This window comes from Blautia sp. AM23-13AC, assembly GCF_003435675.1.
GTDB lineage: Bacteria > Bacillota > Clostridia > Lachnospirales > Lachnospiraceae > Fusicatenibacter > Fusicatenibacter saccharivorans.
This window is the reverse complement of the sequence record NZ_QTUL01000001.1, coordinates 172,500-287,842: the sequence shown is the minus strand read 5'-3', so window position 1 is coordinate 287,842 and position 115,343 is coordinate 172,500. Positions and strand designations below refer to the sequence as shown.

Genomic DNA, 115,343 nt, shown 5'->3' with positions numbered 1-115,343 from the left:
CGATTCAGGAAAAACAGATGGTAACACAGAAGGGCAAAAATACCCACGTTGTTGCCATCCACGGAAACTTCGACGACGCACAGACCGGCGTGAAGAAAATGTTTAACGACAAAGAGCTTGGAAAAGAGCTGGCAGATAAAGGTTTCCAGTTCAGCTCTGCAAACTCGATCAACATCGGAAGACTCGTTCCGCAGGTCGTCTACTACGTATATGCTTACGCAAACCTGGTGAAAAACGGAGAGATTGCAGACGGAGAAAAGATCAATGTAACCGTTCCGACCGGAAACTTCGGAAATATTCTCGCAGCATTCTATGCAAAACAGATGGGACTGCCGATCGCAAAACTGATCTGCGCTTCCAATGAGAACAAAGTTCTGTTTGACTTCTTCCGCACCGGCGTTTACGACAGAAACAGAGACTTTATTCTGACAACATCACCGTCCATGGATATCCTGATCTCGAGCAATCTGGAGCGTCTGATCTACCGCATCGCCGGAAACAGCGAAGCAGCAGACCGCGAGCTGATGCAGGATCTTGCAAAGGACGGAAAATATGAGATCACCGATGCGATGAAAAAAGAGCTGGCAGACTTCTACGGCAATTATGCATCCGAACAGGAGACAGCAGACGCGATTGCAAAACTGTACAGCGATACCGGATATGTGATTGATACCCATACCGCGGTTGCAGCGGCTGTATACGGAAAATACCGCGAGGAAACCTATGACGAAACCAAGACCGTCATCGCATCTACCGCAAGTCCGTATAAATTTACAAGCAGCGTTCTTGCAGCGATTGCACCGGAGTATGACACCCTTCCGGTACTGGAGCAGGTAGACAAGCTGTCTGCACTTGCCAATACCGAGATTCCGCGTGCGATCGAAGAAATCCGTACTGCACCGGTGCTTCATACGACAGAGTGTGATGTAGATCAGATGCCGGAGACTGTTCGGGCGTTTTTGAAATAAGATAAAGCAGGAGCAGAATTTTAAAACAGGCAGAGCACACAGCAGGCTTTGCCTGTTTTTGCAGGGAGAGAAGAATAAATAATGAAAAATAAAGTAATCAGGGGAGTACTGGCGGCAACCTGCGTGACAACCGCTGTCAGTGCTGCGAACGTATTTGGAGCAGGCACAGAGCAGAGTCTGGTAAATGAGGCTTCTGCTGTTACACAGGAAGAAACAGAAGAAACATCGGAGGCGGAAACCACAGACGAAAATACGCCGGAGATGACAGAAACGGAGACACCGGATTCGACAGCGGAAAATGCCGCCTCGGATCTTCCGGCGGCAGAAGTACAGAGCGGAAATCCCGAAGAGACGGCGGTATCCGTGCAGGCTGGAAGCTATTACCCATGGGTGAATGAGAACGGGATCTGGTATTTTAAGGATCCGGATGGTACCATTGTCAAAGGAGCCTGGAGAGAGTACGACAAGAACCGTTACTACCTGAATAATGACGGAAAAATGGCGGTCGGCTGGAAAAAACTTGATGGAGCCTGGTATTATTTCCAAAGCTGGGGCGGTGTTTACCGGGATGCCTTTTACACCGTGAAAAATGTACCGTATTATTCTGATGCGGACGGAAAAATGGCGACCGGCTGGAAACTGATCGATGATGTGTATTATTATTTTGATGATCAGGGCGCGATGTACCGGAATCGTTTTTTTGAGTATGACAAGAATACGTATTATGTTGATGCGGATGGAAAAATGGCATCCGGGTTCGAACAGATTGACGGGATCTGGTATTACTTCCGAAGCTGGGGCGGCATGGCACAAAACACCTTTCTGACGCATAAAAATAATATTTATCATGTTGATACGGATGGAAAGATGACGACCGGCTGGCTGCTGCAGGATGGAACCTGGTATTATTTCCGAAGCTGGGGCGGCATGTACCGCAGCACCTTTTTCAAAGCACCGACAGGAAGTGCACTTTACTATGCCGATGAGAACGGAAAGATGGCTGTCGGAAAAAAACAGATCGACGGTGACTGGTACTATTTCAAGGACTGGGGCGGCATGTATCAGAATGCATTCATCAAAAACGGAACGAGTGTCTGCCATGCGGCTGCAGATGGAAAACTGACCGTCGGCTGGCTGCAGCAGGGCAGTACATATTACTATTTTGATGAAACCGGAGAGCAGTATTTTGACCGCTTTTTTGAATATGACAACAATACATATCGTGTGAATGCAGATGGAAAGATGGTAACCGGCTGGCAGAAAATCAATGGTACGTATTATTATTTCCGGGGCTGGGGCGGCATGTACCGTAGTACCTTTTTCCAGCTTGGCGGTGAAACGTATTATGCCGATGCGGATGGAAAGATGGTGACGGGCTGGCTTTCGAAAGAGAACCAGTGGTATTACTTCCGGGAAAATGGTGCGATGTACCGCAATACCTTCTTTACGCATTTAAACAACAGTTACTATGCCGATGCCAACGGCGTGATGGTGACGGGAGAGCGGACTATTAACGGCGCTTCCTATTACTTTAAAGACTGGGGAGGCATGGCAAAGAACCAGTGGCTCAATGCACAGAAACGGATGGTAAGCGGTGATCCGCAGACGGGCTGGTATTACTTTGGAAGCGACGGAAAGATGGTAAAATCGTATTACGCTCTGCTGAAAAAGAACAGCAGCAACTGGTACTACAGCTTTGACGAAAACGGAGTGTGCATTCTCGGCTCGAGCCAGTATGTGCGTGCAAAGGACAGCGTAAGCGGAAAATATTATACGATGGAGCATCAGTATTACACGGATCCGTCTGTGAGTGACCGTGATTTCTTTGCGGCTATCTGCAGTGCGGAGGCGGGTGTCCAGAGAAAAACAGGTATGACGGCAGTTGCGATGGTCATCCGGAACCGGATGGCGGCACAGAATATTTCGCTCCGCACCGCGATTTATAAACAGCAGCAGTTTGAACCGGCGCGGAACGGAAGTCTGACAAACTATCTGACGGGAATTGCGGAGCAGAGCAGTTCGATTATCAATCAGCTGAAAAATAATGGAGCCTACGGTGCAGTGGATGAATCCCAGTCGATCATGGATGCATATCTGAAGAACGGCACAAAGCGTGTGATCCCGGGCTTTGGCGATACGAGAGATGATTTTGATTATCTATATTTCATGACTCCGAAAGCATTTAAAAATCTGAATATGGATAAAGAAAAATGTGTGACATATACATACACCTATAAATGGACAACTTCCAGCGGAACAGCGCGGGAAGATTCCCATATTTTCTTTGTGAACTGGGTGAAAAAACAGAGCTGATCGGACGTCATATCGAAAGAAGGGGCGAACAAAAGATGACATTACAGGAAACAATCGAACAGATCCATCCGCTTTCGAAAGAGGCGATGGATCGTGCCAAGGCTCACTGGGACGGCATTGCAAAGCCGCTCCACAGCCTCGGAAAGCTGGAGGACGTGCTCATCCAGATTGCCGGAATCACCGGAAAAGAGGAGATTTCGATTGAAAAAAGAGCACTTCTGACGTTCTGTGCGGACAATGGCGTTGTGGAAGAAAACGTGACGCAGAGCGGTCAGGAAGTGACAGCGACAGTTGCGGAAAATTTTCTGCAGGAGAAGGCGACAGCAGCCATTCTCTGCCGCGGTGCGCATGCGGATCTGTTTCCGATTGATATCGGAATGGCGCGCGATACGAAGGTTCCGCGGTATAAAGTTGCGTATGGAACAAAAAATATGGCAAAAGGCCCGGCGATGACAAGGGAAGAGGCCGTTCGTGCGCTTGAAACAGGAATCGCCGTGGCGGAAGAAAAAATTGCGGCGGGCTATCAGCTGATGGCAACCGGTGAGATGGGCATTGGAAATACGACGACGAGCAGTGCAATGGCAGCCGTTTTCCTGAATCAGCCGGTTCCGGAACTGACGGGACGGGGCGCCGGGCTTTCGAGTGAAGGTCTTGCGCGGAAAATTGCAGCGATTGAAAAAGCGATTGCCATCAATCAGCCGGATCCGTCCGATCCCATCGATGTGCTGGCAAAGGTCGGCGGTTTTGACATTGCCGGCATGGCGGGTGTCTTTCTTGCAGGGGCCGCACATGGCGTTCCGGTTGTGATGGACGGCTTTATTTCCTGTGTGGCAGCGCTTCTTGCTGCACGGATTGCACCGTTTGCAAAGGACTATATGATTGCTTCGCACGTATCGAAGGAGCCGGCGGCGCATCTTCTGCTTGCAGAGCTTGGAAAAGAAGCCTTTCTGCACTGCGATATGTGTCTGGGCGAGGGAACGGGCGCCATCATGATTTTCCCGATTCTGGATCAGGCAAATGCCGTATACCGCGGCATGGCGACATTTGACGAGGCACAGATCGAAACGTATGTGCCGCTGACTTAAAAAAGGCAGGTGAAACGATGATACATCTGGTTACAGGCGGCAGCGGCAGCGGAAAATCGGCGTATGCGGAGCAGTGTATTCTGGATTTTGGCGGAACACGGAGGGTTTATATCGCAACGATGCAGCCGTTCGGTGCGGAAGGGCAGGCGCGTATTGCACGCCACCGGAAGATGCGCGCGGCAAAGAAGTTTTCGACGATTGAGTGTTATACGAATTTAAAAGAAGTGGAGCTGGAACCGGGAAGCGATGTGCTGCTCGAATGTATGTCGAATCTCACGGCAAATGAAATATTTGATCCATCCGGGGCGGGAAAAGCGCGGACGGAGGAGGAAATTCTTGCGGGCGTTTCCCGTCTGGCCAATCAGGCGCGGAATCTGGTTCTGGTGACGAATGAAATTTTTTCGGACGGATACCGATATGAGGAGGAGACGATGGAATACCAGCGGATCCTGGGAAACATTAATGTACGTCTGGCAGAGATGGCGGACTGTGTGACCGAGGTTGTGTATGGGATTCCCGTCAGAATAAAAAAAGAATAAGATGAAAACGATATGGAATAATTTTAAAGTGGCGTTTGCCATGTACTCGAAAATCCCGATGCCGCCGGCAGACTGGGAAAAAGAGAACATGAAATATGCGTTGTGTTTCTTTCCGTGGGTCGGACTGGCTGTCGGTGCAGTTTCGGCGGTGCTTTTCTGGCTGCTGCAGCAGATTGGCGCGGGAAGCATGCTGCGGGCTGCAGTGCTGACGGCAGTTCCGGTTCTGGTGACGGGCGGCATTCACCTCGACGGCTATCTGGATACGATGGATGCGTTAAGTTCCTGGAGAGAAAAACAGCGCCGACTGGAAATCTTAAAAGACCCGCACGCCGGAGCATTTGCGATTATTATGGGATGTCTGTATTTTGTACTGTACGCGGGCGCAGCCGGAGAACTTGTCTGGAAGATTTTTCCGGCGTATGCATTTGGCTTCGCAGTTTCGAGATCGTTCAGCGGTCTTTCGATCGCGTTTTTTCCAAATGCCAATCCGAAAGGAACAGCGGCAGCGTTTGGCATGAGCGCAGAGAAAAAAAGAACGGCGGCGGTGCTTGTTGTGACGATTTTTGCCGTGACGGCGCTCTCAGCTTCGTTCTGCGTCTGGGCGGCACTGGATGTACTGGTTGTATCGGCACTGGTATTCTGTTATTATAAATGGAAAAGCAGTAAGTATTTTGGAGGAATTACAGGAGATCTCGCAGGCTATTTCCTTTCGCTCTGTGAGCTGGCACAGCTCCTGTCTCTTGTGGTACTTTCTCTTGGAATGGAGAACTGGAAATGAAATTAGTAATTGGAGGGGCTTTTCAGGGAAAGCTTGACTTTGCAAAGAAGATGACCGGAAAAGAAACAGGATGGGCCGATGGGGCAGCCGTTTCGAAAGAGGAGCTGTCGGCATGTTCCGGCGTATATGATTTTCAGGAACTGGTCCGCAGATGGCTCCTTCTGGAAGAGGAGACCGGGACTGCACCGGAAGCAGAACTGGAAGAACTGCTGCAGAAAAATCCGGAAATCTGCATTGTTACGAATGAACTCGGTTACGGAGTGGTTCCGATCGAACCCTTCGACCGGAAATGGCGGGAAAAGACGGGGCGCATCTGTACGGAGCTGGCAGCAAAGGCTGATTCGGTAACCCGTGTGGTGTGCGGAATCGGAATCCTGCTGAAAGGTGAGGAAAAACATGATTAAAATTGCAATGATCCGCCATGGAAAAACCTATGGCAATACATTAGGACGGTATATCGGCGTGACGGATGAACCACTGTGTGAGGAAGGGAAAAAAGAGCTGGAACAGCGGACGATGGATACCGTTGAGCTTCTGTTCGTCAGCCCGCTGAAACGGTGTCTGGAAACGGCAGACATTCTGTATCCGTATGCCAAACAGGTCAAAATCCCGGAATTTGCAGAGTGCAATTTTGGTGAGTTTGAGAACAAAAATTATCAGGAATTAAAAGATAATCCGAAATACCAGGAGTGGATTGATTCCATGGCGACGCTTGCCTTTCCGGGCGGTGAGAGCCCGCAGCAGTTCAAGGACCGCTGCATCGCCGGCTTTGACAAGATGGTGGATACGTGTATCCGCCGCCATTACCGTAACGTGGCGATGGTGGTGCACGGAGGCACGATCATGAGTATCCTTGAGCAGTACGGCGTGCCACAGAAGAGTTACTATGACTGGCGAGTAGAAAACGGCTGTGGATATCATCTGTATCTCTCGGAGCAGAACTGGAAAATGGGCCGCAGAGAAGCTGTGGTGGAATCGGAGATAAGGCGGTAAACAAAAATGGTGACAGCAGAATGCCATGCCCATATTTTTATGGACGGTGTGGATTACAAAAAGGCGGCGGCAGCGCATGAAAACGGCCCGCGGGAGGATCTGATCCGGGAACATCTGGCGGCGTATCAGAAGGCAGGGATTTCCTATGTGCGTGACGGCGGAGATCCGTACGGGGCGGGTGTTCTTGCACGGAGCCTTGCGCCGGAGTACGGGATCACATACCGCACACCGGTTTTTGCGATTCACAGGGCGGGCCGTTATGGAAAAATTGTCGGACGCGCATTTTCAGACGGGAAAGAGTATTGCGCGCTTGTGCGTGAAGTACGCCGTGCGGGCGGAGATTTTATCAAGATCATGACGACGGGAATCCTGGATTTCGCGACAAAGGGGCATGTGACCAGTGAGCCGCTTTCCAGGGAAGAGGTTTTTGCAATGACAGCTGCGGCGCATGATGCGGGGCTTTCTGTGATGGCGCATGTGAACGGCGCACAGGCTGTGATGGATGCGGCAGAGGCAGGCGTGGACTCGGTTGAGCACGGGAACTTTCAGAATGAAGAGAGCATCTGCTGTATGGCAGAGCATGCAACAATCTGGGTGCCGACAATTGTGACGGTTTCGAATCTTCTGGAGAACGGCAGATATCCGGCTGAAACGCTGGCGTGGATTTTTGAGACGCAGAAAAAAGGTCTGCAGCTCGCATTTGAAAAGGACGTTGTGCTTGCGGCGGGAAGTGATGCCGGCGCATACGGCGTACTTCACGGAAAAGGAATCCGGGAAGAAGAGAGTGTAATGCGAAAAATCCTTGGGGCAGAAAATGGGCAGGAGCTGGAAAAGCGGCTTGCGTTTGGAGAAAAAAAGATCCGGGAAAAGTTCTGAAAATTTTCTGCGTTTCAGGCTTTAGAAAAAATTTAGAATTAAACGGGCAGACAATGCTTGCGCTTTCGCCCGGACTATGGTAAGTTTAAATCACTTTTACAAGAACTTTAGAGAAAATGAAACAGGGATATTCTGAGACAGAGGGTAAATGCTATCCTCTGTTTTTTGCGTGCAAAAATGACAGTCTGGATGTCCGCATCGACGGAAGGGAGCAAATGAAAGCAAAAGGAAAACTGGGGCTGCAGGGCTTTCTTTCCTTCCTTTTTCTGGCGGCGGGATGGTATCTGATGCAGTATTTCTGCGCCTATGTCGTACTGTCCGGGTCCATGGAACCGGAGATCCCGACGGGATCTGTTGTGGTTGTGGATGGACGGAAGAAGGAATGGAATCCGGGGGATGTGATTACCTACCGGAGAGGAAATATGGTGGTGACACACCGGATCGTGGAAAAGAGCGAGGAAGGATACTGTACTAAGGGGGATGCCAACGCGGAGGAAGATGCAGGCATCGTTTTGGAAAAACAGGTGATCGGGAATGTGATCGTAGCTCTTCCCTGGCTTGGCTTTGGTATTATCTGGCTCCGGCAGAGAGGAACACTCTTTTTTCTGGCCGTGGGAGCGGTGATGCTTTTTACAATCCGGCAGCTTTGGCACGGTAGAAAAATCATGCAGGAAAACAAGTTATAAAAAGAATTAGCAAAATTATTTAGGAAAACAGGAGGAATTGATCTATGAAAAAACAGCGGAAAATCGTATTCTGGGCAGCATCACTGCTTCTGACAGGAGCCCTGGCAGCGGGCGGAACACTGGCGTATCTGACGGATAAGGATTCTGTGACGAACCAGTTTGTTGTGGGAAAAGTAGATATCGAAGGAAATGAACCATCGTACGCACCAGATCCGGACGGAAAGACCAATCATATCGTGCCGACCCAGGTGATTCCGAAGGACCCGCGTATCAAAAATAAAGGTAAAAATGATTCTTACGTCTATATGGATGTTTCCATACCAATCGCAAAAGTGATCGTTGCAGATACATCCGGAAACCGTTTAAACGGCGGAGCAGCCGGCGATACGGAACTGTTTTCGATGAATCAGCTTTCGAAAAAATGGGTGCTGATGTACAAGAAAAAACAGAACAATTCGATGGTATATACATATCTCTACAATGAAGTGCTTGCAGCTGGCAAAACGACGGATCCTTTATTTACGAGCGTGACAGCAGCTAATATCGTGGAAGGGCAGCTGGATGAAAAAGAGGTCGATATTCCGATCAATTATTATGCAATCCAGGCGCTGAATACCGGTGAGGGAAGTACGGCTGCCGAGCGGGCAGCAAAGGCCTGGGAGAAGTATGTAAATCAGAATAATGGGCAGAAGGGGCAGGTAACGGCACCGCAGTCGGAGCCGGAACAGACAGAAGCACCTGGAATTTAAGCAGTTTTCTGGGGGACAAAAGATGAAGAAAAAGACGAAACGGCTGTTTTTCCTTGCGGGTGCGGCCGGGTGTACGATGGCGGCAGCCATTTGGCTGCTGCCGGGAACTTCGGCGTATTTTACAGATCACGAGAGTGTCTGGAATCGTATGGTGTTCGGACATAATACAAGTACTATCGATGAAGAATTTCCGACACCGACGCCCGTACCGCCAGGGAAAAGTGTGGTAAAGAGAGTAAAAATCAGAAATGAAGGTTCCGTTGCCTGCTATATTCGTGCGGCACTTATATTCAGTGAACCAATTGAAGCGATTGAGGGACTTGATACGAAAAACTGGGTAAAAGGAGAAGATGACTACTATTATTACAAAAAACCGGTTTCAGAAGGCGAAAGCACGACGGAATTGTTTACCGGAATCCGCGTTGCAAAAGAAATGGAACAGAAAGAACTTGAGGTTTCGGTCTATGAGGAATCGGTGCAGATCCAGAAGGGGAATATGGTATTTCACGGCTATCGGGAGGCATGGGATGCTTATGAGAGAGGTGGTCAGACATGAAAGGAAAACGCGTCAGGATCGGATGTGCGGCGGCAAGTCTTCTGATGGGAATCAGCGGAACGTATGCATATTACCGGAGCAGTGTTGAGACCATTAACAAAATAGCTGTCGGAGATGTAAATATTGGAATCTGGGAATATGAGGAAGACGGGGATGGAGAAAAGAAGTATGAGGGACCGGAAAACGGCATTGTACTGCCTTCCCAGGTGATTTCAAAAATTCCGCGGATCACCAATTATGCTGAACCATGCTATGTCCGGGTAAAGCCTGTGTTTGATGAGGAAGAAACGCAGGATTACCGTCTGGGGGAAGAGGACCTTGGGGGAATCGAGGACGTCTGGCTGAAAGCAGGAGAGTATTATTATTATCCAAAAGTGCTGGGAAAGCAGGAATCTGTCGATTTTTTCCGTACAATCACCATTCCATCTGCGTGGACCAGTGAGGCGGAGGGACAGGTGCTGTCCGTTGAAATCCAGGCGGAGGCCGTACAGGCAGCGAATGTGACGCCGGATTTTACGGCAGAAGCTCCGTGGGGAGAAGAACTGGAAATAGAACAGTGTGTCCACGAGGCGGATAATACCGTTTCGGAGGTTTCGCAGCAGAGCTTCCTCACCGTTTCGTACGAAGGAGCAGCGCGGAATCTGATCTTGGCACCCGACAATTTCTTTCGGAACTTTCCAGTGCTGATGCCGGGAGATGAATGGGAAGATACGTTCACACTGGTGAACACGACAGCAAGCCGTGCAGAATTTTTTCTGCGGACGGAACTTCCGGAAGAACTCAGTGAAGCAGAAAAAGAACTGCTTTCCAAGGTGAAACTGGAAATACGAGAGGGAGACAGCGTGATTTATGAAGGTGATTTAGAGAGTGAGGGACTATGGGCAGCAAAAAGTCTTGGAATATGCAGTCCAGATGAACGGAAAGAAATCTGTTTTTCAATCCGTGTGCCGTCAGAACTTGGAAATGAATGGGCACTTCGGAAAAGCGGGGTAAAATGGATTTTTTCTGTCGAAGGAGAAGATCTGCCGCAGGAAGAAGGCCCCTCTATCTGGCACAGCGCGCCAAAAACAGGTCTGCGCGATCCGTCAGCAGCGGTCCCCATTGGAATTGCCGTGACAGGAGCCTTCCTGTTTCTTGCCGCGGGCCGGTCTGAAAGGAGGAAAGAATGAAAAGAGCAAAGAAAAGCTTCTGGTTTCTCGCAGGAATTCTGCTGTTGTTGGGATTTTGTTTTCGGGAAGATGTTCTGGCTTCGAGTCTTACGAGTCTTCCTTCTCTTTCGAAAGCCGGAATCGGAGAAGTTGTATCATCGGACTCTGTTATTGACGGCCGATATGATTTTACCCCGCTGATCGGAAGTGAGACAAAAATCCGTTTTGGAAGTACAGATGGAAGTACCTGGGACAATCTGTTCTGCAAAAACGGAGAGAGCCATTCGAAATGCTGTTCCACATGGTGGCCGGCGGCCGATGTGAAGGGATGGAGTAATCTCCGTTCCTTCACGCCGCTGGAGTCGAAAAAAGGAAAAATGTATGCGGAATATACGAATGTTGGAGAGTGCCACGGGGAAAATGTAACGATGCGGATCTGGCTGGAAGACTGGCAGAACACGGTTGTACCATCAGGGTATGAGGACGTGGATGCGGTAGTCGTGGCGATTGACCACAATAAGCCGGTCATTGATATTAAAGGTCTGCTCTGGATCAAGGTACGGTTTGCTTATTACGACAGTAAAGGAAATCCGCTGAATGTGAAAGGATATTTTACACTTTCAGATCTGGACTTTAAGCAGGGCTTTTATCTGGCTGATGAGACAGAACATATCTATCTGACGAAGGAGGCAGATGCCAGAATCGTCTACGATGCCAGAACAGAAGCGATCTGGTCGGCAAGACGCGGCTCTGAGCCGGACGGTGGAACAACTCCGGAAAATTCGGAAGGCTGGGTTACAGTTACCTTTGAAGGAAATTCCCAGACGATGATTTTCTATGATGGAGGCACTAACGACGCGGTAACTGGTCCCGGCGGCGGAGTGAAAGCACCGAAAAAATGGCCGGATAATTTTGTAAACGATACTTCCAGTACGTACAACAACTGGCATGGAGCATCCCGGGAAACGGGAATAACTGTTGTGCCGTGGAATACTTCGGAATTTGGTTACACAGCGAACGTTCCCTGTCATCTGTCGAAAGTAGGAGATCTTGTAGTGAAAAAAATGGATGCAGAGACAAAAGAAGCTATTTCGGGTGCAGAATTTACCGTGTACCGCTGGAAAAACAACACCTGGAGTGAATTCAAAAAGATGAACTGGGTGAAAAAAACGGGTTCTTATCTGCTGGAGGGAATTCTGGATACAGACAGTGAAAATGGAAAATTCCGTGTTGTGGAGACAAAGAATCCAGCTGGTTATGCAGGAAGCTGGGAGCAGGAATTTTCCATTGACAAGGAAGGCATGCAGACGATCCATCTGGAGGCAGAAAACACAAGAAAAACAGGCTCACTGAAGATAAAAAAGACGGAAGAAAACTCAGGGAAAGTACTTTCTGGTGCAACATATCAGGTGATTGCGAGCGGAGCAATTACAACGGTAAACGGAACAGTGCTGTTTCCGGATCAGGCGGTAGCAGCTGTGCTGAAAACGGATGAAAATGGAGAGGCGTTCAAAAACGGGCTGGAGTACGGAACGTATCTTGTGCGGGAAACGGCGGCTCCAAATGGATATGTGCTGGATCCGACGGAAAAGAAAATAACGATCGGGGAACAAAACGCACAGATCACACTGACGTTTACAAACTGGAAGAACCGTTTTGTTCTGCAGAAAGTAAGTCAGGGAGACGGAAAAGTGCTTCAGGGAGCAGCCTTTCATATCTGGACGAAAGATGGAAGTTTTGATGAGACAAAAAAGACGGATGCAAATGGAAAAATTGAGCTGACGGGACTTTTGGACGGTGTCTGGTACTATCAGGAGACAGCATCTCCGGAGGGCTTTCTGCTGGACAGCACATGCCGGGAATTTGTGGTAGAAAACGGAAAAATTGACGGTAAATCGGAACTGTCGGTGACGGTCGAAAATGATGGAACACATCTGACAATTGAAAAAATAGATGCAGAGAGCGGAAAACGAATTTCCGGCGCAAAGCTGGTATTAAAAGATATGGATGGAAACCGTGTGGACAGCTGGATTTCAGGAGGAAGCGGCCCGCATGAACTGGAAAAATTAAAGCCGGGTTCTTATGTCCTTGTGGAGGAGGCCGCGCCGGATGGATACCTTGCGGCAGAACCGGTTTCGTTTGTGCTGGAGGCAAAACAGGAAGTGCAGACCGTGACGATGAAGGATCTTGCATGTGAAACCTTGACGATTACAAAGAAGATTAAGGCGGATGAGATTACATGGGCGCATGGAAATCCAACGTTTCTGTTTTCCGTGAAGGGAAAGGATCTGTATGGAAAAGAACATACATACCAATGCTATCTTACGTTTACAAAAACACAGGTGGAGAAAACGACAGATCAGGACGGCTACACGGAACAGTCGGTACAGATCCGGGGAATTCCGGCAGGAAACGATTACCGGGTACAGGAGAAGAAGGTGCTGCGGTATTCGCTTATGCAGGTGACAGGTACGAAGAATGTTACCGTGAAAAAACTAGAAGAGCCGGCATATGGAAAAGATCCTGCGCGCGTCTTTTCGGTATCGGTAAATCTTTGCGGACATCCCAAAGAAAGTGAGGTTGTATTTGAAAATCAGAAATACCGCTGGGATGATTATGGACACAACAGTATTGTAAAAAACCGGATTCCGGTTGAATAACAAAACGGAAAAACATTCCACCATCGGTTCGGGTGGTGGAATGAAAACAAAATGGAGAGAGAAAAAATCAGCAGAAAAAGAAGAGGGATTGCAGTTCTGACATTGGCGGCGCTTTTTTTCTGGTATCTGCCGCAGATTCAGGTAAGCCGGCAGATTCGAAAAGAACAGGAAGAAGCGGTGGAGATGTATGTCAGAGAAGAAAAAGAAGAGAACAAAGAGGAAAACGAAAAAAGCGAAGAAGTGCAGGAGCAGGAACCGGGCAGTACAGATCAAAATCTGTTTCGGACAATTGATTTTACAGGACTTCGATCAAAAAATAGAGAAATCTGCGCGTGGCTCTGGATTCCGGGCTGCGCCTTAGATGTTCCGGTTGCGCACGGGCAGGATAACGCATATTATCTGACACACGATGCGTTTTGCAGGGAGCGGATTTACGGCAGTATTTTTGCACCGTGTGATACACCAGAGGATTTTTCTGAACGTCACACGATTTTATATGGGCATAATATGCGGGATGGAACGATGTTCGGAGGATTGAAAAAGTATCGTGAGGCGTCGTGGGAACAGGAATTTCCGTATCTGTACCTGTATTTGCCGGGTGAAGCATGGCAGTGCCGTATTTGGAGTGTGGAGGAGACGGATGCCAAAAGTGATGTTTACCGGCTGGGAGCATGGAGCGATGCGGACTGGAATGCATGGGTACAGGAAAGAAAAGAAAACAGCATTATCTTTGGCAGCGGTGAGGAAAAGAAAGTTCAAAAGATACTTACCCTTTCCACCTGCATTGGTGACGGCAGCAGTTCACAGAGACTGGCTGTACATGCGGCGGTGGAGATGATTTTTGCAACAAAATCTGGAAGGGAAGAGGGTTCTGTGCTAGAATAAGACAGAATCAAAAGACTTATGATACAGAGCAGGAAAAAGGATGGCGATAAGACATGAAAGAACTGTACACGGCAGCAGGAATTTTTGTTGTTCTGATACTGCTGGGAGTTTGGATGGTACAGAATAACAGAAATGAACAGGAAAAGAAGCTGGTACAACTGCGGAAGAAATGGGGAAAAAAGCAGGAGAAACGGACGGCACGGGAAAAGAAAGAAAAACTGGAAGCGTGTCTGAGACGAAAAGCAGGGGAAAACTTCTGCGTGGACGCGATTACCTGGAATGACCTGGATCTCGATGCGGTTTTTGACACAGTCGACCACACAGTGTCGGTGTGCGGGGAAGAATATCTGTACACGGCGCTTCGGATGCCGGTCACAACAACAGAAATCAGGGAAGAGCGGGAACGGCTGATGAAGCTTTTTGCAGAGAACCAAAAAGCCAGAGAAGCAGTGCAGAAAGCACTTCTTTTGATGGGAAAAGAAAAGATGAATCCGCCGACAGAAGAAATAGCCGTACTGATGGAGGCGGAGCCTGGAGAGAAGGGGAAATATCTTCTGATGGCCGGTATTGCTGTGCTTGGAATTGGACTGCTGTTTGTACTGCCTCCGCTGGGTGTGGCTGTTCTGTTTGCTTCTATGGTCGGCAACGGACTGATGCATGGAAGGGAGAGCAAAAAGCTGGAGAGTGCATTAAAAGCGTTTGGCTGTATCCTGCGGCTGCAGCGGACAGCCAGGGAACTTGGAAAAGAAAAAATTTCCGGACTGGAAATGTATCAGAAGCGTCTGGAAGAACAGGAAAAACAACTCCGTCCGATTACAAGAAAATGCAGAACACTTGTGAATACGAAAGAATCGCAGGGCGGTGCAGCAAACATGATTTTTGCATACTTTCATACGTTCTTTCTGCTGGATCTGATCGAGTATTCTTCGGTTGTTTCCGGAGTGAAATCGTATGAAAAAGCGATTCTGCAGATGGCAGAGGATCTTGGACTCCTGGACTTTGCACTGTCTGCAGCATCGTACCGGGAGAGCCTTTCGTATTACTGCCGGCCGGAATTCCTGGATGAGAAAAAGGCGGGCTGTCGGATCGATGTGGAGGAGCTTTATCATCCGCTTCTGACACATCCGGTGGCAAACAGTTTGTATGCGGAGGGCGGAATTCTGCTGACCGGCTCGAATGCGTCGGGAAAATCCACATTTATGAAAAACATGGCAGTGAATGCGATTCTGGCGCAGGCACTGAACACGAGTCTTTCGAAGCGGTACCGCGGTGTTGTGTGCCGGATCATGACATCCATGGCACTCCGCGATAATCTGGCACAGGGAGAGAGTTACTTTGTTGTGGAAGCAAAATCTTTAAAACGGATTCTGGAGGCAAGCCGGGAAAAAACACCGCTTCTGTGCGTCATTGATGAGGTGCTGCGGGGAACAAACACGACGGAGCGGATTGCAGCGTCAGAGAGTGTGCTTGCTGCCCTGCGCCGTGCAAATGTGCTCTGTCTTGCAGCAACACATGATACTGAACTGACGTATCTGCTGGAAGATCTCTATACCAATTATCATTTTGAAGAGCAGATTACCGCGCAGAGTATTTCCTTCCCGTATCGCCTGGAACAGGGGCCGGCAAGAGGAAAGAATGCGATTGCGCTGCTTGGAAATATGGGAATTGATGAAAAAATTGTAAAACAGGCAGAAAGAAGAGCTGCGGAGTTTGAAACAACAGGAAGCTGGGAAAAGAATAAGTTTCTGAGATAGAAAAACAGCCGGGAAAAATTGATCTTTTTTGAAAAAATATGCGAAAATGGTTCAGCATTTTTTCATTGTGTGTTATGATAAAATAGATCGCGTGATCCGGCAGAAAAACCGCCGGATCTGTTAAGGAGAAAAACATGAGCAGGACAGGCTTGGAAGATGCATATATTATGCGCGGCAGCAAGAAACTCCGCATGGGATATACGACGGGTTCCTGCGCTGCAGCGGCAGCGCGGGGAGCGGCGTTTATGCTGCTTTCCGGGAAAGAAATACAGGAAGTGAAAATCCATACGCCAAAGGGCATTGTTCTGAATCTGGAATTGCTGGATATCCGGAGAAGTGCCGAAAAAGTAAGCTGTGCCGTCCGAAAAGACGGCGGGGATGATCCGGATGTGACAGATAAAGCATTGATTTACGCGGAAGTGACGTTTGGAACAGAAGAGGGAATTGTAATCGATGGAGGATTCGGCGTCGGGCGTGTGACAAAGCCGGGGCTGGATCAGCCGGTCGGAAACGCGGCGATCAACCATGTACCGCGCCAGATGATCCGCGAGAATGTGGAGGAGATTCAGAAAAAACTCGATGATTTCCGCGCACTGCAGGTTATCATCTCCGTACCGGAAGGGGAAGAACTGGCAAAGCATACATTCAATCCGAGACTTGGCATCACCGGCGGCATTTCAATCCTTGGAACGAGCGGGATTGTAGTGCCGATGAGCGAGGAGGCGCTGATTTCCACGATCCGCGTCGAGATGGAAATGCGGAAAGCACAGGGTGACCGCGTCCTTCTGGTGACACCGGGAAATTACGGACAGGACTTCTTAAAAACGTATCCGTGGGTCCGTGCAGACCATTCCGTTAAGTGCAGTAATTACGTCGGAAAAACACTGGAATTTGCAGCTGAGCTCGGCTTTGACGCCATCCTTTTTGTGGCCCATCTTGGAAAATTTGTCAAGGTGTCCGGCGGAATTATGAATACCCATTCCCACGAGGCAGACTGCCGTGCGGAGCTTCTTACGGCGCAGGCGGTGCGTGCAGGGGCGGATCTTGCACTGGCAAAAAAACTGCTGGAGACCGGAACGACGGAAGAAGCGGTGCAGATTTTAAAGGAAGCAGGATGCCTGAAAGAGACCATGGAAAAAGTGACAGAAAAAATTGCTTTTTACATGAATTACCATATTGAGGGCAGAGTGCAGACGGAGGCGATTGTTTTTTCAAGCAATGAGGGCCTGCTCGGGGAAACCCCGGGAGCGGGAGAACTTCTGGAGCGCCTGCGGGAGCAGGAAGAAAAAGAAAACAGAAAAGAGTAAAAACAAAATGACAGGAATTTTATTTGGAACAGGAATCGGACCGGGAGACCCGGAGCTTATGACGTTAAAGGCCGTCCGTCTGATCCGGGAAAATGATACGATTGCAGTACCAGGAGAGAAACCGGAAGAGAGCATTGCCTACCAGATTGCTGTTCAGGCAGTGCCGGAACTGGCAGAAAAAGAGCTCATTGCTATTCCAATGCCGATGACAAAGAATGCCAAAGAACTGGAGGAAAATCACCGGCGCGGTGCAGAAAAAATAGAGGAGCTGCTGGATGCAGGAAAAAATGTAGTATTTCTGACACTCGGAGATCCAACCGTGTATTCTACCTACCTTTATGTACACAGACGGGTACTGGAAGACGGTTACGATGCGAGAATTGTAAGCGGTGTTACATCGTTCTGCGCGGCAGCAGCATCTCTTTCCGAGGGACTGGTGGAAAATTCCGAAGAACTGCATGTGATTCCGGCGTCTTATCAGATTGAAGATGCACTGGAACTTTCAGGAACAAAGGTTCTGATGAAAGCGGGTAAAAAGATGCCGGCTGTGAAACAGTTCCTGAAGGAAAAGAACTGCCGGGCGGTGATGGTAGAAAACTGCGGCATGGATACGGAACAGAAGTATTTCAACGCGGAAGAAATCCCGGACCAGGCAAGTTACTATTCACTGATTATTGTAAAAGAAAAGAGGAAAAAATAGATGGTACATTTTATTGGAGCGGGCCCCGGAGCCCCGGATCTGATTACGGTAAGAGGACAGAAGCTGCTTGGTGAGGCGGACATTATCATTTATGCAGGTTCTCTTGTCAATCCGGCACTGCTGGATCTGAAAAAAGAGGGCTGTGTGGTATATAACAGTGCAACCATGACGCTGGAGCAGGTGATTGATGTTATGAAAGAGGCCGAAAGCAAAGGCCAGACTGTGGCAAGACTCCACACGGGAGATCCGTGCCTGTACGGTGCAATCCGCGAACAGATTGATGCGCTCGATGCCCTTGGAATCGCTCACGATGACTGTCCGGGTGTCAGCTCTTTCTGCGGAGCGGCTGCTGCCCTTGAAATGGAATATACGCTGCCGGATATCTCCCAGAGTGTTGTCATCACCAGAATGGCCGGAAGAACACCGGTTCCGGAGCGGGAGAGCATTGCGTCTTTTGCGGCACATCAGGCAACGATGGTTGTATTCTTAAGCACGGGACTCTTAGAGGAACTTTCCCGTGAGCTGATTGCAGGCGGCTATACGGCAGATACTCCGGCAGCGATCGTTTACAAAGCAACCTGGCCGGAGGAGAAGACGTTCGTCTGCACCGTTGGAACACTTGCCGAGACGGCGAAAAAGAACCAGATCACCAAGACAGCGCTGATGATCATCGGAAATGCCGTTTCCCAGGGAAATTACCGCAGAAGTGATCTGTACAATCCGGCGTTTACCACCGAATTCCGAGAGGCAGAAAAATAAGATGAAAATAGCCATAGCAAGTTTTACAAGAAACGGATGCGTCTGGAATCAAAAACTCTGTGCGGCACTGAAAAAACACAGCTGTGAAGGATATGCACTGGAAAAGTACGGGAAAGAAGTGGGAATTCCTGCGATTGCACCGTCGCTTCCTGCATGGACAGAGCGCATGTTTCAGAAAATGGATGCGATTTTGTTTATCGGGGCGTGCGGGATTGCGGTGCGCAGTATTGCACCGTACGTGAAAAGTAAAAAGACAGATCCGGCGGTTCTGTGTATGGATGAACAGGGAAAGTTTGTGATTTCATTACTTTCCGGCCATATCGGCGGAGCAAACGAGCTGACGGAAGAAGTTGCAGCTATAACGGGTGCGGTTCCGGTCATTACAACGGCAACGGATGTCAATCACAAGTTTGCGGTCGATGTCTTTGCTGTAAAAAATCATTGTGAAATTTGTGAGATGGAGCTGGCAAAAGAGGCAGCGGCGCTTCTGGTGGACGGAAAAACGGTTGGATTCTGCAGCCGTTTTCCGGTGAAGGGAACAAAACCGGAGGAACTGATCCCGGAAGAGGCGGCAAAACCGTCGATGGGAATCTGCATTACCACATCGGAAGAGGATTCGCCATATGAGAGAACACTTCACCTGATCCCGAAGGTGATCACCGTCGGCATCGGCTGTAAGAAGAATACACCGGCCAGCCGGATTGAAGAAAAGGTTCTTGCGGCACTTGCGGCGGCCGGGATTTCTCCAAAAGCAGTTCGACAGGCGGCAAGTATTGATCTGAAAGCGCAGGAGCCGGGAATTCTGCAGCTGGTGGAAAAGTATGGCTGGCAGTACCGGACCTTTTCTGCAGAAGAACTGGAAACGGCGGAGGGGGAATTTACGCCGTCTCCGTTTGTGAAGAAGATTACAGGAATTGACAATGTCTGTGAGCGCAGCGCAGTTCTCGCCGGCGGCAGACTGATAAAGAAAAAAAAGGCAGCGGACGGTGTAACAGTTGCACTGGCTGCGGCGGACTGGAGGGCAGTATTTTGAGTACAATTTTTGTCGTGGGCATCGGCCCCGGAGCATATGAAAAAATGACGATCGAGGCGGCGGATGCGCTGCGGAACTGCGATGTGATCATCGGCTATACCGTCTATGTGGATCTGGTAAAAGAACATTTTGCAGGAAAAGAATTTCTGACGACGCCGATGCGGAAAGAGGTGGAGCGCTGCCGTCTGGCATTTGAAACTGCGGCAGAGGGAAAACAGGTTGCTATGATCTGCAGCGGAGATGCCGGCGTTTACGGTATGGCAGGTCTGATGTATGAGCTTTCGGAAGAATGGCCTGATATTGAAATTAAGGTAATTCCAGGCGTGACCGCCGCAACGGGAGGCGCTGCCGTTCTTGGTGCACCGTTGATCCACGACTTCGCCCTGATCAGCCTGAGCGATCTTCTGACACCGTGGGAGAAAATTGAAAAACGTCTTCTGCTGGCATCGGAAGCGGATTTTGTCATCTGTCTTTATAACCCGGGAAGCCATAAGAGAGCGGATTATCTGGAAAAAGCGTGTGATCTGATGCTTCGTTACAAAGCGCCGGAAACCGTCTGCGGAATCGTAAGCCAGATCGGAAGAGACGGGGAGACGAGCCGGACCATGACGCTTGCAGAACTTCGCAATACAAAAGTGGATATGTTTACGACGGTATTTATCGGAAACAGTCAGACAAAGGAAATCCGGGATCACATGGTAACGCCGAGGGGATATCGCTATGAATAAAGTAATCGTCTTTGCCGGAACGACGGAAGGCCGGGAAATCTGCAGTTTTCTGAAGAAATATGAGATTGCATCCCTTGCCTGTACGGCGACAGAATACGGCAAGTGCCGGATCGAGGAGGGCGGTGCCCTGACGGTTCGAAGCGGAAGACTGACAGAAGAAGAGATGGAACAGCTTTTTGGCGAAGAACAGCCGGAAATGATTATCGATGCAACCCATCCGTATGCCGATCTTGTGTCGGAAAATATCCGGTCTGCATGTGAAAAAGCAGGAAAAACGTATCTTCGGCTGCTGCGGCCGTCGCTTGCGGCAGATCCATCCTGCGTCATGGTCGATACGACAGAAGAAGCGGTATCGTATCTGGCGGGTACAGAGGGAAAGATTCTGGTGACAACAGGAAGCAAGGAACTCGCAAAATTTGCAGAGCTTCCGGATTATAAAAACCGTGTGTATGCCCGGGTGCTGCCGTTGCCAGGCGTAATTGCATCCTGCGCGGAACTTGGATTTGATGCCGCACATACCATAGGCATGCAGGGACCGTTTTCTATGGACATGAACGTTGCGATGCTGCAGTCGTTCCATGCCGAATGGATGGTAACGAAGGAATCCGGAAGAAACGGCGGCTTTGAAGAAAAAATTGAGGCAGCCAAAAAGGCCGGTGTCCGTGTCGTTCTGATCGGCCGTCCGAAAGAGGAAGAAGGACTCTCGGAGGACGAGGTCAAGCGGTATCTCGTTGAAAAATTTGATCTGTCCGTGAAACGGGACGTCGTGATCGCCGGAATCGGACCTGGTGCAGAAGCACAGATGACGCTGGCGCTCGTAGACGCGTGTGAGCAGGCGGATGTGCTGATCGGTGCGGGACGCATGACAAAAGCAGTAGAAAAATATCAGAAGCCAATGCTTGCAGAATACAGCCCGGAAAAGATTTACGAGTATCTGAAGGCGCACCCGGAATATGAAAAGATTGTTCTTCTGCAGTCGGGTGATGTCGGCTTTTACAGCGGAGCAAAGAAACTTCAGGCCGTCCTTGCGGAAGATGCGGATTTTTCTGTCCGTGTAGAGCCGGGAATTTCTTCGCTGGTTTATTTCTGTGCCAAAATCGGAGTGTCCTGGGAGGATGCAGCATTTGTGAGCCTGCACGGGCAGCACTGCAACTTTCTGGAGACGGTCCGCCGAAACCGGAAAACTCTGGCGATCGCCGGCGGAAAGGGCAGTGTCAGGGAAATCTGCCAGACGTTAAGTTCGTACGGCTGGGAGCAGATTGTGCTGCATGTGGGAACGGATCTGTCGTATCCGGAAGAACAGATTGTGACAGGAACCCCATTCGAACTTGCTAAAATGGAGTTTGCTCCGCTTGCGGTTCTTCTGTTTGAAAACCCGAATCCGGAACCAGAGTTTACAGCCGGCATGGCAGATGAAGTATTTCTGCGTGACAAAGTACCGATGACCAAGCGGGAAGTGCGCAATGCATCTCTTTCTCATCTGCAGCTTTCTTCGAATTCTGTTGTCTATGATATTGGATCGGGCACAGGTTCTGTTTCGATTGAGATGGCGCTTCGTGCAGCACAGGGAAAGGTATATGCGATAGAAAAAAATCCGGCAGCCGTTGCACTTCTGCAGGAAAATAAAAAGAAATTTGCAGTGGATCATCTGGAAATTATTGAGGGAACTGCACCGGAAGCACTCGAAGCACTCCCGGTTCCGACGCATGCATTTATCGGCGGGTCTGCCGGAAACTTAAAAGAGATTCTGGAACTGCTCCTGCGGAAGAATCCGAACATCCGCGTGGTATTAAATACAGTAACCGTGGAAACATTAGCGGAGGCAGCATCGTGTTTCAAAAAACTTGCGTTTGAAGAGCCGGAAATCGTCTGCCTGCAGGCTTCCAATGCGAAAAAGGCCGGAAGAAGCCATCTGATGATTGCCCAGAATCCGGTTTATATCTTTACAGCCCAGGGAGGTGCCAAAGAATGAAAGCACCAAGAATCATGCTGGCAGCAGGAAGGAGCGGAAGCGGGAAAACGATGATCACCTGCGGACTGCTCCGTGCACTGCAGCAGATGGGAAAGCAGCCCGCAGCGTTTAAATGCGGCCCGGATTATATCGATCCGATGTTTCACGAACAGGTAATCGGCGCCCCGTCGTGTAATCTGGATCCGTTTTTCACAGAGGAAGAAACAACACAGTATCTGTTCTGCAAACATGCAGCGGGTCATGACATTTCCGTATTGGAAGGCGTTATGGGGTATTACGACGGTCTTGGCGGAATTTCTACCAAAGGCAGCGCCTACGATCTCGCCGGTATGACAAAAACGCCGGTTCTTCTGGTTGTCGATGCCAAAGGCATGAGCGTTTCAGCGCTTGCCTTTATCAAGGGATACCTGCAGTACAAAGAGGACAGCCGGATCGCCGGTGTAATCTTTAACCGGATGTCAGAGATGCTGTACCGGGAGATCGCGCCGATGGCGGAAAAAGAACTTGGCATTTCCTGTGTCGGCTTTGTGCCGGAACTGAAGGAATGCCACTTAGAAAGCCGCCACCTCGGCCTTGTGATGCCGGATGAGGTGGAAAATCTGCAGGAGCAGGTCAATCTGCTTGCAGAAACACTGCAGAAGACACTGGATTTTGAAAAAATTCTTGCGATTGCAGAAGGGGCAGAAGAGCTCTCGGGAAAAATGCCGGAAGTCCTGCGTAAGGTGACAGAAAGCGAAGCAGCCGCCAAGGTGCGTGCTGCGAAGCCGATTCTTGCCGTTGCAAAGGATGAAGCATTTTGTTTCTTTTATCGGGATAATCTGGAGCTTCTCGCGTCACTTGGAGCCAAAATCGAATATTTTTCGCCGCTTTCCGATGCGGAGCCGCCAAAGAATACAGACGGATTTCTGTTCTGCGGCGGCTACCCGGAGCTGCACGCAGAAGAGCTTTCGGAAAACCAGACCATGAGAACGAAGATCCGCGATAACATCCGTCAGGGAATGCCGGTTCTTGCAGAATGCGGCGGTTATATGTACCTGTCAGAATCCATGGAGGATATGGATGGAAATGTGTATCCTATGGTACAGGCTGTTCCGGGAAATGTTTACCGGACAAAAAAGCTGGGAAGATTCGGCTATATCACCCTCACGCCAAACACGAAAGATACCTTTCGGAACGGCGGAAATCCGGTGCGCGGCCATGAGTTCCATTACTTTGACAGCACAGACTGCGGAAGTGCATGGCATGCGGCAAAACCGCTGCGGAAGCGGAACTGGGAATGCATTCATGCGACAAAACGGATGATGGCGGGATTCCCGCATCTTTACTATATGGCAAGTCCGCACCTCGCACTGGAATTTCTGGAGCAGTGTGTCTCTTACCGGAAAGAACAGGAGAAAACAAGATGAAAACAGCATTAGCAGCCCTGATTGTGGGCTATGGATTGGACCTGCTGCTTGGAGATCCCTCCTTTTTGTACCATCCGATCCGTGTGATCGGAAATCTCATTGCCCTGCTGGAAAAATGGCTGCGGAAGGTATTTCCGAAAACGCCAAATGGAGAGCTTGCCGGAGGAGTTTTTCTCGTGATCCTCGTCTGTCTGGCGGGATACGGTGTTCCGGCACTGCTGCTCTTTGCGGCATTTAAAATTCATCCGGTCATCGGCTTCCTTCTGGAGGTTCTCTGGTGCTGGCAGATTCCGGCAACGAAATGCCTGAAGGATGAGAGCATGAAGGTCTATCAGAAATTAAAAGAAAACGATCTTCCGGGGGCGCGCTATGCGGTTTCCATGATCGTAGGACGTGATACGGAAAATCTTTCGGAAACAGGAGTGACGAAAGCTGCCGTGGAAACGATCGCGGAGAATACGTCGGACGGTGTCATTGCACCGCTCCTCTTTCTTGCCCTCGGCGGACCGGCATTGGGCTTTCTGTATAAGTCCATCAATACCATGGATTCCATGGTGGGATACAAAAATGACAAATATCTGTATTTTGGACGGTGTGCGGCAAAACTGGACGATGTCGTCAATTACATACCGGCGAGAATCAGCGCATGGCTGATGATTCTTGCGTCTGCATGCGAGCGCATGAACTGGAAAAATGCAGAAAAAATTTACAAACGCGACCGTTACTGCCACGCCAGCCCAAATTCTGCGCAGACAGAAGCAGTTATGGCAGGGGCGCTGGAAGTACAGCTTGCTGGAGATGCCGTGTATTTCGGCAAAGTCGTAAAGAAACCAACGATCGGCGATGACATCCGCCCGGTCGAGGCGGAAGATATCAAAAGAGCAAATCATCTGATGTATCTGACCTCGTTCCTCGGACTGGCGTTCTTTGCGGGAATCCGCGCGCTCTTTTTATTTCTGTAAAAAGAGAAGATAGCAACACAACGGAAAAGAGAAAGGAAGGCATATGGTATGAGACAAAATCCACATGGAGGAGACATTTACACGAAAAAATGCAGAGTCGATTTTTCTGTGAATGTCAATCCTCTTGGAGCTCCGGAAAGTGTGAAAGAGGCGGTGAGAAAGAGCGCGGAATCGGTGGAACAGTATCCTGACGCACTGTGCCGGGACCTGACCCGGGCACTGTCGGAAAAGGAGCAGCTTCCAGAAGAAAATATCCTGTTTGCAAACGGCGCCGCGGAGCTTATTTTTGCCCTGACACAGGCTCTCCGCCCGAAAAAAGCGCTGATTGCAGCGCCGGGATTTGCAGAGTATGAAGCAGCACTTTCAGCGGCAGGGTGTTTTATCCGTATGTATCTGCTGCAAAAGGAAAAAGGCTTTCTTTTACAGGACGATTTCTGCGATGATCTGACCGACGATCTGGATCTTGTTTTTTTATGTAATCCAAATAATCCAACCGGCCTTACGATTCCGCAGGAGCTTCTTTTAAAGATCCTGGATAACTGCCGGGAGCGTAACATCTATCTGGTGCTGGATGAGTGTTTCATAGAATTTCTGCCGGAGCCGGAAAAAGTGACGATGCAGGGAAAACTGGACGAATATCCGAATCTGCTGATTCTGCGTGCGTTCACAAAGATTTACGCAATGCCGGGCCTGCGTCTTGGCTATCTGCTCTGCAGCGACGAGGATCTGCTGGATCGGATCAGCCGCAGCATGCAGTCGTGGAATGTTTCGATTCCGGCGCAGATGGCAGGCCTTGCCGCCCTGAACGAGGATGCTTACGTCAAAGAAGCACGGGAACTGATCGGAAAAGAACGCGCCTGGATGAAAGCAGAACTGGAAAAAGCAGGTCTTACCGTATGGGATTCCTGTGCAAATTATCTGTTCTTTGAGGGACCGAAGGGACTTGCCGCACGGCTGGAAAAAGGCGGCATTCTGATCCGCGACTGTTCCAACTACCCGGGCCTTGCCGACGGATATTACCGTGCAGCCGTACGCACACATGAAGAAAACCAGATTCTGACAGAAGCCGTTTCACAGATTCTGCAGTGGTTTTAGGAGGAAAAACGATGGCGAAAGTAATTATGATACAGGGAACGATGTCAAATGCGGGAAAAAGTCTGCTTGCGGCGGGCTTATGCCGGATTTTCCATCAGGACGGATACCGTGTGGCGCCGTTCAAATCACAGAATATGGCGCTGAATTCGTTTATTACGAGAGAAGGCCTTGAGATGGGACGTGCACAGGTCATGCAGGCGGAAGCGGCCGGGATCGAACCGTCCGTTTTGATGAACCCGATTCTGTTAAAGCCGACGAATGACACCGGTTCGCAGGTGATTGTAAACGGTGAGGTACTGGGAAACATGAGTGCGCGGGAATATTTTTCCCACAAAAAAGAGCTGATCCCGGACATCATGAAAGCGTACCATGCACTGGAAGAACAGTATGATATCATTGTGATCGAGGGAGCCGGAAGTCCGGCGGAGATCAACCTGAAAGCCGATGATATCGTCAATATGGGAATGGCAAAGCTTGTGGATGCACCGGTGCTCCTTGTCGGAGATATTGACCGCGGCGGCGTTTTTGCTCAGCTTTACGGTACCGTAGAGCTTTTAGAGCCGGATGAGCGCGACCGCATCAAGGGTCTGATTATCAACAAATTCCGCGGGGACAAAACCATCCTGGACCCGGGCGTTGTGATGCTGGAAGAAAAAACACACATCCCGGTGGTCGGCGTGGCGCCGTATCTCCACATCGAAGTGGAAGACGAGGACAGTCTGACCGAGCGATTCACCAGAAAAGAGGAGATCGGTCTCATTGACCTTGCGGTCATCCGTCTCCCGCGTATTTCAAACTTCACCGATTTCAACCCGTTCGAGCGGATCGAAGGCGTATCACTCCGCTACGTAAGCTCTGTCTCCGAACTAAAAAATCCGGATATGATTCTGCTTCCGGGAACGAAAAACACGATGGAGGATCTGCTCTGGATGCGTCAGAATGGTCTGGAAGCGGCCGTACTGAAGGCGGCTGCGGCCGGAAAAGTAATTTTCGGTGTCTGCGGCGGCTTCCAGATGCTCGGAGATACGCTGAGCGATCCGCTGCATGTCGAAGCCGGCGGAACGATCAAAGGAATGGGACTCCTGCCGATGGATACCGTATTTGCCGGTGAGAAGACGAGAACCCGCGCGGAGGGCGCTTTTGGAAAAACAGAAGGCGTTCTTGCCGGGATCGAGGGAACCCGGATTGAGGGCTATGAAATCCATATGGGAGAAACGGTGCGGAAAGAAGAAACAGAAGCATTCACGTTCATCGATGATCAGAACCGTGCTGATTCGGATAAGCTGGACGGTGCACAGAAAGGAAATGTGTACGGTACGTATGTGCACGGCATTTTCGACAAAGAAGAAGTTGCCGAGCGGATCGTGGAAGCACTTGCAAAGAATAAGGGAATTGCCATGGAGCAGATTCACGGTGTCGATTACCAGACATTCAAAGAGACACAGTACGATATTCTCGCAGATGCGCTGCGCGAGCATCTCAACATGAAGAAGATTTATCAAATTCTGGAAGAAGGGGCATAAAGATGAAGATAGAACTGGAGCAGGTAAGCCCGCACGAGATTGAAAAGAGAAGCTTTGAAATTATCACGGAAGAATTAAACGGAAGAACGTTTCCAGAGGATCAGGAACTGGTTGTAAAGCGGTGTATCCACACAAGTGCGGATTTTGATTATGCGGATAATCTCTGCTTTTCGGAGCATGCGGTGGCAAAAGGCATCGAGGCGATCCGGGAGGGAGCCTGCATTGTGACGGATACGCAGATGGCAAGATCCGGCATCAACAAAAAGGTGCTTGCGCGCCACGGCGGTGAAGCGCTCTGCTTTATGTCAGACGAAGATGTTGCGGCAAGAGCAAAAGAAACCGGAAGCACCCGCGCGGCAGCCTGCATGGAAAAAGCGGCGGAGCTGGATAAAAAGCTGATTATTGCGGTTGGAAATGCGCCGACGGCACTGGTCCGCCTCTATGAACTGATCGGGGAAGGAAAAATAAAACCGGCGCTGATCATCGGAGTTCCGGTCGGCTTTGTCAATGTGGTACAGTCCAAAGAACTGATTATGCAGACCAATATCCCGTATATCGTGGCACGCGGACGAAAAGGCGGCAGCAATATCGCGGCGTGCATCTGCAACGCACTCCTGTATATGATGGATCAGGACCGCGGATATTAAAAATAGATGAAAAAACGGAAAGCAGAAGTCTTGACAGATTTCGAATCACCGTTTATACTATGGAACATGGAAAAAGGCTTGGAAGGGAACAAGTAGACGTACAAAAACGCGGACAGAAAGCAGCCGGCAGATGAGAGGCGCATGCAGGTTCTGTACGATTCGAATACATCCCGGAGTTGCGCACCGAATAAAACGGGCGGCAGAAGAACTATGATGCACGTTTTTAGTAGGCTGCGACGTAAGAGACGAACGTTACAGCGTCAGGGTATTCAGAGGTTTTGGATACCGACAAAGGCAGCTGCCGTGAGACAGCTGTGAAGTAAGGTGGTAACACGGGAGATACGGGCTCTCGTCCTTTGAATCGGAAAGGACGGGAGTCTTTTTGTATAAAAAACTTTGGTCCCAGACGGTAACACATACCCGAAAGTCAACCGAAAAAAGGAGAAAAACAAAATGCAGATTTATGACGAACTGATCGCCAGAGGCCTTCTGGCACAGGTAACCGACGAAGATGAAATCAGAGACCTGGTAAACAATGGAAAAGCAACGTTCTATATCGGATTCGACTGCACCGCAGACAGTTTGACTGCAGGTCACTTCATGGCACTGACCCTGATGAAACGGATGCAGATGGCAGGAAACAAACCGATCGCCCTGATCGGCGGCGGCACCACCATGATCGGTGACCCGTCCGGAAGAACCGATATGAGAAAAATGCTGACCCGCGAGGAGATCGACCACAACGCAGAGTGCTTCAAACGTCAGATGGAGCGTTTCATCGAGTTTGGCGAGGGAAAAGCTATGATGCTCAACAACGCAGACTGGCTGCTGAACCTGAACTATGTAGAACTGCTCCGTGAGGTAGGTGCATGCTTCAGCGTCAACAACATGCTCCGTGCAGAGTGCTACAAACAGCGTATGGAAAAAGGTCTTTCCTTCCTGGAGTTCAACTATATGATTATGCAGAGCTACGACTTCTATCACATGTTCCAGAAATACGGCTGCAATATGCAGTTCGGCGGCGATGACCAGTGGTCCAACATGCTGGGAGGAACCGAACTGATCCGCCGTAAACTTGGAAAAGATGCCTATGCAATGACCATCACCCTTCTGACCGACTCTCAGGGCAAGAAGATGGGTAAAACCGCAGGAAACGCTGTATGGCTTGACCCGAACAAGACCAGCCCGTTCGATTTCTACCAGTACTGGAGAAACGTGGACGATGCCGACGTCTTAAAATGTATCCGTATGCTGACCTTCCTGCCGCTGGAGCAGATCGACGAGATGGATTCCTGGGAAGGAAGCAAGCTGAACGAGGCAAAAGAGATCCTGGCCTATGAGCTGACCTCCATGGTACACGGCGAGGAAGAAGCAAAGAAAGCGCAGGAAGGCGCACGTGCCGTATTCTCTACCGGAAGCTCCGAGCATATGCCGACCAGTGAACTTTCTGCAGAGGATTTCACGGACGATAAAATCGATATCGTAACCCTTCTTGTCAAAGCAGAGCTTGCAAAGACCAGAAACGAAGGACGCCGTGCCGTAGAGCAGGGCGGTGTATCCGTAGACGGTGAGAAAATCACAGATCCGAAATATGCCGTAGAAAAAGCAGCCTTCGGCGAGGACGGTATCGTTCTGAAAAAAGGAAAGAAGAATTTCAAAAAAATTTGCGTTAAATAATTAAGTGTGCTATTATAAAAGAATGGATTCCCGGAAAAAATTCCGGGACACACTGAATTATTTGGAGGACAAACAGTCATGGAAAAATATGGCGTAAACGAATTACGAAAGATGTTTCTTGAGTTCTTCGAGAGCAAAGGACATCTTGCTATGAAGAGTTTTTCGTTGATTCCACACAACGATAAAAGTCTTTTACTGATCAACTCCGGTATGGCTCCGCTGAAACCTTACTTCACAGGCGCAGAGATTCCGCCGAGAAGAAGAGTAACAACATGCCAGAAATGTATCCGTACCGGCGATATTGAAAATGTAGGAAAAACAGCCCGTCACGGCACCTTCTTTGAGATGCTCGGAAACTTTTCCTTCGGTGATTATTTCAAACACGAAGCAATCGCATGGTCCTGGGAGTTTTTAACACAGGTAGTAGGGCTCGATCCGAATCGTCTGTACCCATCCATCTATCAGGACGATGATGAAGCATTTGATATCTGGAACAAAGAGATCGGCATCCCGGCAGACCGTATTTTCCGTTTTGGAAAAGAGGACAACTTCTGGGAGCATGGCGCAGGTCCGTGCGGTCCGTGTTCTGAGATTTATTATGACCGCGGAGAAAAATACGGCTGCGGCAAACCGGGATGTACCGTTGGCTGCGAGTGTGACCGTTACATGGAAGTATGGAACAACGTATTCAGCCAGTTCAACAACGACGGCGAGGGCCACTACACCGACCTGATCCAGAAGAACATTGATACCGGTATGGGACTTGAGCGTCTGGCCGTTGTCGTACAGGATGTAGATTCCATCTTCGATGTCGACACCATTCAGGCACTCCGCAACAAAGTATGCGAAATCTCCGGAAAAGAGTATGATAAAGATCATGAGACCGATGTTTCCATCCGCCTTATCACAGACCATATCCGTTCCGCAACATTCATGATTTCCGATGGAATCATGCCGACCAACGAAGGAAGAGGCTACGTACTGCGCCGTCTGATCCGCCGTGCAGCACGTCATGGCCGTCTGCTTGGCATTGACGGACTGTTCCTTGCCCGCCTTTCCGCAAGCGTAATCGAAGGCTCCAAAGACGGATATCCGGAACTTGAAGAGAAAAAAGATTTCATCTTCAACGTTCTGAACAACGAGGAGACCCAGTTCAACAAAACCATCGACCAGGGACTTCATATCCTCTCCGAGCTCGAAGAAAAAATGCAGAGCGAAGGCAAAAAAGTTCTGGACGGACAGGATGCATTCAAACTGTACGATACCTACGGATTCCCGCTGGATCTGACCAAAGAGATCCTCGAGGAGAAGGGCTACGGCATCGACGAGGACGGTTTCCATGCAGCAATGGAAGAGCAGAGAGAGCGTGCAAGATCGAGCCGTGAAGTAACAAACTACATGGGTGCTGATGCAACCGTTTACGATGAGATCGACCCGTCCGTAACAACTGAGTTTACCGGATACGATCATCTGGAGGATACCTCCAAAGTAACCGTTCTGACGACAGAGACTGAGATTGCAGAATCTCTGATGGAAGGCCAGAAGGGAACCATTTTCGTAGAGAAAACTCCGTTCTACGCTACCATGGGCGGTCAGGAAGGCGACTGCGGTATCATCAAAGGAGCAAATGGTGTATTCGAAGTAGAAGATACCATCAAACTCCGCGGCGGAAAATACGGCCACGTCGGTGTCATGAAATCCGGTATGATTTCAAACGGCGAGGAAGTTACACTTCAGGTCAACGAAGAGGCAAGAAAAAATATCGAGAAGAACCACAGCGCAACACACCTTCTGCAGAAGGCATTAAAGACTGTTCTCGGTGCACACGTAGAGCAGAAAGGTTCTCTCGTAACCCCGACCAGACTCCGTTTCGACTTTGCCCACTTCCAGGCTATGACACCGGAAGAACTGGAAAAAGTTGAGAATCTGGTAAATGAAAAAATTCAGGAGCAGATCCCGGTTGTAACCGACATCATGGATACTGAGGAAGCAAAGAAATCCGGCGCGATGGCTCTGTTCGGTGAGAAATACGGCGACAAAGTACGTGTCGTTTCCATGGGAGACTTCTCCAAAGAGCTCTGCGGTGGTACCCATGTAAAGAATACCGCTGAAATCGGACTGTTCAAACTTGTTTCTGAGGCAGGCGTCGCAGCAGGTGTCCGCAGAATCGAAGCTCTGACCGGACCGTCTGTTACTGCATACTATAAAGCACAGGAAGAGAAAATGCATGAGGCAGCAGCTCTCTTAAAGACAACACCGGCGGATCTCCTCGAGAAGATCGCTCATCTGCAGGCAGAGGCAAAGGCACTCCAGGCAGAGAATGAGTCCTTAAAGAGCAAACTGGCAAAAGAAGCGCTCGGCGATGTTATGGATAAAGTAACCGAAGTCAAAGGTGTAAAACTTCTCGCTGCATCCGTACCGGATGTCGATATGAACGGACTGCGTGACCTTGGCGACCAGCTGAAAGAAAAACTGGGAAGCGGCGTTGTTGTTCTGGCATCTGCAAAGGACGGCAAAGTAAGCCTTCTTGCCATGGTAACCGATGATGCGATGAAGAAAGGTGCACATGCCGGAAAACTGATCAAAGAAGTGGCAGCCGTTGTCGGCGGCGGCGGCGGTGGACGTCCGAACATGGCACAGGCCGGCGGAAAGAATCCGGAGAAGATTGACGAAGCAGTTGCAAAAGCTGCCGAGGTACTGGAAGGCCAGATCGCATAACAATAAGCAGGAAAAACAGCACAAAATCCTGCCGCCTGCAGGGCAGAAAAAGGAGCCAGGCAGGCGGCAGGGAAAAATTTTGCAAAAAAATGAAAAAACTTGTTGACGTACGAGATTTTTCTGGTATAATAAGAACAGTGCAAAAAATACCCATACAGTTGTATTATGCACAATCTACAACTGGAGGGAGGTTAGGTGTGAGACTATGTCAAATGTAATCGTTAAAGAAAACGAAACGTTGGACAGCGCTTTACGCAGATTTAAGCGTAGCTGTGCAAAAGCTGGCATTCAGCAGGAGATTCGTAAAAGAGAGCATTACGAGAAACCAAGTGTTCGTCGTAAAAAGAAATCTGAAGCTGCCAGAAAACGTAAGTATAATTAATGTGCAAAAAATCCCCGGCGATCTGTTTTGCCGGGGATTTTTATACTTGTAACTTAAAGTCGCAGGTTTTGACAAAACAGCAAGGCGGTGACAAATGAGAATTTTGTACAAAATAGCAAACAAGCTGTTTCGTATCGTGAAAAAGATTCTGAAGCTGCTTACCAGCCGTATGGTCATTATCGGTGTTGCACTTCTTCTGGAATTTTGCTGGCTGGCCGGAATTGTGATGCAGCTCAATGAAAAATCTGTCTACATCAACTATGCGGTCACGATCCTTTCCCTGATTGCAGTGCTTTCGATTATCAATAATCCGAAAATGAATCCCGGCTACAAACTGATGTGGGCAGTCTGTATCCTGGCGCTTCCGGTAACCGGAATCTGCCTGTACGGCATTCTCGGCCATTCCAGTGTGGCAAGAAAATTCCGTACACATTACGATACAGTTCTGCTTTCGCAGGGAGGCGTTCTTGGAGAGGAAGAAGAGACGCGTAAAAAGCTCGAGGAAGAAAATATCCTGGCAGCGGGGCAGTCTTCCTATCTGACCAATTATGCGCATTATCCTGTTTATGAAAACACAGAAACAGAGTATTACCCGCTGGGAGATGTATGGTTTGAGCACTTTATTGAGGAACTCAAAAAGGCAGAACACTACATTTTTATGGAATATTTCATCATCAGCGAGGGGTATCTGTGGGATACGGTGCTGGAGATTCTGAAGGAAAAAGCGGCCGCCGGTGTGGATGTGCGGCTGATTTACGATGATTTCGGCTGCGTGACGACGCTGCCGTATCAGTATTATAAATCGCTGCAGCAGATGGGCATCAAGTGTGCGGCGTTCAATCAGTTCCGACCGGTGCTGAATGTCATTTTAAATAACCGTGACCACCGGAAAATTGCCGTGATCGACGGTCATACGGCTTTCACGGGCGGCATTAATCTTGCGGACGAATACATTAACCGCAAGGAGCGGTTCGGCCACTGGAAGGATTCCGGAATCTGTCTGCATGGTGAGGCGGTATGGAGTTTTACGGTGATGTTTCTGCAGATGTGGAGCACAATCACCGGTATGGAATGCAATTTCGAATCATACCGGCCGGAGATCTATCACGAGGAAGCGTTTAAAAAAGACGGTTTTGTGCAGCCGTACGGCGATTCCCCGCTGGATGGAGAGACAGTAGGCGAGCATGTTTATCTGAACATTATTTCACAGGCGAAAAAATATCTTTATATTTTTACTCCGTATCTGATTCCGGACAACGAGACGCTGACCGCTCTCTGCATGGCGGCAAAGCGCGGAGTCGATGTGCGGATTGTAACGCCGGGCATCCCGGATAAGAAGATTGTCTATATTCTGACGCAGGCCAATTACGAGATCCTGCTGGAATCCGGCGTTCAGATGTACCAGTATACGCCGGGCTTTATCCATTCCAAGAGCTTTGTCTGTGATGATGAAGTTGCGACGGTCGGAACGATCAACATGGATTACCGGAGCATGTACCTGCATTTTGAGTGCGGTGTCTGGATGTACGGCAGCAGTGCGGTTGCCCAGGTAAAAGAGGATGCGCTGACCACGTTTGAACAGTGTGAGCAGATCAATATGGACTACTGCCGAAAGAAAAATTTTGCAGTCCGTGCACTCCGCGGTGCGCTGAAGTTTCTGGCACCGCTGCTGTAAACGGAACAGACAGCATAGTTCTGCGGTCGTCTGCATAGCCTGTAGGGAAGAAAGAGCAGATGTTTCGGGGGAATATGAAGAGAAGAACACGAAATATCGTCTGGAGCCTGCTGATGATCCTGGCGCTTCTTGCAGCGCCCTTGAAAGTGACTGCGGCAGAGCAGAATGGAGAATCTTCCGACAAGCAGCAGAACGAAACAACGGAACAGAAAACAGAAGAGACGGAGGAGACAGCACCGGAGATGACACCGGACCTTGGGCTGACTTCGCCGTCTGTTCTTTTGATGGAGGCACAGACCGGAACTGTTCTGTACGAGAAAAATGCGTCGGAACAGCGAAGCCCGGCGAGCATCACAAAAATCATGACGCTGCTGCTGATTTTTGAAGAGCTCGAAAAAGGGACGCTCCAGCTGACCGACGAAGTGACGACGAGTGCGCACGCCAGAAGTATGGGCGGGTCCCAGGTTTTTCTGGAAGAGGGCGAAAAGCAGACCGTTGAGACGATGATCAAGTGTATTGTCGTTGCTTCGGGAAACGATGCATCTGTAGCGATGGCAGAGCATATTGCGGGGACAGAAAGCGAGTTTGTCAGCCGGATGAACCAGAAAGCAAAAGAACTCGGCATGAACGACACGAAGTTTGAGGACTGCTGCGGCCTCACGGATTCCGACGGCCATTACACGACAGCGGCAGATGTGGCGAAAATGTCTCGGGAGCTGATCGAGCGCTTTCCGCAGATCCTGAACTATTCCTCTATCTGGATGGAAGAGATTACGCATGTCACACAGAAGGGAAGCAAACCATTCACCCTCACCAATACAAATAAGCTGATCCGCGGCTATGAGGGCTGTGTGGGACTGAAAACAGGAAGCACCTCGAAGGCGAAGTACTGCGTCTCGGCAGTGGCGAAGAAAAATGATCTGACAATGCTGGCAGTCGTGATGGGAGCACCGGACTACAAGGTGCGGTTTGCAGATGCGGCGTCACTGTTCCAGTATGGGTTTTCGTCCTGCAGCATCTACATAGACCGGGAACGCGATCCCCTGCCGGAACTTTCGGTTGTTTATGGAAAGCAGGATACGGCAGAACTGGAATATGCGGAAGAATTCCGCTATCTTGCGACGGGCGGGACGGTGATCGGTGAAGTGGAAAAAACGATAGAACTGCCGGAAGAGGTGCAGGCCCCTATCCAGAAAGGCGAGTGTGCCGGAAGAGTTGTTTACAAAGCAGACGGTGAGGAACTTGGTTCCGTTGCGATTTTATATGGAGCAGACGTGGCAAGAGCCGGCATGTGGGACCTGTTCGGATGTACGATGAAACAATATTTTCTTGGGACGGCATAAAGCCGGAGTATCATGCGCGAAAAGGAGAAAAACATGGCAAAGAAAAATTACTATGCGGTAAAACAGGGAAAGGTTCCGGGCATCTACCGGACATGGGATGCGTGCAAAGCGCAGGTACACGGTTATCCTGGCGCAATTTACAAGGGATTTGAGCGTCTGGAGGAGGCAGAGGCCTTTCTGGGCGGCGGTAAAATGCCGGAATCATTGCTGCGGGAAACAAAAGGAACGTATTCCGCTGCCCCGGAACGAAAGGCAGTACAGAGCACGGCAGCACCCGATCCTTCTTCTTGGGACTGGGAACACCTGATTCTGGCAGAAAAACCATGCGAAGACCCGGAATACGCCGGTGTCGGCAGGAGCGCCGTCGCATACGTGGATGGAAGCTATCAGCATGCGCTCGGAAAGTTCTCCTGCGGTGTGGTCCTCTTCCTGGACGGAAAAGAGTTGAATCTTGCAGAAGAATACAGCGACCCGGATCTCGTCTCCATGCGGAATGTGGCAGGCGAGATCAAGGGCGCAGAGCTGGCCATGGCTTACTGCCTGACACATGATATTCCGGAGCTGGCCATCTATCACGATTACCAGGGAATCGCAAGCTGGTGTACGAGAGAATGGCAGGCGAAAAAACAGGGAACCATCGATTACCGGAATTTTTACGATCTGGCATCGGCCAAAGTTGCGATCCGCTTCTGCAAAGTAAAGGGCCACACCGGCGTCACCTACAACGAAAAAGCCGATCAGCTGGCAAAACAGGCATTGGGCTTATAAACAGCAGGGAAAACGGGTTGTCATACACCGAAAAATCAAGTATAATGAACGGTATGAGAAAATTTACAACGACCTATTACAAACTTTCGTCAAATGGAAAATTTCTGGAAGGAAACGGTTTTCGTCTGGCGTTTATCAGTGATCTTCACAATATGGAGTTTGGCCCGGATAACACGGTGTTAAAGGCAGTCATCGATGAGGCGGCTCCGGATCTTGTCATCATCGGCGGGGACCAGATTGTGGCAAAGCCGGGGGAGAACCTCGACCCGGGTCTGAGTTTCGCGGAACGTCTTGCGGAGGAATACCAGGTAATCTATGGCTGCGGAAACCACGAATACCGTCTGAAGCTGTATCCGGAACAGTACGGCGATCTGTATGAAAAGCTCCGGGAGCGCCTGAAAAAGGCAGGAATCTGCTATCTGGAAAATGAGACGGCGGATCTTACCATCAGCGGCTGTCCGGTCCGGATCTACGGCTATGCCATGGACCGCACCTATTACAACCGCTTTTACCGCGGACCGCTGCCGGTTTCGGAACTGACGGACCACCTTGGAAAACCGGATCCGGCGCGCTACGGCATTCTGCTGGCGCATCACCCTGCCTACCGCAGCTCCTATGCATCATATGGAGCCGATCTGACGCTTTCCGGCCATTATCACGGCGGCGTGGTGGGCCTTGGCGCGCACCGGGGGCTTGTGACGCCGGATTTCCGCCTTTTTTCGAAAAACTGCCGCGGGCTGTTCCTGACGGGCGGCACCTGCCAGATCATCAGTGCAGGAACGGGCGAACACACCATTCCGGTCCGCATCTGGAACAGAAGAGAATTGATTATTACAGATATCGGGAAACCGTAAGGGAGAACAGAGCACATGGCGATACCAGTAAAGCTTCCGGTGTTTGAAGGACCGCTGGACCTTCTTCTTCACCTGATCGATAAAAATAAAATAGATATTTACGATATCCCCATTGTAGAGATTACGGACCAGTATCTGGAATACATTCATCAGATGGAGCGGGAAGACCTCAACATCATGAGTGAGTTCATGGTCATGGCGGCGACGCTTCTGGATATCAAATGCCGCATGCTGCTTCCGAAAGAAGTGAATGAGGAAGGCGAGGAAGAGGACCCGAGAGCCGAGCTGGTGCAGCAGCTTTTAGAGTACAAAATGTACAAGTACATGTCGTACGAGCTGCGTGACCGCATGAACGAGGCGAGCCGTTCCGTGTACAAGGAACCGACGCTTCCAAGAGAAGTGCTGGAGTACAGGACGCCGGTCGACACCTCCGAGCTCCTCTCGCAGATTTCTCTCGCGAAGCTCCATACGATCTATAAAATGATTTTAAAGCGCCAGGAGGACAAGATCGACCCGATCCGAAGCAAGTTCGGAAAGATCGAAAAAGAAGAGGTCAGCCTGCCGGACAAGATGACGTATGTCGAGCAGTTTGCTGTTAAAAAACGCCGCTTCAGCTTCCGCGACCTTTTGGAATCCCAGCCGGGCAAGGTGCATGTGATTGTCACCTTCCTTGCAATCCTGGAGCTGATGAAAACCGGCAAAATCCGGATCAGCCAGGAGGAGCTTTTCGGGGATATCCTGATTGAATCCCTGGAGGATGAAGACACCGTAGTTGTGCCGTATACAGACGAGACAGACAGTGAGGACAAGACAGATGGAAGAACAGAACAGGAATAAAGAAACTGCCCTGGGTGAGGCAAGACGCCCCTCTTCGGTCGAGGAGGCGGAAGCAGCCATCGAGGCAGTCCTTTTTGCGATGGGAGATTCCGTGGAGCTGGGAAGGATTGCAAAAGCGATCGGCCATGACACGGAGACGACCCGCAGGATTCTGAACCATATGATGGAAAAATATAATACGAAAGACCGCGGCATCCACATCGTGGAGCTTGAAAATGCGTATCAGATGTGCACGAAACAGGAATATTATGATTATCTTGTCAACATCGCCATGCAGCCGAAGAAGGCGGTTCTGACCGACGTCATGATGGAGACTCTCTCGATCATTGCCTACAAGCAGCCGGTCACGAAGCAGGAGATCGACAAGATCCGCGGCGTCAAGAGCGATCACGCGGTCAACAAACTGGTGGAGTACAATCTGGTGCAGGAGCTTGGCCGCCTCGACGCGCCGGGCCGCCCGATTGTGTTCGGCACGACCGAAGAATTCCTGCGGAACTTCGGCGTCGATTCCACCGACAATCTGCCGGAGATCAGTCCGGTCAAGATGGAGGACTTCCGCGCAGAAGTGGAAGAGGAAATGCAGATCAAGCTGGATGTCTGATCCGGCAGGAGAAAAAAGAAGGGAGATACCGATATGCCTACTACGTACGCACACGACAGGTTCGGAAGAGAAGTCTATGAACAGCTTCCGGCAAATTTGAAAAAGATCATTCGAGAAAACAAAAAATTGTATCTGATCGGACTGCACGGGCCGGATATCTTCTTTTATTACCATCCGTTCTCGAAAAACCGTGTGTCTGATTACGGAACGCTTCTGCATGAGCAGACGGCTTCCGTTCTGTTCGAGGATGAGGTGAAAAAGTATCAGCAGAGCCCGTCAGAGGCGATGGAAGCGTATCTGTTAGGCTTTGCCTGCCATTACCTTCTCGATTCGACGTGTCATCCGTATATCGGGAAATTTGTGGATCACACTGGAATTTCCCATGCAAAGATTGAGACGAGCCTTGACCAGTACTTCATGCTGGAGGACGGCCTCGATCCGCTCGTATACCGTCCGGCATCGCCGATCTGCCCGCACACCGACGGCAACAAGGTCATCCACCGCTGTTTTCCGGAAATCGGGGAAACAGAAATTGTCGAATGCCTGAAGGGCATGAAGCTCTGGACGAGAATCACGATCTGCCGCAGCAGTGCGGTAAGAAGCCTTCTTCTTGGAGCGATGAAACTGGTCGGCTGCTATGATTCGATGGGCGGCCGTGTGATGCCTGGAAGGCCTCAGAAGGAATGCGAAGCGGGCACACGGAATCTTGTCCACCTGTACGAAAGAGCGCTTGCAGAGGCGCCGCAGGAGCTTGTAAAGCTGGATGAAGTGCTCCATGGAAACGGAACGCTTTCCCCGCGCTTTGACCACAATTTTGATTAAAACAGACTTTTGAGAGCAACAGTAAGAATAGAAAAATCCCGGCAGGAATCTTTCCTAAGAATTCCTGACCGGGATCTTTTTTTGTCCGAAAGCAGATCTTTAATTTGATTTTACTTCACGCCACAGCTGGTTGTAAACCTCATCGGCATCATCGCCAAGATACGTAAAGGTTTCGCACCGTGCAAGCGTTTCCTCATCCGGGAAGGCGATTTCACTGTTTCGGATATCGTCATCCTCAATCAGTTCACGCGCCGCATCATTCGGCGTAGAGTAGGTAATATACTCAAAGTTTTTCAGTGCGATGTCCGGCCGGCAGAGGAAATTCAGGAATTTCTCTGCGTTCTCGACATGCTGCGCATCTTTTGGAATGCACCAGGAATCGATCCAGACGTTGGAGCCTTCTTTTGGAACAACGTATTCCAGATCCGGGTTTTCACGCTTCGTGTAGATAGCTTCACCGGAGTAAATAACGCCGATAGCCGCCTCATTTCCGATCATCTTGTCACGCACCTGATCCACAACGTACGCCTGCACGAGAGGTTTCTGTGTCACAAGCAGATCCTTCGCCTCCGTCAGCTCCTTGATATTGGTGGAGTTTAAGGAGTATCCCAGATCCTTTAAAGCAACAGCAAACGCATCGCGCACGCTGTCCTGCATCAGAATGCTGTCGCGGTAATTGGTATCCCACAGAACAGACCAGGAGTCGATCGGCTCGCTTACCATTTTTTTGTTGTACAGAATACCAACTGTTCCCCAGCAGTACGGGATCGAGTAGAGATTGCCCGGGTCGAACTGCTCGGAAGTCTCGTAGTACATATCTCCAATGTTGGAAGCGTTCGGAATATGGTCAAAGTTGATCGGCTGCAGCAGATCGTTCTGGATCATCTTCTGAATCATATAGTCGGACGGGCAGACAAGATCGTAGGAAATCGCACCGGATTTGATCTTCGGATACATGATTTCGTTCGTCTCATACTCCTCGTAAACAACGTGGATACCGGTTTCTTCCTCAAAGATATCGATGACATCAGAATCCATATATTCGCCCCAATTGTACACAATCAGCTGCTGGGAGCCGCCGGCTGAAGCATTCTGGCTTCCGTAGTAAATACCGCCGCCGCCGATGACAAGCACCATGGCGATCGGAAGAATCCGGCGGAAGACCACACGTTTCGTGATGCGGAAACGGATGCCCTTCTTCGCCATAGCCTCGCGCTCTTTTGCCTCCTCTTTTTCTTCCTTCGGAGAAGGATTCACATTCACAAGGAGCAGCAGAAGCAGTACGGTGACAAAAAGAATTGTGGAGAGCGAGTACATCTCCGGCTTGATTCCCTTGCGGACCTCGGCATAAATCTTTGTGGAGAGCGTATCAACGCCCGGTCCCTTGGTGAAGTAGGTGATAACGAAATCATCGAGGGACATGGTAAAGGAGAGCAGAAAGCCTGAAACAACACCCGGCATGATGTCCGGGAAGATGACTTTCCAAAACGCGTACAGAGGGGAAGCGCCAAGGTCGAGGGCTGCCTCGTACGTTGATTTGTTCGTCTGCTTTAATTTCGGCATAACGCTCAAAATAACATAAGGAACATTGAACGTGATATGCGCCATCAGAATCGTGCCGAATCCAAGCTGAATGCGGCAGATGATAAAGAGCAGCATCAGCGAGATTCCCATAACGATCTCACCGTTCAGCATCGGGATGTTCGTAATACCCATGAAAAGCGTCCGGCTTTTTTTTGACATGCTGTTGATGCCGATGCACGCAAGCGTTCCAAGGATGGTTGCAATCGCAGAGGCAAGAAGCGCAATGATTAACGTTGTATACAGCGCGTTCATGATCTCTGTATTGGCAAACAGTGAACGGTACCAGTGCAGCGTAAAGCCGCCCCATTTGGCACGCGTTTTTGATGCATTAAAGGAGAGCACCACAAGGGTGACAATCGGCGCATACAGAAGAATAAAGATGAGCGCCATGTAAATTTTTTCCAGTTTCTTTCTCAAAATGCCGTTCCCTCCCCGTCTTTATCGTATTTGTTCATCAGAACCATCGACAGGATGATGAAAATCATCAGGACTGTGGAGAGTGCACTTCCGGCATTCCAGTTGTTGGTCTGTTTGAACTCCTGCTCGATGACGTTTCCGATCAGAAGGATCTTGCTTCCGCCGAGCAGGTCGGAAATAACAAAGGTTGTAAGCGCCGGGATGAATACCATGGTAATACCGCTTACGATACCCGGCGTGGTGAGCGGCAGCGTTACTTTCAGAAACGTCTGCACACTGTTTGCTCCGAGGTCCCTTGCTGCGTTGATGACATCACGGTCGATCTTAATCAGAACATTGTAGATCGGCAGAACCATAAACGGCAGGAAGTTGTACACCATACCGAGAATGATCGCTCCCGGTGTATTGATGATAGAAATGCCGGGCAGATGGAAAAACGCGAGGATGCTGTTGATGACGCCGTTTTTCTCAAGCAGTGTCTGCCATGCAAGCGTACGGAGCAGAAAATTCATCCACATCGGGAGAATGAAGATCAGCACAATAAAGCTGGTCTGATTGACATTCCGGTTTGCCAGAATCATGGCAAGCGGATAGGCAAGCAAAAGACAGAGCGCGGTGCTAAGAAGCGACAGCCACAGCGCCAGGCCGAGTGCCTTGATGTTTTCCTTCGTCGCAACGTAGGCGAAATTCGAAAGGGTAAAGCCGCCTTCTTCCCCGGTGAACGCATAGTAGAGAATCAGGATCAGCGGGATGATGATGAAACCGGCAGCCCAGACGGCATACGGTGCTGCCAGCCATTTCTTTAATTTATTACTCTTCAATGGCTGCCGCCTCCTCATCTTCGGATTCCGGTTTGTTCATAATCTGGATATCGAACGGATCGACGTGAATGCCGACTTCCTGTCCGACCGGGAACAGATCGGTAGAGTGAACGAGAAGCTCAAAGCCGTTCACCGTAACCTCCATCTCATAGTGAACACCTTTGAAAATCAGATGGGTGACACGTCCGCGGATGGTACCTTCCTCCGGCTTCACAAGATCAATATCCTCCGGGCGGATCACAACGTCGATCGGTTTGTTTTTGCCGAATCCGACATCAACGCACTCGAACTTCGCACCGAGAATCTCGACGAGACGGTCCTCAATCATGATGCCGTCGAGAATGTTGCTGTCACCGATGAAGTCTGCAACGAATGCGTTCTGCGGCTCATTGTAGATGTCTTCCGGTGTGCCGATCTGCTGGATATAACCCTGGTTCATGACAACAATCGTGTCCGACATAGTAAGCGCCTCTTCCTGATCATGGGTGACATAGACAAAGGTGATACCAAGCTCGTTTTTCAGACGGATCAACTCGTACTGCATATCCTGACGGAGCTTTAAGTCAAGTGCGCCGAGCGGCTCATCCAGAAGCAGAACTTTTGGTTCGTTGACAATCGCGCGCGCAATGGCGATTCGCTGCTGCTGGCCGCCGGAGAGAAGCGCCGGGGAGCGGTTTTCGTAACCCTCAAGGTTAACAAGTTTTAATGCGTATTTGATTTTGTCATCGATATATGCTTTGGATTTTCCTTTGATTTTCAGCCCGAAAGCAATGTTTTCCGCAATTGTCATATGCGTGAAAAGAGCATATTTCTGGAACACCGTATTTAACTGGCGTTTGTTCGGCGGAAGCTGGGTGATATCCTGTCCGTTAAATAAAACCTTTCCGGCATCCGGTGTCTCAAAACCGCCGAGGATACGTAATGTGGTTGTTTTTCCGCAGCCGCTCGGGCCAAGGAGGGTAAGAAATTCGTTTTCACGGATATAAAGATTCAGATCATCCAGAATGGTAACTCCGTCGTACGATTTTGTGATGTTGACCAGATCAAGTAATTTGGTACTCATGTGTAATATGCTCCTTTCGGGTTGTGAAATTTGGAACACCGTTTCTCGTGAAAATCACGCGGTGTAAAAAATCTAAAAATAAGGCGGTGAACTGACCCAGAGAATGATGGCCGGTGTTTTACCCGGATTTTCCAGATAGTGATTACAGGAAGCGGGATAGTAGAAGCTTTCCCCTTTCTTCACTTTGTGGCATTCATCTCCAAGATGAAGGAGAATACGGCCGGAAAGTACATAGCCGAATTCCTCGCCTTCATGCGGTGAATCAATCTCGGTGCACGCGCCGCTTTGCAGCGTCAGCCGGATTGGCTCCATCCTGTTTTTCTGTGCATTCGGAACGATCCATGCGATCTCGTTGCCCTGCGCTTCAGCGGTCTTTACAAAGTAATCTTCTTCGCAAAAGACAACCTGATTGTCCTGCTCTTCGCCGAAAAACGTTTTTAGATCCGTTCCAAGGCAGGTAAGAACATCAACCAGCGTGGCGATCGAGGGAGAGGTCACATCGTTTTCAAGCTGGGAAATAAATCCCTTTGACAGCTCGCTCCGATCTGCCAGTTCCTCCTGCGTCAGCCCTTTCCACATCCGCAGTTCCCTGATTTTTTTTCCGATTTCCATAAAAAATCCTTTCTGCATCCAAAGTCTTTCCCGGGATCCTTTTGCTGAATACGGATTCTCAGGAAATCTCAGTAAAAATAAACAAAAAGTTTAGTAATTCTATACAAACACGGGGAATTATACATGATATGGATCGCAGTGTCAATAACTTTGTGAAATTTTACCATGATTTTGCAGGAAACCTCATATAATGAAGAAGAAGCAGACAAAAAGCCGGTCCCAAAAGAGCGTCCGGCTTTTCCATTTTTAAAGAGAAAAAACACAAGGGGGATCTGATTTTGAACAGAAAAAGAAGAAACAAGACAGGTTTTTTCCTGGGAATCCTGCTTCTGTTTTTGGGAAGTGTGTCCGTGACTGCGACAGAGCAGGAGAGCGAGCCGAATCAGCTGTTTGCAACGGCGGCATGCCTGATGGATGGCGATACCGGCCGTGTGCTGTTCGGAAAACGCGAGACAGATCCTATGGCAATGGCGAGCACAACGAAAATCATGACATGCATTCTGGCACTGGAAAACGGACAAGAGCAGACGGTCGCAACTGCATCGGCTAAAGCAGCCGCAGCGCCGAAAGTACATCTCGGTGTGCGGGAGGGAGAACAGTTTCTGCTTGGCGATCTTCTGTATTCCCTGATGCTGGAATCGCATAACGACGCGGCGGTAATGATTGCAGAGACCATCGGCGGAAGTGTAGAGGAATTTGCATCGCTTATGAATGAAAAAGCCGCAGCAATCGGCTGTACGGATACGCATTTTGTGACGCCGAACGGTCTCGATGCTTCTGACGCAGGCGGAGATCACCACACGACAGCAGCTGATCTGGCACGGATCATGCGATACTGTGTCTGGATTTCACCGAAAGCCGCCCAGTTTCTCGCAGTGACGCAGACGCGGTCCTATACCTTCTGGGATCTGGAAAAGAAAAACATGTTCAACTGCTATAATCACAACGCACTGCTGGATCAGATGGATGGAGCTGTTTCGGGAAAAACCGGCTTCACGGCAAAAGCCGGTTACTGTTATACCGGTGCGCTGGAGCGGGATGGAAAGCGTCTGATTGTGTCGTTGCTTGCATGCGGATGGCCCAGCCATAAAAACTATAAATGGGCGGATGCCGCAAAGCTTTTAAACTACGGGCTGGAATCGTATATGTATCGTGACGTGCTGGACCATAGCTGGAACCCAGGGCAGATTGAAGTAGCAGACGGTGTTTACGACGGGATGCTGCAGGTAAAAAGCAGCGCCCGCCTTACCCTTACAAGTCCGGCGCTTGATCCGGCGCGCTCGCTTCCCGCTCTTCTGAAAGAGACAGAAATACCGGAAAAAGACATTTTTTTACCGGAGCTTTTGAAAGCCCCGGTAAAGAAAGGAGAAAAGGTCGGTTCGGTTACGTATTCGATCGACGGGATTCTTCTCGCGGAATATCCCGTCTATGCAGCCGAAACGATCGAGAAAATTGATTATGGGTGGTGCATGGAAAAGGTCGCAGAGCGCCTCTTTTGTCACTCTTCGGTATGAGTTACTTTTGCAAGTGTTTCCGTTGAAAGAATTTTCCGGATATTGCAGAGAAACAGCGTAACGGCAGTGATAACAGAACATACATCAGCGATCGGTTCTGCATAGTAAACGCCCATGACACCGAAGAAATGCGGCAGAATGAGTGCAAGCGGAATCAGAAGGATGACTTTTCGAAGCAGTGCAATAAAAAGAGAAATCTTCGCCTGGCCAAGACCGAGGAAGGAACTCTGTACGCCGCTCTGCAGTCCGAAAATTGCCATGCCGGCAATGTAAACCGGAAGTACCTTCTCTACGATGACAATCAGTTCCGGGTCAGTCGTGAAAAGACCGGCAAAAAGAGCCGGACGAAGCATTGCGAATACAACGTAGACGAAAGCGGCAGTAAAAGTAATGGCGATCATGCGCCGGATTGTCTGGCGGACACGGTCAAACTGGCCTGCACCAAAGTTGTAGCTGATGATCGGCTGTACACCGTTCGTAAAGCCGTTGACCGGTACGAAAATCAGCTGCAGCACCGACTGGAGAATTGTCATCGAGCCGACATAGAGGTCGCCGCCGTACGTCTGCAGCCCGTGGTTCATGACGATTGTGATGGCACTTTCCGTTGCAGACATGATAAATGGTGAGATGCCGAGTGCCATGACAGAGCCTAAAATGGAAAAATCCGGTTTCATGGTGCGAAGAGAAAGGCGGACACCTGATTTTTTTGAGGTAAGAAACCGAAGAACCCATGCAGCACTTAAAGCCTGGGAGAGAATGGTAGCAAGTGCGGCCCCGGAAACACCCATATGAAGAACGAAGATGAAAACCGGGTCAAGACCAATGTTGATAACAGCGCCAATGAGAACGGAGCACATGGCCGTGCGTGCGTGTCCCTGACAGCTGATAAAAGTATTCAATCCGACAGCCAGCTCGACAAATACGGTTCCGACAAGATAAATGGAAATATACGTGGAAGCGTATCGGATTGTGTTGCTGCTTGCACCAAAGAGGTACAGAAGCGGTGTCTGAAAGAAAAAGAAAAACGCCATCAGACACACGGAGAAAAAGAGCAGCAGGGAAGTGGAGCTTCCAAGAATTTTTTCTGCGCGGTCCCGGTTTTTCTGTCCGAGTGCGATGGCGGCAAGAGGAGCACCGCCTCCACTTGCGAATCCGGCAAAGGCGGAGATGATTGTGATAATCGGAAACGTGACGCCGACACCGGTCAGTGCCAGGGAACCAACATCAGGAATCCGGCCGATATAAATGCGGTCTACAATGTTATATAGTACATTTACAATCTGTGCGAGGACAGAGGGAAGGGCCAGTTCGAGCATCAGTTTCCCGATTTTTTCGGTGCCGAGACGGCCATCTTGCTTGGTCTGCATGAAAAAAACCTCCAGTTTTTTTGTTGATGAAACGTATATTTTTCTGCGTCCTTTTCGTGGACATTGCTTCTATTATAGCTTTTTAAGGGCAATCCTGCAAGAAAAAAACGAAAAACTTTGCAATCCGTTGTGAAAGTCTACAGGCTTTTCCCGGAAACGCAAAACAGGGTGTACGGAAGAAAAAAAATATGGTACGCTATAGGACGAAGCGAAAGTGATTTCGTGAAAAACTTTTAGAAAGTAGTGGGAATAGATGGAGGAAAATCATATGCGAAATCTGTTAGTAGCGCAGTCTGGCGGCCCGACCGCGGCAATCAATGCAACGGTGGCAGGAGTTGTCTCCTGCGCAGTGCTGTCTGGAAAAGTAGATCATATTTATGGTGCAGTAAATGGAATTGAAGGCGTGCTTGCAGAAAAATTTCTTGATCTTGGAAAAAAACTGGATTCAGCAGAAAAAATCTCTCTTCTGATGCAGACCCCCGCAGCAGCGCTTGGCTCCTGTCGTTATAAACTGGGCGATCCGGAAGAAAACAAGGAGGATTTTGAAGAAATACTTCAAATTTTTCGCAGACATGAGATCCGTTATTTTATTTATATCGGCGGAAATGATTCGATGGATACCGTAGACAAGATGTCAAAGTACTGCAAAGAAAACGGTGTGGACGATGTGTTTGTTGTCGGGGCGCCAAAGACGATTGACAATGATCTTGTCGAAACGGATCACTGCCCGGGCTTTGGATCTGCGGCAAAATATCTGGCAGCAACCTTTGCAGAGCTGGAGAGAGACTGCCATGTATATGAAAAGAAGGCTGTGACCATCGTGGAGGTCATGGGAAGAAACGCAGGATGGCTGACGGCAGCGTCTGCACTGTCCCGTGTCAACGGCGGAGAAGGGCCGAGCCTGATCTATCTTTGCGAGCCGGTCTTTGACACCGAACAGTTTTTAAAGGATGTGCAGGAAAAACTGGAACAGAAGGACAGTGTTCTGGTTGCAATCAGCGAGGGCATCCATGACAGCGAGGGCCGCTATGTTTCTGAGCAGGTGCAGAGCGATACACAGGATCAGTTTGGGCACAGCTACATTGCAGGTTCTGCAAAAGTACTCGAAGAGCTGGTGCGTGACCGTATCGGCTGTAAGGTAAGATCGATTGAACTGAACCTGATGCAGCGGTGCGCGGCTCATCTTGCGAGTGCGACCGATCTTGAGGAGTCCCGTATGCTCGGCATGAAAGCCTGCCAGTGTGCACTGGAAAAACAGGGAGGACAGATGGCATCGATCCGAAGAATCTCCGCGGATCCTTACCGCGTGGAGTATACCTCCGTTCCGGTATCGGAAGTGGCAAATAAAGAAAAGAAAGTGCCGCTTTCCTGGATTACAGAAGATGGTCATGATGTGACCGAGGAGATGATGGCGTATCTTCGTCCGCTGATTCTTGGCGAACCGGCGATGCAGTATGAGAATGGAATTCCGGTTCACATTGAACTATATTAAACCGAAGGAAAAACGTGTAAGAAAAGCCGCCGCCGGGCGGCTTTTTTGTACGATGCGGAAAGAAAACAGGACTTTTTGAAAAAGGAAAGGCCGGGAAAAATCAAGTTTGACCTTCTATTTATAATAGGAAAAATCTGAAATTTTTCTGTCTATTTTCTGTCAAAAAGGTGAGAAAAAGTATTGAAAAAAAACGAAAAAACAGATATGATAGACTTGTATAAAATTTGTTTAAAATTTTATAATGAAAATAGAAAGATGGAGGTTTGAAGAATGAGTAACACAGCACAAAGTTTAGCGAGCACAAGAATCGCCTCTTTGCTGGATGAAAACAGCTTTGTGGAAATCGGCGGACAGGTTACTGCCAGAAGCACAGATTTCAACATGGCCGGCATGGAGACACCATCCGATGGTGTAATTACTGGTTACGGTGTGATCAACGGCAGCCTGGTATACGTATACAGCCAGGATGCGTCTGTGATGGGCGGTACCATCGGCGAAATGCATGCAAAAAAAATCGCGAGACTGTATGAGTTTGCACAGAAAACAGGTGCTCCGGTCATCGGACTGGTAGACTGTGCCGGTATGCGTCTGCAGGAGGCAACTGATGCTCTGAACGGTTTCGGCGAAATCTATATGGCGCAGGCAATGGCATCCGGCGTGATTCCACAGATCACAGCAGTATTTGGTACCTGCGGCGGCGGTATGGCACTCATCCCGGCTATGACAGACTTCACGTTCATGGAGTCTAAAAACGGAAAACTTTTCGTAAACTCCCCGAACGCACTGGACGGAAACCACGTATCCAAATGTGATACCGCATCCGCAGATTTCCAGGGCGAAGAAGCAGGTCTTGTTGACTTTGCTGGAACCGAGGAAGAAATCCTCGGACAGATCAGAAACCTGGTATCTATGCTTCCGGCAAACAACGAGGACGAAGCATACACCGAGTGCGAGGATGATCTGAACCGTGCATGTGCAGACCTTGCAAACTGCGCAGGCGATACCGGAATCCTTCTTTCCCAGCTCAGCGACAACGGCATCTATTTTGAGACCAAAGCCGCTTACGGAAAAGATGTTGTAACCGCATTCATCCAGTTAAACGGAGCAACCGTAGGAGCAGTTGCAAACCGCTCTGAAATCTACGGCGAGGACGGAACCGTAAAAGAAAAAATGGATGGAACCTTAAGCGCAAGAGGAGCCAAAAAAGCAGCAGATTTCGTAAACTTCTGCGATGCTTTCTGCATCCCGGTACTTACCATCACAAACGTAACCGGATTCAAGGCAACCAAATGCTCTGAGAGAACCATGGCTAAGAACGCAGCAGCCCTGACCGCAGCTTTCGCAAACGCAACCGTTCCGAAAGTAAACGTTGTTGTCGGCAAAGCATACGGAAGCGCATACGTTGTCATGAACAGCAAATCCATCGGAGCAGACATGGTATTTGCATGGCCGAACGCAGAAATCGGAATGATGGATGCAAAATCTGCGGCAAAGATCATGTACGAAGGATCTGACGCTGCTACCATCAACGAGAAAGCAGCTGAATATGCAACCCTTCAGAACAATGTAACTTCCGCAGCCAGAAGAGGCTATGTGGACACCATCATCGAGCCGGAAGACACCAGAAAATATGTTATCGGCGCATTCGAGATGCTGTATACCAAGAGAGAAGACAGACCGGACAGAAAACACGGAACAGTCTAAGGAAGGTGGCATACGATGAGAAAGAACTGGAAAAAATTAGTAAGTCTCGTCCTTACCGCAGCCTGCACCATGGTTGTGACCGTAGCTCCTGTTTTTGCGGATGCGGCATCTACACCGGCTTATTCACCGGTTGAGGCATCTACGGTAGATTCTCTGCTCTCCTCCAGTGTTCAGTGGGTAGGACAGAGCCTGATGACCTACAGCGATGACGATCTTGCCAATATGGAAGCTTCCGACCAGCAGTTCTATGCAAGAGCAGCTGAGGCATGGGAAGAGGCAAAGGCTGACCTCGGAGAGGTAAAAAGCCTGGAAGACGGTACTCTCGAAGTAGACGGAGATTTTGTAACCTGCACAATTCCGGGTGAATTTGAAAAAAATCCTGGTATTGTCCGCGTATTCTGGAACATCAGCACCGGAACACCAGTTCCGACCGACCTCACCATCACCGTTGAGGAGTCAAAGGGCGTTCTGATCGGCCAGGCCGGCATGAACACCATCATCGGAATCGGTACCGTATTTGTTATGCTGATTTTCCTGATTTTCGTTATTTCTTCGTTTGATTACATTTTGGGAGACAAGAAGAAGAAAAAAGCACCGGCAGCACCTGTACAGGAAGCACCGAAGGCTGTCGCAGCACCGGTTGTTGAAGAGACAGCACCGCAAGCAGACGATATGGAGCTGCAGGCTGTTATTACAGCTGCAATCGCCATGTATGAAGAAGATATGGCTTCTGCATCCGGAGATGCTTATGTTGCACGTCCGATCCGCAGAAAAGGCAAAAGAGCTTAAGGAGGAAATTTTCAATGAAAAACTACACCATTACCGTAAACGGAAATGTATATAACGTAACTGTAGAAGAAGGAACCACAGCAGGCGCAGCTCCAGTTGTCAGCGCAGCAAAAGCAGCTCCGGCACCAAAAGCAGCACCGGCAGCACCGAAAGCAGCAGCTCCGGCAGGCGCAGCAGGCAGCGTAGAGGTTACTGCTTCTGTACCTGGTAAAATCTGCAAAATCGAAGCAGCAGCAGGCACCGCTGTAAAAGCAGGAGATGCTGTTCTTGTACTGGAAGCCATGAAGATGGAAATCCCGGTTGTAGCACCGCAGGATGGCACAGTAGCAACCATCAATGTAGCAGTAGGCGATGCAGTAGAATCCGGTGACGTTCTTGCAACCATGAACTAATGCCCGTTGTAAGAAAAAACCGGAGGTGAAAAAATGATTACTGAAACTTTAAACAACCTGCTTCACCAGACGGCGTTTTTTAATCTGGACTGGGGCAATTACGTTATGATCGCAGTGGCTTGCTTCTTCTTGTATCTTGCGATTAAGCATGAATTTGAGCCGTTGCTTCTTGTACCGATCGCATTCGGTATGCTGCTTGTAAACATTTACCCGGACATCATGGCTGAGCCTTATACCGACGTACAGGGTCTTGAGCATGCGGGCGGTCTGTTCTACTATTTCTTTACTCTGGACGAGTGGAGTATCCTTCCGTCCCTGATCTTCATGGGTGTAGGTGCGATGACAGACTTCGGTCCGCTGATTGCAAACCCGATCAGCTTTATCATGGGTGCAGCAGCACAGCTTGGTATCTATCTGGCATACTTCTTCGCTATTTTCATGGGATTCAATGGAAGAGAGGCAGCTGCTATCTCCATCATCGGCGGTGCCGACGGCCCGACTTCTATTTTCCTTCTGAATAAACTCGGACAGCAGCATCTGATGGGACCGATCGCCGTAGCAGCATATTCCTATATGTCACTGGTGCCGATCATCCAGCCGCCGGTCATGAAGCTTCTGACTACAGAGAAAGAGCGTAAAATCAAAATGGAGCAGCTTCGTTCCGTATCCAAACTCGAGAAGATCCTGTTCCCGATTGTTATCACCATCGTTGTCTGCATGATCCTTCCATCTACCGCTCCGCTGGTAGGTATGCTGATGCTTGGTAACCTGTTCCGTGAGTGCGGCGTTGTAAAACAGCTCCAGGAGACAGCTTCCAATGCCATGATGTACATTGTAGTTATCCTTCTTGGTACTTCCGTTGGTGCATCCACAAGTGCTGAGGCATTCTTAAATGTCAGCACCTTAAAGATCGTTGCCCTGGGTCTGATCGCATTCGTATTCGGTACCGCAGGCGGTGTCCTGTTAGGAAAGGTACTGTGCAAGGCAACCCACGGAAGAATCAACCCGCTGATCGGTTCTGCAGGTGTATCTGCGGTACCTATGGCAGCCCGTGTATCCCAGAAAGTCGGTGCGGAGGCAGATCCGACGAACTTCCTGCTGATGCATGCAATGGGACCGAATGTAGCCGGTGTTATCGGTACAGCCGTAGCGGCCGGTACCTTCATGGCGATCTTTGGTGTATAACTTCTTGAGACAAACACAAGTGAAAAACACTTCATTTAGGAGGATAGAAATGGCAGTAGAAAAGAAACCTGTCAAGATTATGGAAACTGTTCTGCGTGATGCACATCAGTCCCTGATCGCGACGAGAATGACAACAGAACAGATGCTTCCGATCATCGATAAAATGGATAAAGTCGGATATCACGCAGTAGAGTGCTGGGGAGGTGCAACTTTCGATGCTTCCTTACGTTTTCTGCATGAAGATCCATGGATGAGACTGAGAAAACTCCGTGACGGATTCAAAAATACAAAACTGCAGATGCTGTTCCGTGGACAGAATATCCTGGGATATCGTCCGTACGCAGACGACGTAGTAGAGTATTTCGTACAGAAATCCATTGCAAACGGAATCGACATCATCCGTATTTTTGACTGTATGAACGATCTGCGCAACCTGCAGACCGCTGTCAGCGCAGCAAACAAAGAAAAAGGCCACGCACAGGTAGCACTTTCCTATACTTTAGGAGATGCTTACACCCTGGATTACTGGACCACCATGGCAAAGAGAATCGAAGAGATGGGTGCAGATTCCATCTGTATTAAAGATATGGCAGGCCTGCTCGTTCCGTACAAGGCAACTGAGCTGGTAACCGCGCTGAAAGAAGCAACCGATCTTCCGATTCAGCTGCACACCCACTATACTTCCGGTGTTGCATCCATGACGTACCTGAAAGCAGTAGAGGCTGGTGTTGATATCATCGATACCGCAATGTCTCCATTCGCTATGGGTACTTCACAGCCGGCAACTGAGGTTATGGTTGAAACCTTCAAAGGCACTCCATACGATACTGGTCTGGATCAGAACAAACTGGCTGAGATCGCAGATTACTTCCGTCCGATGAGAGACGAAGCGCTCGATACAGGCCTCTTAAATCCGAAGAACCTTGGCGTAAATATCAAGACTCTTCTGTATCAGGTACCGGGCGGTATGCTCTCCAACCTGACAAGCCAGTTAAAAGAGCAGCACGCAGAGGACAAATACTACGATGTACTCGAAGAAGTACCGCGCGTAAGAAAAGACCTCGGCGAGTGCCCGCTGGTTACTCCGTCTTCCCAGATCGTTGGTACCCAGGCTGTATTCAATGTCCTGATGGGCGAGCGTTACAAGATGGTAACGAAAGAGACAAAAGACGTTCTTGCCGGAAAATACGGTGCAACTGTAAAACCGTTCAATCCGGAAGTACAGAAGAAATGCATCGGCGATACCGAGCCGATCACCTGCCGCTACGCAGACCTGCTTGAGCCGGAGCTTCCGAAACTGGAGAAAGAGATCGAGCAGTGGAAACAGCAGGATGAGGATGTATTAACCTACGCTCTGTTCCCGCAGGTAGCTGTAGACTTCTTCAAATATCGTGAAGCGCAGCAGACAAAAGTAGATCCGGCAGCCGCTGACAAAAAAGACGGCGCATATCCGGTCTAAATAAAATCTGAGTAAAAAAATCAGCCGGTGTTCTGTGTTCCCCGTAAAAAGGGAATGCAGAACACCGGCTTTCCTTTTCAGCTTTTCAGCCATTGCGTCAGTAATTTATTCGTGTTATAATTCAAAAGATCGAGGTGTGTCCGAAAAAGAATCAGGATGCCCCCAAAAGAAAAAATGTGGATGCCGAACGGCATTTGCAGATCGGAAAAACAAATCAGGAAGAAAATAACATGAAAAAAGAAAAAGAACAGTCTTCTTCAGAAGAGCAGAAGGCAGCGAACGAGAATCTCCTCATTCGTCTGAATCAAAATTACGGAAAGTTGAGCAAAGGACAGAAGAGGCTGGCAGATTTTATTACGGCACATTATGACCAGGCCGTATCGATGACGGCAGCGCGCCTGGGACAGCAGGTCGGCGTCAGCGAATCGACAACGGTTCGCTTTGCGATGCAGCTTGGCTACGCGGGATATCCGGAGTTCCAGCGCGCACTGGAGGAGATGGTGATGAATCGTCTGAATTCAGTGCAGCGGATGCAGTTTACGTATGGCCGCGTGCCGCAGGGAGAAATTCTGGAGACCGTCCTGCAGTCGGATATTGAAAAAATCAAGATGACGCTGGAAGAAGTGGACCGGAGCGCCTTTGAGCGCGCTGCGGATACGATTCTTTCTGCGCGGACAATTTACATTGTCGGCATTCGGAGCTGCGCGCCGCTTGCGAGCTTTCTGGCGTTCTATTTCCATATGATTTTCCCGGATGTGCGCCAGGTACAGACAAACAGTTCCAGCGAGATTTTCGAGCAGATGATCCGCATCACGGAGGATGATGTGGTGATCGGCATCAGCTTCCCGCGGTATTCGATGCGTACGATGAAGGCACTGGAATTTGCGAACAGCCGCAAAGCGAAGGTGATTACGATCACAGACAGTGTGCATTCACCGATGAATGTTTATGCAGCCTGTACGCTGATTGCCAAGAGCGATATGGCATCGATCGTTGATTCTCTGGTGGCCCCTTTGAGTGTAATCAATGCGCTTGTCGTGGCGCTCTGCATGAAACGCCAGGCGGATGTGAAAAAGACACTTGAGAGCATGGAAAAACTGTGGGATGAGTACCAGGTTTACAGCAACGATGAAATCAACGGGCTGGACGATGCACGTCCCATGGGCGGAAAAAAGGCAGCTCTGCCGGTAAAGGAGAAAGCATGAGAAAAGCAGCAGTAATCGGCGGAGGCGCCGCCGGAATGATGACCGCCGTGCTTGCCGCCGGCGAAAAGACAGAGATTCATCTCTATGAAAAAAATGAAAAGCTGGGAAAGAAGCTGTTTATCACAGGAAAGGGCCGCTGCAATGTGACAAACGACTGCCCGACAGAAGAGTTCTTCACGAATGTGGTGACAAACCCGAAATTTCTGTACAGCTCCGCCTACAGCTTTGACAGCGCCCAGGTGCAGGAGTTTTTCGAAGCGGCAGGTGTCCGCTTAAAAGTGGAGCGCGGAAACCGTGTCTTCCCGGAGTCAGATCACTCCTCGGATATTATCCGCGCGCTGGAGACGGAACTGAAACGGAAAAATGTGCAGGTGCATAAGAATACAAAAGTAAAAGAGCTTCTTTTCGAAGGAGACCGCGTGAAAGGAATCCGCCTGGAAAACGGGAAAGAGCTTTTTTACAATGATGTCGTTGTCGCAACCGGCGGTATGTCGTACCAGACGACGGGGTCGGATGGAGACGGCTACCGTTTCGCAGAAAAGGCAGGACTTGCCGTCACTCCGCTCCGCCCGGCGCTGGTGCCGCTGGAAACAGAGGAAGCGTACATCCGTGAGCTGCAGGGACTCTCCCTGAAAAATGTGACGATGACGATTAAAAACGGCAAAAAGACGCTGTTCGATGGATTCGGCGAGATGCTGTTTACACATTTCGGAATTTCCGGCCCGCTGGGGCTTTCTGCGAGCTCCTACATCGGAAAAGCACTGGAACAGCAGCCGCTGAAAGGATATCTGAACCTGAAGCCGGCACTCACGGAAGAACAGCTGGATGCGCGGATCCTGCGTGAATTTGAGGAAAACCGGAACAAACAGTTCCGCAACGTGATCAACAGTCTGTTCCCGGCGAAACTGCTTCCGGTGATGCTCTCTCTTGGCGGGATCGACCCGTACAAACAGGTCAATGCCGTATCGAAAGCGGAGCGTCAGCACTTTGAAGAGCTGATCACGCATTTCCCGTTTACAGTAACCGGAACACGGGGTTTCCGTGAAGCAATTATCACACAGGGTGGTGTTTCCGTGAAAGAGATCCGTCCGGGCACGATGGAGGCAAAGAAAAAAGAAGGTCTGTACTTCGTAGGAGAAGTGCTCGATCTCGATGCACTGACCGGCGGCTTCAATCTGCAGATTGCCTGGGCAAGTGCCCACGCTGCAGCCGAAGAGATCCGGGCAAAGGAAGAACAGGAATAAAATATGGATCACAGATTTTAGAATTTTCAGGAGGAAGAGAGAAGATGAGATTTAATCTTGCAATTGACGGACCGGCAGGCGCTGGCAAAAGTACAATCGCAAAACGTGTGGCAAAGGAGCTTTCGTTTGTCTACGTTGATACAGGAGCAATGTACCGTGCCATGGGCATCTATTTTTCAGATCTTGGCATTGCACCGGAAGAGCAGGAAAAAATTGAGGCAGCCTGCAAAGATGTGAAAATTTCCATTTCCTACGAAAACGGAGAGCAGCAGGTTTATTTAAACGGCGTCAATGTCACCGGAAGACTGCGCACCGAGGAGGCTGGAAAGATGGCATCCGCGACAAGCGCCTATCTGGAAGTACGGAAAAAACTCGTGGAGCTGCAGCAGGAGATGGCGGAGAATACGGATCTTGTGATGGACGGCCGCGATATCGGAACTGCCGTTCTGCCGAACGCACCGTTGAAAGTCTATCTGACAGCAAGTGCCCATGTCCGCGCACTGCGCCGCTGGAAAGAGCTGACCGAAAAGGGACAGACAGCCGATCTTGCGAAAATCGAGGAAGATATCAATGAGCGTGATTATCAGGACATGCACAGAGAGCATTCCCCGCTGGTACAGGCAGAAGACGCCGTACTCGTTGACAGCTCTGAAATGACGATCGATGAGGTTGTGGAAAAGATCTTAAGCCTTGCCCGCGAGCGCATGTAAACGCGGCAGAGAAAAGAGGAGAAGAAAAACAGATGGAAGTAACTGTTGCAAAAAGTGCAGGCTTCTGCTTCGGCGTCAAACGGGCGGTCGATACGGTATACCGTGAAATTGAGAGCGGTGAAAAGCCGGTCTACACCTTCGGGCCGATTATTCACAACGAACAGGTTGTGGAGGATCTCGAAAACCGCGGCGTGCAGGTGATCCATTCGGAAGATGAACTAGAGGGGCTTTCCGGCGGAACCGTTGTGATCAGGTCGCATGGCGTGTCGCGGGATGTCTGTGAAAAGATCGAAGCGCGCGGCATGAAGATTGTAGATGCGACGTGCCCGTTTGTCAAGAAGATCCACCGGATTGTGGACGAGGAGGGCAGAAAAGGCCGCCACGTCGTCATCATCGGAAGCGCGGATCATCCGGAGGTACAGGGCATCATGGGATGGGCGAGCGGTCCGGTTACCGTGATGCATACCGCCGAAGAAGCGGAAAGTTTTGTGCCCGAAAATGGAAAACCAATATCTATTGTGGCACAGACGACATTTAATTACAACAAATTTAAAGATTTAGTTGAAATTTTTTTGAAAAAGAGTTATGATAGTACTGTTTTAAAGACTATCTGCAACGCTACCGAGGAAAGACAGACGGAAGCGAGAGCAATTGCCAGGAAGGTTGATGCCATGTTTGTCGTGGGAGGCAGACATAGTTCAAACACGCAAAAGCTGTATGAGATATGTAAAGAAGAATGTAAAAATACTTACTTTATAGAGACACTCGTTGATTTGGAATCTAAGCCTTTTCAATCATTTGGTCGCGTAGGTATTACAGCTGGGGCATCCACCCCGAATAAAATAATTGAGGAGGTTCAAAAAATGTCAGAAATGAGTTTTGAACAAATGCTGGATGAATCATTTAAAACAATCAGAAACGGAGAAGTCGTTGAGGGTACTGTAATCGATGTCAAAGACGATCAGATTATCCTGAATATCGGATACAAAGCCGATGGTATTCTTACCAAAAACGAATATTCCAACGATTCTTCCATCGATCTTCACACCGTTGCACAGCCAGGTGACAAAATGGAAGTCAAAGTTCTGAAAGTAAATGATGGAGAGGGACAGGTCCTTCTTACTTACAAGAGACTTGCTGCTGAAAAAGGCAACAAGAGACTCGAGGAAGCATTCGAGAATCATGAAGTTCTGAAAGCAAAAGTAACACAGGTACTGAACGGAGGATTATCCGTAGTTGTTGAGGAGACCAGAGTATTCATTCCGGCCAGCCTTGTATCTGATGTATATGAAAAAGATCTGTCTAAATATGCAGATCAGGAAATTGAATTCGTTATTACCGAGTTCAACCCGAGAAGAAGACGCATCATCGGTGACCGCAAACAGCTCATCGTTGCTGAGAAGAAGAAACTGCAGGAAGAACTGTTCGCACGCATCGCAGTTGGCGATGTTGTAGAGGGAACTGTTAAGAATGTTACCGATTTCGGCGCATTCATCGATCTGGGCGGAGCTGACGGACTGCTTCACATCTCTGAGATGTCCTGGGGCCGCGTAGAGAACCCGAAAAAAGTATTCAAAGTTGGTGAGACTGTAAAAGTTCTGATCAAAGACATCAACGGCGACAAGATCGCTCTTTCCTTAAAATTCCCGGAAGAGAATCCGTGGCTGAACGCTGCTGATAAATACGCTGTAGGCAATGTAGTAGAAGGCTGTGTTGCCCGTATGACTGACTTTGGTGCATTCGTTGAGCTTGAGCCGGGCGTAGATGCTCTGCTTCATGTTTCCCAGATTTCCAGAGAGCATGTTGAGAAACCGTCTGATGCACTGAAAATCGGACAGGAAATCACTGCAAAAGTAGTTGATTTCAACGAGGAAGACAAAAAAATCTCTCTGAGCATGAAAGCTCTGGAAAACGAAGAGCCAGTAGAAGAGTAAGAATAATTTAACTTGCAGGTGCTGCAGTTGGATGATTAGAATGCCGTAGACAACCGGGTTTCCTGAACAGACAGGAAACCTGTTGCCTGCGGTATTTTCTTATCATCCTGTTTTTAGCACCAGAAAAGAAAAAGGGGATGAAAGTTTATGTGGGAGATGAAGATTCTGGGTGTGGATCTGTACCACGTTCTAGCATGGTTCTGGCTGTACAGCTTCTGCGGATGGATCTGGGAGAGTTCCTATGTATCGATCCGGCAGAAAAAACTGGTCAACCGTGGTTTTGTCAATGGTCCGCTGCTGACACTGTACGGCACCGGCGCTGTTATGGTATACTTGATCCTGCGCCCGTTTGAAGCGAACGTCTGGGCACTGTATTTCGGAGGTGTCATTGTAGCGACGGTTCTGGAATATGTAACCGGCGTGCTGATGGAGACCATTTTTCATGCGCACTGGTGGGACTACAGCAATCAGAAGTTTAATTTTCAGGGAAAGATCTGCCTCAGCAGTTCGATTGCCTGGGGATTCTTTACACTGGGGCTGTTTTATATTCTGCAGCCGATTGCCGTGAAAGTAGTGAATCTTGTTTCGGATACTACAGGAGAGATCATTGTTTCCGTTGTTACCGTCTGCTATCTGGTAGATTTTGGATTTTCCGCAGCCGCAGCATTCCAGCTGGGACAGAAGATGCGCAGTCTGGAGAAAACGTGGGGAGAATTTCTGGAATATCTGCAGAAATCCCGCTTTAACCAGCTTGCCGAGGAGATGAATGCGAAAGTACAGCAGTATCGTGCAGAGTACTCCAGAGATAAGATGAAAGAATATCTGGCCGAGAAGCGCCGGACACTGTTTGAGGCAATGGAGCAGATGCAGAAGCTGGAGAAGGAGCGGAAAGAAGCCGAGGGAAGAAGAAATCCGCTTTCCGAGTCGAAGAACCGCCTGATGGAGTTCGGAGCAGAGCAGAAGGAGCGCCTGACCGAGTTTGGAGCAGAGCAGAAGGAACGGTTTGTGGCGCTTGGATTTGATGTGCGCAGCGATAAGATGCCGGATCTTAAAGGGTTGCTGGAGCGCTTTGACCAGATGACAAAACCGCAGCTTCCGACCAACTGGCTGATGCGCCTGACAACGAAACGTTATCTGCGCGCCTATCCGCATCTGCAGGGAACGCATCATGCTTCTCTGAAAAAGGAAGAAAAAAAGGTAGAAGAGAAAGAAGAGAAAAAATAAAGGACTGCTTGGAAAGGACAGTCCCGGAAAAACGGCCGTGCATGCAAAAACGTGTACGGCTGTTTTATTTTCTGGTTTTGCTATCGTATTTGAAAAAGAGCTGAAGCTCGGAACAGAGATACTCTTTCAGGAGATTTTCCTGCGAAAGAAAGGCATCGGACCACTCAAAATAGTAAGGGCGGCTTTTGAAATCCTCGCGGAAGGCCGGGGTGAAAAACTCTTTCTGCTGCGGAAGAAATGTACCGGTCCGCCGCTGATAGCAGTTGGCAGCCTTTGCTTTCTGACGGTGTTCCGGATCGACAAACGCGCCAACGCTCTTGTGAACAGCCTGATCCTCCAGCGGAAGATAATAGTAATTCTTATAGTCCGGGAAGAAATATTTCAGCTCCGCCGTATGCGTCTGCAGGGAGAGAGAAACCCGTGAACCAAAGGCTGTAAGAGAACCATCCGCGCAGACACGGGAGAGGAAAACCGGAACTTCCCGCTCGGGCTGCAGTGAAACTTCCAGTGTCTGTCCGGTAAAACGACACGACTGGACAGAAAAATCGCCGTGAAACAGGGCAGGAAGCGAGAGCAGTTCCAGAACAGAACCCATGCCGAGGACATCCTCATAATTGTGAAGGAAAAGCAGTTCCAGTTTCTTTTTATCCAGTGTCTGAAGATAGTCGTGGTAAACAGAAATCAACTGTTTTCCGTTAAGTTGATCCTTCCGTGGGAATGAGAGATACTGTTCCACATTTTTCTGTTTCATTGAAGAAAGTCCCAGGATTGACTGAAACGGGCGGAGTGCCTGATAAAGATCCAGGGATGCGATTGACGAAAGCGGATCTTCCATCTGATAAAACAGTGCTTTGTGTGTGAGGTAAGGAAGATCAAATGTCGTTCCATTAAAATGCACCAGCTGCTTCACGTCGGAAAGAAACGTGAAAAAAGAGACAAGCATCTCTTTTTCTTCGGTCGGTCGATCAAGAAACCACTGGCGCAGTGTGAAAGCATCCGCGGCCGGGTCAAAGAACAGCGCACCAATCAGATAGAGATGCGAGGTACGCCAGGAAAGGCCGGTCGTCTCAATATCGAAAAAGACATCGCCGTTTCTCAGATACATCTGAAGATTGGCAGAGAGAGCAGCGGGGGTAGAATCTATGATCTGCATAAGGTTTTTTGTCTCCTTTGAAAAACTTTTTTGAATCTAAAGATATTATAAGACGAAAAAATCTGACATGCAAGAAAGACAGCGACTAATCGTTGCGTGATGAGAAAAGTTCTGCTATAATAGAATGTGCGTTCGCTTTCGAAAAAAGAAAACGGCGCTTTGGAGGAAAAACATGATTGCATTTATCAAAGGAACTGTAGATTCTCTTTCGGAAGGAAAAATGATTCTCGAAAGCCATGGAATCGGCTATGAGCTGAATATTCCAGCGAGTATGTTCGACGCAGGCATCCGGGAGGGAGAAGAGTTAAAGATATATACCCATATGAGTGTGCGGGAAGACGGAATTTCCCTATTCGGCTTTCTGTCCCGTGAAGATCTTGAAATATACCGTATGCTGATCGGCGTAAGCGGCATCGGACCAAAAGCGGCGCTTGCGGTGCTGTCCACGCTTACTGCAGACAATCTGCGCTTTGCCGTCCTCTCGGAAGATGTCCAGGCGATTGCCAAAACACCGGGCATCGGAAAGAAGACCGCGCAGAAGCTGATTCTGGAATTAAAAGACAAATTCGACCTGCAGGAAGCGTTCGAGCAGAAGCTGGCAGGAAATCAGGCGGCTGCGGCGGTACGGCAGACAGGCGAACCGGATGCCTTCCAGGATGCGGTACAGGCGCTGACTGCGCTTGGCTACTCCGGAACGGAAGCACTGCAGGCAGTAAAGAAAGTCGAAATCACCGAAGGCATGGACAGCGAGGCTGTGCTGAAAGCGGCATTGAAGCATATGTTTTAGCAGATGGTCCTAAATTGTGGAAGAAGGAAACCTTATAACGATGGAAAGAAGAATTATCACAACTGACGTTCTCGAGGAGGACGTGAAAATCGAAGGTTCGCTCCGTCCCCAGCACCTGGACGACTACATCGGACAGGAAAAGACGAAAAAGAACCTGAAAGTATATATTGAAGCAGCAAAACAGCGAAGTGATGTTCTCGATCATGTGCTGTTTTACGGCCCTCCGGGACTTGGAAAAACAACGCTGGCGGGCATCATTGCAAATGAGATGGGAACCCATATGAAGGTAACGAGCGGCCCGGCGATCGAAAAACCGGGTGAGATGGCAGCGATCCTCAACAATCTGCAGGAGGGCGACGTCCTGTTTGTTGATGAGATCCACCGCCTGAACCGCCAGGTCGAGGAGGTTCTTTACCCAGCGATGGAGGATTTTGCGATTGATATCATGATCGGAAAAGGCTCTTCGGCGCGCTCGATCCGCCTGGATCTGCCGAAGTTTACGCTGGTCGGCGCAACAACGCGTGCAGGTCTTTTGACTGCCCCGCTCCGCGACCGGTTCGGTGTCATCCACCATCTGGAATTTTACACGGAGGAAGAATTGGCCAACATTATCCTGCACTCCTCAAAAGTACTGAATGTGGAGGTGGACCCGCAGGGAGCGCTTGAGATGGCGCGCCGTTCCAGGGGAACACCGCGTCTGGCAAACCGGATTTTAAAGCGTGTCCGCGACTTTGCCCAGGTGAAATACGATGGAAGAATCACAAAAGAGGTCGCATCATTTGCTCTCGATCTGCTGGAAGTAGACCGTTACGGACTGGATCAGACTGACCGGCTGCTTCTTACCACCATTATGGAAAAGTTCCAGGGCGGTCCGGTGGGACTCGATACCCTGGCAGCATCGATTGGAGAAGATGCCGGCACCATCGAAGATGTCTACGAGCCGTTCCTGATCAAATCCGGATTTATCAACCGCACTCCGCGCGGAAGAGTGGCAACGGAATTTGCCTGGCACCACCTGGGGCTGGAGGCACCGCGTAAGATCGAAGAGTAAAAGCCCTGAATCTTTCATTTTCTGTCGCTTTTTGCAGAAAAAGGTTGTTTTTCTTCCATTTTCGGTATATGATAGGTTATATTAGCCGGAAGTTTGGTCCGGTTAAATTCAGTGGAGGAAAAGCAAAAGAATGGCTGTAAAAAATACAACACAGGTTTTAATAGATGGAAAAATTATCACACTGGGAGGCTATGAGAGCCCGGAATATCTGCAGAAAGTAGCTGCTTATCTGAATCAGAAGATCAGCGAACTTTCCCAGTCAGCCGGATACAACCGCCTGTCGGTGGATACGAAGCACACACTGCTTGCACTGAACATTGCAGACGACTATTTCAAAGCAAAAAGCCAGGTAGATACCCTCGAAGAGGATATGGAAGCCAAAGACCGGGAAACCTACGATATGAAGCACGATCTGATCGCAGCGGAAATCCAGGCCGGCGATCTGAAAAAAGAGCTGGAAGAGAAACGAATCGAGCTGGAACATGTGCGCGGCGAGATGGAAGAACTGCAGCGGCAGCTTGATAAGGCAAATAAGGATCTGGAAGATTTATTAAAAGCGTAAAAGAAGGAAAAACGGGGGATTGCGGAACAGGTAATCGCCCGTTTTTAGGAGATAAAGATGAAGACAGAATTATTAGCACCAGCCGGTTCGATGGAAGCGTTAAAAGCGGCGGTTTCCGCCGGTGCGGATGCCGTCTATCTCGGCGGAGCCGCATTCGGCGCAAGAGCGTATGCAAAAAATCTGGATGAGCAGGAGATTCTCTCAGCCATCGATTACGTCCATCTGCGGAACCGGAAACTGTATCTGACGGTCAACACCCTCTTAAAAGAGGAGGAACTGGAAGAGAAACTGTATCCGTATCTGCGTCCGTACTATGAGCAGGGACTGGATGCCGTGATTGTCCAGGATATGGGCGTTTTAAAGGCGGTCCGCTCCTGGTTCCCGGATCTCGACATTCATGCGAGCACACAGATGACAGTGACAGGATCTGCGGGAGCGCGTTTCCTGGAAAGCCTTGGCGCGACGCGTGTGGTACCAGCCCGTGAGCTTTCGTTTGCGGAGATCCAGAAAATCCACCGGACGACCAACCTTGAAATTGAATGCTTCGTCCACGGGGCGCTCTGCTACTGCTATTCGGGACAGTGCCTTTTTTCCAGCCTGATCGGCGGGAGAAGCGGAAACCGCGGAAGATGCGCGCAGCCGTGCCGTCTGCCGTACGAAGCGTACGATAAAGACAACCACCGCATGGGGGAGCCGGGCGACCGCTATCCGTTAAGCCCGAAGGATATGTGTACGGTAGAACTGCTGCCGGAGATTGTAAAATCCGGGATTATGTCCCTCAAAATCGAAGGCAGAATGAAAAAGCCGGAGTATACAGCGGGCGTTGTCAGCATTTACCGCAAATACCTCGATCTGTACGAAAAAAAGCCGTCCCGTTTCCACGTTCTGCCGGAGGACATGAAAAAGCTGTATGAGCTGTATAACCGTGACGGTTTCAACAAAAGCTATTATACCGTAAGAAACGGACGCGATATGATGGCGCTGAAGAACGAAAAAGAGCAGGAAAATAAAAAGAAACAGCGCAGAAATGAGCAGCTCTTTTATGAGATCCAGAGAGATTATATCGAGACTGAGGCAAAAGAGCCGATTTCCGGCTTTCTGACCCTGTATCCGGGCCAGCCGGCGTTCTTAAGTGCAGAAAGCGGAAAATACAGCGTAACAGCAGAGGCGGGCATGGTAGAACCGGCAAAGAAGCAGCCGCTGACAGAGGAACGCGTAAAAACACAGCTGGAAAAGACAGGCGAGACACCATTCTATTTCAAAGAACTCGATGTCTGTATGGATGACAACTGTTTCGTGCCGATGCAGACGTTAAACGAGCTGCGGAGAGGCGTTTCGGACCAGCTGGTGAAAGAGATGACAGAGCCATACCGCAGAAAAGCAGCGGAAAAGCCGGAACAGGAAGCAAAAGCATCTGGAAAACCGGACCAGGAGAACAGGGCAGAAAAGAAAATGGAGCTGACCGCATCTGCCGAGACGAGAGCCCAGTGGAATGCGCTGCTCGAGATTCCGGAGATCACGACGATCTACGCCGGCATGGGATGCTTCAAACGGGAAATCTTCGAAGAACAGGCGGAAAAAGGAATCCTGCAGGCGAAAGAACTGGGAAAACAGGTTTATCTGATGCTGCCGCACGTTGTGCGTGAAGGCGATCTGAAGGAATACCGCGACACGTTCCGCTGTCTGAAGGAGATCGGTCTTGGCGGTTTCCTGATCCGCAATCTCGAAAGCTTTTCATTTTTGAAAGAGATGGGAATGGAAAAGGATATCCGGCTCGATTACAGCGTTTACACGTACAACAGCCGTGCGCAGGCATTCTGGCAGGAGCAGGGCGTGCAGCGTGATACCGTTCCGTATGAGCTGAACGAGCGGGAAATCGGAAAACGTGACAATACGAACAGCGAAATGGTGGTCTACGGCTACCTTCCGATGATGGTTTCCGCCCAGTGTGTCCAGAAGAACCTGAACGGCTGCAATCACAGTTATTCTCTGGTACGCTTAAAAGACCGGATGGGAAAATACTTCCCGGTGAAGAGTTACTGCACCTCGTGCTACAGTGTGATCTACAACAGCCTTCCGCTCGGCCTGGTAAAAGAAGCCGATGAGATCCGGTCCATGCATCCGGCTGCGGTGCGGCTGAATTTTACCATCGAGACACTGGAGGAGACAAAAGAAATCGCCGCTGCGTTTGCTGGAACGTACTGTAAAGGAATCGCAGTTCCGGCCGAACAGGAATATACCAAAGGCCATTTCCGCCGGAAAGTAGAGTAAACGGTGAGAAAAAATAAGGGGAATTTATGGAAAATACCATTGTTCAGTTATCAAAATATGTGATTACCTTCCTCATGATCTGTTTTACCGTGCAGTCGTTTGCTGCACTCAAAGAGCGGGATGAGGATGAGCGCCATTACATTCTGATGCGGCAGATCATCATGATCATTCTGATGAATTTCATCTGTTTCTTCGTGATGTTCCTGCAGGAAGGCGAAGTATCAACGATTCAGATGTTTCTGCTCACGATGGCGTATATCCTGGGCGTACAGATCCTGTACCGCCTGATTTACCGGAAGGCATCGATGATCCTGGTAAACAACATGTGTATGCTGCTCTCGATCAGCATGATTATTCTGACGAGACTGAGCGTGTCAAAGGCGATGTCCCAGTACAAAATTCTGGCGGCATCCACACTGCTCTGCTTCATCATTCCGGTCATTGTCCGAAAGGGCAAGTTTCTGAAAAATCTGACCTGGATTTACGCTGTGCTCGGAATTGCCATGCTTTCCGTCGTTATGGTGCTTGGCTTTACTTCCGGCGGTGCGAAGCTGTCGATCGAAATCCACGGCATTACGTTCCAGCTCTCCGAGATTGCCAAGATCACACTCGTGTTCTTTATGGCAGGCATGCTGCGCGAGGATAATTCCTTTGGAAACGTTGTGAAAGCAACGGTCGTTGCGGCAGTTCATGTGCTGATCCTTGTTGCATCCACCGACCTTGGAACTGCGTTCGTCTTCTTTATGGCGTACGTGGTTGTAATCTATGTGGCAACGAGAAAAGCCAGATATCCGCTTTTGGGACTTGCGGGAATGAGTGCCGCCTGCGTTGTGGCGTATTTCCTGTTTTCCCATGTACGGAACCGTGTGGCACTCTGGCAGGATCCGATCGGAAACTGGGATATCAGCAGCCAGTTAGCACAGGGACTCTTCGGCATGTGCTCCGGCGGATGGTTCGGAACCGGCCTTTTCGAGGGACGGCCTGACATTATCCCGGTTGCAACGAAAGACTTTATTTTCTGTGCGATCTGTGAGGAGATGGGCATTATCTTCGGAATCTGCCTGATTCTGCTGTGCATGTCCACATTCCTTCTGATTATCAATATTTCCATGAAGATGAGCAAACGGTTCTACAAACTGATTGCCATGGGTCTTGGAACGGAATATGCGACACAGGTGTTCCTCACCATCGGAGGAACCATTAAATTTATTCCTATGACAGGTATCACGCTGCCGCTGGTCAGCTATGGAGGAAGCTCTATGTTCTCCACGGTGCTGATGCTGTCGATCATTCAGGGATTGTACATCTTAAGGGAAGACGAAGGTGAGGAGCTTGAGAAAAGACAAAACAAGAAGAAACGAAACCAGCAGAAAAACGACCCAGGCGCCAAGAAAAAACGACGCCCGGACGAAGAGACCGAAAGACGAAAGAAGAGCGGCAGCCGGAACGACGGACAGGGAACCCGCCAGAAGTACCGCGAGCAGCCGGATGAATTCGAACGGCGGATCGAAGAGCAGACCGAGAACAGCCTCCACTGGTAAGGCGGCAAACAACGGCGCAGGGCCGTATCTGATCGTTTCGTTCCTGTTCGTGGCCATGTTTCTTGGGCTGATCGCGTATCTCGTTTACTTTAATGTCGTGCGGAAAGAAGAATTTCTGAATAGTTCTTACAATACGAGACAGAATAACTATGCAGAGCGCGTGATCCGCGGAACAATCTATTCTGCGGACGGCCAGGAACTGGCAAAGACGACGACAGATGAAAACGGGGATGAGGTAAGAACGTATCCGTTCGGCAGCCTGTTTGCGCAGGTGGTTGGCTACACGGGAAAAGGAAACAGCGGCCTCGAATCTTCCTACAACTATATGCTGATGGAGTCCCATACAAGTAAGTTAAAGCAGGTAAAGAATGAATTCAGCGATGCGAAGAACCCGGGAGACAGTCTCTATACAACGCTGAATACAACACTCCAGCAGGCCGCGGCCGATGCACTGGACGGATACCGCGGTGCAGTTGTCGTGCTGGAGGCAAAAACGGGCCGTGTACTTGCCAATGTGAGCAATCCGGTTTTTAATCCTAATACGATTGATGAGGACTGGGAGGCACTGAACGCAGACGATGAGAGCGGCGTGTTTCTGAACCGCGGTCTGCAGGGAAGATATCCGCCGGGATCTACGTTCAAGATTGTTACTTCGCTTGCGTATCTCCGTCAGAACGGCACACTGGACGGTTTTTCGTTCGACTGTGACGGTGAGCTGACAGCAGGAAACTATACGATTCACTGCTCCGGCGGTGAAGTGCATGGACCGGAAGATTTTGCAGGTGCGTTTGCACATTCGTGCAACTCTGCCTTTGCACAGATTGGCCTTGGGCTGGATAAAGATGCCTTCCGCTCGCTGGCGGATTCCCTGTATCTGAACAGCCGTCTGGATCTGGAGCTTCCGACCAGCAAAAGTTCTTTCGACCTTGATTCGACAACGGCGGATGCTCTTGTGATGCAGACCTCCATTGGCCAGGGTGATACGCTGGTAACACCGATGGAGATGGCACTGATCGCCTCCGCGGTTGCAAATGACGGAGAAATGATCAAACCGCGTTATGTGGACAACATTGTGTCTGCGGACGGACAGGCAGTCAAAACCTTTTACAAAGAGTCTCTTGGCACGGTAATGTCCGAGAGCGAAGCCAATACGCTGACAGAGCTGATGAAAGGCGTTGTCCAGAGCGGAACTGCAGTTTCACTTTCGGATCTGCCGTACAATATCGCCGGTAAAACAGGAACCGCAGAACACGGAAGCGACGGAGAGACACCGCATTCCTGGTTTGTCGGATTCTCCAATGCGGATGATCCTGATATTGTCATTGCTGTTGTGGCAGAAAACGGCGGATATTCGAGTGAAGTCGCTGTACCGATTGCAAGACAGGTAATTGAAGCATATTATGCACAGCAGTAAACGATGAAAAAAACGCGTTCGAACCGGAAAGGATGGGTTCGGGCGCGTTTTCTGAATTTTTAGAAAAATGTTAGAAAAAGGATGCGGTTTTAAGGTTGCGCGGGGGCGGGAAAAGAGGTATACTTTTTAACAGAAGATCTGGCGGCAAGCGGGAAGAAAAGAGCTGTCAGGGAATGGAAAAAGCCAGAAGGAGCTTAAAACGTATGATCGAAGCAGTAAGCTGCGGAGGTATCGTAATCTACCGTGGAAAAATATTGACGCTTTACAAAAGCTACCGCAACAAATATGAAGGCTGGGTTCTGCCGAAAGGAACCGTTGAGCCGGGAGAAACCCATGAACAGACTGCTGTCCGCGAGGTATATGAGGAGTCCGGCGTACACGGCACCATCATCAAGTACGTGGGAAAAAGCCAGTACAGCTTCAGCATTCCGGAGGACACCGTGGAAAAAGAGGTGCACTGGTATCTGATGGTCTCATCCGGCTACTACAGCCGTCCACAGAGAGAAGAATACTTTGTGGATTCGGGCTATTACAAGTATCACGAAGCATATCATCTGCTGAAGTTTTCCAATGAACGGCAGATTCTGGAAAAGGCCTATCAGGAGTATCTGGAACTGAAGAGAGCAAATTTATGGAAGGTTCAGCCACAGGCTCAGGGAAAATATGGTAAACTGGTATAAAAATCTGTACGTCGGGGATACTGCAAAAAAGAAACAGAAAAAATGGATGCGCCGGATTGAGAACAAAAAAGCAGTTCCGGGAGTCTGGCTCCTCACACTGCCTTCCAATCAGCAGAACAATCTGGATGTAATTCCGGCGGATCTGCTTTTGCAGCCGGCCGTGCGGAGAAACTGTCCGATGATTGTCGGACTTGCCGTGTCGCGCGAGGAAGCTTTTGAGCTTGTGGAGGCGATCGCATTGGAAACTTATCGGGAAACCGGAGAAGTAAAAATCCGGGAATGGCTGCTGAACCGGATTGAGGGATGTGAATGATACATATACTATTCATGATTTTGAAGGCACTGGGGATTTTACTCCTTGTTTTACTGTTTCTCGTGCTTCTTATCGTCTGCACCGTCCTGTTTCTTCCTTTTTGCTACCGGGCGCAGGTTCTGAAAGAAGAAGAGGGATTTGCCTGCGTAAAAGCGAGCGGAAGAGTATCGTGGCTTTTCGGAGCTGTCGCGCTGACGGCCTCGTATGAGGAACAGAAGCCGGAGGCGCAGATTCTGCTTTTCGGGGCATCACTGGAAACATGGAAACGGCGGCTGAAAAAGATCCGCCGGGGAGAAGCGTCCGTGCCCCGGACGGAGGAAAATGAGACAGAAAATGCGCCGGAAGCAGAAAAAACAGCAGAGCAGAAAGAACCGGACCAGACAGAAAAACAGCAGAAGGTGACAGCACAGAAGGAGCAGCCAGAGCAAGAGCAGGAACCGGATGCGCCGAAAAAAAGCATTCTGGAACGGTTTTTCGGAAGGATCGAATATCTTCCGGAAAAACTGCTGAATCTTGCCAGCCGTCTGCTGCAGACAGCTTTCCGGCTGTTGGAACTTCCGTTCCGTCTGCTTGAAAAACTGGAGCAGAAAATCCAGGCAGGCAGACGGTTAAAAAGAAAGTGGGAGAGTGTGAAAAAATTCTTCCGTTCGAAGATGTTCCGTGAGGCGCTGCTCCATGCAAAGAAAGAAGTGCTTTATTTCCTGAAGAAAGCAGCACCGAAAAAAGTAACCGGCACAGTCCGGTTCGGATTTGACGATCCGGCACTGACCGGAGAGACACTCGGCATTCTGGGTATGATTTATGGAAAACTGCCGAAAGACCTTTCCATCCAGCCGGATTTCGAACAGGAAATTCTCCAGGGCGATGTCCGGATGAAAGGAAGTTTTCAGGCTGTGACAGCAGCCGGCATTGCACTTCGATTATTCCGGGATCAGAATCTTCGGAAAACCATACGACATTTCAAACACAAGGAGGCCTAAAAGATGGCAGAAAAGGACAACACATTTCAGAATACCGTAGAAGCACTGTTCCGTGGAATGGACAGCTTTATCACAACAAAGACGGTCGTAGGTGAGGCGATCCACATTGATGATACGATTCTTCTGCCGCTGGTAGACGTTTCCTTCGGCGTGGGAGCGGGTGCATTCGCAGAAAATGCAAAGAACAATGCAGGAGGCGGTATGGGCGGAAAAATTTCTCCGAGCGCCGTTCTTGTCATCAGCAAAAACGGAACGCGTCTGGTCAACATCAAAAACCAGGATGCTGTCACCAAAATCATTGACATGGCTCCGGATCTGATCAGCCGCTTTACCGGCAAAAAGGAAGAGGACGGGTATACCGCAGAGAAAGTAGAGCATATAATAAACCAAGAGGCGGATAAGGAGTAAGCTCGTTTGTGCAGAATTTTAGGTTTTCTGCTGTTTTGGATGGGGGTCGGGCTTCTCATCAGCCTGATGATCCGCAGCTCATTTCTTACGGTTCTTGCGGCCGCTCTGCTGCTGTGCGTGGGATATCATCTGTTCTGCAATACAGGGGAATAGTGAAAGATGCACAAAAAGATCGGAAATGAACTGGCTGATTTGTACAGAGAAATACTTGCAAAATGAAGAAAGCTGCGCTATAATAAGTCCATCTTAAATGAATCAGCCAACTATACTAATATCATAGATCAAGACGAGGGCGTCTTACCAGAACGAAAGTTTCGGTAGGATGCTCTTTTTCTTTTGCTAAGCATATGGATCGTTGGCAGGTTCAGCTTAAGAGACCACGCTATTTTTTTCTCCCTTTTAAAATATAAAAAATAGAGCACAACAGGGCATAAGCGAAAACTTATGTCCTGTTTGCTCTTACCAGAACTTTTTTTAAAATCTTAATTCTATTTTTGAACAGCAAAAAAGCCTTCCCGGACTGGAAAGGCCTTTTAACCATTCAACTTATGCACGCTCTACTTTTCCGGATCTTAAGCAGGAAGTACATACGTACATTTTCTGCGGTACACCGTCAACTTTAACTTTGACAGATTTTACGTTAGATTTCCACATTTTATTGCTTCTTCTATGTGAATGACTTACGTTGTTTCCGAAATGAGCACCCTTCTCACAAATTGCACACTTTGCCATGATTGCACCTCCTTGACATACGTACTTGAGTCAAAACGCATTTTAGACTCACAACATAAGTCATTCTAACAGATCTATACCGGTTTTGCAAGTAAAAAATGAAAAAATTATATGAATTTTGAAGGTTTTTCATTTTAAACTTTCTTTTTTGCGGAAAAGCGGTTATAATGTATCGTAGAGTGGAGTCAGTTATTCCTGTCTCCATGTGTTTTGAATAGTATGATGGAATTGGAGGATACAAGGCATGAAAGGTCGTATGAATACAGGCTTGGGAGAAATCGTAATCAATCCGGATGTAATCGCCCTGTATGCGGGCAGCGTTGCTGTGGAGTGCTTCGGCATTGTCGGAATGGCAGCGGTAAACATGAAAGATGGACTGGTCAAACTTCTGAAAAAAGAGAGTCTGACACACGGAATCAATGTATCGATTTCGGAAAATAAAATTTCCCTGGATTTCCACGTGATTGTTTCTTACGGAGTCAGTATTTCTGCCGTAACAGATAACCTGATCAATAATGTGAAATACAAGGTGGAAGAGTTCACCGGAATGGAAATTGAAAAAATCAACATCCTGGTTGAAGGCGTTCGCGTCATCGACTGATGGTAATAGGAGGAAATGAAGAAAGTGGCTACAAATACAATTGATGCCGGCTTACTGGCAAAAATGTTTCTGGCTGGTGCAAAAAATCTGGAAGTAAAGAAAGAGTGGATCAATGAGCTGAACGTGTTCCCGGTACCGGACGGCGACACAGGTACCAACATGACGCTGACGATCATGTCCGCAGTCAAGGAAGTAAACTCGCTCACAGAAGTGAACATGTACAACCTTTCCAAGGCAATCTCTTCCGGTTCTCTGCGCGGTGCCAGAGGTAACTCTGGCGTTATTCTTTCCCAGCTCCTTCGTGGCTTTACCAAGAAGATCCGCGACTATCAAGAGCTGAATGCAGAGATTCTTGCAGAGGCAATGGAAAAAGCAGTCGAGACTGCATACAAAGCCGTTATGAAGCCAAAAGAAGGTACCATCCTGACCGTGGCAAAGGGAGCAGCAGAGAAAGCAGCAGAGCTTGCACCGGAAAGCGAAGATCTGAACGCATTCATCGAGGACGTTCTCGCGCATGCAGAGTACGTGCTCTCCCAGACACCAGAGATGCTGCCGGTATTAAAAGAGGCAGGCGTTGTGGATTCCGGCGGACAGGGTCTCTTAACCGTACTGCAGGGCGCATATGACGCGTTCCTCGGGAAAGAGATTGATCTGAATTTCGAGATGCCGGAAGCAAAGACAGAATTTGTCAGACCGTCCAAAGAGACAGAAAAAGAAATCAAATTCGGCTACTGCACCGAGTTTATCATTATGCTGGAAAACCCGCTTCCGGATGAAGCGGTTTATGCATTCAAAGATTTCCTGAATGGAATCGGAGATTCGATCGTTCTCGTTGCAGACGATGAGCTGGTTAAGGTACACGTACATACCAACGATCCTGGAAAAGCAATTTCCAAGGCGCTGACGTACGGACAGCTGACCAGAATGAAGATCGACAACATGCGTGAGGAGCATCAGGAGCGCCTGATCAAGAACGCAGAAAAGATCGCAGCACAGCAGGCAGAGGAAGATAAGAAGAGAAAAGAAGCAGCAAAACAGCCGCCGAAGGAGAACGGATTCATTGCCGTGTCCATCGGAGAGGGAATCAAAGAGATCTTCCAGGGACTCGGTGTTGATTACCTGATCGAGGGCGGTCAGACCATGAACCCGAGCACCGAGGATATGCTGACTGCAATTGAGAAGGTCAATGCAAAGAATATCTTTATTCTGCCGAACAACAAAAATATCATCCTCGCAGCAAATCAGGCAAAAGCCATGACTGAGGACAAAAATATCATCGTTGTTCCGACCAAAACCGTTCCGCAGGGCATCACAGCCATGATCAGCTATGTGCCGGAGAAATCTGCAGAAGAGAACGAGGAGGCCATGACAGAGGGCATCCAGATGGTGAAAACCGGTCAGGTAACGTACGCGGTACGTGATACCCACATCGATGAGAAAGAGATCCATCAGGGCGACATCATGGGACTTGGCGATCACGGACTTCTCGCTGTCGGACAGGATATTCTTACCGTTGCAGAAGAAACCATCCGCGCCATGGTCGATGAGGACAGCGAGCTGATCAGCATCTACTACGGTGAAGATATGAGTGAGGAAGATGCCGAAAGCCTTGGCGAAAAAATCGAGCAGGCATATCCGGACTGCGATGTGGAAGTAAACTATGGCGGACAGCCGATTTACTACTGTGTCGTTTCGGTTGAATAAGAGTAAGGAAAGAAAAATATGAATACGGAACCCCTGACAACACTGAAGGGGATCGGTGAAAAAACGGAGAAGCTGTTTGCAAAAGTAGGAATCTACAATTTGCAGCAGCTTCTGCATTATTATCCAAGAGATTATGACTGCTATGCAGAGCCGGTTCCCCTTCGCGAATGCAGACAAGAGGAAAAGAATGCGGTATACGGAAGAATTGTCCACAGTCCGTCGGTAAAAGGAAACCAGAGAAAGAGCGTCGTTGTCCTGGAACTCTACGAGGAGCCGGTGCGGCTGCAGCTTACCTGGTTTAATATGCCGTTTCTGCGGAGCACGCTGAAGAAAGGCAGTGTTTTTATCTTCCGCGGAAAGATACAGGAAAAATCAGGCCGTCTCGTGATGGAGCAGCCGGAAATCTTCACTCCTGCCGCATACCATGAGCTTCTGGCAAGTCTTCAGCCGGTTTATGGGCTGACAGCCGGTCTCACGAACAAGATGGTGAGCAAGGCCGTCGCACAGGTGCTGGAACGATGCGCACCTGCGCAGGACTATCTGCCGGAGAAAATCCGTGCCCGGTATGAACTCTGTGAAATCAATTATGCCCTCCATGAGGTTCATTTTCCAAAAGACCAGGAGCATCTGGCAACGGCGCGGCGCAGAATTGTGTTCGAAGAGTTTTTTCTCTTCATCCTGTCCCTGCGGCAGTTAAAAGAGCAGACGGAGGGAATTACCAATGTGTTCCCGATCCGCGCCGTCTGGAAGACAGAGGAAGTCATCGAAAATATGCCGTACCGTCTCACGAATGCACAGATGCGCGTGTGGGGCGAACTGGAGCGGGACTTAAAAGGCCATACCCGCATGGCGCGGCTGGTACAGGGAGATGTCGGAAGCGGAAAGACGATTCTGGCATTCCTTGCAATGATTATGACAGCTGAGAACGGCTACCAATCGGCGCTGATGGTTCCGACGGAGGTTCTGGCGCGGCAGCATTATGAATCGCTCTGCACTCTGTTGAAAGAAAACAATCTGACGGAATACAATCCCCGCCTTCTGACTGGATCCACGAAAGCAAAAGAACGCCGGGAAATCTATGCCAGTCTGGAAGACGGAAGCTGCAAAATGGTGATCGGCACACATGCACTGATTCAGGAAAAGGTACAGTACAAAAATCTGGCGCTTGTCATCACAGACGAACAGCACCGCTTCGGTGTCCGGCAGAGAACGGCACTTGCTGAAAAAGGGGAACCGCCGAATGTTCTCGTTATGAGTGCAACGCCGATTCCAAGAACCCTGGCTATCATTCTGTACGGAGATCTTTCGATTTCTGTGATTGATGAACTTCCGGCGAAGCGTCTGCCGATCAAAAACTGTGTGGTGGATACGTCTTACCGTCCAAAAGCTTACCGCTTTATCACGCGTCAGGTCGAACTGGGCCGTCAGGCGTATGTGATCTGCCCGATGGTGGAGGAGAGCGAGGGTCTGGAAGCGGAAAACGTCACCGACTATACACAGCTCCTGAAAAAAGAGCTGCCGGGCATCACAGTAGAGATGCTGCACGGACAGATGAAGGCGGCGCAGAAAAACGAGATCATGGAGCGGTTCGCCAGCGGAGAAATCCAGGTACTCGTCTCGACGACAGTCGTGGAGGTCGGTGTCAACGTGCCGAATGCGACGGTGATGATGGTGGAAAATGCCGAACGGTTCGGCCTTGCACAGCTCCATCAGCTCCGCGGACGTGTCGGAAGAGGAGAGCATCAGTCCTACTGTATTTTCATCCGCGGAAACAAAGATCAGGAGACCGCCAAACGTCTGGAAATCCTGAACCATTCGAACGACGGGTTTTATATTGCTTCGGAAGATTTGAAACTGCGCGGCAGCGGCGATCTGCTGGGAACGCGCCAGAGCGGGGATATGGAATTCCAGATGGCAGATATTTTCCGGGATGCCGATATCCTGCAGAAAGCGAGTGAGGCGGCTTCAGAACTGCTTGCCGACGATCCTTATTTTGAAAAACCGGAGCATGAACTGCTGAAAAAGGTAATGAAATCGTATCTTGATCTGGAAAACCACGACATTGGATTGTGAAAAATTACAAAAAAATCCGGCTTTAAAATGCAAAATCGGATAAAAGTAACAGCCTGATTGGATAGTATGGAAAATGACTGTACAATTTCGTGGAAAATTCGTGCGAAATCAGATATTACTTGAAATGCCAAAAAAATTCATGTATCATAAACAAGGAATCAAAAAATGTGCGGACCGTGAGTGTCAAGCGTTCGCCTGAATGATAGTTCGCAGGACGGCTCTTCCAAAATATACCGGGCCGGTCCAAATGGGAGGAAACAGATATGGTAAAGAAAAAACCAGCTGCCCAGGCTAAGACAGCAGAGAACGAGACAGTAAAAGTAGAGACCAAAGCAGCAGAAAAAACAACCGCAGCAGAGAAAGAAGCTGTAAAAGAAGTTGCAAAAGAAGTTGTAAAGGAAACTGCAGCAGCAGAGGAAGCACCTGCAAAAGCAGAAGAAAAACCGGCAGCAAAAGCTGCAAAAACAACCCGCACAACAGCAAAGAAAACAACGACAAAGAAAGCGGCTGCACCGAAAAAACCAGCAGCAGCGAAAAAGCCGGCAGAGAAAAAATCACCTGCAAAAGCAGCAAAGAAAGAAGCGGAGCAGGAGATGATTCTGCAGTTCGGCGGAAGAGAAATCAAGGAGAAAGATCTGTACGAGAGAATCCAGCAGATCTGGATCGAAGGATATGGCAAGAAAGCAGAAGAATTAAAGAGCCTGAAGGTTTATGTAAAACCGGAGGAATTTACTGCTTACTACGTAATCAATGATGATGTAACCGGAAGCATTGATCTGTAAGTATTATGTACCAGCTCTGCAGGAGCAAGAAAAAAGCGTGAGCTTTTCCGAAAAGAAAAGAGCTCACGCTTTTTGATGCCTGTTCCGGCATCAGGATGTTATACCGGGATGATTAGTACTGGCCAGAAGAACCGCCGGACATCTGGCGTTCCTGCTGCTCAATCATCTTTTTGACCATATAACCTCCGACAGAACCATTCTGTTTGGAAGTCAGGTTACCGTTGTAGCCATCACTGAGCGGCACGCCGAGTTCGCTTGCCACCTCAAATTTGAATTTGTCCAGAGCGCCTTTTGCTTCTGGTACTGCTGCGGTATTCGATGAACGATTCGCCATGTTCATTCCCTCCTTTATCTTTGTGCTTGTTAAAAGCTGCTGTGAAGCAGATCCGGATGTGTTTTTCATCTGTTCTGCTACGGTCATAGTATGTGGAAAGAAAACAAAAATAAACTTCCAGATTCTGTATTTTTTCCGGAAAAGCGGAGAAAGTAAAAGAAGAAGGAAAAATGGAACGGCAGAAAAAAATATAAAAACTGTGTAAAAAATTCACAAAAAGAATTGCGTATTGAAAATAAATTTGTTATAATTGCTGTACATGGTAGTAAAAACAGGAGAAGGGGCGGTTTGCAGTAATGAATATTGGAATCATAGCACACAACAGCAAGAAGAGTCTGATCGAGGATTTCTGTATTGCATACAAGGGAATCCTCATGAAACATGAGGTGTACGCCACCGGAACCACCGGACGGCGGATTGAAGAGGTGACGAACCTTCATGTACACAAGTTTCTGCCTGGAAGCGTAGGCGGAGACAAACAGTTTACCGAGATGATTGAACGCGGCGATATGGATATGGTAATTTTCTTTTACAATCCGACGATGATCAATCCGAAAGAGCCGGATGTCTACAAAATTATCCGTACCTGCGACCAGTACAATATCCCGATTGCAACAAATATCGGAACCGCGGAGTCTCTGATTTTGGGACTTGCAAGAGGAGATCTGGACTGGAGAGAGCAGTTGAAAGCCGACTGATCCATCAAACAAAAACAGTAAGGACGAAAATAAGACCAACATGAGAGTAATAGCAGGAAAATGCCGGAGTCTTCCATTAAAGACGGTTCCCGGCAGACAGACCCGGCCGACGACGGACCGGATCAAAGAAACCTTATTTAACATGCTTCAGCCGTATCTGCCGGATGCGCGTTTTCTCGATCTGTTCGCCGGAAGCGGGGCGATCGGAATCGAGGCGTTGAGCCGCGGCGCCGAGCGCGCGTGGTTCGTAGAGCAGAACAAAGCTGCAGCAGACTGTATCCGGCAGAATTTAAAATTTACGAAGCTGGAACAGCAGGCAGTGCTCCTGCCCATGGAAGCGCATGCAGCTCTGCAGTCGCTTCAGGGACAGGAGCCTTTTGACTGCATTTTTATGGACCCGCCATACGATAAGGGACTGGAAAAGGACGTGCTGTATGCGTTCCGCGACGCCTCTTTTATCGGTGAGGATACCTTAATTATTGTAGAAGCATCGCTGAATACTGATTTCGACTGGGCGGAGGATGCCGGATACGAAATTCTGAAGAAAAAAATCTATAAGACAAATGTCCATGTATTCCTTACCCCGAAAAGCAAACACGAAGGAGTAAAAGAATCATGAAGACAGCCGTATACCCGGGAACTTTTGACCCTGTAACGTATGGTCATCTGGATGTCATTCTGCGTGCATCCAAGCTTTTTGACTGCGTAATCGTGGGAGTTTTACATAATTCCTCAAAATCTCCGTTGTTTTCTGTGGAAGAACGTGTTAATATACTAAAGAAAGCGACCCAGGACATTCCAAATGTCGAAGTCCGTTCTTTCAGCGGGCTCGCTGTTGATTTTGCGAAGGAATGCCAGGCGCATACGATCGTCCGCGGACTCCGCGCGATCACAGACTTTGAATATGAACTGCAGATGGCACAGACGAACCGCGTTCTGGAACCGGAAGTAGATACCACGTTTCTGATTACCTCGCTGGAGTATGCGTACCTCAGCTCCACGGTAGTAAAAGAAGTAGCTGCTTTTGGCGGCGACATTCACAAATTTGTTCCGGATTTTGTGGAAAAAGAAATCCGCGCAAAATATGCCGCCCGAAATTCAGAAGGAATGCCGCAGGATAAAAGATAAGGAGAATTAAAATGAGCAGCAGAATTGAACAGATCATCGAAGAAATTGAGGAGTATGTAGAGAGCTGTAAATATCAGCCGCTGTCTACCACCAAAATCGTTGTAAATAAAGAAGAATTAGAAGAGCTTCTCCGTGAGCTCCGTCTGAAAACACCGGACGAGATCAAACGGTACCAGAAGATCATCAGCAACAAAGATGCGATTCTGGCAGACGCACAGAACAAGGCAGATGCCATCATTGCAGAGGCACAGGCAAAGGCAAGAGAGATGGTAGAGCAGAGTGAAGTGATGCAGACAGCATACGCACAGGCAAATGAGACCGTCAACAATGCAAACCAGCAGGCACAGGAAATCCTGGATGCTGCAACCAACGATGCCAACAGCATCCGTCTCGGTGCCATCGGATATACCGATGATATGCTTGCCAACTTAAGCAATATTATGACGACTGCATTAAACGATGCAGGAGAGAAATACAACAGCTTTGTAGAATCCCTGACAAGCTGCTACAATACCGTTGTTCAGAACAGAAGTGAGCTCTCCCCGCAGGGTGCTCCGGAAGAAGAGCAGCCAGAGGAAGAAGTTGTCGTACCGGAATATGATCCGGCATCAGAAGAGGAAAGCGAAGAGGAATAAACCAAGCGTTCCTGCGAAAGCAGCACAGCAGAGCTTCCCGGCAAGATAAGGCCAGAGGGGCAGACCGCTGTTATGGATCATACAGTTTGTCTGGGCAGCGACAGAGAGACCGCCGAAGGCGGCGCAGGTAAGGATAGCAGAGACTTTTCCGGCGTAAGGAAGAGAGGACGCGGCAAGCTGTGCGATTCCCGTCGTGATTTCCAGCACGCCGCAGAGCAGGGGCGAGGCGGAACCAAACGGATGCAGATCCATCAGAAGTCCGGACAGAATGGAAAACAGGATGATGTATCCGCCAAGCTGTGTAATGATTTCAAATCCGTTCATGATAGAGGTGTCCAGCAGGTTTCCTTTGGAAGTCTGTTTTGACATCTCTTTTTTTTCCACGGAATGTGTCCGATGGGCGGTGTGCCGGTGCAGGCGGAAGCGGCGGAAAACAAGCCGGAACAGAAAACCAGTTAGAAAATTGGAACCGTAGAGCACGCCGAAGACGAACCCGGGATGGATCTGTCCGGAAAACGCAGTTAAGATAACATAGGAAGACAGAAAAGCAGGACTCGGACTGCTGCAGAAGGTTAAAAGATAGCACGCTTCGTTCCGGTCAATTTCTTCTGCCTCATAGAGCTGGGCAGTGATGCGCGCTCCCATGGGAAAACCGCAGAAAAGACCGAGAAAAAGTGCATAAAACCCAGCCGGGGAAAGACCGAAAACCGTTTGAAAAAAAACTTCTGCACGGGCAGAGATCCGCCGCGCGGCTCCTGTTTCCAGAAGAAGAGATGTCAGAATCAGAAACGGCAGAAGTGACGGAAGAATGGTATGAAACCAGAGATTGACACCCTCGCAGGCATAGAAAAAAGTCCGCGCGGGAAAGATAAGAAGACAGAAAAAAAGAAGCAGGGAAGAGAGAAATAAAAGTGATTTTTTCATGACGTTCGAACCTCCTCCCGCTTTCTAAAATAGAGTATGATGAAGCTTTGAAAAAAAGAAGATGGGAGAAGAAAAAATGAGCGTATTAGCAGGATTAAAACCGGAACGGGTATTTTATTATTTTGAAGAGCTCTGCCGCATTCCGCACGGCTCCGGAAACACAAAAGAAGTGAGCGACTATCTGGTTCAGTTTGCAAGGGACCATGAATTATCCTGGTATCAGGATGCGTCCAACAACGTGGTCATCCGCCGCCCGGCATCGAAGGGATGTGAATTGGCTCCGACCGTGATTCTGCAGGGCCACTGCGATATGGTCTGCGAGAAGAAGCCGGGCAGCAGCCACGATTTTACGAAGGACGGCCTTGAGCTTCACATCGACGGCGATGAGATTTATGCCAGGGACACGACGCTTGGCGGAGACGACGGAATTGCCGTTGCCTATATGCTGGCTGTGCTGGAATCGGATGATCTGCAGCTTCCGGCCATCGAGGCACTGATTACGACGGATGAAGAGATCGGACTGCTCGGCGCAGCAGCATTAAACGGGAATGAATTAAAGGGAAGAACACTGTTAAATATGGATTCTGAAGAGGAAGGCATTCTCACCGTATCATGCGCAGGCGGTATGACAGCCATGATGGATCTGCCGGTGCGCAGAAGCGAAGTGATGGGTGAGCAGATGGAAGTGACGATTTCCGGTCTTGCCGGTGGCCATTCCGGTACGGAAATCCACAAAAACCGTGCCAACTCCAACATTCTGGCGGGCCGTTTCCTGTACGAACTGGCAGGAAAGATGGATTATGCCCTGATCGAGCTGGAGGGCGGTTTAAAAGACAACGCCATTCCGCGGACAACCCGCATGCTTCTTGCCATCGACGGCGGAGAGAAAGAGATCTTAAAAGAGGAAGCATCACGCTTCACCGAAAATCTTTGCAGAGAGTACAGCGGAACAGATGACGGTATTACCGTTACGGTAGAGAAAACAGGCGAGGGCGCTGCACCGGCGCTTCATCCGGTCAGCCTGCAGAAAACCGTCTTTTTCCTGATGAATCTTCCGAACGGGGTACAGAAGATGAGCGGCCAGATCCCGGGACTGGTGGAAACATCCCTGAACCTCGGTATTCTGAAATTAGAGCCGGATCACCTGCATGCGTGTGCAAGTGTGCGGAGCTCCGTGGGAAGTGCAAAGGAAGCCCTTTCCGACAAGCTGGAGTATCTGATCGGTTTCCTGGGCGGTGAGTTCCACGTAGAGGGCGCGTACCCGGCATGGGAGTATAAAGAGGATTCTGCCCTCCGCGATCTGATGGTGGCGGAATATGAAGCCATGTATGGACAGAAACCGGCAGTGGAAGCGATTCATGCCGGACTGGAATGCGGTCTGTTCTATGAAAAGCTTTCCGGTCTTGACTGTGTATCTTTCGGCCCGAACATGAAAGCAATTCACACGACCGAGGAGCGGCTTTCGATTTCCTCCGTGGAGAGAACGTATCAGTACCTGTGCCGCGTTCTGGAGCAGCTTTCGAAACGGCAGGCATAAAAAACTGCCCGTGTCTATTTCAAAAAAGTTTCTGAAAAACAGTCATAAAACAGAAAAGACAGGCATAAAGTAACAGGGTGGGGATTGAATTTCCAAAGCGTTTACCATCCGATAAGAAAAATGGCTGAAAGCAGGAGCAAAAAAGGAGATTAGGGGACATGGATATACTGTTATGGCATGAGATTCTGGAACCATACGAGCTGGCTGTCAAGGAATTACAGGTGAAATTCCGGCATCTGATCAAGGAGCACCACGGAAAAGGGCTGTACTCACCGATCGAGAGCGTGAGCGGCCGTGTGAAGAGTGTTTCCAGTATTCTGGAAAAAATGCAGAGAAAGGGCATTGTGCCCGAAGAGATGGAGGAGCAGGTGGAGGATATCGCGGGCATCCGCATCATCTGCCAGTTCGTTGAAGATATCGAAAAGGTTGCCGACCTGATCCAGAAGCGGTCGGATATTGAGATTAAGAGCGAGAAAGACTACATCCGCCACATGAAGGACAGCGGTTACCGGAGCTATCACCTCATTGTTTACTATACCGTGGAGACGATGAACGGCCCGAAGCGCATCCAGGTGGAAATCCAGATCCGCACGATGGCGATGGATTTCTGGGCGACGATTGAGCACTCGCTGCAGTACAAATATAAGGCAAACATTCCGGATCACATCCGGGAGCGCTTAAGCGCAGCTGCAAAGGCGATTATTGTGCTGGATAATGAGATGTCCTCTGTGCGGAGTGAGATTATGGATGCACAGAATTCCTCCCAGATACAGCGGAATCTGATCACGGATATCCTGAATAATATCGAGAATCTTTACAAGGTGACGAACAAACGCGAAGTAGAAAAAATTCAGGATGAGTTTTATCACATCTATGCGCAGAACGATCTGCAGGAGTTAAAACGGTTCCACAAAGAACTGGATCTGATTGCAGAGGGATACCGCGCACAGGCAATTACAGACGAACTTTAGAACAAAAGGGGATAAACGGATATGATCACACTGCCGGAAGCCTTTGAGCAGGAGATGAAACAGCTGCTCGGTGAGGAAGAATATGAGGCATACCGCAAGACATTTGACGAGGCGGTACATAGAGGACTGCGGGTAAACAACGGAAAAATTTCGACAGAAGAGTTTCTTAGGCGGACCGATATTCCGCTTAAGAAGGTTCCGTGGATCCCAAATGGATTTTATTACGATGAAGAGAGCTGCAATCCGGCAAAGGATGCCGATTACTATGCGGGCCTGTATTATCTGCAGGAGCCGAGTGCGATGACACCGGCATCCCGCCTTCCAATTGAGCCGGATGACCGTGTGCTCGATCTCTGTGCGGCACCGGGCGGAAAGGCAACGGAGCTGGGAAGCCGGATTGGTGAGGGCGGCATGCTGCTGGCAAACGATATCAGCAATTCGCGGGCGAAGGCGCTGCTGCGCAACCTGGAAATCCAGGGAGTTGGACGTCTTCTCGTGACGAGCGAGGATCCGGAAAAACTAGTAACCTTGTATCCGGCCTTTTTTGACAAGATCCTTCTTGACGCGCCGTGCTCTGGGGAGGGCATGTTCCGAAAAGAGAGCTCAATGCTGCGCTACTACAGTGAAAATGGGCCGGAGCATTATGTGCCGATCCAGAAAAAACTGATCGAGCAGGCGTATCAGATGCTTGCAGAGGGCGGAGAGCTGCTGTACTCTACCTGTACGTTTTCTGTAAAGGAGAACGAAGAGGTCATCGCAGGGCTGCTGGATGCGCATCCGGATATGGAAGTGCAGGAAATTACCCCGGGTTACGAAGGGTTTGCGCCGGGAGTATCCGTGAATGGCCGCGATCTTTCCCGGTGCGTTCATATTTTCCCGCAGCGGATGGAGGGAGAAGGCCATTTCGTGGCGCTCCTGAAAAAGCAGGGAGAGAGCCGGAAACGGCAGCCTTCCCGCCTTTTGGAAACGACAAAGAAGCTGCCGAAAGAGGCGGAAGAGTTTCTTGCTGGCGTGCGCATGGACTGGAAGAATGGTTCGTTTGCCCTTGTGAAAGACCAGCTCTATTTTCTGCCGGAAGGTGTCTGTGCGGCAAAGGGTCTGCGCTATCTGCGGACCGGACTTTCGCTTGGCACCGTTAAGAAAAACCGCTTCGAGCCGTCCCAGGCGCTGGCGGCGTATCTGAAAAAAGAAGAATACGTTTCGTGTTTGACCATTCCCAAGGGAGATGACCGTGTCATGCGCTACTTAAAGGGTGAGACACTCTCGTTTTCCGAGGAAGAGTGTCAGGGGAAAAAGGACTGGGTGCTTGTGTGCCTGGATGATTTCCCACTTGGCTGGGGAAAAATAAACAACGGAACGTTAAAGAATAAATATTATGCAGGATGGCGGATGGTATGAGTAAATTACGACTCGATAAATATCTGGCGGACATGGGTGTGGGAACACGCCAGGAAGTAAAGGCCCTGGTCCGGAAGGGACGGGTGGCCGTAGACGGAATTACGGCAAAAGCCCCGGAACTGAAAGTCGACCCGGATGAAGCGCAGGTGACTGTGGACGGAAACAGCATTTCCTATGTGAAAATGGAATACTGGATGCTCCACAAACCGGCGGGTGTCGTCTCTGCGACGGAGGACCGCCGTGACCGGACCGTACTCGATCTTTTAAGTGGTGCGGCAAGAAAAGACCTCTTTCCGGTCGGACGGCTCGACAAGGACACCGAAGGGCTGCTGCTGATTACGAACGACGGAGCCCTTTCCCACCGGCTGCTCTCTCCGAAATCGCATGTCTCGAAAGTGTATGAGGCCGTGATTGACGGAAAAGTGACAGAAGAAGATCGGCAGGCATTTGCCGAAGGGCTCGACATTGGGGACGACAAACCGACACTTCCGGCCGAGCTTACCATTCTGGAAACGACAGAAAAAGAGCCTGGCATTTTTGAAAGCCGGATCCGCATTACCATCTGTGAGGGCCGCTTCCACCAGATCAAGCGCATGTTTGAGAAGGTCGGAAAAACGGTCGTCTATTTGAAACGGCTGTCGATGGGGAGCCTGGAACTTGATCCGGCGCTGCAAAAGGGCAGTGCCCGTCTCCTGACGCAGAAAGAAAAAGCGGCGCTTGGCATAGCGGACGCCGAAACACAGAAAGGAAAGTAAAGCATGCCTTTTTTACCAATTACAAGAGAAGAGATGAAGGAACGGGGAATCGAACAGTTTGACTTTGTCTATGTCATCGGAGATGCCTACGTGGACCATTCCTCGTTCGGCCCGGCAATCATCAGCCGTGTGCTCGAGGCGAACGGCTATTCCGTCGGCATCATCTCACAGCCGGACTGGAAGGACGAGAACAGCATTTCGATTTTCGGTGAACCGCGTCTTGGCTTTCTTGTCTCTTCCGGAAATATGGATTCCATGGTCAACCATTATACCGTGGCGAAAAAGCACCGAAAAACAGATGCCTTTACGCCGGGCGGTGTCATGGGAAAACGGCCGGACCGCGCGGTTACCGTGTACGGCAATCTGATCCGGAGAACGTATAAACATACACCGATGATCCTCGGCGGCATCGAGGCATCGCTCCGGCGCCTTTCGCATTACGATTACTGGTCTGACCAGGTGCGCCGCTCCGTCCTTCTCGATTCCGGTGCGGATCTGATTTCGTACGGAATGGGAGAACTTTCGATCGTAGCGATTGCAGATGCACTTGCGGCCGGCATTGACGTTCATGATGTCACCTTTATTCCGGGAACCGTTTATCGGAGCAAAACGCTGGATCACCTGATTGACCCGGTGGTGCTGCCGTCATTCGAGGAGGTGCGGGAGAGCAAGCGGACGTATGCGGAGAGCTTTGCGATTCAGTATAAAAATACCGATGCCATCAATGCGAAGCCGATGGCAGAGCCGTATGAGGGCCAGGGCTACATTGTACAGAATCCGCCTTCCCGTCCTTTGACAGAGCAGGAGATGGATGATGTCTATGCGCTTCCATACATGCGCGCCTATCACCCAAGCTATGAAAAAGACGGCGGTGTGCCGGCGCTTGGAGAAATCAAATACAGTCTGACGAGCAACCGCGGCTGCTTTGGATCCTGCAGTTTCTGCGCGCTGACGTTCCACGAGGGACGCGTTGTGCAGACAAGAAGCCACGAATCCATTCTGGCGGAAGCGCGGCAGATGGTTCAGGAAAAAGAATTTAAAGGCTATATTCACGATGTCGGCGGCCCGACGGCGGATTTCCGCGGTCCGGCATGCAAAAAGCAGCTCACCAAAGGCGCCTGCCCGAACCGGAACTGTCTCTTCCCGGAGCCGTGTAAAAATATGGTGGCAGATCACAGAGATTATGTGAAGCTGCTGCGGGAATTAAAAGACATTCCGGGCGTGAAGAAAGTCTTTATCCGCTCCGGCATCCGTTTTGACTATGTCCTGGCCGATAAAGACCAGACGTTCCTTTCCGAGCTGGTAAAGGATCACGTCAGCGGTCAGCTCCGCGTTGCGCCGGAGCACGTTTCGAACCGTGTGCTTTCCTATATGGGAAAACCGCGCCACGAAGTATATCAGGAATTTATCCGCCGCTTCGATGCGTGCAACAAAAAGACGGGGAAGCAGCAGTACGCACTTCCGTATTTTATGTCGTCCCATCCGGGGTGTGACTTGGAGGATGCGGTGGAGCTTGCCGAGTACATCCGCGATATGGGATTTATCCCGGAGCAGGCACAGGACTTCTATCCGACGCCTTCCACACTTTCCACCTGTATGTACTATACCGGTCTTGACCCGCGGACGATGGATCCGGTTTACGTGCCGAAATCGCCGCATGAGAAGGCGATGCAGCGTGCGCTGATTCAGTACCGGAATCCGGAGAACTATGAGCTCGTCTGCGAGGCACTGCGCCGGACACACCGGGAGGATCTGATCGGATTCGGACCGAAATGTCTCGTACGGCCGAGAAAGATGGCCGGGGAGGCAGGAAAACCGTCAAGAGGAAAAGGGTCCAACGGAAAAGGCTTTGGCCAGAAGACGGCGAATGACCGTTCCGGACAGGGAAAAGCCAAAACAGGCGGACGGCCGAAAAAGACGCTCCGCAACGTGCACAAAAAGAAATAAACACGCAGAAGATGAGCGGGGATCTTATCGAAGAAGGGAAATGACAGAAGAATGAAGATCAGAAAAGGGGATTACGGCTATATCCGCCGGGAAAAGAAAAAAAGACTGCTTGTGACACTGGGACTGTTCGTCCTTCCGGCCATCGTTTTTATTGTCGGGCTTGTGCTTGCAGACGGAAACAAGAGCAACATTTTTACGGTTGTCGCCGTAGTAGGCTGTCTGCCGGGCTGCCGCGCCGCCGTCGGTTTTATCATGATGGTTATGCAAAAGCCAGTGGACAAAGCAGTGTACGATGCCATTGAGGCAAAAAAAGGAAAACTGCTGATGGGATATGAAATGTATATCACACAGGAAAAATCGAGTCTGATGATCGAAGCAGCGGCGTTCTGCGGTGAGGAGATCGCCTGCTACACCACGCGCGCCAAAGACCAGAAACAGATCGAGGACTGCACTACGTATCTGAACAAGATCATCCGTGCCAACGGCTACAAATGCCATGTGAAGATTTTTGATCGGGAAAAAGCATTTCTGGAGCGCCTCGATTCCCTGAACCGCAACTACGATGAGCTGGAAAAGAGCGCCAGTGAAAACTTCAAACCGGATGAGCGGTACCCGGATCTGTCCCGCACGGAACTGGTGAAACACACGATGCTGGCGCTGGCACTGTAGGAGACCATTGCTATGAGAGAACTGACCGTGACAGAAAAAGACTGCGCGCAGCAGCTCATCAAATATCTGTCCAAATATATGGAGGAGGCGCCAAAGAGTTTCTTCTATAAAATGCTGCGAAAGAAAAACATTGTGCTGAACCAGAAAAAGGCGGACGGCAGTGAAAAGCTGAAAACAGGCGATACGATCCGGCTGTATCTGGCGGAAGAGACCATCGAAAAATTTCGGAAAACACCGGAAAAACCGGCGGCTGGAAAACAGGTAAAGTATCCGAAGCTGGATATCGTCTATGAAGACGAAAAAGTAATTTTCCTGAACAAGCCGGCAGGTGTCCTCTCACAGAAGGCGAAAGAGACGGATGTGAGCCTTACCGAAGCGCTCGGCGCCTATCTTTCGGAAAAAAATGCCGGGGAGGAGACCATGTTCCGCGCCGGACTCTGCAATCGTCTGGACCGGAACACCAGCGGTCTGATTCTTGCCGGAAAAACCGTTGCGGCGACGCAGCAGCTTTCAGAACTGATCGCAGAGCGGGCTGTTGGAAAATACTATCTGACGGTTGTAAAAGGAACCGTGACAGAGACAGAGCGGATACGCGGATATCTCACAAAAAATGAGAGGACAAACCGTGTTTCGATTCAGAGAGAGCAGCAGGGAGATGCTGTTTACATAGAAACCGCATACCGGCCGCTCTGTGCCGGAAGAGGCTGTACGCTGCTGGAGGTTGAGCTGGTGACCGGAAAGAGCCATCAGATCCGCAGCCATCTCGCGAGCATCGGTCATCCGCTTGCGGGAGATACGAAATACGGGGATGCGGAGTTTAACCGCCGCTTCCGGGAAAAATACGGACTGAAATACCAACTTCTCCATTCGTGGAAGGCGGTATTTCCAGAGCTTACGGGCACCTTATCGGATCTGTCCGGAAAAACCTTTACAGCGCCCCTGCCATCATCCGTGCGCCGGATTTTACAGGGAGAACATTTGACGGGAGAAGGATTATGAGCCGAAAAGACAACGAAAAGAAAGAAACAAAACCAAGAAAAACGGAGGAGACGAGCATCGGACGGGAAATCTGGGAATATGTAAAAATGATCGCTATTGTCGTGGCAGTCGTTGTTTTTGTGGAGCAGGTCATTGTCATCAACGCAAGAATCCCATCTCCTTCCATGGAAAACACGATTATGACCGGAGACCAGATCTTCGGTAACCGCCTTGCTTATGTAAAGAGCGATCCGCAGCGGTATGACATCGTTATTTTCTATTATCCGGACGACGAGAAGCAGAAGTTTATCAAGCGCGTCATCGGACTGCCGGGAGAGACGGTTACGATCCGCGACGGAAAGGTGTATATCAACGATTCCACCGATCCGCTGCGCGATGATTTCTGCCCGGAAACACCGGTCGGCGATTTCGGACCGTATGAGGTGCCGGAGGGCTGCTACTTTATGCTCGGCGACAACCGGAACGTATCAAAGGATTCCCGCTACTGGCTGAATCCGTACGTAGAGAAAGACAAGATCATCGGCAAGGCCTTTCTGCGCTACTGGCCGCTGAACAAAATTTCTCTGATTGAATAAGAACAGAACAAAGACGAGGACAGGAATTATGGCATGGACATCGAGGGGACTCCGCGGATCAACGCTGGAGGAAATGATCAACCGCACAAACGAGCAGTACCGTGACAAGCATCTGGCACTGATCCAGAAGGTGCCGACGCCGATCACCCCGATCAAAATAGATAAGGAGAGCAGACACATCACGCTGGCTTATTTTGAAAAGAAGAGTACCGTTGATTACATCGGCGCTGTACAGGGCATTCCCGTCTGCTTCGATGCCAAAGAGTGCAAAACGGATTCCTTTCCGCTCGCAAACATCCACGAGCACCAGGTCACGTTTATGAAAGATTTCGAGCAGCAGGGGGGGATTTCCTTCCTGCTGCTGTATTTTACGGCGCGGGACGAATATTATTACCTGCGGTATGAGACGATGAAAACCTTCTGGGACCGCGGACAGAACGGCGGAAAGAAGCATTTTTCCTACACCGAGCTTGAAACGTCATTCTTCCTTCCCAGAACGGGAAGCAGCGTTCTCGTCCCGTACCTGAACGGAATCCAGAAGGATCTGGAGATACGGGATTCGAAAGCGGATTAAAATTTTGAGTTGACAGGGAAAATGTTTTCCGATATACTAACCATAGTTTTAAATTCAATATGGTAATATGGTAGTGGACTAAAGCGAAAAAGTGAGGACAACAAAACATGGATCGATTAATTCATACCCCGGAAGGCGTCCGGGATGTCTACAATCAGGAATGTACGAAAAAATTATACATGGAGAATCAGATTGAGCAGGTATTTCATGCGTTTGGATATCAGGATATTGAAACACCGACGTTCGAGTTTTTTGATGTATTCGGAAGAGAAGTGGGAACAACACCGTCCCGCGAGCTCTACAAATTCTTTGACCGCGACGGCAACACCCTTGTGCTCCGTCCGGACTTTACCCCGTCGATTGCACGCGCAGCCTCCATGTATTTCATGGAAGAGACGATGCCGATCCGCCTTTGCTACAGAGGAAGCAGCTTCGTCAACAGCAGCAGCTATCAGGGCCGCTTAAAAGAGTCCACCCAGATGGGCGTCGAGCTCTTAAACGATGATTCCGCAATGGCAGACGCAGAGATCATTGCGATGACCGTAAAAGTTATGCTGGATGCCGGTCTTACCGATTTCCAGATCAGCATCGGCCACGTAGGTTTCTTCCAGGCGCTCGCCGAGGAAGCTGCGCTCGCCGAGGATGTTCTGAACGAATTAAAAGAACTGATTTCCATTAAAAATCATTTTGGCGCCGAGGAGCTGCTGGCAAAACAGAACCTTCGAAGTGATCTGTTTGAAGCACTCCGTGATGTTCCGCAACTGTTCGGAAATGCAGAGATTCTCGAAAAGGCAAAAGGCCTTACAAGAAATCCGGCGGCAAGAGAGGCACTCGATCGTCTGGCTACGATCTATGAGATCGTTAAAGATTACGGCTATGAAAAATACGTCTTCTTCGATCTCGGCCTTTTAAGCAAATTCCATTACTACACCGGTATTATTTTCCAGGCCTACACCTACGGCACCGGCGAGCCGATCGTAAAAGGCGGCCGCTACGATGCACTGCTGCAGCACTTCGGAAAGAAAGCGCCGGCGATCGGATTCTGTACTGTCATGGAATCTCTGATGAATGCACTGGAGCGCCAGAAAATTTCTCTTCCGATTGCCAATACGAAAACGATGCTACTCTACCCGGATTTTCTTCAGCCGCTGGCCGTAAAACTTGCTAACGAGCACAGAAGCAAGGGCATGGATGTCGCGCTGGTCTGCTTTGCAAGGGACAAGGTTCTTGCAGATTATGAAGAATACGGCAGAAAGAACCAGTTCGGCGGCATTGTCTATATTCAGAAGAGCGATTCGGTGCTTGCTATCGATTTGTCGACAGGAGAAGTACAGCCGGTGGAGCTGTAGGAGAGGAAGGGTACGAAAAAGATGAGATATTTGACCATTGCACTGACAAAAGGACGCCTGGCGTACCAGACGCTGGAGCTGCTGGAAAAAGTCGGCATCACCTGCGATGAAATGAAAAATAAAGATACGAGAAAGCTGATTTTCACGGACGAAGAGCATAAGCTCCGTTTCTTCCTCGCCAAAGGTCCGGATGTGCCGACCTATGTGGAGTACGGCGCAGCGGATATCGGAATCGTCGGAAAGGACACGATTCTGGAGGAAGGAAGACGCCTCTACGAGGTATTGGACCTTGGCTACGGCAAGTGCCGCATGTGTGTCTGCGGACCGGAATCCGCGCGTGAGCTGCTGCAGCACAACCAGCAGATCCGTGTGGCAACGAAGTACCCAAACATTGCCAAGGATTACTTCTACAACCGCAAGCACCAGACCGTTGAGATGATCAAGCTGAACGGCTCGATCGAGCTGGCACCGATTGTCGGACTTTCCGAAGTGATTGTGGATATTGTAGAGACAGGAAGCACTTTACGGGAAAACGGCCTGACCGTTCTCGAGGAGGTCTGCCCGCTGTCTGCGCGCATGGTTGTCAACCAGGTGAGCATGCGGATGGAAAATGAGAGAATTACCAAATTAATTCAGGATCTGAAAGGAGCACTGGTATGAGAATCGTAAAACTGACAAAAGAGACCACAGAAAATATTCTGGAGAATATGCTGAAACGAAGCCCGACACAGTACGGAACGTACGAGGCTTCCGTGCAGGAGATCATTGAGAATGTAAAAACAAGAAAAGACGCAGCCGTTTTCGAATATACCGAGAAATTCGACCACGCGGTACTCGATGCTTCTACCGTAGAAGTAACACAGGAAGAGATTGATGAGGCGTACAACATCGTAGATCCAGAGCTGATCGGTGTCATCCGCAGATCCATGAAAAATATCCGTGAGTTCCACGAAAAACAGAAACAGAACAGCTGGTTCACCTCTACCGAGAACGGAACGATGCTTGGCCAGAAGCTGACCGCCCTGAACCGTGTCGGCGTATACGTTCCGGGAGGAAAGGCAGCGTATCCGTCCTCTGTTCTGATGAACATTCTTCCGGCAAAAGTGGCAGGAGTCAAAGAAATCTGCATGACAACGCCGTGCGGCAGAGACGGAAAAGTCAACCCGGTTGTCCTTGCAGCAGCAAAAGAAGCCGGTGCGGACCGCGTCTTTAAAATCGGCGGTGCACAGGCAATTGCAGCCCTTGCTTACGGAACCGAGAGCATTCCAAAAGTCGATAAAATCGTAGGACCTGGAAACATCTACGTTGCCCTTGCAAAGAAAGCCGTATACGGAAATGTCAGCATCGACTCCATCGCAGGCCCAAGTGAGATTCTTGTCCTTGCTGATGAGACTGCAAATCCGCGGTTCGTGGCAGCCGATCTCTTAAGCCAGGCTGAGCATGATGAGCTTGCAAGTGCGATCCTCATTACCACCTCCCAGGAACTGGCAGAGAAGGTAAGTGAAGAGGTAGACGGTTTCTTAAAAGTCCTCTCCAGAAGCGACATCATCTCCAAATCACTGGACAACTTCGGCTACATCCTTGTCACCGATTCGCATCAGGAAGCGATCGACACCGTAGATGCCATCGCACCGGAGCACCTCGAGATCGTGACGAAGAACCCGTTTGAGGATATGATGAAGGTACATAACGCCGGTGCTATTTTCCTCGGCGAGAACTCCAGCGAGCCTCTCGGTGACTATTTTGCCGGCCCGAACCATATCCTGCCGACGAACGGAACCGCAAAATTCTTCTCCCCGCTGTCCGTAGACGATTTCGTGAAGAAATCCAGCATCATCTATTATTCCAGAGAAGCCCTTTCCGAGATCCACGAGGATATCGAGAGCTTTGCAAAATCAGAGAGCCTGACGGCACACGCCAATTCGATTGCCGTCCGTTTTGAGGGGGAAGAGTAAGTGGAGAACAGAACAGCCAGCGTAGAACGCGTGACAAAAGAAACAAAGATCCGCATGACATTAAATCTGGATGGAACGGGAAAGAGCGACATCCACACCGGCATCGGCTTTTTTGACCATATGCTCGACGGCTTTGCCCGCCACGGTCTTTTCGACCTTTCCGTTTCTGTAGATGGAGACCTTGATATAGACGGCCACCACACGATCGAGGACACCGGTATCGTGCTCGGAACTGCAATCCGCGAGGCAGTCGGCGACAAACAGGGCATCCGCCGCTACGGCGACAAAATCCTTCCGATGGACGAGACACTGGTGCTCTCGGCCGTTGACCTCTGCGGCAGACCGTATCTCTCTTTCCAGGCAGAATTTACGCGGGAGAAAGTAGGAGAGATGGAGACCGAGATGGTAAAAGAATTCTTCTACGCCGTTTCCTATGCGGCGCAGATGAATCTGCATATCAAAGTGCTTGACGGCGGAAATAACCACCACATCATCGAGGCGATGTTCAAAGCATTTGCGAAGGCACTCGATGAGGCAACTTCCTTCGATCCGAGAATTGCCGGCGTGCTCTCGACCAAGGGCAGCCTGTAAGAGCAGAAAAAGAGGAGAACAAGAGATGAAACAAGCATTAAAATGTGATTTTACCTGGGCGGATTTTAAGACAAACAGCGACGGCATGGTTCCGGTTGTTGTACAGGATGCGGAAAATGACGAAGTGCTGATGCTCGCCTACATGAATGAAGAAGCGTTTGAGACGACACTGCGCCTTGGAAAAATGACGTACTGGAGCAGAAGCCGCAATGAGCTCTGGACGAAAGGACTGAGCTCCGGCCATGTGCAGTATGTAAAACAGCTTCTGATCGACTGCGACAACGATACAATTCTTGCCAAAGTAGAACAGGTCGGCGCAGCGTGCCACACCGGAAACCGCACCTGCTTTTACCGGACCCTGGCAGAATAAAAATTTTTGATTCAGAGCATAAAAAGGGCTCCTGTTTCACAGAATAAAATCTGTGGGACAGGAGCCTTTTTATGCAGTTCTGTATCGTTAAAAAGCCATTACAGAAGAAGGTATTTTAAGATAAACAGAACAGCCAGGATGTACATGATCACGCTGATCTTTTTTTCTTTTGCTTTTCCGCTCAGGATCTGGATTGCAACGTAGGAGATAACTCCCATGGCAATACCTTCGGAAATGCTGTAGAAGAATGGCATTGCTCCGATGCAGATGTAGCACGGAATCGCCTCGGAAAGATCGCTGAAATCAATGTTGACTACGTTGGTCAGCATGTAGAAGCCTACCACGATCAGTGCCGGAGCCGTTGCAAAGGACGGGATGGCAAGGAAGATCGGGGAGAGGAACAGAGCGAGGCCGAAGAGGATTGCAGTGGTAACAGCGGTAAGACCGGTACGGCCGCCTTCGGAAACGCCGGAAGCACTCTCAACGAAAGTCGTTGTGGTAGAAGTACCAAGAACAGCACCTGCGCAGGTAGCAACAGCATCTGCCATCAGCGCGCCCTTGATGCGCGGAAGTTTTCCGTTTTTGTCGAGCATGTTTGCCTTGGAAGATACACCGATCAGAGTTCCGATGGTATCAAACATATCGACAAACAGGAATGCAAACATGATCACGAAGAACTCGCCTGTTTTCAGAATGGAGAAATCCAGTTTTCCGAAAATCGGGGCAAGGCTTGGAATGGAAAGTCCGTTGGAAAAATCCGGGAACAGGCTGTAGAAGCCGTTTGCCGGGTTCGGAACGTAGAGACCGCATGCCTGGCAGATCATGCCGAGGATCCAGGTTGCAAGAATTCCCCAGAGGATGTTTCCTTTTACATTGCGTACGACAAGAACAGCGGTGAGGATAACACCGATGACTGCGAGCAGAACGGTGATTCCGACATCGTTAAACGTTCCTGCCACATACTCCGTTCCGTTTAATGTGGCTGCAGACTGCAGGTTGGCATTGTAGGAAGACAGGGAATAGAGGCCTGCCACGGTTGAAGAGTTCGGCAGTACAATTTTTGCATTCTGAAGTCCGATGAATGCGATGAACAGACCGATGCCGACGCTGACTGCAGATTTCAGGCTGACCGGAATGGAGTTGAAGATCGCCTCACGGACGTTGGTCAGAGAAAGTACAATAAAGATGATACCTTCTGCAAAAACGGCGGTCAGGGCTGCCTGCCAGCTATATCCGTATCCGAGAACAACGGTGTAGGCGAAATAGGCGTTGAGGCCCATTCCAGGTGCCAGAGCGAATGGATAATTGGCAAAAAGTGCCATGAGCAGGGTGCCAAGGAAGGCTGCCAGAGCCGTTGCGGTAAAGACAGCGCCGTGGTCCATGCCGGTGGAGGAAAGGATGTTCGGGTTGACGGCAAGAATGTACGCCATCGTCATGAACGTGGTGACACCGGCGATGATCTCGGTTTTGACCGTTGTTCCATTTTCCCGCAGCTTGAATGTGTTTTCCATCAGCTTGCTAAACTTTTCCATAGTTTTCTCTCCTTTTGAATTTTGTAGGCGGAAATGTCGCCTCATAATATGGAAACATCCTAAATGTTACAATATTATCAAGTAGAATGCAAGAAAGAAACGAAAAGAATCTGAAAATTTCTTGTCGAAATTTTTAATTTTTCTATAGACAAATGTCATGATTTCTTTTATGATAAAAAAGGTGTCTTGTAAAATCTGCGTTAAGGAAATGTAAAATATTGAGACCAAAACATGAAAATGCTTTGACAGGGATTTTGAAAAGACATCAGAAAAAGACAAGGAAGAAAAAAGAATATGAGTGTAATAGTGTCTTTGATGGGCGGTCTGGGCTTCTTCTTATATGGAATGAAGCTGATGAGTGAAGGACTGCAGAAGGTTGCCGGATCCAAGATGAGAAGCATTCTGGAGGTATTTACGAAGAACCGTGTGATCGGTCTTCTGGTCGGTATTTTCTTTACCGCGCTGATTCAGTCCTCCAACGCTACAACCGTTATGGTGGTCAGCTTCGTAAACTCCGGTCTGATGAAACTGGCACAGGCTCCTGGAATTATCCTCGGAGCAAACATCGGTACGACAGTTACCGGACAGCTGATTGCGTTTGACCTTGCGGATATCGCGCCGCTGTTTGTCATCATCGGTGTTCTGATGGTTATGTTCGTAAAGAACAATCTGACGATCAGCCGTCTCGGCGAGGTTATCTTGGGATTTGGTATTCTGTTTATGGGTATCTCCGGTATCTCAGGAGCCCTGAACGAAGCAAAAGAGATCCCGGCAGTCGTTAACGCCCTCGGATCCCTGACGAATCCGTTTCTTGCGTTCTTAGTCGGCTGGGTGGCTACCGCGATTCTGCAGAGTAACTCTGCAACGGTCGGAATCATCATGCTTCTTGCAAGAGAGGGCTTGATGGGACTTCCGATCTGTCTGTTTATGATGCTTGGATGCAACATCGGATGTACGATGTCCGCTATTCTTGCCAGCTTCGGCTGCAAAAAAGATGCAAAACGTGCGGCATGTGTCCACCTGCTGTTCAACATCTCCGGAACGATTGTCTGCTCCATTATTTTCCTGCTGTTTGGAAATCAGGTAGTTGACTTCTTTATGGGTATTTCCGGAAACGAAGCAGGCCGTATGATCGCAAATGCAAACTCGATCATCAAAGTATGCCAGGTACTCCTGATGCTGCCGTTTACCCCGCTTCTGGTGAAGGCAACGTACTTTATCATCCGCGGAAATGACGAGGAAGACAAAAAGTTCGAGCTTGCCTACATCAGCTCGAAACACGCGATGTCCCCGACGACTGCAGTTCTGCAGGCTGTCCGTGAGATGGAGCGTATGGCACAGATGGCAGAGACCAACCTGATTCGCGCGATGAATACGCTGGTGACCCGCGATCAGAAAGAAATCGATGAGGTCTACCGTGTCGAGGAAAATATTAATTTCCTGAACAAAGAGATTACGAACTATCTGGTTCACTTAAATCAGGCATCGCTGCCGACATCAGACGTTATGCGCATCGGAGCGCTGTTCCATGTGGTCAATGATATCGAGCGGATTGGTGATCATGCCGAGAATGTCGCAGATTCTGCTGTGCAGATGACGAATGACAATGTGACCTTCAGCAAACAGGGCGAACTGGATCTTTCCGAGATGCTGGATATGGTATTAAAAATTCTCGATGAGTCGATCGAAATGTTTGCAAAGAATGATCTGCAGCACCTGCAGGAGATCATTGATATTGAAAATTCCATTGATCAGGAGGAGCGGGATCTGCAGCAGAAGCATGTAGAGCGTCTGACCCGCAACGAATGTACGCCGGAAGCCGGCATGATCTTCTCCGATCTTGTATCCGGACTCGAGCGTGTCGCGGACCATGCAACCAATATTGCATTCTCCATTCTGGATGAAGATCCGGAAGAGAAAGCAGCCCGCGAGGCAGTTGCAGGAGCAGAAAAATAAGAAATGGATTAAGAGAATAGGAGAAAGGCCCCGAAACATTGGAGTTATGTTTCGGGGCCTTTCTTTCATGCTTATGATGTTTTTTATTTATGGATTTCTTTCACGGGAGAGCGGGCAGTCAGATCGAAGGAGTAGCGGAGGTCAGGGTATTTCCACCCTCTGCAGAGCGGGATGAACCCGCATTCTGCTGGGAATCGCTCTGCTGATCATCTGAAGAGCTGGTGCTCGTTCCGAGGGTCAGTGAGAAGGTCTTTGTCTCATAGGATCCGTTGTCTGGAACCTGTACTTCCACCTCAACGGTTTCGCCGGCAGAGTAATACTGCAGCAGGGATTTCAGCTCGCTGGTGGAGGTGATGGAATGTCCGTCAAAGCTGGTCAGAACGTATCCGGATTTCAGACCTGCATTTTCAGCGGCACCGCCGGAGGTTACTTCGGAGATATAGATGCCGGCCGGCATATTGTATGCCTGCTGGATCTGGCTGCTGACATCGAGGCATTTGATGCCGATCGTTCCCTGATCTTCTGCGGCAACCTTTGTTCTGGTCTGCTCATTCATCAGATTTTCAATGATATCGGAAACACGGGAGACCGGGATTGCATAGCCCATGCCCTCTACCTCTGTAGAAGCAAGTTTTGCGGAGTTGATACCGATGACCTCTCCGTTCATGTTCAGAAGAGCGCCGCCGCTGTTGCCAGGGTTGATGGCTGCATCGGTCTGTAAGTAGGTCTTTCCGGTTGTATCAGTGGAAGAAGTATCTGCCGTTGTTCCATCGGAGCTTCCGTCAGAAGAGGAATCGCTGTCGATCACACGGTTTGCAGCACTGATGATACCGGTCGTAACGGACTGGCCGTAGCCGAGTGCGTTGCCGATCGCAACGACCTGCTCGCCGACCTCAACGGAATCAGAATCGCCCATCGTGGCAACAGCGATGCTGCTCATCGTGTCATCCGGGATCTCGGAGAGCGGAACGGCGATGACGGCAAGATCGTTATCGGCATCGGTACCTTTGATATTTGCCTTGCAGACCTGATTGTTTACAAAACTAACAGAAAGAGTATCGGCATCTTCTACTACATGGTTATTGGTGACGATCAGAAGCTCGGTGTCATTCTTTCCGATGATGATACCGGAACCGCAGCTTGTGGTCTCCTCGGTCTGCGGAGTCTGGGCACCGTAACCGAACATGCTGAAGTAGTTCTGTACTTCCTGTACGGACTGGTTTGTGATGGAGACGATCGACGGCATTGCGTTTTTCGCAATCGTGGAAACATCCATCGTTCCGGTGGAAGTGGAGCTTGAGGATGTGGCAGCGGCTTTTAAGAGGCTGCTGTTGGAAGTCGTCTGCTGTGCAGTGGTTGTTGTTGCAGTGGCTGTCGTGCTTCCGGCAAAGTGGTTGACTGCCTGGAAGGTACCGCCGGCAACACCGCCGAACAGAACTGCGCTTAAGGCGATGGCTCCGATTTTTTTTGCAAGCTTAGCAGCTTTTTTGTTTTTGGAAGAAGGTTTCTTTCCGTTGAAGCTGTTCTGCTCTGCTGCCATCATGTTCTCATTATTGGTTTCGTTTTCGTTATTGTAGTTGTTTCTGTAGTCCATCATAATAAATGCTTCCTTTCTGGTATCTGTATTTTAAACTGTGTTCCGGAATCGGCTTCCGGTTTTGTTTGCTTCCTTTTTTGTTTCTATGCTTTGCAGTATAATGGGAATCTGTGATGGAAATGTAGTAAAAATGTGAAAAAAATAAGTTCTCTGGAAAAGAGAAAAGTGCTACAATAAGAAACAGAAAAATGATCAGGAAATGAGGAAGTAATAATGAATAGAGGAATAACACAGAAACAGTATCTGGGGTTGGTCCCGCCGACGGAGGAGGACGCCCGCTCCAGCCAGATGCGGATACTGGATGCATTAAAAGAGAAAGGAATCACCGCATCATTTACCCTTCCAGCGCTGCAGAAACTGTATCCCATCTGCGATGAGGCAGACTATAACATAACGGTTTCCCTCGCATGGAATGGAAGCATCTGGCAGGTGGTTGATCTGGAAGCGGGCGATACAGCAGCAGAGCATTACGGCTATGCCGCTGATCTTGGAAGTACGACCGTCGTTGTGCGCCTGGTAAACTGCAGCGACGGTACTGTGCTTGCCGAGGAGAGCGAATACAACCGCCAGACTGCCTATGGAACCGATATTCTGACGAGAATCTTTGCCTGTAAGGATAAACCGGAGGTACTGCAGGACATCCGTGCGTGTACGATGGAGACATTTACACTGCTCTTTGAAAAACTTCGCCAAAAGACAGGAATTGCGCCGTCGGATGTTCTCTCAATGGTCGTATCCGGCAACACAACGATGATCCATTTCCTGCTGGGACTGGATCCGTTCTGCGTCTTTTCATCCCCGTACGCCGTGCGCGCAGACCGCGTCGGATTCCTTCCGGCGAAAGAGATGGGATTTCCCATGAAGGGATGTGTCTACTGCGTGCCGGGAAAATCCAATTACCTGGGCGGTGATATATTAAGCGGTATGATCGCAACGGAACTCTATAAAAAAGAAACGATCAGCGTTTTTTTTGATATCGGAACGAACGGCGAGCTTGTCGTCGGAAACCGGGAATTTCTGCTCTGCGGCGCAGGCGCTGCCGGTCCGGCGCTCGAGGGCGGCGTGGTCAAAACCGGCATGCGAGCTGCAGAAGGCGCTGTTGATACGGTAAAAATAGAAGACGGGAAAATCCAGTGCCATGTAATCGGAGAGGGTAAGCCAAAGGGCATCTGCGGTTCCGGCATTATCGATCTGCTCGCGGAATTATTCCTAAATGGCTGGATCAACCTGTTCGGTACCCTGCAGCCGGAGCGGTCCGAAAAGATCAAGGAAGACCCGGAGACGGGAGAGTGGTGCGTTGAATATAGTGAAGGGCTGTGCTTCTATCAGAGTGATATCGCCGAATTCCTTCGTACAAAGTCAGCGGCCTACACGATGGTTGAGTACATGATGCGTGAATCCGGCATTTCCATGGAAGAAATTGACCGGTTTTACGCGGCTGGTGCATTTGGAAAGCACGTTTCAAAGGAATCCGCCATCACGATCGGCATGTACCCGGATATGGACCGCAGCCGCCTGATCTGCGCCGGAAATACGTCGCTTGCGGGAGCAGAAAAAATCCTGCTGGATCGGACCTGCATCGACGATATTGACCGCATTCTGGACGAGATGGTCTACATCCAGTTCGGCCAGGTCGCCGCTTTCATCTCTATGATGAAAGCGGCCCAGGCAATCCCACACACGGATCTGGAGCTGTTTCCGAGTGTACAGAAGAAGCTCGAAGAAAAACAAAAAGAGAAATAATGGCAATTGCTTGACCGCAGTCGAATTGTGTCATATACTTACTATTGATAATGAGAATCAATAAGGAGTGAAATATATGACACTGAAAGAACTGCCGATCGGCAAAACAGCGACCGTCCGCACGGTAGGAGGAGAGGGCGCGCTGCGGCAGCACTTCCTAGATATGGGAATCATTCCGGGGGCGGAAGTGACGATGGTAAAGTATGCACCGATGGGAGACCCTGTGGAAGTGCGGATTCACAGCTATGAACTGACACTCCGCCTCGCCGATGCCGGACGGATTGCCATTGATGAGATGCGGGACGCTGTAAAAGAAAAAGAGCAGCCGGATGCGAAAGCAATTCCGCATCCCGGCTTTGGAGAGGGCGGAAAGTACCACAATAAGGCAGAGGAGCATCCGCTGCCGGAAGGAGAGCTGTTGTCCTTTGCGCTGGCCGGAAACCAGAACTGCGGCAAGACCACCCTGTTCAACCAATTAACGGGATCCAACCAGCACGTCGGAAACTTCCCCGGCGTGACCGTAGACCGGAAGGACGGTGAAATCCGCGGCCAGAAAAACACGCTGGTCACCGATCTTCCCGGCATTTATTCGATGTCGCCGTATTCAAGCGAAGAGATCGTCACCCGGAATTTCGTTCTGAACGAGCATCCGCGCGGCATCATCAATATTGTAGATGCGACAAATATCGAACGAAACCTGTATCTGACGATGCAGCTGATGGAACTCGACGTTCCGATGGTACTGGCCCTCAACATGATGGATGAGGTACGCGAAAACGGCGGTTCTGTGCTCGTGAACCAGATGGAAGAGAGACTTGGCATCCCGGTTATCCCGATTTCCGCTGCAAAAAACGAGGGAATCGATGAACTGGTTGCCCATGCTGTCCATGTGGCCAAATACCAGGAAAAACCGGGCAGAAAGGACTTCTGTGAGGCGAATGACCACGGCGGTGCCGTCCACCGTGCGTTGCATGCGATCATGCATCTGATCGAGGATCACGCCGCAAGGGCGGATATTCCGGTGCGGTTTGCGGCGAGCAAGCTGGCAGAGGGCGATGCGCTGATCCTGGAGCAGCTGGCCCTCGATGAAAACGAGAAAGAGATGCTCGAGCATATCGTCTGTCAGATGGAGACGGAGCGCGGCCTGGACCGCGCGGCGGCGATTGCGGATATGCGTTTTAATTTTATTGAAAAAGTCTGCCGTGAGACCGTGGTAAAACCAAAAGAGAGCCGCGAGCATGTGCGGAGCACAAAAATTGACCGTGTGCTGACCGGAAAATATACGGCTCTGCCATGTTTTGCCGGGATTATGGCGGCTGTCTTTTTCCTGACCTTCCATGTGATCGGAGCATCGCTGCAGAGTGTGCTGGAGGTTCTGATCGGAAAACTGACCGAGCTCGTGGACAGCGCCATGACAGCATGGGGCGTCAATCCGGTGCTTCATTCCCTTGTGATTGACGGTATTTTTAACGGCGTCGGAAGTGTCTTAAGCTTCCTTCCGATCATCGTCACCCTGTTTTTCTTCCTGTCCATTCTGGAAGACAGCGGCTATATGGCGCGCGTGGCATTTGTGATGGATAAGCTGCTCCGGAAAATCGGCCTCTCCGGCCGCAGTATCGTGCCGATGCTGGTCGGTTTTGGCTGTACCGTGCCGGGCGTCATGGCGAGCCGCACCCTGCCTTCCGAGCGTGACCGGAAAATGACGATCCTATTAACTCCGTTTATGAGCTGTTCGGCAAAACTTCCGATTTACGCGTTCTTTACCGCCGCATTCTTCCCGAAATACAGTGCCCTTGTGATGGTTCTTCTGTATTTCGGTGGTATCTTCATGGCTGTCCTGATGGCGATGCTGATGCAGGGAACTTTATTCCAGGGGGAAGCCGTTCCGTTTGTCATGGAGCTTCCAAACTACCGCATGCCGGGGGCAAAAAATGTCGGACAGCTTTTGTGGGATAAGGCAAAAGACTTCCTGCAGCGGGCATTCACCGTCATTTTTGTTGCCACGATTGTGATCTGGTTTTTACAGACCTTTGGAACGCATCTCAATGTCGTGGAGGACTCCAAGGACAGCATTCTCGCCGTTGTCTCCGGCCGTCTCGCCCCGGTTTTTCGGCCGCTTGGATTTGGAGACTGGAGAGTATCGACCGCCCTTCTAACCGGATTTATGGCAAAGGAGAGTGTCGTCTCCACACTTTCCGTACTGTTCGGCACGACCGCGCAGCTGACCGAAATTCTGACACCGGTTTCCGCATTAAGCCTTCTGGTTTTCTGCCTCCTCTATACGCCGTGTGTGGCGGCAGTCGCTTCCATCAAGCGGGAGCTTGGCGGCAGATGGGCAGCCGGTGTTGTCGTTTCCCAGTGTGTGATCGCCTGGCTGGCAGCTTTTGTCGTACATGGCTTTGCACTGCTGTTTGGCATGTAAAAAAGAACATTAAATAAGAAAAGCTCTGCAGAACAGAAAATGCAAAATTCTGATCTGCAGAGCTTTTGATATATGGCTGGTAAAAAAATGCCGGTTTTAAATTTTTCGTATCACATGCTTTAAAATTCCTGTCTTGTGGAGCAGAAAGATCGAGCAGTCCATAAACAGATGGGCAAGAAAGGTGCTCAAAATGACGCCATTTGATTTCAGCAGAAAGCCAACATGGAACCCATACCAGCACACGAAACCGGAGTAGGCGCTCATGATGACAAGAAGCGGTAGATTTTCCAACACGCCCCGCATCGTTTCAAGAAAACTCTTGACCGTAAAGTCGAAATACAGGAAGCGGCCGACCGTCAGCGTCAGGAAATAGAGAATCAGCCCGTCATAATTCGTGTCCTCGTAGATAAAGCGGATGTACAGGAGAATCAGTACAATATAGAAGACCGAAATCAGCCGCACCGATGCTTTCTGCTCCGGCTCAAGATGCGTGAGCTTTACGAGAACCACATCGAGCCAGCTTGTCAGAAAGACGGAGAGCACGATAAAGACAAGAAGCACCACATCCTGATACTTCTCCCAGTACATCGAAATCTGCGGCAGACGCTCGTCGATAATGTAGTAGAGGGAGAGGAAGAGAAGAATCGAAGTGCCGGAGAAAACCAGCTCATAAAAGCTTTCCACAATCTGATACTGCCTGCGCTGGTGTTTCTTCCGGCGTATTTTTTTCGCTTTTTCCTCTGTCTCCTCTTTTAGCTGCCGCTGAATCTGCAATTTTGCAATCAGAAGCACAAGGGCAAGCACCAGAATCAGGCCGAGCAGTGAGACAAGCAGAAAACTGCCCACATTGGCGGGATCAAAATAGTGAAGAATATAGTATCGTTTCAAATAAAATCACCTCTTCTGGAAATTCTTTTTTTGATTTCTCTTCACTTTAGTACCAAATCCGGAAAAAGTAAAGTACAAAAATGAGAACAGAAAGAAAGTGTCTGATAAAAAATGACCGAAATGGAGAGAATAAAGTGATCAATGCGTGACAGGGAAGAAAAGATGACGATCAGTCAAAGTCGGTCAAAACAGGGCGATAAACCGGGAAAATCCGTCACAAAACTCTAAACTTATGCAAATGTGATAAAAAGAGAAGGGAAAATTCATGAAATATTAATGAATGATTTTGAATGAATATGACGATATGATAATCTTATCAAAGCAAACACGATCAAAATAAAGCAGGAGGGAAATATGATTTACACAGTGACATTCAATCCGTCTCTGGACTACATTGTATCGGTGGAAGACTTCAAGCTCGGCCTTACCAACCGCACAAGCTCCGAGCTGATGCTTCCGGGCGGAAAAGGAATCAACGTATCGACCGTACTTGGAAACCTTGGAATTGAGAGCACAGCGCTCGGATTTCTGGCAGGCTTTACCGGAAAAGAAATCGCGGGACGGCTCGACCAGATGGGAATTAAAAACGGCTGCATCTGGCTGGAAGAAGGATATTCCCGCATCAACGTCAAATTAAAGAGCATTGACGGAACTGAGATCAACGGACAGGGACCCGAAATCCCGGAGAAAAAAGTGGAAGAGCTGATGAAACAGCTTTCCGCACTCGGCGAGGGCGACGTTCTCTTCCTCGCAGGCAGCATCCCGTCATCCATGGCAGATGATGCCTATCAGAAAATTATGGAAATGCTCGACAGCAAGGGCATCCGCATCGTCGTAGACGCGACCCGTGATCTGCTGATGAAGGTTCTGCCGTACCACCCGTTCCTCATCAAACCGAACAATCACGAACTCGGCGAGATTTTCGGTGTGGAATTAAAGACAAGAGAGTCGGTTGTTCCGTATGCAAAACAGCTGCAGAAAAAGGGCGCACAGAACGTTCTGGTTTCCATGGCAGGCGAAGGAGCCGTTCTCGTTGCCGCATCCGGTGAGGTCTTTGAAGCTCCGGCCCCGAAAGGAAAGCTTATCAACGGCGTCGGCGCAGGAGACTCGATGGTAGCCGGATTCATGGCAGGCTACATGGAAAAAGAAGATTACCTCCATGCGTTCCATATGGGAATCGCAGCGGGAAGTGCAAGTGCTTTTTCTGAAAACCTTGCAACCCGGGAGGAAATTGCATCTGTCTACGAACAGATTACAAAATAAAAGGGAGGACGTCTCATGAGAATCACAGAGTTGCTGGACATCCGCAGTATTGCGCTGGATGCCGCACCGAAAAGCAAACAGGAAACGCTTGATGCAGCCGTAGCGCTGATGGTCAAAAGCGGAAAGATCACAGACGAAGATGCGTACCGTGCACAGGTTTACGCAAGAGAAGAAGAGAGCACCACAGGAATCGGAGAGGGAATTGCGATTCCGCACGGAAAATGTGATGCAGTAAACAAACCGGGCCTTGCAGCCATGGTGATCCCGAACGGCGTTGATTTTGATTCTCTCGATGGAGAGCCGGTCACCCTGCTGTTCCTCATCGCAGCGCCGAACACAAAAGACAACGTTCACCTCGATGTCTTAAGTAAACTTTCCATGATGCTGATGGATGAAGAGTTCACCAAGAGCCTTCGAAACGCAAGGACACCGGAAGAGTTCCTTGCCATTATCGACCGCGCCGATGAAGAGAAAAAGAGCGTAGATGAGCGTCTTGCAGAGCCGGTGGAAGCAAAAGAAAATCAGGTGAAGATTCTCGCCGTTACTTCCTGCCCGACCGGTATTGCCCACACTTACATGGCAGCCGAGGGAATCGAGAAAGCAGCGAAAGCAAAAGGATGCTTCGTAAAAGTCGAGACACGAGGCTCCGGCGGAGCGAAAAACGTGCTGACTGCACAGGAAATCGCCGATGCGGACTGCATCATCGTTGCAGCCGACGCACAGGTTCCGATGGATCGTTTCGACGGAAAGAAAGTCATTCAGCGCCAGGTATCCGACGGTATCAGCAAAGCAGATGAGCTGATCGAGCTTGCGATGTCCGGAAACGCACCGGTTTACAAGAGCGGCAATGCGCAGACAGCCGCAGCAAGCACGAAGAAGAACAGCGGCGGTATCGGCCACCAGCTGTACACCCAGCTGATGAATGGTGTTTCCCATATGCTTCCGTTCGTTGTCGGCGGCGGTATTCTGATCGCAATCGCATTCCTGATCGACGGACTTCTTGTTGATATGAACTCCCTTGATGCCGCAGCCAGATCAAACTTCGGTACGATTACCCCGGCTGCAGCGATGTTCAAACAGATCGGCGGCGTGGCATTCGGCTTCATGCTCCCGGTTCTTGCAGGCTACATCGCCATGGCAATCGGCGACCGGCCGGCACTTGCCCTTGGTTTTGTCGGCGGTATGATGGCATCGAGCGGAACCTCCGGTTTCCTTGGAGCACTCGTTGCCGGTTTTGCAGCAGGCTACATTATCCTTGGCCTCCGCAAAGCATGTGAGAAACTTCCGGAAGCACTCGAAAAGATTGCGCCGGTTCTGATTTACCCGGTAGTCGGCATCCTTGCGATGGGACTTCTGATACTCTTCATTGTAGAGCCGATCATGGGAACCGTCAACACGGTACTGAACAATGGTCTTGCTTCCATGGGCGGATCCAGCAAGCTGATCCTTGGCATGATCCTCGGCGGCATGATGGCCATCGACATGGGCGGCCCGTTCAACAAAGCAGCTTACGTATTCGGAACAGCAGCCATCGCAGCAGGAAACTACGACATTATGGCATCCGTTATGATCGGCGGTATGGTTCCTCCGTGTGCGATTGCACTTGCAACCCTGCTGTTCAAAGATAAATTTACAAAAGAAGAAAGAGAATCCGGTCCGACCAACTTCATCATGGGACTCGCCTTCATCACTGAGGGTGCGATTCCATTCGCAGCAGCAGACCCGATCCACGTTCTTCCGGCCTGCATCATCGGCTCTGGCCTCGCAGGTGCGCTCTCCATGGCATTTGGCTGTACCTTAATGGCACCGCACGGCGGCATCTTCGTTGTACCGGTTATGGGAAATGCGCTGCTTTATCTGGTGGCAGTTGTCATCGGAACAGTGGTATCCGCAGTTCTGCTTGGAGTTTTAAAGAAAAAAGTTGCATAAAAGAGTAGAAAAAAGGCAGAAAACAAAGTAAAATAAAAATATCAAAGATCCTATGGGAGGAAAAAATCATGAAAGAATTTAAGTATGTTGTAACAGATCCAGAAGGAATCCACGCTCGTCCGGCAGGAATGCTGGTAAAAGCAGTCAAAGAATTTTCCTGTGATATCAAGATCGCAAAAGACGGAAAAGCCATGAACTGCAAAGCCATCTTCGGCATCATGGGACTGGCTGTAAAACAGGGCGAAGAAGTTACCCTGACCTTCGATGGAGCAGATGAAGATGCTGCATACGAAGCAATCAGCAATTTCATGAAAGAGAACTTGTAATTCTACAGAGCCATGCGGAATGGAAGAAAAAAGTGCGAATCATGCTTGCATGAATGAGTGCTTTTTTCTGGAATTCCATATGGCGAGAAGCCACATCGAAATGGAGCGTAAGCGGAATTGAGATGGGGCTCTGGAGAATTACAATATAGTAATCGGCAGGAGCGTGTTTGAAAAACTTTCTGAAACTAAGAAATCCTTTTTAAACACGCTCCGGCTGTCTGGACAGAAAATTCGGATATCGAGAACAAAGGTGGAGAAAACTTATGCAGATTTATCAGGGAAAAAGCGTATTTTCCGGCATTGCGATCGGAAAGATCCGCGTATACAAAAAGAATGAGCGTCAGGTAAAACGTGTGAAAGTAGAAAATCCGGATGCGGAGATGGCACGGTTTGAGGAAGCAAAGGCAAAAGGAATCGCACAGCTTGGCGTTCTGTATGAAAAAGCATGCAAAGAGGTTGGCGAGGCCAATGCAGCGATCTTCGAGGTACATCAGATGATGATGGAGGACGACGGCTACAACGAGTCCGTCGAGAATATTATCAAGAGCCAGGGCGTCAACGCTGAGTATGCCGTTGCAACGACAGGCGACAACTTTGCGCAGATGTTTTCTGCCATGGACGATGATTACATGAGAGAGCGCGCGGCAGACGTAAAGGATATTTCCGAGCGTCTGATCTCCATCTTAAACGGAGACGACACCGACGCATCCTTAAACGACGAACCGGCGATCATCGTGGCAGATGACCTTGCGCCGTCTGAGACGGTACAGATGGATAAGGACAAAGTTCTTTCTTTTGTTACCGTACACGGTTCTTTAAATTCCCACACCGCTATCCTTGCAAGAACCATGGCGATTCCGGCACTGGTCGGAACACCGCTTCCGCTGGATGAGAGCGTAGACGGAAAGCTCGGCATCGTGGACGGATCCGATGGAACCATCTATGTTGATCCGGACGAGGAGACTCTTGCTGCCATGCAGAAGCGTCGCACCGAGGAGGAGGAAAAGAAAAAACTGCTCCTCACCTTAAAGGGAAAAGAAAATATTACACTGGACGGACAGAAAATTCTGCTGTATGCTAATATTGGAAACATCAAAGACCTTGCGGCTGTCATGCAGAACGACGCGGGCGGCATCGGCCTGTTCCGAAGCGAGTTTATCTATCTTGAGCAGGATCACTATCCAACAGAGGAGGAGCAGTTCCGTATCTACAAACAGGCAGCAGAGACGATGGCGGGAAAACGCGTCATCATCCGTACCCTCGATATCGGTGCCGATAAACAGTGCGATTATTTCGAGATGGAAAAAGAGGAGAATCCGGCACTTGGCTGCCGTGCGATCCGCATCTGCCTGACGCGGCCGGAGATCTTCAAGACACAGCTTCGCGCGCTGTTCCGCGCAAGCGCATATGGAAAAATTGCCATTATGTATCCAATGATCACAAGTGTCGGCGAGGTTCGCCAGATCAAAGCGATTGTGGAGGAAGTAAAAGCTTCTCTTGCTGAGCAGGGCATTGAGTACGGAAATCCAGAGCAGGGTATCATGATCGAGACCCCGGCGGCTGCCATCATCAGCGATGAGCTGGCAAAAGAGGTTGATTTCTTCAGTATCGGAACGAACGACCTCAGTCAGTACACCCTCGCGATCGACCGCCAGAACACAAAGCTGGATCCGTTCTTTGATCCGCATCACCCGGCGATCCTGCGCATGATTCAGATGGTTGTGGAGAATGCACACAAAGCCGGCATCTGGGCCGGTATCTGCGGCGAACTCGGCGCTGACCAGGAGCTGACAAAAGAGTTCCTTGCGATGGGCGTAGATGAACTTTCCGTTTCTCCGGGAAGCATCCTTCCGCTCCGCAAGATCATTCTGGAAACAAACGTGGCAGAATATAAGGCAGGAAAGAAATGTTAACACAGCAGAGACATGAGATAATTTTGAAACTGTTAAAAGAAAAGGGAAGCATCACCGTGACGGAAGTCCGGGATCTTCTCGATACATCGGAGTCCACGGTACGCCGCGATATCACAGCGCTCGACAAGGAGGGCAAGCTGGAAAAGGTATTCGGCGGCGCCGTGGAAGCCGGCCAGAAGGTGACGGCACACGAGTACACCGTTGCACAGAAAAATGAGCTGAACTGCGATGCCAAACGGAAAATCGCAGAATATGCGGCATCCCTCATCGAGCCGGACGATTTCGTCTTTCTCGACGCGGGAACGACAACGGCGCATATGATCGATTTCATCCGGGCAACCTCCGCCGTTTTCGTGACAAACGCCGTTGCCCACGCACAGCGGCTGGCATCACGCGGGTTTAAGGTCATTCTGGTAGGCGGCGAGCTCAAAAGCTCCACAGAAGCCGTCGTCGGAAACCAGGCAATCCGCACGATCCAGGAGTATCATTTCACCAAAGGCTTTTTCGGCACCAACGGTGTCACAAGAAGAAGCGGCTGCACAACGCCGGATGTCAATGAAGCAGTAATCAAAAAGACCGCCATGGAGCAGTGCCGCCAGTGCTACGTCCTCTGTGACGCAAGCAAATTTAACAGCATCAGTTCCGTTACCTTCGCAGACTTTGAAAAACCGATTTTTATCACGGACCGGAAAGTTCCCGGGTATGAGAAGAGCAAACATATCATCGTATGCGAGACGGAGCGAAAATAAAAAGCCAACATCTTACACGCACATAAATTGCAAAGCGCCCCGGCCCTGCAGATCATTTGGATGCAGGACCGGGGCGCCGTTTACAGACTTATTCTTTGATTTCCGCCAGCGTTACATCTGGATGATGATACTGCGGACGATGTTTCAAAAATGGAACTTTAAGCAGGGTAGCATTCTTGGGACACCAGTGAAGACAGGCATAACAGGCTGCACAGGAATGTCCTCCATAAAAATACGATGCAGTAACAAAATCTTCTTTTGGCAGACTTCCGTCAGATGTAAAGTTTGTTTTTTGTTCTTTTATAAAAGATATGATAGATTTTAACCGTTCCGGTGCTTTTTTCAGTCGTTCCAGATTTTCCTGCTCTGAGCTGATTAAACAGTTGCCTGGCATCTGCAGATCAAAGACAGCCGACAGGTTTGCACCGCTGCGGGAAAGTGCCTGACTTAGGCTGACAAAAGAATTTCCGCTTTTTCCATTGTTAGAAGTCATGACGACAAAAGTATAGCAGTCAGGATTGACCGTTAACTTCAATAAAAATTCTTTTACAATCCATGGCAGATCGCTCATGTAGGTGGGAAAGACAAAACCGATTATATCGTTTTTGCAGAAAAAATTGCTTTCTGTTTTATAATATTCTCAACAGGCTGATTCAGCTCTTTTCCAATTTCTTTTGCAGCCCAAAGCGAATTACCAGTTCCGGTAAAATAAAAAATCATAAGTTTTTCCCTCTCTTTTTGAAGTTTATGACGGAGAAAATATTTTTATCCGTTTGCTTTATATTATTTTAAAACTATGATGTTGGGGTCAAAAGCCCCTCTATAGTACCTTGAAAAGTTCATATATTTTGTAGTAAATACAAGCCTAAATGGTTTACTTGCTGTATAATAGAGATATCTTAGTAGGAAAGAAGGCAATCTCTATGTCATTCAAAGAAAATACTTACCAGCAAATGTCATTTACAGATAGTTTTTCTGGATTAACTGCCAGAGAACAAAAAGCATTGGAAAAATCCTGGGCAAAAGTCTTTGCCGATGAAATATTTCCTGCCATTGATGAAAAGCGTTTTTCTGTCTTATACAGCGATAAGGCATCCAGACCGAATACTCCGGTCAACGTGATTGTTGGTGCGCTCATTATCAAAGAGCTTTTTGATTATTCCGATGACGAGATGGTCGAAAATCTTATGCTGGATTTTCGAATTCAGTACGCACTGCACACAACAAGTTTTGAAGAACAGCCTTTGAGTGACAAGACCTTAAGCCGTTTCCGCAAGAGGTGCTATGATTATGAAACACTTCACAACAAGGATCTTTACCATGATTGTGTGAAAGATTTAAGTGCTTCCATTGCAAAACTGATGGGAATCAGCGGTAAAGTCAGACGTATGGATTCCATGATGATCGAATCCAACGTCCGCAGGCTCAGCCGAATGGAACTGATATACACCTGCATTGTAAAGCTGGCGATGTATGTGAATAAAATCAATGGTTCCGTTCTGTCTGACGATTTAAAACATTATATCGATCCTAACGATTTTAACAGAGTGATTTATCATCAGCGCAGTACCGATGCAGATGAGCGCATGAAGCAACTCTTAACGGATGCGGATAAACTTCTTGCCCTGTGTGAGTCTGATTACAATGATTCAACAGAGTATGATCTGTTTGTCAGATGCCTGTCAGAACAGACCATTGTTGAAAATGAAAACCGAAGACTCCGCACGAAAGAAGACGGCGGCATGAAATCAACCATGCTGCAGAATCCTTCTGACCCTGAAGCGACATTCCGGAATAAAGCAGGAAAAGAGCATCGAGGATATGCTGCTAATCTTGAAGAATCCGTTGGAGCCGATGGTTCTGTTGTAACAGAGTACCAGTATGAGCAAAACAACCATAGTGACAGTCAGTTTATCCAGGAGCACCTTGCGCAGATGGATAACCAGGAAGAACGGACTGTTATAGTCACGGATGGAGCATATAGTGGAACAGAAAACACACAACTTGCAGCTCATAAAAACGTAGAACTGATTACCACAAGTCTGACGGGGAAACCGGCTCCGTATATCCTTGCTGATTTTGAATTCAACGAAGAGGGAACAAAAGTCCTCCGATGTCCAGCCGGCCATGCACCGAAAAGCTGTTCTTATATGAAACCAAGCAATCAGTGTGCCGTTTCCTCTCTGCATGAGCAGTGTGCCAACTGTCCGTAGCAGGATCAATGCAAGCCGAAGATCTTTAAGAAGGTTGCAAAAATAGTAACATCCAAAGCAGCGCATGAACGTGCGAAAATCCAACGGAACATGAATAGCAAAGAATTCAAAAATTATGCAAGGCTGCGTAATGGAGTGGAAACTGTTCCATCGAATATACGCAAGAATTACCACTTGGAAAAGATACCTCGTGGGAAACAGCGGGGCAAGTTCTTTTTCGGTTCCAAGATAGCAGCATTGAATTTCAGAAAACTCTTTATAGAAATAGAGGACAAAGTTATTTATGGTTTTGACCCCAACATCAAAACTATTGTAGTATAACATAGAAAGAAAAACTTACGGTAAACGACGCAGATAAATCAATTTTTATATATTGTACGAGGAGCACGAATATGGAAAAAGAAACCGTCATTTTGACTTGCAGTTCGCTGGAACGTTATGTGAAACGGGCACAGGAGAAGATGCATACCAATTATCCGATTATAGTCATTGACCGGATCTATCACGTAGAGCCGGCGACTATGAAAACGGTGATCTGGCAGGAACTGGAAAAAAGAAAAAGGAAGCCGGATACGATTCTGGCTGCCATGGGATTTTGCGGAGGAGTTTGGGACCAGGTGCGGGCACAGGTAAGGACTGTGATTCCAAGAGTAGATGATTGTGTGTCCCTGCTTTTAGCCACAGATGACCGGTACATCCCCAACCGCAAGGAGAGCGGGCATCTGTATCTTTATGAGGATGAGCCCGAAAAATTTTCTGTGTTATCACTATTGAAAGATTATCGGAAAGCATCCAAGGAATTTCAGGGACTAGATGAAGAAACGTTGTTCCACATGTGGTTTGACCAGTATTATTTTCTGGATATCATTGATACCGGGTATAATGATTGTTATGAACTTGCGTATGCGGAGCAGGCGCAGAAAAATGCAGATATGATTCATGCAGCGTTGGACTATGTGCAGGGAAGTAACCGAATCCTGGAAAAACTGGTGTCGGGAGAATGGGATGAGCAGTTTCTGGTAGCTGAACCCGGGCATTTGATCCGGCATGGGGATTTTTTCTGAGTGGAAAAGGATGTTCCAGCCCAGAGATCTGGCATTTTTGGAAGGTCTTGTACTATTTTTATGTAAAATGGAAAGATGCTGAGAAATTAGTTTGGCATTGACAGATCAGCAAATCTGTGATATTGTCCAACTATGCATAGAGCATATTTGAAAAATGCTTTTCGAAGACGCTTTAAAGCATGAATAGAAAAAAGAAAGAACATGAACGTGTAAAGGTGAGGGAATGTATCTGAAATAATTTAAGCTGGAAAACACAATTGTATTTTGGTAAGACCTGTTTGAAACGGGTTATTTTGTGTACGCTTAAATTAGATACTTAGACGATTCGTTATGTTCCGACACCAGTGCCATGCACGCTGTGTCTGTTTAGGATGCGGGTCTGTTTTGCGTACGCAAAGCGGGCTCGCTTTTTAAATACTCTAGGCAGAATTTTTTATGCCGTGAGAAAAAGAAAAACAGGCAGAAGGGAGTTTTTATGGCACAGATCAATGTCAGTAATCTAACCTTTGGGTATGAAGGAAGTTATGATACAATCTTTGAAAATGTATCGTTTTCAATCGACACTAGCTGGAAGCTTGGTTTTGTGGGAAGAAACGGAAAGGGAAAGACAACGTTTCTTCAGTTACTCCTGGGAAAATACGAATACCAGGGAGCGATCACCCGATCGGTTGTCTTCGATTATTTTCCGTATCCGGTGAAACAAAAAGATCTGGAACGGACAGCAGCGGAGCTGATGGAAGACTGGAAAGCGGGAGTAGAGAGCTGGAGAGTT

The 115,343-nt window shown here is 49.4% G+C and carries 105 protein-coding genes and 1 pseudogene (2 of these 106 cut by a window edge); 92 read left to right on the top strand and 14 right to left on the bottom strand.

Features of this window, described 5'->3' with window-relative positions:
- From thrC to DW642_RS01135, 36 genes are all read left to right on the top strand, one after another.
- Positions 1 to 968, top strand: the 3' portion of a protein-coding gene (gene thrC, locus DW642_RS01310; RefSeq protein WP_055266623.1) for a threonine synthase. 517 nt of this gene lie to the left of the window's left edge; 968 of the gene's 1,485 nt are visible here — the last part of the coding sequence; its start codon lies beyond the left edge, outside the window; the stop codon is at positions 966 to 968.
- Between the two features lie 81 nt (positions 969 to 1,049).
- Positions 1,050 to 3,281 carry a cell wall hydrolase gene (locus DW642_RS01305; protein ID WP_117509029.1) on the top strand — a complete coding sequence of 744 codons (2,232 nt, stop codon included), beginning with the start codon at positions 1,050 to 1,052 and terminating at the stop codon, positions 3,279 to 3,281.
- A gap of 35 nt (positions 3,282 to 3,316) precedes the next feature.
- Positions 3,317 to 4,366 carry a nicotinate-nucleotide--dimethylbenzimidazole phosphoribosyltransferase gene (gene cobT / locus DW642_RS01300; protein ID WP_117509028.1) on the top strand — a complete coding sequence of 350 codons (1,050 nt, stop codon included), beginning with the start codon at positions 3,317 to 3,319 and terminating at the stop codon, positions 4,364 to 4,366.
- Positions 4,367 to 4,383: 17 nt separating this feature from the next.
- On the top strand, positions 4,384 to 4,905 hold the full coding sequence (locus DW642_RS01295) for a bifunctional adenosylcobinamide kinase/adenosylcobinamide-phosphate guanylyltransferase (protein WP_117509027.1): 522 nt from the start codon (positions 4,384 to 4,386) through the stop codon (positions 4,903 to 4,905).
- Between the two features lies 1 nt (position 4,906).
- Positions 4,907 to 5,683: an adenosylcobinamide-GDP ribazoletransferase gene (locus tag DW642_RS01290; protein WP_055226435.1), complete on the top strand. Its 777-nt coding sequence runs from the start codon at positions 4,907 to 4,909 to the stop codon at positions 5,681 to 5,683.
- Positions 5,680 to 6,087, top strand: a complete 408-nt coding sequence (locus DW642_RS01285) for a bifunctional adenosylcobinamide kinase/adenosylcobinamide-phosphate guanylyltransferase (protein ID WP_022462293.1) — start codon at positions 5,680 to 5,682, stop codon at positions 6,085 to 6,087. The genes DW642_RS01290 and DW642_RS01285 overlap by 4 nt, the downstream gene beginning before the upstream one ends.
- On the top strand, positions 6,080 to 6,676 hold the full coding sequence (locus DW642_RS01280; protein ID WP_022462294.1) for a histidine phosphatase family protein: 597 nt from the start codon (positions 6,080 to 6,082) through the stop codon (positions 6,674 to 6,676). The genes DW642_RS01285 and DW642_RS01280 overlap by 8 nt, the downstream gene beginning before the upstream one ends.
- 6 nt (positions 6,677 to 6,682) lie before the next feature.
- Positions 6,683 to 7,552, top strand: a complete 870-nt coding sequence (locus DW642_RS01275) for an amidohydrolase family protein (protein WP_207741833.1) — start codon at positions 6,683 to 6,685, stop codon at positions 7,550 to 7,552.
- Positions 7,553 to 7,668: 116 nt separating this feature from the next.
- Positions 7,669 to 8,238, top strand: coding sequence for a signal peptidase I (locus DW642_RS01270; protein WP_117509026.1), 570 nt, complete (start codon positions 7,669 to 7,671; stop codon positions 8,236 to 8,238).
- Between the two features lie 44 nt (positions 8,239 to 8,282).
- Positions 8,283 to 8,987, top strand: a complete 705-nt coding sequence (locus DW642_RS01265; RefSeq protein ID WP_022462297.1) for a SipW-dependent-type signal peptide-containing protein — start codon at positions 8,283 to 8,285, stop codon at positions 8,985 to 8,987.
- A 22-nt stretch (positions 8,988 to 9,009) separates the two neighbouring features.
- Positions 9,010 to 9,543, top strand: a complete 534-nt coding sequence (locus tag DW642_RS01260) for a hypothetical protein (RefSeq protein WP_117509025.1) — start codon at positions 9,010 to 9,012, stop codon at positions 9,541 to 9,543.
- Positions 9,540 to 10,712 (top strand): hypothetical protein, encoded by a 1,173-nt coding sequence (locus tag DW642_RS01255; protein WP_117509024.1) that lies wholly within the window; start codon positions 9,540 to 9,542, stop codon positions 10,710 to 10,712. Before DW642_RS01260 ends, DW642_RS01255 begins: the two co-directional genes overlap by 4 nt.
- Positions 10,709 to 13,351: a SpaA isopeptide-forming pilin-related protein gene (locus DW642_RS01250; protein WP_117509023.1), complete on the top strand. Its 2,643-nt coding sequence runs from the start codon at positions 10,709 to 10,711 to the stop codon at positions 13,349 to 13,351. Before DW642_RS01255 ends, DW642_RS01250 begins: the two co-directional genes overlap by 4 nt.
- A gap of 51 nt (positions 13,352 to 13,402) precedes the next feature.
- The gene (locus DW642_RS01245; protein WP_117509022.1) at positions 13,403 to 14,236 is read left to right on the top strand and encodes a class B sortase; all 834 of its coding nucleotides are present in this window, start codon (positions 13,403 to 13,405) and stop codon (positions 14,234 to 14,236) included.
- Between the two features lie 53 nt (positions 14,237 to 14,289).
- Positions 14,290 to 15,990 (top strand): MutS-related protein, encoded by a 1,701-nt coding sequence (locus DW642_RS01240; RefSeq protein WP_117509021.1) that lies wholly within the window; start codon positions 14,290 to 14,292, stop codon positions 15,988 to 15,990.
- Positions 15,991 to 16,124: 134 nt separating this feature from the next.
- Entirely contained in the window at positions 16,125 to 17,297 is a 1,173-nt protein-coding gene (gene cbiD / locus DW642_RS01235) for a cobalt-precorrin-5B (C(1))-methyltransferase CbiD (RefSeq protein ID WP_055226415.1), read from the top strand.
- A 7-nt stretch (positions 17,298 to 17,304) separates the two neighbouring features.
- Positions 17,305 to 17,997 (top strand): precorrin-2 C(20)-methyltransferase, encoded by a 693-nt coding sequence (gene cobI, locus DW642_RS01230; RefSeq protein ID WP_117509020.1) that lies wholly within the window; start codon positions 17,305 to 17,307, stop codon positions 17,995 to 17,997.
- Positions 17,998 to 18,756, top strand: a complete 759-nt coding sequence (gene cobM, locus DW642_RS01225; RefSeq protein WP_022462305.1) for a precorrin-4 C(11)-methyltransferase — start codon at positions 17,998 to 18,000, stop codon at positions 18,754 to 18,756.
- A gap of 1 nt (position 18,757) precedes the next feature.
- The gene (locus tag DW642_RS01220) at positions 18,758 to 19,789 is read left to right on the top strand and encodes a cobalt-precorrin 5A hydrolase (protein ID WP_117509019.1); all 1,032 of its coding nucleotides are present in this window, start codon (positions 18,758 to 18,760) and stop codon (positions 19,787 to 19,789) included.
- Entirely contained in the window at positions 19,786 to 20,517 is a 732-nt protein-coding gene (gene cobJ, locus DW642_RS01215) for a precorrin-3B C(17)-methyltransferase (protein WP_022462307.1), read from the top strand. Before DW642_RS01220 ends, cobJ begins: the two co-directional genes overlap by 4 nt.
- A complete protein-coding gene (gene cobK, locus DW642_RS01210) occupies positions 20,510 to 22,489 on the top strand; it encodes a precorrin-6A reductase (RefSeq protein WP_117509018.1) in 1,980 nt (659 codons plus the stop codon). Before cobJ ends, cobK begins: the two co-directional genes overlap by 8 nt.
- On the top strand, positions 22,486 to 23,895 hold the full coding sequence (locus DW642_RS01205) for a cobyrinate a,c-diamide synthase (protein ID WP_117509017.1): 1,410 nt from the start codon (positions 22,486 to 22,488) through the stop codon (positions 23,893 to 23,895). The genes cobK and DW642_RS01205 overlap by 4 nt, the downstream gene beginning before the upstream one ends.
- Complete coding sequence (gene cbiB / locus DW642_RS01200; RefSeq protein WP_117509016.1) at positions 23,892 to 24,857, top strand: adenosylcobinamide-phosphate synthase CbiB; 966 nt, start codon at positions 23,892 to 23,894, stop codon at positions 24,855 to 24,857. The genes DW642_RS01205 and cbiB overlap by 4 nt, the downstream gene beginning before the upstream one ends.
- 48 nt (positions 24,858 to 24,905) lie before the next feature.
- Positions 24,906 to 25,952, top strand: coding sequence for a threonine-phosphate decarboxylase CobD (gene cobD / locus DW642_RS01195; RefSeq protein WP_117509015.1), 1,047 nt, complete (start codon positions 24,906 to 24,908; stop codon positions 25,950 to 25,952).
- 11 nt (positions 25,953 to 25,963) lie between these two features.
- Positions 25,964 to 27,475 carry a cobyric acid synthase gene (locus tag DW642_RS01190; protein WP_117509014.1) on the top strand — a complete coding sequence of 504 codons (1,512 nt, stop codon included), beginning with the start codon at positions 25,964 to 25,966 and terminating at the stop codon, positions 27,473 to 27,475.
- Between the two features lie 2 nt (positions 27,476 to 27,477).
- Positions 27,478 to 28,122 carry a precorrin-8X methylmutase gene (locus DW642_RS01185; RefSeq protein ID WP_055218068.1) on the top strand — a complete coding sequence of 215 codons (645 nt, stop codon included), beginning with the start codon at positions 27,478 to 27,480 and terminating at the stop codon, positions 28,120 to 28,122.
- A gap of 453 nt (positions 28,123 to 28,575) precedes the next feature.
- Positions 28,576 to 29,799 (top strand): tyrosine--tRNA ligase, encoded by a 1,224-nt coding sequence (gene tyrS / locus DW642_RS01180; protein ID WP_022462314.1) that lies wholly within the window; start codon positions 28,576 to 28,578, stop codon positions 29,797 to 29,799.
- A gap of 78 nt (positions 29,800 to 29,877) precedes the next feature.
- Entirely contained in the window at positions 29,878 to 32,517 is a 2,640-nt protein-coding gene (gene alaS / locus DW642_RS01175; RefSeq protein ID WP_117509013.1) for an alanine--tRNA ligase, read from the top strand.
- A 205-nt stretch (positions 32,518 to 32,722) separates the two neighbouring features.
- A complete protein-coding gene (rpsU, locus tag DW642_RS01170) occupies positions 32,723 to 32,899 on the top strand; it encodes a 30S ribosomal protein S21 (protein ID WP_004222305.1) in 177 nt (58 codons plus the stop codon).
- Positions 32,900 to 32,993: 94 nt separating this feature from the next.
- On the top strand, positions 32,994 to 34,574 hold the full coding sequence (gene cls / locus DW642_RS01165; RefSeq protein ID WP_117509012.1) for a cardiolipin synthase: 1,581 nt from the start codon (positions 32,994 to 32,996) through the stop codon (positions 34,572 to 34,574).
- A 74-nt stretch (positions 34,575 to 34,648) separates the two neighbouring features.
- Complete coding sequence (locus tag DW642_RS01160) at positions 34,649 to 35,917, top strand: D-alanyl-D-alanine carboxypeptidase family protein (protein WP_242991098.1); 1,269 nt, start codon at positions 34,649 to 34,651, stop codon at positions 35,915 to 35,917.
- Positions 35,918 to 35,950: 33 nt separating this feature from the next.
- Positions 35,951 to 36,685, top strand: a complete 735-nt coding sequence (locus DW642_RS01155) for a ribonuclease H1 domain-containing protein (protein WP_117509011.1) — start codon at positions 35,951 to 35,953, stop codon at positions 36,683 to 36,685.
- A gap of 53 nt (positions 36,686 to 36,738) precedes the next feature.
- Positions 36,739 to 37,539, top strand: a complete 801-nt coding sequence (locus DW642_RS01150) for a metallophosphoesterase (RefSeq protein WP_158554950.1) — start codon at positions 36,739 to 36,741, stop codon at positions 37,537 to 37,539.
- Between the two features lie 15 nt (positions 37,540 to 37,554).
- Positions 37,555 to 38,376 carry a segregation and condensation protein A gene (locus DW642_RS01145; protein ID WP_117509009.1) on the top strand — a complete coding sequence of 274 codons (822 nt, stop codon included), beginning with the start codon at positions 37,555 to 37,557 and terminating at the stop codon, positions 38,374 to 38,376.
- Positions 38,354 to 38,977, top strand: coding sequence for an SMC-Scp complex subunit ScpB (scpB, locus tag DW642_RS01140; RefSeq protein WP_055226398.1), 624 nt, complete (start codon positions 38,354 to 38,356; stop codon positions 38,975 to 38,977). Before DW642_RS01145 ends, scpB begins: the two co-directional genes overlap by 23 nt.
- A 33-nt stretch (positions 38,978 to 39,010) precedes the next feature.
- Entirely contained in the window at positions 39,011 to 39,799 is a 789-nt protein-coding gene (locus DW642_RS01135; protein ID WP_055226396.1) for a zinc dependent phospholipase C family protein, read from the top strand.
- A gap of 99 nt (positions 39,800 to 39,898) precedes the next feature.
- Here the strand turns inward: DW642_RS01135 and DW642_RS01130 are convergent, their stop codons facing one another.
- From DW642_RS01130 to DW642_RS01115, 4 genes are all read right to left on the bottom strand, one after another.
- On the bottom strand, positions 39,899 to 41,773 hold the full coding sequence (locus tag DW642_RS01130; RefSeq protein WP_179964625.1) for an extracellular solute-binding protein: 1,875 nt from the start codon (positions 41,771 to 41,773) through the stop codon (positions 39,899 to 39,901).
- 23 nt (positions 41,774 to 41,796) lie between these two features.
- Positions 41,797 to 42,639 (bottom strand): ABC transporter permease, encoded by an 843-nt coding sequence (locus DW642_RS01125; protein ID WP_055218051.1) that lies wholly within the window; start codon positions 42,637 to 42,639, stop codon positions 41,797 to 41,799.
- On the bottom strand, positions 42,611 to 43,684 hold the full coding sequence (locus DW642_RS01120; protein ID WP_117509007.1) for an ABC transporter ATP-binding protein: 1,074 nt from the start codon (positions 43,682 to 43,684) through the stop codon (positions 42,611 to 42,613). The genes DW642_RS01125 and DW642_RS01120 overlap by 29 nt, the downstream gene beginning before the upstream one ends.
- 72 nt (positions 43,685 to 43,756) lie before the next feature.
- Positions 43,757 to 44,296, bottom strand: a complete 540-nt coding sequence (locus tag DW642_RS01115) for a cupin domain-containing protein (RefSeq protein ID WP_055226534.1) — start codon at positions 44,294 to 44,296, stop codon at positions 43,757 to 43,759.
- Positions 44,297 to 44,574: 278 nt separating this feature from the next.
- Here DW642_RS01115 and DW642_RS01110 point away from each other — a divergent pair, with 278 nt between their 5' ends.
- Positions 44,575 to 45,810 carry a D-alanyl-D-alanine carboxypeptidase family protein gene (locus tag DW642_RS01110; protein ID WP_226906314.1) on the top strand — a complete coding sequence of 412 codons (1,236 nt, stop codon included), beginning with the start codon at positions 44,575 to 44,577 and terminating at the stop codon, positions 45,808 to 45,810.
- Here DW642_RS01110 and DW642_RS01105 read toward each other — a convergent pair.
- On the bottom strand, positions 45,795 to 47,177 hold the full coding sequence (locus DW642_RS01105) for an MATE family efflux transporter (RefSeq protein ID WP_055226390.1): 1,383 nt from the start codon (positions 47,175 to 47,177) through the stop codon (positions 45,795 to 45,797). The two genes, DW642_RS01110 and DW642_RS01105, sit on opposite strands and share 16 nt — an antisense overlap.
- Positions 47,178 to 47,445: 268 nt before the next feature.
- Here DW642_RS01105 and DW642_RS01100 point away from each other — a divergent pair, with 268 nt between their 5' ends.
- The 11 genes from DW642_RS01100 (at position 47,446) to DW642_RS01050 (ending at position 60,515) form a co-directional block, all read left to right on the top strand.
- The gene (locus DW642_RS01100) at positions 47,446 to 48,669 is read left to right on the top strand and encodes a 6-phosphofructokinase (protein ID WP_117509006.1); all 1,224 of its coding nucleotides are present in this window, start codon (positions 47,446 to 47,448) and stop codon (positions 48,667 to 48,669) included.
- A 270-nt stretch (positions 48,670 to 48,939) separates the two neighbouring features.
- Complete coding sequence (locus DW642_RS01095) at positions 48,940 to 50,373, top strand: acyl-CoA carboxylase subunit beta (protein ID WP_022462330.1); 1,434 nt, start codon at positions 48,940 to 48,942, stop codon at positions 50,371 to 50,373.
- Between the two features lie 15 nt (positions 50,374 to 50,388).
- On the top strand, positions 50,389 to 51,162 hold the full coding sequence (locus DW642_RS01090; protein WP_117509005.1) for an OadG family protein: 774 nt from the start codon (positions 50,389 to 50,391) through the stop codon (positions 51,160 to 51,162).
- A gap of 14 nt (positions 51,163 to 51,176) precedes the next feature.
- The gene (locus DW642_RS01085; RefSeq protein ID WP_117509004.1) at positions 51,177 to 51,554 is read left to right on the top strand and encodes a biotin/lipoyl-containing protein; all 378 of its coding nucleotides are present in this window, start codon (positions 51,177 to 51,179) and stop codon (positions 51,552 to 51,554) included.
- A 33-nt stretch (positions 51,555 to 51,587) separates the two neighbouring features.
- Positions 51,588 to 52,739 (top strand): sodium ion-translocating decarboxylase subunit beta, encoded by a 1,152-nt coding sequence (locus tag DW642_RS01080; RefSeq protein ID WP_022462333.1) that lies wholly within the window; start codon positions 51,588 to 51,590, stop codon positions 52,737 to 52,739.
- Between the two features lie 49 nt (positions 52,740 to 52,788).
- On the top strand, positions 52,789 to 54,198 hold the full coding sequence (locus tag DW642_RS01075; RefSeq protein ID WP_022462334.1) for an oxaloacetate decarboxylase subunit alpha: 1,410 nt from the start codon (positions 52,789 to 52,791) through the stop codon (positions 54,196 to 54,198).
- A gap of 230 nt (positions 54,199 to 54,428) precedes the next feature.
- Complete coding sequence (locus tag DW642_RS01070) at positions 54,429 to 55,403, top strand: MurR/RpiR family transcriptional regulator (protein WP_117509159.1); 975 nt, start codon at positions 54,429 to 54,431, stop codon at positions 55,401 to 55,403.
- On the top strand, positions 55,400 to 56,647 hold the full coding sequence (locus tag DW642_RS01065; protein ID WP_117509003.1) for an NAD(P)/FAD-dependent oxidoreductase: 1,248 nt from the start codon (positions 55,400 to 55,402) through the stop codon (positions 56,645 to 56,647). Before DW642_RS01070 ends, DW642_RS01065 begins: the two co-directional genes overlap by 4 nt.
- Positions 56,648 to 56,691: 44 nt before the next feature.
- A complete protein-coding gene (gene cmk / locus DW642_RS01060) occupies positions 56,692 to 57,357 on the top strand; it encodes a (d)CMP kinase (protein ID WP_022462337.1) in 666 nt (221 codons plus the stop codon).
- 32 nt (positions 57,358 to 57,389) lie between these two features.
- On the top strand, positions 57,390 to 59,291 hold the full coding sequence (locus DW642_RS01055; protein ID WP_117509002.1) for a bifunctional 4-hydroxy-3-methylbut-2-enyl diphosphate reductase/30S ribosomal protein S1: 1,902 nt from the start codon (positions 57,390 to 57,392) through the stop codon (positions 59,289 to 59,291).
- A 147-nt stretch (positions 59,292 to 59,438) separates the two neighbouring features.
- Complete coding sequence (locus tag DW642_RS01050; RefSeq protein ID WP_117509001.1) at positions 59,439 to 60,515, top strand: putative ABC transporter permease; 1,077 nt, start codon at positions 59,439 to 59,441, stop codon at positions 60,513 to 60,515.
- Between the two features lie 64 nt (positions 60,516 to 60,579).
- Here the strand turns inward: DW642_RS01050 and DW642_RS01045 are convergent, their stop codons facing one another.
- Entirely contained in the window at positions 60,580 to 61,668 is a 1,089-nt protein-coding gene (locus DW642_RS01045; protein ID WP_117509000.1) for a ribonuclease H-like domain-containing protein, read from the bottom strand.
- A gap of 172 nt (positions 61,669 to 61,840) precedes the next feature.
- On the opposite strand from DW642_RS01045, the gene ruvA reads away from it, so the two are divergent.
- The 11 genes from ruvA to DW642_RS15945 all read left to right on the top strand — a co-directional run bounded on the left by ruvA (position 61,841) and on the right by DW642_RS15945 (position 71,828).
- A complete protein-coding gene (gene ruvA / locus DW642_RS01040; protein WP_117508999.1) occupies positions 61,841 to 62,455 on the top strand; it encodes a Holliday junction branch migration protein RuvA in 615 nt (204 codons plus the stop codon).
- Positions 62,456 to 62,495: 40 nt separating this feature from the next.
- On the top strand, positions 62,496 to 63,506 hold the full coding sequence (gene ruvB / locus DW642_RS01035; protein WP_022461905.1) for a Holliday junction branch migration DNA helicase RuvB: 1,011 nt from the start codon (positions 62,496 to 62,498) through the stop codon (positions 63,504 to 63,506).
- 130 nt (positions 63,507 to 63,636) lie between these two features.
- Positions 63,637 to 64,068 (top strand): cell division protein ZapA, encoded by a 432-nt coding sequence (zapA, locus tag DW642_RS01030; RefSeq protein WP_055226374.1) that lies wholly within the window; start codon positions 63,637 to 63,639, stop codon positions 64,066 to 64,068.
- Between the two features lie 57 nt (positions 64,069 to 64,125).
- On the top strand, positions 64,126 to 66,339 hold the full coding sequence (locus tag DW642_RS01025) for a U32 family peptidase (protein ID WP_117508998.1): 2,214 nt from the start codon (positions 64,126 to 64,128) through the stop codon (positions 66,337 to 66,339).
- A gap of 26 nt (positions 66,340 to 66,365) precedes the next feature.
- A complete protein-coding gene (locus tag DW642_RS01020) occupies positions 66,366 to 67,880 on the top strand; it encodes an FtsW/RodA/SpoVE family cell cycle protein (RefSeq protein WP_117508997.1) in 1,515 nt (504 codons plus the stop codon).
- A complete protein-coding gene (locus DW642_RS01015; protein ID WP_226906863.1) occupies positions 67,828 to 69,294 on the top strand; it encodes a peptidoglycan D,D-transpeptidase FtsI family protein in 1,467 nt (488 codons plus the stop codon). Before DW642_RS01020 ends, DW642_RS01015 begins: the two co-directional genes overlap by 53 nt.
- 203 nt (positions 69,295 to 69,497) lie before the next feature.
- Complete coding sequence (locus DW642_RS01010) at positions 69,498 to 69,974, top strand: NUDIX hydrolase (protein ID WP_117508996.1); 477 nt, start codon at positions 69,498 to 69,500, stop codon at positions 69,972 to 69,974.
- Positions 69,958 to 70,287 (top strand): hypothetical protein, encoded by a 330-nt coding sequence (locus DW642_RS01005; protein ID WP_022461899.1) that lies wholly within the window; start codon positions 69,958 to 69,960, stop codon positions 70,285 to 70,287. The genes DW642_RS01010 and DW642_RS01005 overlap by 17 nt, the downstream gene beginning before the upstream one ends.
- Positions 70,284 to 71,267: a DUF2953 domain-containing protein gene (locus DW642_RS01000; RefSeq protein ID WP_117508995.1), complete on the top strand. Its 984-nt coding sequence runs from the start codon at positions 70,284 to 70,286 to the stop codon at positions 71,265 to 71,267. Before DW642_RS01005 ends, DW642_RS01000 begins: the two co-directional genes overlap by 4 nt.
- A 3-nt stretch (positions 71,268 to 71,270) precedes the next feature.
- Positions 71,271 to 71,675, top strand: a complete 405-nt coding sequence (locus DW642_RS00995; protein WP_022461897.1) for a GerW family sporulation protein — start codon at positions 71,271 to 71,273, stop codon at positions 71,673 to 71,675.
- A 6-nt stretch (positions 71,676 to 71,681) separates the two neighbouring features.
- Positions 71,682 to 71,828, top strand: a complete 147-nt coding sequence (locus DW642_RS15945) for a hypothetical protein (RefSeq protein ID WP_167622772.1) — start codon at positions 71,682 to 71,684, stop codon at positions 71,826 to 71,828.
- 393 nt (positions 71,829 to 72,221) lie between these two features.
- On the opposite strand, the gene rpmB is transcribed toward DW642_RS15945, so the two are convergent.
- Complete coding sequence (gene rpmB / locus DW642_RS00990; RefSeq protein WP_022461896.1) at positions 72,222 to 72,407, bottom strand: 50S ribosomal protein L28; 186 nt, start codon at positions 72,405 to 72,407, stop codon at positions 72,222 to 72,224.
- A gap of 244 nt (positions 72,408 to 72,651) precedes the next feature.
- Here rpmB and DW642_RS00985 point away from each other — a divergent pair, with 244 nt between their 5' ends.
- From DW642_RS00985 to DW642_RS00970, 4 genes are all read left to right on the top strand, one after another.
- Positions 72,652 to 73,008 carry an Asp23/Gls24 family envelope stress response protein gene (locus DW642_RS00985; protein ID WP_022461895.1) on the top strand — a complete coding sequence of 119 codons (357 nt, stop codon included), beginning with the start codon at positions 72,652 to 72,654 and terminating at the stop codon, positions 73,006 to 73,008.
- 24 nt (positions 73,009 to 73,032) lie between these two features.
- Positions 73,033 to 74,712 carry a DAK2 domain-containing protein gene (locus tag DW642_RS00980; protein ID WP_117509157.1) on the top strand — a complete coding sequence of 560 codons (1,680 nt, stop codon included), beginning with the start codon at positions 73,033 to 73,035 and terminating at the stop codon, positions 74,710 to 74,712.
- An 18-nt stretch (positions 74,713 to 74,730) separates the two neighbouring features.
- The gene (recG, locus tag DW642_RS00975) at positions 74,731 to 76,785 is read left to right on the top strand and encodes an ATP-dependent DNA helicase RecG (protein ID WP_117508994.1); all 2,055 of its coding nucleotides are present in this window, start codon (positions 74,731 to 74,733) and stop codon (positions 76,783 to 76,785) included.
- Positions 76,786 to 77,048: 263 nt separating this feature from the next.
- Complete coding sequence (locus DW642_RS00970) at positions 77,049 to 77,567, top strand: DUF6465 family protein (RefSeq protein ID WP_117508993.1); 519 nt, start codon at positions 77,049 to 77,051, stop codon at positions 77,565 to 77,567.
- A gap of 112 nt (positions 77,568 to 77,679) precedes the next feature.
- Here DW642_RS00970 and DW642_RS00965 read toward each other — a convergent pair whose 3' ends face one another.
- Positions 77,680 to 77,901, bottom strand: coding sequence for an alpha/beta-type small acid-soluble spore protein (locus tag DW642_RS00965; protein WP_022461891.1), 222 nt, complete (start codon positions 77,899 to 77,901; stop codon positions 77,680 to 77,682).
- Positions 77,902 to 78,197: 296 nt separating this feature from the next.
- On the opposite strand from DW642_RS00965, the gene DW642_RS00955 reads away from it, so the two are divergent.
- From DW642_RS00955 to DW642_RS00940, 4 genes are read left to right on the top strand one after another with little or no spacing between them, the layout of a single operon-like run.
- Positions 78,198 to 78,599 carry a methylglyoxal synthase gene (locus DW642_RS00955; protein WP_022461890.1) on the top strand — a complete coding sequence of 134 codons (402 nt, stop codon included), beginning with the start codon at positions 78,198 to 78,200 and terminating at the stop codon, positions 78,597 to 78,599.
- A gap of 40 nt (positions 78,600 to 78,639) precedes the next feature.
- On the top strand, positions 78,640 to 79,218 hold the full coding sequence (rsmD, locus tag DW642_RS00950) for a 16S rRNA (guanine(966)-N(2))-methyltransferase RsmD (RefSeq protein WP_022461889.1): 579 nt from the start codon (positions 78,640 to 78,642) through the stop codon (positions 79,216 to 79,218).
- Positions 79,215 to 79,727, top strand: coding sequence for a pantetheine-phosphate adenylyltransferase (gene coaD, locus DW642_RS00945; RefSeq protein ID WP_022461888.1), 513 nt, complete (start codon positions 79,215 to 79,217; stop codon positions 79,725 to 79,727). Before rsmD ends, coaD begins: the two co-directional genes overlap by 4 nt.
- A gap of 11 nt (positions 79,728 to 79,738) precedes the next feature.
- The gene (locus DW642_RS00940; RefSeq protein WP_117508991.1) at positions 79,739 to 80,362 is read left to right on the top strand and encodes an ATPase; all 624 of its coding nucleotides are present in this window, start codon (positions 79,739 to 79,741) and stop codon (positions 80,360 to 80,362) included.
- On the opposite strand, the gene DW642_RS00935 is transcribed toward DW642_RS00940, so the two are convergent.
- Positions 80,336 to 81,286: a nucleoside recognition domain-containing protein gene (locus tag DW642_RS00935; protein ID WP_055265191.1), complete on the bottom strand. Its 951-nt coding sequence runs from the start codon at positions 81,284 to 81,286 to the stop codon at positions 80,336 to 80,338. The two genes, DW642_RS00940 and DW642_RS00935, sit on opposite strands and share 27 nt — an antisense overlap.
- A gap of 76 nt (positions 81,287 to 81,362) precedes the next feature.
- Here DW642_RS00935 and DW642_RS00930 point away from each other — a divergent pair, with 76 nt between their 5' ends.
- The 14 genes and pseudogenes from DW642_RS00930 to hisI form a co-directional block, all read left to right on the top strand.
- On the top strand, positions 81,363 to 82,823 hold the full coding sequence (locus DW642_RS00930; RefSeq protein WP_082424449.1) for an aminoacyl-histidine dipeptidase: 1,461 nt from the start codon (positions 81,363 to 81,365) through the stop codon (positions 82,821 to 82,823).
- Positions 82,824 to 82,981: 158 nt separating this feature from the next.
- A complete protein-coding gene (locus DW642_RS00925; RefSeq protein ID WP_055218019.1) occupies positions 82,982 to 83,794 on the top strand; it encodes a GTP pyrophosphokinase in 813 nt (270 codons plus the stop codon).
- Positions 83,795 to 83,818: 24 nt separating this feature from the next.
- The gene (locus DW642_RS00920) at positions 83,819 to 85,192 is read left to right on the top strand and encodes an RsmB/NOP family class I SAM-dependent RNA methyltransferase (RefSeq protein WP_117509156.1); all 1,374 of its coding nucleotides are present in this window, start codon (positions 83,819 to 83,821) and stop codon (positions 85,190 to 85,192) included.
- Entirely contained in the window at positions 85,189 to 85,947 is a 759-nt protein-coding gene (locus DW642_RS00915; RefSeq protein WP_117508990.1) for a pseudouridine synthase, read from the top strand. The genes DW642_RS00920 and DW642_RS00915 overlap by 4 nt, the downstream gene beginning before the upstream one ends.
- Before the next feature lie 3 nt (positions 85,948 to 85,950).
- Complete coding sequence (locus DW642_RS00910) at positions 85,951 to 87,894, top strand: YgiQ family radical SAM protein (protein WP_055226360.1); 1,944 nt, start codon at positions 85,951 to 85,953, stop codon at positions 87,892 to 87,894.
- Between the two features lie 51 nt (positions 87,895 to 87,945).
- Positions 87,946 to 88,563, top strand: a complete 618-nt coding sequence (locus tag DW642_RS00905) for a DUF4191 family protein (protein ID WP_022461880.1) — start codon at positions 87,946 to 87,948, stop codon at positions 88,561 to 88,563.
- Between the two features lie 12 nt (positions 88,564 to 88,575).
- The gene (locus DW642_RS00900; RefSeq protein WP_055226359.1) at positions 88,576 to 89,562 is read left to right on the top strand and encodes an RluA family pseudouridine synthase; all 987 of its coding nucleotides are present in this window, start codon (positions 88,576 to 88,578) and stop codon (positions 89,560 to 89,562) included.
- Entirely contained in the window at positions 89,559 to 90,137 is a 579-nt protein-coding gene (gene lepB, locus DW642_RS00895) for a signal peptidase I (protein ID WP_055265187.1), read from the top strand. Before DW642_RS00900 ends, lepB begins: the two co-directional genes overlap by 4 nt.
- Before the next feature lie 25 nt (positions 90,138 to 90,162).
- Positions 90,163 to 90,711 (top strand): Holliday junction resolvase RecU, encoded by a 549-nt coding sequence (locus tag DW642_RS00890; RefSeq protein ID WP_117509155.1) that lies wholly within the window; start codon positions 90,163 to 90,165, stop codon positions 90,709 to 90,711.
- A gap of 107 nt (positions 90,712 to 90,818) precedes the next feature.
- A complete protein-coding gene (gene hisZ / locus DW642_RS00885; RefSeq protein ID WP_117508989.1) occupies positions 90,819 to 92,060 on the top strand; it encodes an ATP phosphoribosyltransferase regulatory subunit in 1,242 nt (413 codons plus the stop codon).
- 21 nt (positions 92,061 to 92,081) lie between these two features.
- Positions 92,082 to 92,720 (top strand): ATP phosphoribosyltransferase, encoded by a 639-nt coding sequence (gene hisG, locus DW642_RS00880; RefSeq protein ID WP_022461875.1) that lies wholly within the window; start codon positions 92,082 to 92,084, stop codon positions 92,718 to 92,720.
- Positions 92,717 to 94,015: a histidinol dehydrogenase gene (hisD, locus tag DW642_RS00875; protein WP_055226357.1), complete on the top strand. Its 1,299-nt coding sequence runs from the start codon at positions 92,717 to 92,719 to the stop codon at positions 94,013 to 94,015. The genes hisG and hisD overlap by 4 nt, the downstream gene beginning before the upstream one ends.
- 54 nt (positions 94,016 to 94,069) lie before the next feature.
- Positions 94,070 to 94,606 (top strand): imidazoleglycerol-phosphate dehydratase HisB, encoded by a 537-nt coding sequence (hisB, locus tag DW642_RS00870; RefSeq protein ID WP_242991106.1) that lies wholly within the window; start codon positions 94,070 to 94,072, stop codon positions 94,604 to 94,606.
- 55 nt (positions 94,607 to 94,661) lie between these two features.
- Positions 94,662 to 94,973: pseudogene (hisI, locus tag DW642_RS00865) on the top strand (phosphoribosyl-AMP cyclohydrolase); the annotation flags it as partial.
- Between the two features lie 101 nt (positions 94,974 to 95,074).
- Here hisI and DW642_RS00860 read toward each other — a convergent pair.
- The gene (locus DW642_RS00860) at positions 95,075 to 96,490 is read right to left on the bottom strand and encodes an NCS2 family permease (RefSeq protein WP_117509154.1); all 1,416 of its coding nucleotides are present in this window, start codon (positions 96,488 to 96,490) and stop codon (positions 95,075 to 95,077) included.
- A 312-nt stretch (positions 96,491 to 96,802) separates the two neighbouring features.
- Here DW642_RS00860 and DW642_RS00855 point away from each other — a divergent pair, with 312 nt between their 5' ends.
- Positions 96,803 to 98,464, top strand: coding sequence for a Na/Pi cotransporter family protein (locus DW642_RS00855; protein WP_117508987.1), 1,662 nt, complete (start codon positions 96,803 to 96,805; stop codon positions 98,462 to 98,464).
- Between the two features lie 118 nt (positions 98,465 to 98,582).
- On the opposite strand, the gene DW642_RS00850 is transcribed toward DW642_RS00855, so the two are convergent.
- On the bottom strand, positions 98,583 to 100,061 hold the full coding sequence (locus DW642_RS00850) for a S1C family serine protease (protein ID WP_117508986.1): 1,479 nt from the start codon (positions 100,059 to 100,061) through the stop codon (positions 98,583 to 98,585).
- A gap of 213 nt (positions 100,062 to 100,274) precedes the next feature.
- Between DW642_RS00850 and DW642_RS00845 the strand changes: the two genes are divergently transcribed.
- Complete coding sequence (locus DW642_RS00845; protein WP_117508985.1) at positions 100,275 to 101,804, top strand: ASKHA domain-containing protein; 1,530 nt, start codon at positions 100,275 to 100,277, stop codon at positions 101,802 to 101,804.
- A gap of 76 nt (positions 101,805 to 101,880) precedes the next feature.
- A complete protein-coding gene (gene feoB, locus DW642_RS00840; protein WP_055265179.1) occupies positions 101,881 to 104,226 on the top strand; it encodes a ferrous iron transport protein B in 2,346 nt (781 codons plus the stop codon).
- Between the two features lie 96 nt (positions 104,227 to 104,322).
- Here the strand turns inward: feoB and DW642_RS00835 are convergent, their stop codons facing one another.
- Entirely contained in the window at positions 104,323 to 105,114 is a 792-nt protein-coding gene (locus DW642_RS00835; protein WP_117508984.1) for a hypothetical protein, read from the bottom strand.
- A 354-nt stretch (positions 105,115 to 105,468) separates the two neighbouring features.
- Here DW642_RS00835 and pfkB point away from each other — a divergent pair, with 354 nt between their 5' ends.
- The 5 genes from pfkB to DW642_RS00810 all read left to right on the top strand — a co-directional run bounded on the left by pfkB (position 105,469) and on the right by DW642_RS00810 (position 111,294).
- Positions 105,469 to 106,377 carry a 1-phosphofructokinase gene (gene pfkB, locus DW642_RS00830; RefSeq protein WP_055265175.1) on the top strand — a complete coding sequence of 303 codons (909 nt, stop codon included), beginning with the start codon at positions 105,469 to 105,471 and terminating at the stop codon, positions 106,375 to 106,377.
- A gap of 15 nt (positions 106,378 to 106,392) precedes the next feature.
- The gene (locus DW642_RS00825) at positions 106,393 to 108,306 is read left to right on the top strand and encodes a PTS fructose transporter subunit IIABC (protein WP_117508983.1); all 1,914 of its coding nucleotides are present in this window, start codon (positions 106,393 to 106,395) and stop codon (positions 108,304 to 108,306) included.
- Between the two features lie 68 nt (positions 108,307 to 108,374).
- Positions 108,375 to 108,632, top strand: a complete 258-nt coding sequence (locus DW642_RS00820) for an HPr family phosphocarrier protein (protein WP_022463097.1) — start codon at positions 108,375 to 108,377, stop codon at positions 108,630 to 108,632.
- A 263-nt stretch (positions 108,633 to 108,895) separates the two neighbouring features.
- Positions 108,896 to 110,545, top strand: a complete 1,650-nt coding sequence (gene ptsP, locus DW642_RS00815; protein ID WP_055265171.1) for a phosphoenolpyruvate--protein phosphotransferase — start codon at positions 108,896 to 108,898, stop codon at positions 110,543 to 110,545.
- Positions 110,539 to 111,294, top strand: coding sequence for a DeoR/GlpR family DNA-binding transcription regulator (locus DW642_RS00810; RefSeq protein WP_117508982.1), 756 nt, complete (start codon positions 110,539 to 110,541; stop codon positions 111,292 to 111,294). Before ptsP ends, DW642_RS00810 begins: the two co-directional genes overlap by 7 nt.
- 88 nt (positions 111,295 to 111,382) lie before the next feature.
- Here DW642_RS00810 and DW642_RS00805 read toward each other — a convergent pair whose 3' ends face one another.
- Together DW642_RS00805 and DW642_RS16400 are read right to left on the bottom strand one after the other, a co-directional pair.
- Positions 111,383 to 111,829 carry a hypothetical protein gene (locus DW642_RS00805; RefSeq protein ID WP_117760316.1) on the bottom strand — a complete coding sequence of 149 codons (447 nt, stop codon included), beginning with the start codon at positions 111,827 to 111,829 and terminating at the stop codon, positions 111,383 to 111,385.
- A 59-nt stretch (positions 111,830 to 111,888) separates the two neighbouring features.
- Positions 111,889 to 112,014 carry a hypothetical protein gene (locus tag DW642_RS16400; RefSeq protein ID WP_256359687.1) on the bottom strand — a complete coding sequence of 42 codons (126 nt, stop codon included), beginning with the start codon at positions 112,012 to 112,014 and terminating at the stop codon, positions 111,889 to 111,891.
- Positions 112,015 to 112,217: 203 nt separating this feature from the next.
- Here DW642_RS16400 and DW642_RS16115 point away from each other — a divergent pair, with 203 nt between their 5' ends.
- The 3 genes from DW642_RS16115 to DW642_RS00785 all read left to right on the top strand — a co-directional run.
- On the top strand, positions 112,218 to 113,507 hold the full coding sequence (locus DW642_RS16115; RefSeq protein ID WP_242991097.1) for a transposase: 1,290 nt from the start codon (positions 112,218 to 112,220) through the stop codon (positions 113,505 to 113,507).
- Positions 113,508 to 113,899: 392 nt separating this feature from the next.
- Positions 113,900 to 114,571 (top strand): DUF1638 domain-containing protein, encoded by a 672-nt coding sequence (locus DW642_RS00790; protein ID WP_055227877.1) that lies wholly within the window; start codon positions 113,900 to 113,902, stop codon positions 114,569 to 114,571.
- A gap of 475 nt (positions 114,572 to 115,046) precedes the next feature.
- Positions 115,047 to 115,343, top strand: the 5' end (the start) of a protein-coding gene (locus DW642_RS00785; RefSeq protein WP_117508980.1) for an ATP-binding cassette domain-containing protein. Its footprint extends 1,284 nt past the window's final position; 297 of the gene's 1,581 nt are visible here — the first part of the coding sequence; it begins with the start codon at positions 115,047 to 115,049; its stop codon lies off the right edge, out of view.

Bases quoted from the DNA above. Each gene is read 5' to 3' on its own strand.
- DW642_RS01305 (WP_117509029.1), top strand. From the start codon at position 1,050: ATGAAAAATAAAGTAATCAGGGGAGTACTGGCGGCAACCTGCGTGACA.
- cobT (WP_117509028.1), top strand. From the start codon at position 3,317: ATGACATTACAGGAAACAATCGAACAGATCCATCCGCTTTCGAAAGAG.
- DW642_RS01295 (WP_117509027.1), top strand. From the start codon at position 4,384: ATGATACATCTGGTTACAGGCGGCAGCGGCAGCGGAAAATCGGCGTAT.
- DW642_RS01290 (WP_055226435.1), top strand. From the start codon at position 4,907: ATGAAAACGATATGGAATAATTTTAAAGTGGCGTTTGCCATGTACTCG.
- DW642_RS01285 (WP_022462293.1), top strand. From the start codon at position 5,680: ATGAAATTAGTAATTGGAGGGGCTTTTCAGGGAAAGCTTGACTTTGCA.
- DW642_RS01280 (WP_022462294.1), top strand. From the start codon at position 6,080: ATGATTAAAATTGCAATGATCCGCCATGGAAAAACCTATGGCAATACA.
- DW642_RS01275 (WP_207741833.1), top strand. From the start codon at position 6,683: ATGGTGACAGCAGAATGCCATGCCCATATTTTTATGGACGGTGTGGAT.
- DW642_RS01270 (WP_117509026.1), top strand. From the start codon at position 7,669: ATGAAACAGGGATATTCTGAGACAGAGGGTAAATGCTATCCTCTGTTT.
- DW642_RS01265 (WP_022462297.1), top strand. From the start codon at position 8,283: ATGAAAAAACAGCGGAAAATCGTATTCTGGGCAGCATCACTGCTTCTG.
- DW642_RS01260 (WP_117509025.1), top strand. From the start codon at position 9,010: ATGAAGAAAAAGACGAAACGGCTGTTTTTCCTTGCGGGTGCGGCCGGG.
- DW642_RS01255 (WP_117509024.1), top strand. From the start codon at position 9,540: ATGAAAGGAAAACGCGTCAGGATCGGATGTGCGGCGGCAAGTCTTCTG.
- DW642_RS01250 (WP_117509023.1), top strand. From the start codon at position 10,709: ATGAAAAGAGCAAAGAAAAGCTTCTGGTTTCTCGCAGGAATTCTGCTG.
- DW642_RS01245 (WP_117509022.1), top strand. From the start codon at position 13,403: ATGGAGAGAGAAAAAATCAGCAGAAAAAGAAGAGGGATTGCAGTTCTG.
- DW642_RS01240 (WP_117509021.1), top strand. From the start codon at position 14,290: ATGAAAGAACTGTACACGGCAGCAGGAATTTTTGTTGTTCTGATACTG.
- cbiD (WP_055226415.1), top strand. From the start codon at position 16,125: ATGAGCAGGACAGGCTTGGAAGATGCATATATTATGCGCGGCAGCAAG.
- cobI (WP_117509020.1), top strand. From the start codon at position 17,305: ATGACAGGAATTTTATTTGGAACAGGAATCGGACCGGGAGACCCGGAG.
- cobM (WP_022462305.1), top strand. From the start codon at position 17,998: ATGGTACATTTTATTGGAGCGGGCCCCGGAGCCCCGGATCTGATTACG.
- DW642_RS01220 (WP_117509019.1), top strand. From the start codon at position 18,758: ATGAAAATAGCCATAGCAAGTTTTACAAGAAACGGATGCGTCTGGAAT.
- cobK (WP_117509018.1), top strand. From the start codon at position 20,510: ATGAATAAAGTAATCGTCTTTGCCGGAACGACGGAAGGCCGGGAAATC.
- DW642_RS01205 (WP_117509017.1), top strand. From the start codon at position 22,486: ATGAAAGCACCAAGAATCATGCTGGCAGCAGGAAGGAGCGGAAGCGGG.
- cbiB (WP_117509016.1), top strand. From the start codon at position 23,892: ATGAAAACAGCATTAGCAGCCCTGATTGTGGGCTATGGATTGGACCTG.
- cobD (WP_117509015.1), top strand. From the start codon at position 24,906: ATGAGACAAAATCCACATGGAGGAGACATTTACACGAAAAAATGCAGA.
- DW642_RS01190 (WP_117509014.1), top strand. From the start codon at position 25,964: ATGGCGAAAGTAATTATGATACAGGGAACGATGTCAAATGCGGGAAAA.
- DW642_RS01185 (WP_055218068.1), top strand. From the start codon at position 27,478: ATGAAGATAGAACTGGAGCAGGTAAGCCCGCACGAGATTGAAAAGAGA.
- tyrS (WP_022462314.1), top strand. From the start codon at position 28,576: ATGCAGATTTATGACGAACTGATCGCCAGAGGCCTTCTGGCACAGGTA.
- alaS (WP_117509013.1), top strand. From the start codon at position 29,878: ATGGAAAAATATGGCGTAAACGAATTACGAAAGATGTTTCTTGAGTTC.
- rpsU (WP_004222305.1), top strand. From the start codon at position 32,723: ATGTCAAATGTAATCGTTAAAGAAAACGAAACGTTGGACAGCGCTTTA.
- cls (WP_117509012.1), top strand. From the start codon at position 32,994: ATGAGAATTTTGTACAAAATAGCAAACAAGCTGTTTCGTATCGTGAAA.
- DW642_RS01160 (WP_242991098.1), top strand. From the start codon at position 34,649: ATGAAGAGAAGAACACGAAATATCGTCTGGAGCCTGCTGATGATCCTG.
- DW642_RS01155 (WP_117509011.1), top strand. From the start codon at position 35,951: ATGGCAAAGAAAAATTACTATGCGGTAAAACAGGGAAAGGTTCCGGGC.
- DW642_RS01150 (WP_158554950.1), top strand. From the start codon at position 36,739: ATGAGAAAATTTACAACGACCTATTACAAACTTTCGTCAAATGGAAAA.
- DW642_RS01145 (WP_117509009.1), top strand. From the start codon at position 37,555: ATGGCGATACCAGTAAAGCTTCCGGTGTTTGAAGGACCGCTGGACCTT.
- scpB (WP_055226398.1), top strand. From the start codon at position 38,354: ATGGAAGAACAGAACAGGAATAAAGAAACTGCCCTGGGTGAGGCAAGA.
- DW642_RS01135 (WP_055226396.1), top strand. From the start codon at position 39,011: ATGCCTACTACGTACGCACACGACAGGTTCGGAAGAGAAGTCTATGAA.
- DW642_RS01130 (WP_179964625.1), bottom strand. From the start codon at position 41,773: ATGGCGCTCATCTTTATTCTTCTGTATGCGCCGATTGTCACCCTTGTG.
- DW642_RS01125 (WP_055218051.1), bottom strand. From the start codon at position 42,639: ATGAGGAGGCGGCAGCCATTGAAGAGTAATAAATTAAAGAAATGGCTG.
- DW642_RS01120 (WP_117509007.1), bottom strand. From the start codon at position 43,684: ATGAGTACCAAATTACTTGATCTGGTCAACATCACAAAATCGTACGAC.
- DW642_RS01115 (WP_055226534.1), bottom strand. From the start codon at position 44,296: ATGGAAATCGGAAAAAAAATCAGGGAACTGCGGATGTGGAAAGGGCTG.
- DW642_RS01105 (WP_055226390.1), bottom strand. From the start codon at position 47,177: ATGCAGACCAAGCAAGATGGCCGTCTCGGCACCGAAAAAATCGGGAAA.
- DW642_RS01100 (WP_117509006.1), top strand. From the start codon at position 47,446: ATGCGAAATCTGTTAGTAGCGCAGTCTGGCGGCCCGACCGCGGCAATC.
- DW642_RS01095 (WP_022462330.1), top strand. From the start codon at position 48,940: ATGAGTAACACAGCACAAAGTTTAGCGAGCACAAGAATCGCCTCTTTG.
- DW642_RS01090 (WP_117509005.1), top strand. From the start codon at position 50,389: ATGAGAAAGAACTGGAAAAAATTAGTAAGTCTCGTCCTTACCGCAGCC.
- DW642_RS01085 (WP_117509004.1), top strand. From the start codon at position 51,177: ATGAAAAACTACACCATTACCGTAAACGGAAATGTATATAACGTAACT.
- DW642_RS01080 (WP_022462333.1), top strand. From the start codon at position 51,588: ATGATTACTGAAACTTTAAACAACCTGCTTCACCAGACGGCGTTTTTT.
- DW642_RS01075 (WP_022462334.1), top strand. From the start codon at position 52,789: ATGGCAGTAGAAAAGAAACCTGTCAAGATTATGGAAACTGTTCTGCGT.
- DW642_RS01070 (WP_117509159.1), top strand. From the start codon at position 54,429: ATGAAAAAAGAAAAAGAACAGTCTTCTTCAGAAGAGCAGAAGGCAGCG.
- DW642_RS01065 (WP_117509003.1), top strand. From the start codon at position 55,400: ATGAGAAAAGCAGCAGTAATCGGCGGAGGCGCCGCCGGAATGATGACC.
- cmk (WP_022462337.1), top strand. From the start codon at position 56,692: ATGAGATTTAATCTTGCAATTGACGGACCGGCAGGCGCTGGCAAAAGT.
- DW642_RS01055 (WP_117509002.1), top strand. From the start codon at position 57,390: ATGGAAGTAACTGTTGCAAAAAGTGCAGGCTTCTGCTTCGGCGTCAAA.
- DW642_RS01050 (WP_117509001.1), top strand. From the start codon at position 59,439: ATGTGGGAGATGAAGATTCTGGGTGTGGATCTGTACCACGTTCTAGCA.
- DW642_RS01045 (WP_117509000.1), bottom strand. From the start codon at position 61,668: ATGCAGATCATAGATTCTACCCCCGCTGCTCTCTCTGCCAATCTTCAG.
- ruvA (WP_117508999.1), top strand. From the start codon at position 61,841: ATGATTGCATTTATCAAAGGAACTGTAGATTCTCTTTCGGAAGGAAAA.
- ruvB (WP_022461905.1), top strand. From the start codon at position 62,496: ATGGAAAGAAGAATTATCACAACTGACGTTCTCGAGGAGGACGTGAAA.
- zapA (WP_055226374.1), top strand. From the start codon at position 63,637: ATGGCTGTAAAAAATACAACACAGGTTTTAATAGATGGAAAAATTATC.
- DW642_RS01025 (WP_117508998.1), top strand. From the start codon at position 64,126: ATGAAGACAGAATTATTAGCACCAGCCGGTTCGATGGAAGCGTTAAAA.
- DW642_RS01020 (WP_117508997.1), top strand. From the start codon at position 66,366: ATGGAAAATACCATTGTTCAGTTATCAAAATATGTGATTACCTTCCTC.
- DW642_RS01015 (WP_226906863.1), top strand. From the start codon at position 67,828: ATGAATTCGAACGGCGGATCGAAGAGCAGACCGAGAACAGCCTCCACT.
- DW642_RS01010 (WP_117508996.1), top strand. From the start codon at position 69,498: ATGATCGAAGCAGTAAGCTGCGGAGGTATCGTAATCTACCGTGGAAAA.
- DW642_RS01005 (WP_022461899.1), top strand. From the start codon at position 69,958: ATGGTAAACTGGTATAAAAATCTGTACGTCGGGGATACTGCAAAAAAG.
- DW642_RS01000 (WP_117508995.1), top strand. From the start codon at position 70,284: ATGATACATATACTATTCATGATTTTGAAGGCACTGGGGATTTTACTC.
- DW642_RS00995 (WP_022461897.1), top strand. From the start codon at position 71,271: ATGGCAGAAAAGGACAACACATTTCAGAATACCGTAGAAGCACTGTTC.
- rpmB (WP_022461896.1), bottom strand. From the start codon at position 72,407: ATGGCAAAGTGTGCAATTTGTGAGAAGGGTGCTCATTTCGGAAACAAC.
- DW642_RS00985 (WP_022461895.1), top strand. From the start codon at position 72,652: ATGAAAGGTCGTATGAATACAGGCTTGGGAGAAATCGTAATCAATCCG.
- recG (WP_117508994.1), top strand. From the start codon at position 74,731: ATGAATACGGAACCCCTGACAACACTGAAGGGGATCGGTGAAAAAACG.
- DW642_RS00970 (WP_117508993.1), top strand. From the start codon at position 77,049: ATGGTAAAGAAAAAACCAGCTGCCCAGGCTAAGACAGCAGAGAACGAG.
- DW642_RS00965 (WP_022461891.1), bottom strand. From the start codon at position 77,901: ATGGCGAATCGTTCATCGAATACCGCAGCAGTACCAGAAGCAAAAGGC.
- DW642_RS00955 (WP_022461890.1), top strand. From the start codon at position 78,198: ATGAATATTGGAATCATAGCACACAACAGCAAGAAGAGTCTGATCGAG.
- rsmD (WP_022461889.1), top strand. From the start codon at position 78,640: ATGAGAGTAATAGCAGGAAAATGCCGGAGTCTTCCATTAAAGACGGTT.
- coaD (WP_022461888.1), top strand. From the start codon at position 79,215: ATGAAGACAGCCGTATACCCGGGAACTTTTGACCCTGTAACGTATGGT.
- DW642_RS00940 (WP_117508991.1), top strand. From the start codon at position 79,739: ATGAGCAGCAGAATTGAACAGATCATCGAAGAAATTGAGGAGTATGTA.
- DW642_RS00935 (WP_055265191.1), bottom strand. From the start codon at position 81,286: ATGAAAAAATCACTTTTATTTCTCTCTTCCCTGCTTCTTTTTTTCTGT.
- DW642_RS00930 (WP_082424449.1), top strand. From the start codon at position 81,363: ATGAGCGTATTAGCAGGATTAAAACCGGAACGGGTATTTTATTATTTT.
- DW642_RS00925 (WP_055218019.1), top strand. From the start codon at position 82,982: ATGGATATACTGTTATGGCATGAGATTCTGGAACCATACGAGCTGGCT.
- DW642_RS00915 (WP_117508990.1), top strand. From the start codon at position 85,189: ATGAGTAAATTACGACTCGATAAATATCTGGCGGACATGGGTGTGGGA.
- DW642_RS00910 (WP_055226360.1), top strand. From the start codon at position 85,951: ATGCCTTTTTTACCAATTACAAGAGAAGAGATGAAGGAACGGGGAATC.
- DW642_RS00905 (WP_022461880.1), top strand. From the start codon at position 87,946: ATGAAGATCAGAAAAGGGGATTACGGCTATATCCGCCGGGAAAAGAAA.
- DW642_RS00900 (WP_055226359.1), top strand. From the start codon at position 88,576: ATGAGAGAACTGACCGTGACAGAAAAAGACTGCGCGCAGCAGCTCATC.
- lepB (WP_055265187.1), top strand. From the start codon at position 89,559: ATGAGCCGAAAAGACAACGAAAAGAAAGAAACAAAACCAAGAAAAACG.
- hisZ (WP_117508989.1), top strand. From the start codon at position 90,819: ATGGATCGATTAATTCATACCCCGGAAGGCGTCCGGGATGTCTACAAT.
- hisG (WP_022461875.1), top strand. From the start codon at position 92,082: ATGAGATATTTGACCATTGCACTGACAAAAGGACGCCTGGCGTACCAG.
- hisD (WP_055226357.1), top strand. From the start codon at position 92,717: ATGAGAATCGTAAAACTGACAAAAGAGACCACAGAAAATATTCTGGAG.
- hisB (WP_242991106.1), top strand. From the start codon at position 94,070: ATGACATTAAATCTGGATGGAACGGGAAAGAGCGACATCCACACCGGC.
- DW642_RS00855 (WP_117508987.1), top strand. From the start codon at position 96,803: ATGAGTGTAATAGTGTCTTTGATGGGCGGTCTGGGCTTCTTCTTATAT.
- DW642_RS00850 (WP_117508986.1), bottom strand. From the start codon at position 100,061: ATGATGGACTACAGAAACAACTACAATAACGAAAACGAAACCAATAAT.
- DW642_RS00845 (WP_117508985.1), top strand. From the start codon at position 100,275: ATGAATAGAGGAATAACACAGAAACAGTATCTGGGGTTGGTCCCGCCG.
- feoB (WP_055265179.1), top strand. From the start codon at position 101,881: ATGACACTGAAAGAACTGCCGATCGGCAAAACAGCGACCGTCCGCACG.
- pfkB (WP_055265175.1), top strand. From the start codon at position 105,469: ATGATTTACACAGTGACATTCAATCCGTCTCTGGACTACATTGTATCG.
- DW642_RS00825 (WP_117508983.1), top strand. From the start codon at position 106,393: ATGAGAATCACAGAGTTGCTGGACATCCGCAGTATTGCGCTGGATGCC.
- DW642_RS00820 (WP_022463097.1), top strand. From the start codon at position 108,375: ATGAAAGAATTTAAGTATGTTGTAACAGATCCAGAAGGAATCCACGCT.
- ptsP (WP_055265171.1), top strand. From the start codon at position 108,896: ATGCAGATTTATCAGGGAAAAAGCGTATTTTCCGGCATTGCGATCGGA.
- DW642_RS00810 (WP_117508982.1), top strand. From the start codon at position 110,539: ATGTTAACACAGCAGAGACATGAGATAATTTTGAAACTGTTAAAAGAA.
- DW642_RS16400 (WP_256359687.1), bottom strand. From the start codon at position 112,014: ATGATTTTTTATTTTACCGGAACTGGTAATTCGCTTTGGGCTGCAAAA.
- DW642_RS16115 (WP_242991097.1), top strand. From the start codon at position 112,218: ATGTCATTCAAAGAAAATACTTACCAGCAAATGTCATTTACAGATAGT.
- DW642_RS00790 (WP_055227877.1), top strand. From the start codon at position 113,900: ATGGAAAAAGAAACCGTCATTTTGACTTGCAGTTCGCTGGAACGTTAT.